The sequence below is a fragment of the Fusibacter ferrireducens genome, from assembly GCF_015352425.1.
Lineage (GTDB): Bacteria > Bacillota > Clostridia > Peptostreptococcales > Acidaminobacteraceae > Fusibacter_A > Fusibacter_A ferrireducens.
In genome coordinates this window covers 115,344-230,686 of the sequence record NZ_JADKNH010000008.1, presented here as the reverse complement: position 1 = coordinate 230,686, position 115,343 = coordinate 115,344, and the positions used below count along the sequence as shown (strand labels likewise).

Here is a 115,343-nt window from a genome sequence, read left to right as displayed (position 1 = left end):
ATTTTTCGACCTTTGAGTTGGTATTGAATCTTATATTGAGAAGGAATTTGTGTTGAATGATTGGGATAGGTAATCGAAGCGTAAAAATCAACGCATCCGTTTGCATCACGGATTGTCTTTTCCATATAGGCTTGATCACCATGTCGGTTTAATGTACTGTCTTGGGGTGTTATGTTATAGGCATTTGAAACACCGCCGAGACTATCGGCTATGACATGTCCCTGATCAAGGTATGGCCGTTCTGTACCTGGGACTCTTGCTTCATCACTGTAGTATCTCCCTGTGGAGAGTACGGCTTCAGTTCTGTCGTTTTGAAGAACGATTTGATTGGCATATACATAGACAAGCTGGCTGTACTCATTTGTAAATCCCCAGTATTGTCTGTCTCCAAATCCAATATCCACAGCAACATTGGGAAGTCTAGAGCCAGATTGATCACCGCCTTCCACTTCGACTATCTCGTAGGATTTGCCGTTGAATATGATGTTATCCGACATAATCTCTATTTGAACGGCATCATAATTACTGGGTGTTGCATTTGAAAAGATCAAGAAAGTATTTAAGTCAGTTGTATTGCTCAAAAATGTGATGATAAGGATGATAATAGTAGTGATTAAACTTGTCCAGCGGAGTGTTTTTTTCATATTTATATGGTCCTTTATGATTTGTTATTTTAAGTCTTTGCACACATTTCGTGTTTTTGTAGCATTAAAAAGTTTCTAGATATATTCTAGAAACTGGCGTTTTGATTTTATAAAAGGATAGAGCATCGTTAATTTGCCACAGAGTGAAATTCAGTTGAATTCAATAAATCTGGCCAATGATTTAAAAGTGACTAAGTCTTCCGTTGTGACGCTAGTGAGCTCCGAAGGAGTGCCTTTTACGACATAAACCGTACCAGAGATGACTTGATCGCCCAAAATAAGATTGGTTTCTTCATAATCCTCATCGGTTTTAGCGAGTAAATAGAGATCAGCACTTATACGCTGTTGGGTGTAATTGGTTTCAAATGTACGTTCTAAATCAGTGATACATTTGGCTTCAAATTCTATGATAGTAGGTGCAGAATAAGGTTTTTTTTCGATAATCTGGATCATTTGTGGAAACTCCTTTGTTGTGATTTGTTATTTGAATAAGTGACTTCTTATTGAATAGGACGTCAACTTTGCCTTTTGATGAGATTAGTATAAATTCTTTTAGTGGTCTGAGCTTAAATATCGAAATGGATTATCATTATACTAATCGCTTTTAAGTGTACACCATTTTCGGCATGTATGAAAGAGCAGGATGAATGAAGACATGAAATATAACATAGAGTTTATCTAACGCTTTTAGATTAAATTTTATTTTTCAAGTAGATTAAAAAAAATAAATTCCTCAAAATGTAAAATGAGTAATTATATTAAATAAAAATACTAAATAGGACGTCAATCGTTCCAAATAGGCCTAATCTATTGTAAACATTGAAGAACTAAGATACCATTTTTTTAGGGTATGAATGTTAATTTTAAAAAAAATATATATATTTACATATTAGAAATAAAATGGTATATTTGTATTGGCCGTATGTACATACATCTAATTATAATTTATAAGGAGAAACAGTTATGAAAAAGATACAGAAAAAAATATTATCATTAATTATGTCATTTACCTTAATGCTAACGGTTTTAAGTCCGTCTTTTGCAGATAGTAAGGAAATAAGACATGATAAGAATGGGGAAGTATATTCAGTGAATGTTGTAATAGATAACAGCAATGAAAAAGTCACCATTGTTGAATACAATGGGACTGTTTCAAAGTCAGTTCTCAATAAAAAAACAAATGTACTTTCTTTATATTCGTTAGGAAAAGGAAATACAACAAATAGCCTGAGAGGTCCTGCTTTATCTAAAATGACTGATAATTTGATTATTAGAGTTGATTTAAATGAACAAAGAAGTAATGATTCAGTAAGAAGTTATACAGTTTCGGATTCATACAATAGTAACTATTTTGCATATTCTTTTGCATATTCTGGTGCATATACTATGTTACAATTCAAGTTAACAATACCAGGTGAATCATTAACGACACCTTACATTAATTCGAGTAATAGGGCATATGGTGATGCCTTTGATTTTAAACGATGTGTTAAAAATGCGGATTCTTATTTAGAGCATACAATGGCAAGTTGTGGTGGCCTTAATCAACAGGTTGCTGCATGGGGTGCAGTGTCCGGATTGATTAATAGTCTTTCAGATGGTCATATTAATAGATATGAACTATTTGGATTGGTAGTTTCAGCTCTTGAAGCAATACCTGGAGCAGGTTCTTTTTTTAGTGCAGCCGAGATAACTAGCTATGGCTCTTTATCTGCGACAGAGTTATTTAATGCGAGAACTGAATTTCATAACGTTCAAAAATATATGAATTAATTTATTTTATGAAGTGTTTTTCAATAGTATTTTGAGAGGTTAATATGAATACAAATAAAAATGAAGAGCAAATAATTAAAAAATATGCTAAAATTCAGAAACTTAATTCTATTTGCATAGTGAGCAGTATAATAATATTGCCCTTTCTTGTTGTAGCAATATTATTAACAGAAGACAATATATTTTGGGGATTTATTTTTCAAAGACTCTTGATAATATTTATTGTATGTATGTTATTTTTTTATTATGTAATAAGAAGATGTCCGAATTGTCATCGATGGTTCAATCGGTATGTAATTAATCCAACGCATTGTCCATATTGCAAAGTCCGATTGAAATGATGGCTTAAACATATAGTTTGGTTTTTCATTTTTTCAATAATATACTTATGGGAAAAGGATATATTTGATATTTAGAGAATAATGAGTTCACAAAATACTTATAAACATGGGGCTGTCCGGAATGACAGCCCCTTTTACTTGATTTCAAATCATTAAAATTTACTAGAATTTATAACGGTAGTAAACTTCTTTATGCAAACAATTTGTTCTGAAGATCCAGTGTCTATGAATCCTAATTTTAGGGTATAAAAAAGCTCCTAGCGAATCGCTAGAAGCCCTTTATTTAAATGGAGCCGACTAAGAGATTTGAACTCTCGACCTACGCCTTACCATGGCGTTGCTCTACCTGCTGAGCTAAGACGGCACATCCTCATACATTATAAAAGATATTCACTATTTTGTAAAGTATAAAATGATGTATGCATTATTTATTATAAACATTCCATAAAATAAGATTTAAGATATGCTATCCAAATCACTCCCCGATGTGGAGTGAATTTCCTAATGCATCCTCAAAATATTGGTTTGCATGATCATAGATGCTAGGATCATCAAATACATTTAGAACATTATTTTTTTCATCAAAGAAAGCGAGCATTTCCTTGCATAAAGCAGCTGTAACAGGTGTCTCGGTATGATTTGCACCAGCTTGATAAAATGTCTTAAGCGACTCAGATACTCTATGTTCATCATCGAGCATATCATAAGAGGATGGCACAAGAAGTCTGTAGTAGCACATATTTAAAAGACTCGCCAAATTGATGCGGAGCTTTTCGTGGAGGTCTGGCGTGTTGGCAAATAATGTTTCATAGTAATAAGTTCTCTCGAAGAGTGTTTCAACAGAAACATTGAGTGTCTCCTCAGCAAAAAGAGGTTCCTGAATCTCAGTTACCAAGACATTAAGGTATTGATTTAGCGATTTAGAAGCGTATAGTCCATAGTGTTCTAATATATAAATATAATCTGGATAAGCATAAAATAAGCCCTCAGAGGACGTTAAGCCGTAGCCTTCCTTGTAAAGTGCGTAGAGATAATTCTGAACATCGGGATTCTTAATCTTTGCTGCAACGTCTTCTTTCTGACTGCCCATAAAAAGTGTTGAACCATAAGTTGTATACAGTGAACTTGCAACGCTGGCAAGTTCATTATAATAGAGTTCTGAATCGCCACCATAAAAAACCGTATCACGTTCAGAAGAGGATAAATCCAGCATCACAATCCAATCTTGTAACATTTGATTTGCAAGCTCCGAAGAAGCAGAGGACACATGAGTATCCACATAAATTGCAAGATCGGCTAAACTAGGGGATTTACTCATAAAAACGGCATAGGTCTCATCGTGGCTACTCGCGTCAGAAGCTTGAGCATCTATTTCAGAAGCGTCTGACGCACTGGATGCATCTGTTTTATTTGAGGTGTTGGATGCATTCGCAGAGACTGGCGTATTCTCGCTTGAAATTACACTTTTTCCGGTCTCAGAGGTATTAGAACAACCTGATAATATGAGAAGACTAGATAACATAAACAGACTCAATAGTATAACAAAATCAAACTTGCGCATAGAGCACCTCTCGTATTTGAAATTAACTGTAAAAACCTTCGCCAAGCACTTCGCGCACATTGGAAATCATCACAAAAGCATCTTTATCAATTTCTTTTATAAAACGTTTGAGTCGGATAAACTCTTTTTTACTCATAACAGAAGTGATAATTTCCTTATTGGACATCGTATAAGCACCTTTCGCCGTATATATTGTAGCACCTCTCTCAATAATTTCAACAATATATTTTTGAATTTGATCGGATTCTTTTGAAATGATGGAGACACTCACTTTTATGGAGAAGCCTTCAATGACATTGTCAATAATGACGCCGTTGAAAACGATACCTAAAAAGGCATAAATCCCTAAGTTGAGGCCAAAAGTCAATCCCGCTAAAATCACAACTACAAAATCGGCCATCAAAAGAGATTTGCCAATATCGAAGTGCATAAACTTATTCAGCACTTTTGCAATAATATCTGTACCACCAGTTGAAGCATTTTGATTAAAGACAATTCCCAAGCCAATGCCTTGTATCAAAATGCCAACAATAAGGTTGACGAGCAAGTCATCAGCCATTGGACCGGATAGTTTAAAGAAGGTATCGAAAATGTAGATAACACCAGTGAGCAGAAAACTAGCATAGATTGTCTTTGCACCAAATTGGGGACCTATGGCAATAAACCCCACTGCGAATAGGATAATATTTAGAAATAAAAGAATAACACCAATTGAAATACTTGGCATCAGGTGATTAATCACCATTGCAAGTCCAGTGATACCACCTGTGGCAAGATTGGCTGGTATAAGGAAAAAACAAATACCGATAGCAACAACAATCACACCCAGTGTGGTCATAAAATACTCTCTAATAAGACGCATGGCTTCCTCCATTTTAGTATTCTCATGATAGAATTTTTTAAGTTTATATAGAGACTATACCCATTATAGAGAGCCTTAAGTATAAAAGCAACACATGAAAAGCAAAACATAAAAAAGCAACACATGAAAAGTAACATACATATGCTTAAAGTATATATGATGCTTAGGGATATTCTCGGCAAAAGGAAATTACCAAAATTAGTTGGTTGTATTTGAAATGAAGGGTATAAATGAGACAAAGGGCATAAATGAGTTAAAGGTTATAAGTGAGAAAACGGTTGTAAAAGAAGAACTCGTTATGAAAAAGAAAAAGAGTAGAAAATAAGGTAGAAGTTAAAAGAGGAGGTTCGCATGAAAAAGTTACAACTGGAAAAAATCAAATTTGAAAAACTCAAATCATTTCTGGACCTTGTTGAAATTAGAACGAAAGCGGCAAGTGTTTTTCCTTTTTTTGTAGGGACACTATATGCGATCACGCGTTATCATATGTTTAATCTTGCAAATGCACTCTTGATGTTTTTTTCTCTATTGATGATTGATATGGCAACGACAACCGGCAATCACTATATGGATTATAAAAAAGCTGTTTTGAAAGAGGGCTTTCACTATGATGCGCACAATCCCATCTCTAAAGCGCTTTACACTGAAGAACATGCAAAAGCTGTTATTATTGCACTCGTTTCAGGAGCCACTTTTTTAGGTGTCATATTGGCTGTTCAAACAGATTGGATTGTCCTTTGGATTGGCATGTTTTCATTTTTAGTAGGCCTTCTATATTCTTTTGGTCCTGTTCCAATTTCTAGAACACCATTAGGCGAGGCCGTAAGTGGCTTTTTTATGGGCATTGTTATTGTGGGTTTATCCACATATATTCACATTGTACCGCTTGGCATTGTAACCTATAAGCTTACTCTAAATGAGGCCGTTATTTTTTTAAATTGGCGGGAGATCATAAATATTGTTGTAGTAGGGCTGCCGATGATGTTTTTAATTTCCAACATAATGCTTGCAAATAACACTTGTGATATGGCAGAGGATGAAATCAATAAGCGCATGACACTCCCTATATTAATAGGGGAACAGCAGGCGACAAAACTCTATCTTTGGGCAGTTTACGGTGCTTATGCATCAATTGTTCTGGGCATTATGATAGATGCATTGCCACCTATACAGGTAGCATCACTTGCAACATTTCCAGTTGTTAGAGCTAAGTCATGGGAGTTTGTGGAGCACCCTGTTAAATCAAATACTTTTATATTAGCGGTGAAGAATTTTGTGTTATTTTCGTCTATTTATATCTTGGGATTTTTACTCTATGCCGTTCAACAGATTTTATAGTGTACAAATTACACAAAAAAATTTGTAAAGACCTCCAATATCATTTTATTGGAGGTTTCGATATAATGAGGATAGTAAATAGACGTGCTGTAAATATGAGAAGATAAAGTTTTAATTGGAGGATAACATGGCTAACGTAACACTAAAGAGTATCAGAAAGACATATGAAAACGGTTTTCAGGCTGTAAAGGGCATTGATCTTGAAGTCGCAGATAAAGAATTTATGATCTTAGTAGGTCCGTCAGGATGTGGTAAGACGACAACTTTGAGAATGGTTGCTGGACTTGAGGAAATTACTGAAGGCGAGATGAGTATTGGCGATAGAATCGTTAACGATGTTGCACCAAAAGATAGAAATATTGCAATGGTATTTCAAAACTATGCTTTATATCCGCATATGACTGTTTATGACAACATGGCGTTTGGACTAAAGCTTCAAAAAACACCTAAAACAGAAATCAAAGAGCGTATTGAGAAAGCCGCTAAAATTTTAGGTATAGAAGCGCTTTTGGATCGTAAGCCAAAACAATTATCAGGTGGTCAGAGACAAAGGGTTGCTCTTGGTCGTGCCATTGTAAGAAAGCCAGAAGTATTTCTTATGGATGAGCCGCTTTCAAACTTAGATGCTAAATTAAGGGTTCAAATGAGAGCTGAGCTCATTAAATTGCATAAAGATCTTCAAACGACTTTTATCTATGTAACGCATGATCAAACAGAGGCCATGACAATGGGTACAAGAATCTGTGTTATGAACGAAGGGAATATTCAACAAGTTGCAGAACCAAAGACAATCTATAATCATCCAGCAAATATCTTTGTTGCCGGCTTTATTGGTGCACCTCAAATGAACTTTATGGATGGCAAACTCGTTGAAAAAGACGGTAAGGTGGTTGCAGAGATAGATGGTACTGAAATTGACCTTGCTTCTGATGCAGCTAAAATGGTAAAAACAAATGGCTATATTGGCAAGGATATTGTACTAGGCGTTAGACCAGAGGATATTAAAGTTGAAGCTTCTGGTAAAGGCCTCAAAGTTAGAGTTGAAGTTACTGAATTACTAGGCAGTGATTTAAATGTATACTTCACATACAAAGGCAAACAGTATATCGCTAAAGAAGATAGCAATGTAGATTTGGAATTCAACCAAGAAATATCAGTTTCGTTTGATTCTAATAAATTACATTTCTTTGACAAGGAAACTGAAAAGTCAATTTTATATTAAATTGCAATCAATGGTCAAAGAAACATTATTAAGCCCTCACACATATTATAGATACAAACCTTATAAAAAGGACAGACCTCAGTGGTTTGTCCTTTTTGCCTTGCCTAAAAGCTGTTACAAATGTTGATTAAAATGTCGTTGAAAAAGTAATGCTAACGATCTTCAAAGCGGTGTTTTGAATGATCTGGCCCTTAAAGTTCTTTGATAAAAGTCATTTCACAATAACGTTTAGGGCGTCCACGACCTTCACCTAATTTTTCTGTATAACATTTGGCACCGCCGTTTTCTTCAATGCGATTGATGATGCGATTGGCACTTCTCAAAGTAATTTTCAAGTAATCGGCAAGCTCAGATCCTGTGATTTTAGTAGTCCCTTTAAGTTTGGTTAAAGCGATGATCTTTTGTAAATTCATATGATTCACATGAAATTTATTAGAAAAATATTGAAGTTGATCACTGGGAATACTGTCCATACTCGTGAGAACCTCTGCACCAATTGGGCCTAAAAGTATATTTTCCTCATTGACAAAGTATAAATCAGACGAATTGCTTGAGTAATCGAGGGCCTTGTGGGCATTTACTTTGGCAGAGTAGACGTTTTTTCCTGTACCAATGCCGATGATAATATCCCCTTCATACTGATCCATAGGCGCTTTTAAAGTTGTTGAATCCGTAAAATTTTTTGTCAAAATTTCTAAGTCGCGATAGGAAGTAAATATTTCAATCTTCTCATAATTAATTTGAAATATAAAATCGTAACCGCTGATTTGTGCTAAATTCATAAAATAGTTATTCAGCTCACCGGTGATACTCTCCCTGCGTTCTGCAGATACATTGTGCACATTGATGACGATGGCCCCGGAGAACTGTGATTGAGAGCGCTTTAAGTGAAAACTGCTCACAATTTGCATCAAAAAGTTAAAAAGGTACTCTTTGGGTGGATACATATAGACATTTTTATAACCAAGGTCATCCAATATTTTTACGAGAGTACCAAACCGTGTAATAGATAAATCAATTTTGCCCTCTTCATGAAGTTTGATATGTTGTGCTAAGGTTATACTCACAAGTTCATCCATGTTGATGTTCTTATCGTCAATACTGTTAAAGTGTGGCCAATCTGAAGGCTTTAAAAAGGTCTTAAGCCCCAAATAATCATTGAAAGAACAAGCTGTATCAATAAAGATTCTCTTAAAATCGACTTGTCTATCGTTGAGTAATAAATGCAAGAATATGTCATTCAAGTTGCCTTCGAAATCATCTATAACATAACAAGGTTTCTCTGGAAAGCCTATTTTTTTTGTCAATGATTGATAAAATGTACTGCCACTGAAAATAAAACAATCCATTTCATTCACATGTGCCATATATAAGTGTTTAACTTCACTGTTATGATCGGCAATAAGCTGAGTGATATCGCAATAACTTTCAACATTTGGTAGGAGTTCGTTTAAAAAAGGCACAAAAGGCCTACTGAGTATAAAACCGATTTTTATTTTCACTAAATACCCCCCTTTTATAATATGATTGTAAGTGCTTTTGAGGGAACTCACAAGGTTTTTAAAGAATAAATCAAAAAAACTCATAAAGAGTCTTTAAATGTCTTAAAAACAATTGACAGATAATTTGACGAATGATATACTGCTGAAAACAAACGTCGAGAGACGTCTTTAAATGTCTTTATTAACTATAGGAAATATTTGAAAGTAGGCATGAAACAGTATAGGAGGTTTGACATGAGTTCTATTTTAGAATCTGCAAAAGCTTTACAAGAAGAGTTGTTACAACATCGTCAAAAGATTCATCAAAATCCTGAACTGGGTATGGCATTACCCAAAACATGCGAGTATGTTAAAAATCAACTTAAAGAGATGGGTGTGGATGTCACTGAATATGGAAATTCAGCATTTTCTGCACTTATAGGAGATCCGAGTAAAGGGAAAGTAGTTCTCTTAAGGGCGGATATGGATGCACTGCCGATCAAAGAAGAGACGGATGTTCCTTTTGCATCGACAAATGGCTGTATGCATGCATGTGGACATGATATCCATACAACCATGTTGCTTGGAGCTGCGAAAGTTTTAAAAATGCGTGAGAACGAGTTGAAGGGTGCCGTAAAATTAATGTTTCAACCTGGGGAAGAAACGCTTGAAGGGGCAAAATATATGGTTGCGCAAGGGGTGCTTGAAAATCCTAAAGTAGATGCAGCTATGATGATTCACGTGGTGACGGGAATACCTCTACCATCAGGTTACATCATAATACCAAATGCAGGCGCATCTAGTGCCGCTTCAGATACCTTTGAGATTGTGGTCAATGGTAAAGGTGGACATGGTGCAATGCCAGAGAGCTCTGTGGATCCACTTAACATTATTTCTCATATTCACTTGTCATTACAAGCGATCATAAGTCGAGAAATTCCAGCAGCGGAAAGTGCTGTGGTCACAGTAGGTGTGATGCAAGGTGGGACGACATTTAATGTCATTCCAGATACGGCCAGTATGAAAGGTACTGTTAGAACATTTGACGAGGATACAAGAATTTTTATAGAAAGAAGAATTGGTGAGATTGCAAGTGGCACAGCAGCATTATTTAGAGCTACTGCATCAACTGAATACGTTAAAGGCTGTCCTTCTGTGGTCAATGACGAAAGTTTAGTCCATCAGATGTATCAGACTATTGGCAACCAATTTGGAAAGGAGTTCATTGTTCCAATGGCATCGGCAATGCCAGGCGGTAAAATGATGGGCTCAGAAGATTTCTCTTTTGTAACACAAAAAGTGCCAAGCGTTATGATCGCACTTTCCATGGGAAATTCTGAAGAGGGGTATGCTTATCCAATGCATCATCCAAAGGCCAAATTTGATCAAAAAGATATTTATAAGGGTGCAGCGATTTATGCACAGTTTGCATTGGACTGCCTCAATCAAAAATAGAAAAATATAGGGGGAAATATGTCGACGATTTCGGAAAATAAGATGTTATACTTATTGGTTATTTTAGGGATATGTTATGTACTAGGGGTCGCTATTATATTCTTAAAAAAATCATGGGATAGAGCCAAAAATTTGGGTTTTACAAAGACAGATTTGTCAAATGTCATTAAAGCATCCGTTTCATTCAGCTTAGTACCATCTATCGCTATTGTGGTCGGATTTTTTAGTTTGGCAACGATGCTCGGTGTGCCTTGGCCGTGGTTTAGACTATCGGTGGTGGGTTCAGTAGGTTATGAAATCATGGCGGCAGACATGTCTCTTAAAGCGACAGGACATGAACTTGCAAATGCAACATCGATGGATTTTATACTCATTATGTATGTCATGAGTCTTTGCATACTAGGAGGGTTGATAGCTGCTATTCTATTTTCAAAGAAAATTCAGATGGGTACAATGACTATGAAACAAAAAGATTCTAGATGGGGCGCACTTGGCAATAGCACATTTATGTTGACCATTATTATTGTTTTCTTAGTACCAATGCTTATGGGAGGTGGCGTCAATCTCTTGACTTTTTTCACAAGTTTAGGCATTGCTGTGATTCTCTCAATGCTTGTGAAAAAATTTAAGATGCTTTGGCTTAATAATTTCATTTTAGCATTAAGTTTACTAGGGGCAATGATTTCGTCTGTATTGTGGACACAGTTACTGGGGTAGGAGGTAGAAATGAAAACAACTCAAGAATATTTAAATTCAATTCACAGATTTGGTCGTATTAGTGCATTAGGTGCCATTATGGTAATGATGGGCATTCCAGTTGCCATGAGTCTATATACAGGTTTGTTTCCGGGTGTAGGGACGATAATAAAAGCATCTATTGGTTTATTGGCAATTTTTGTACCAATAACGATAACAGAGGTGTTATCCTATACCCCTGTTTTGGGGTCGTCGATTTATCTGACTTTGATCACAGGTAATGTTATGAATCTTAAATTGCCTGTTGCCATGAATGCGGTCAAGGTGCTGAACGTTGAGCCGGGCACAGAAGAAAGTGATGTTATTTCTGCAATTTCCGTTGCAACTTCATCAATCGTGACGATAAGTGTTATGGCGCTTGGTGCAATGCTAATGGTGCCGTTAAAGCCTTTGCTTACCACAGAGGCAATGCAGACTGCAAGCCACTATATTTTGCCTTCGCTCTTTGGCGCATTTTCATTGAGTTTAATCAGTCCGCAACTTGGTGGAGGTATACTGGCAAAGGGGCGGTTAAAAGGTGGTGTTGTGACGTTGCTCTTGGTGATTGGTCTTTATCTTTTGTCACCAATGCTGGTGTCGCAATTGCAAGGCGTCATTATTCTAGTAGCGCTTCCAGTGACTTTTTTCACAACGAAGTACCTCTTCAAAAAAGGTAAAATTGAAGTGAAACTGCCTGAAGATCAACAATCGAGTAATTAATAGGCAGTAGATAACGATTTATTGATTGATAATTGATTATCTAAGTCACTGTGATTAGATTAAATCTTTTTTATAAAAAATTTCAAAAGAGAGTGGTGTCAGCTTAAAAATGACATCGCTTTCTTTTTTTGTTGGGGACATCGCTATAGTACAGGATTATAGAGAGGAAGCTGTTGTATTTTAAATTTAAAATTCCGCCAGATGAAATATCAACTATCGTATAAAGAAAGATGAGAATGCCTATTTTGAATATATTATGATAGAATATTCAAAAAAAAGATAATAAAGAGTCAAAAATAAAGCTGGTATATATTGCGGATTCTTAATGAATATGATAAACTGAACACGAAATACCACATAAAGAAATTTTAATTCCATCAGATGAAATTAAATTGAATTATTTTTAGACTCTTTTCTTGATTTTTAAAGTGTACTGTGATGGTTTAGGGTAAATCAAGTTTTATGCGAAATTTTTAAATAATTTCGTCATGCGAAATTTAGTTTTTAAATTGTAATACAGGCAAATGCATAAGTGGTGGAAGCATAAAGTAAATCTATGGAATACATCGATAAAATGAACCAATAAAATGTTATGTATCTATTTACTTAAAATAAAAAAATGGAGATGGCAGAATGGATAAAAAATTTTCGTTAGCGCACTTGACTGTGCTGGGATGTGCACCACCTGAGATGATTTATATTGCAGCAATGACGGGTTATGATTATGTTGGCATAAGGCCAATTTTCATGGGATTACCCAACGAACCCGATTATGACTTGTCGAAAAATAAGGCAATGTTTCGTGCAACAAAAAGGGCAATACTGGAGACTGGCGTAAAAGTCAACGATATAGAACTTGCAAAAATTTGTGAAGAGATGGATTTTGAAAAATATGAACGCTGTTTTGAAACCGCTGCAGAATTAGGTGCAAAACATGTTTTAAGCAGTATTTGGACACCCGATAAAGCTTTTTATATGGAGAGCTTTTCTAGAGTTTGTGAAATCGCTAGAAAATATGATTTGAGTGTAGAATTAGAATTCGTAACTTGGGCAAATGTCAAGAATCTATCTGAAGCACTTGAAGTGATTGAGACTGTAAAAGCTCCTAATTCAGGCATTATGGTGGATACGTTACACTTTAATCGATCTAGGGTTCAAATAGAAGCACTTAAAAAAGTACCAAAAGAATATTTTCATTTTTTACATCTTTGCGATGGACCTGCCGAAATCCCAACAACTAAAGAGGGACTCATCCATACGGGGAGAGATGAGCGCTTGTATGTTGGAGAAGGTGGCATCGACATTAAGAGCATCGTAGAAGCGATGCCAGAAGTACTTTATACACTTGAATTACCTCATATTGCTAGAGTCAGGGAACTGGGGTACGCAGAACATGCAAGGCGATGTCTGCAATCCGCGAAAGATTATTTAGGCTAATCATTGACTTTGATCAGTGTATGGCCTTGATAATAGGTACTAAAAAATAAGGTTTAGGGAGAAGGACTATGAAAAAAATAATGATTTTGGGGCTAATTTTTATTATGATTTTTGCAGCAGGTTGCTCGAAAAAGGCAGAAGAACCTGTAGCAGCAGCGAGCAATGAGCTGGTGGCTAACGCACAAGAAAAGACTCAAGCAGCTGATGATGCATTTCCTACAAAAAATATCAGTGGTATTGTTCAATGGGGTGCAGGCGGCGGCACAGATTCACTTATGAGACCGCTTGCAACATTGGCTGAAAAGCACATTGGACAGAGTATTGTTGTTGAAAATAAAACGGGTGGTACGGGTTCTATTGCAACTCAATATGTTCATGACGCTGCAGCAGATGGTTATACCTTGCTCATGGGGGCTGAAAACCCACAACTCTATACCATGCTTGATATTATCAACTTGACTTATAAAGATTTTGAACCTGTGATCATTATCGGTGATGAAACCGTGGGCATCACAGTGGGCAAGAATTCAAAATATGCAACACTTACTGAACTCATCGATGCAGCTAAAGCAAATCCTGGAACAATCACGTTGGCGACAACAGGGAAAGGCGGATTGCCGTGGTCTGTGGCTTCTTACATCACAGCAGTAACAGGAGCGACTTTCAATCAAGTGCCATATGACAGTGATGCTTCTGCACGTACAGCAGTTATTAGTGGCGAATGTGATCTTACAGTGGCTAAAATTCAATCGGGCTTAGAATCACATCTTTCTGGAGATTGGAAATATATTTCTCTATTTAGCAAGAATAAAATCGAAAAACTTGAAGAAGTGTCTTTAATCACTGATGATTATCCAGACTTTGATCAATTTTTACCTTGGGGCCCTTTTTACGGTGTATTTGTCAATGCGGGAACAGACCAAGCTGTAATAGACAAGTTATCTGAGAGCTTTATGGCTGCATTTGAAGATTCTTCATATCAAGAAATTTTAGCAAGCTTTAATATCAATCCATTGGGCATTAAAGGCGAAGAAGCTAAAACATATCTTAAAAACTGGCAATTAAATACTGCTGAAGCATTATACAAAAGCGGTTCTATAACCAAATCACCTGAAGAACTGGGCTTAAAATAAGGATTAGAGTGTTGAAAGTCAATTCCCTTTGCCTTATGTGCTACCGCATACTTCTCGTAAGCGATATTATAGGGGGAATGGTTGCTTAACTTTTGACTTTTGGAACGTTAACTCATAATTTTATTTCGAGAAAAGTTGCTTTAAAAGCAACTTTTCTCAGTTTGTATTTGAAAAGGAGTAAATTCGATGACTGATGATCAAAATCAATTACAAAATAAAGAGGTAGAGACTATTGAAGCCTCTAAAAACAAGCTTAAGCCAGGTGAAAATGGATTTAGCTTATTTTTACTAGCAGTTGGACTATTTTTTACTTACCATTCTCTTGTAATGTATTCTGAAACGCCAGGAGCTTCGTCTTATGCTGCTGTACCACTCTTTGTAAGTGTTCTTGTGGTTATTTTTTCCCTTGTAAATTTCATAACAGATTTTAAAAGATCCATCTATGATAAAGGCGTTTCTCTTATAGAGAAAATAAAGCAAGCAAGCCAATATATTTTTCCAAAAGATGTTCTCGTCATTTTTTCATTTATTCTTATTTATTGCTTCCTGTTAAATATGGGGCTGGGTTTTTACATTGTAACACCCATTTTTTTATGGGGTAGTATGTGTTATTTAATGATGAAAAAGTATTTACACAATGTGCTTTGGACAGCGTTGAGCTTAGCTTTTATATTTATCATGTTCTCAACTGTTTTTAAAGTCGTGTTGCCATAAGGAGGTTCATGTGAGTGTTTTACAGTATTTATTAGTGCCAATAATGGATATTCACTTGTTAATATTAGTGTCAATAGGCGTTTTATCAGGTATTTATATAGGTGCAATACCTGGCTTGTCTGGTACGATGGCAGTTTCCTTGCTCGTATCATTCACATTTGGATGGGAAACGAATCCAGCGATTGCATTGATGTTAGGCGTTTTTGTAGGGGTTGTCTATGGTGGGTCAAGGTCTGCTGTTTTGCTCAATATTCCTGGAGCGCCAGCGGCTGTGGCAACTGCACTGGATGGCTACCCAATGGCGTTAAAAGGAGAAGCGGGAAGGGCGATGGGGATTGCAACAAGCCAATCGGTCGTAGGGACCTTAATTGGAATTGTCGTTCTTGCATGTTTTGCACCCTTGGTTTCTAAGCTTGCCCTTAAGTTTACTTCAGTGGATTATTTACTGCTTGGTGTTATGGGAATGATGATGGTTGGCAGTATCGGCAGTAAATCTATATTTAGAGGCTTGACGACAGCAGCTATAGGTGTCTTGTTGGGGACTATTGGGATGGATTCCATGACCGCCGCACATCGATTTACATTTGGGGTAACCTATCTGCTACCAGGTGTTAATTATGTTGTTGCAATGATTGGGTTGTTCGGAATAGCAGAAGCTCTAGTTCAAATAACGACTAAAGATATCCAGCCAATTAAACAAAAAATCGATAAAATTGTACCATCTCTTGATGTCGTAAAAAAATATATGCCCCTTACGGTTAGATCCTCAATTGTGGGCGTTTTAGTAGGTGCTTTACCAGGTGCAGGTGGCGATATAGCGGCACTGCTGACTTATGATCAAGCGAAGAGAACGGTTAAGAATCCAGAAGTGCCTTTTGGAGAAGGTGCTGTTGAAGGATTAGTTGCACCAGAAGCGGCGAATAATGCGGCGATTGGTGGAGCGTTTATTCCAATGTTGACCTTAGGTATTCCAGGAGATGCTGTCACTGCAGTCATGATAGGTGCTTTGACCATACACGGTCTAAAACCAGGACCTAATATGATGACGGCTTCTCCAGATATGTTTTACCTGATCGTAAGCTGTCTGTTTATTGCAAGTATAGCATTGGTGTTTTTCGGCATGACGGGGATTAAAATTTTTACTAAAATAGTAGAGATTCCAAAGGGCATCTTATTGCCGATTATCATTATTTTATCTGTGGTAGGGTCCTATGCGATTAACAACAGTCTCTTCGATATGTTTTGGGCGATTGGATTCGGTGTCTTAGGATATTTCTTTAAACGTTATGATTACCCAGTTGCACCATGTGTCCTTGGCATTATTCTAACCAAATTACTAGAGGAAAACTACCGAAGAGGTATTTTGCTGAACAAGTCGGTTTCAGGACTTATCTTAAGCATTTTTCATAGCCCAATATCATTTAGTCTCTTTGCGCTAATTGTTGTGATGTTCGGCACACAGACTAAAACTTATAAAAAATGGAAAGCAGCACGTGATGCGAAGGCAGACGTAAAGGCAGTATAATAATTTGGAGGTATCATGAATAAGATTTATGACGTAAGAAGTGTAAAAATTGGAGCAGGAAAACCAAAGATCATTGTCCCAATTGTGGGAAAAACCCAAACGGAAATATTAGATAAAGCGGCACAAATGGATTTGAGCGGTATAGATTTCATAGAGTGGCGTGTTGATTTTTATGAAGATGTTTTTGACTTCGATAAAGTTGAGGCAGTTGCCGCTTCAATGAGAGGTCTTTTAGGTGAAACACCTATTATTTTCACGTTTAGAACTCTAAAAGAAGGTGGAGAAAAGGCCATAGATATGGAGGCCTACACTGAACTCAATCGAATAGTGGCGGCAAGTGGCTATGTGGATATTATTGACGTAGAGCTGTTCTCTGGTGACGATATCGTCAAGAACAATGTCCAGAATATTCATAGTGCTGGCAAATTGGTGATCATGTCAAATCATGATTTTCATAAAACCCCTTCTGAAGATGAACTCATTTTTAGAATGAAAAAAATGATTGAACTAGAGGGTGATATTCCTAAAATTGCTGTGATGCCAAATTCTATGGAAGATGTGTTGACACTTTTGAGTGCAACCTTAAAAATGTATAAACAGTATGCAGATCGTCCAATCGTGACGATGTCAATGTCGTCAATGGGTGTCATCAGTCGATTGGCTGGTTCCGCTTTCGGATCTGCCATGACTTTTGGCGCAGTTGGTCAAGTATCTGCACCGGGTCAGATTCCAGTGGAACAACTCAATCAAGTTTTGGAAATTTTGTTGAAGGCAATGTAGTATAAGGGATATAGATAATTTAGGGTTTCTATGCTATAATTCTTAAAAGGAGGTGACCATATGGATGATAAGAAAGGTCTTACAATTCGCTCAATCGACAGAGCATTAGAAATTTTAGATTGTTTTTTGGGCGATCAACATGAATTTACATTGAATGAAATTGCTGAAAAGGTTTCATTATCACCAAGCACCACCTATCGCTTGTTAAATACCATAGCTCAAAAGGATTATTTATCCAAAAATAGTAATAAGAAGTATTCTTTAGGGCCAAAGATGGCTATTTTAGGGTCACTTTGTTCTGAAATGAAATATGATCATCTCGTTGAAGCAGCAAAAATTTATATGGATCAGTTAAATAAAAAATATGATGAAAGCATCAGCTTGTATACAGTTGAAGGCGATAATATAATTTGCATAGAACGGTTTGAGACGACTAGAGCATTGAAACAAGCTATTGGGAAAGGTGATTGTTTGCCACTGGTTTCAGGTGCATCAGGGAAACTGCTCCTTGCTTATGAACCTATTAATCACCAGCGCAAACTTATAGGAGATGATCTCTTTTTGTGGTCGGCGATTGAAAAAATTCAGGCAGATGGTTTTGCTTTCTCAACTGGAGAGAAAGCAGAGGGGGTATCTTGCATTGCAACACCTGTGAGAAATAGCGAGGGAAAAGTTGTCGCATCGTTTACAATGACAGGATTGTTTACTAGATTTCAAGATGAAGAGCTAAAAGAAAAAATAGCAGATACATTGTTGATGGCACGTAGCGTATCAGAAGACTTAGGTTATAGAGCAGATTCTAAATAAGTACAGGTTATTTTATGGTTAAAATCCCACTCAGGAATGAGAGGGATTTTTTTTGCATTGAGGAAAGCCTATATTAAGGGAAGCGCTTTAACGGAGGGGATCCATTTTAAACATTCAGAGGATGTCTTTTAATGCTTGTATATAACTTCTAGGTTAATAGTATATAAAGAGATAGGTATTGGACGCTGAGTGTTTTTGCCGATATCATGAATTTATAAAGAATAATGAATGTGAGGTAAAATAATGCAAGCCAAAATAAAGCGTAGTTGTCTAAAGGGCATTATAAGAGTGCCGGGATCAAAGAGCCATACGATAAGAGCTGTTCTCATATCAACAATGGCAGAAGGCGTATCTACAATTCGAAATCCTTTAACCAGTGAAGATTGTTTGAGTGCGTTACGCGTTGCTAAGAGTTTTGGGGCAAAATGTGTTGTTAAAGAGGGTCAATGGGAAATTGAAGGTACATCGGGAAAATTAAAATTGCCAGATGATGTCGTAGATTGCGGCAATTCAGGGACAACCACATACATCGGCACAGCACTAGCAGGTACTATTGAAGGGACAACAATTATTACTGGTGATGAACAAATTAGGTCAAGGCCTATTAATAAATTATTGGAAGCATTGAATCAGTCAAAGGTTACCGCGTATACAACTCGGCCTGAAGTGGATGCACCGCCTGTTGTTATCCAAGGCAAAATGGAAGCGGGAACGATAACGATAGAAGGCAAAATATCGCCTCAGGTAACAGGGCTTTTACTGGCATCAACTTTAATAGAAGGCAAAACAACACTAAATGTAACGACACCAATGGAAACGCCCTATATCGATATGACTTTGGACTGGATGAAAAAATATGGAGTAGCAGTTGAAAAAAATAATGATTATTCTCAATATGATATATTTGGACCACAATCTTATAAAGCACAAGATCAGACTGTGGCAAGTGACTGGTCAGGCGTCTTGTTTCCCCTTGTGGCTTCAATTGTAACGGACTCGGAAGTTACTATTGAAGGGGTTGATTTTAATGATCTTCAGGGAGATAAAGAGATTGTTAACGTTTTGATCAAAATGGGTGCAGACATCACAAAAGATGTTGAAAAAGGCAATATTCACATTAGAGGTGGAAAACCTCTAATGGGTATTTCTATCGATTTGAGAAATACGCCAGACGCGTTACCTATACTATGCATTGCAGCAGCATGTGCTGAAGGTCAAACAGAATTTACTGGTCTTGAGGTCGTTAGACTGAAGGAGACTGACCGTGTTGCCGTTATGGAAGAAGAGCTGTTAAAAATGGGTGTAGAAGTTTTCAGTGAAGGCGAAAACCTAATTGTTATAGGTGGAAAGCCATTTAAGAGTGCAATTGTAGATAGCCATGATGATCATCGTGTTGCAATGGCGTTAATGGTGGCTGGCTTGACAATGTCAGAGCAATTAATAGTCAAGGATATAGAGTGTTCCAGTGTTTCATATCCTAATTTTATTCAAAGCATGAACAATCTAGGCGCAAGTTTTGAAATAATTGAATAATAGCCCCCTTCTTACCTTTACCTTCCCGTTGTTTGGCGGGAATATATATCGAACACATAGCAAAAACCATCGGTGGAACCGATGGTTTTTGTTATGTGGCTAAGTTTTTATAAAATTGAATGACGTGTTCTTTAAAGAGCTGAGTTGCATTGCTTTTGTCTACATTTTTCTGCCAAAGAAGATTAATTTTACGGCGACACTTTGGATTGGTAATGCGTACCGTATGATAATCAGATTGCTGGAATTTGCCCCATGTAAGCTGAGGGACTAGTGCAATGCCCATGCCATTTCTGACCAATTCTAAGATGGTGGGTGAGTCTGATGACTCTAAAATAATATTGGCTTTAAAGTTTTCAGTGGCACAGAGTTGGTCAGTGATGTGCCTAAGTGTTGTATATTTGGGCAAGCTGATAAAAGTCTCGTTTTTCAGCTCAGATAGATTAATATGTGTGTGTGCGCTTAACCAATGAGTTTTATTGCATAATATAATGAGTTCTTCATCGATGATGGTAACTTCATTATCTTGGAGAGGGTCTTCTGGATTGGGTGCATAAATTCTAAAATCACTTTTAATTTGTGTCTGTGAAAATTGCTTTTGGTTGATCAAAAAATGTATGTTAGGGTAACAATCGTTAAAAGATTGAATCAGCTTAGGTAAGAGATACATTGAAGCTTGAACGTAAAGCGTGATATTGCACTGAGTGGTTGTATTGAAGTCATGGAGTTCTTTTTTGGCATCACTAAGTGCATTTAAACAGATATTTACATGTTTTAAAAAGATGTGACCATTATCATTTAAATCAATATAACGGCCTTTGCGATCAAAGAGTTTTACACCGAGTTCGTTTTCTAAATTTTTAATCACTTTGCTCAAAGCAGGTTGCGAGACATGTAACTCATGCGAAACTTTTGTTAAATTTTGAACTTCAGCAATTTTCTTAAAATATTTTAATTGTAAAATTTCCATAGATTCCTCCTGCATTCCTCGATAATAAGTATATTATGAAAAAACAAGATTGTATACTAGTATCCTTAAAAGTTATTATTACTTATGGGTTATGTATCTATAAAACAGTAGGTATTAGACAGTTTTCAAGGGCAATGATAAAATCTAATTGAAGTTAACTACAATGTATTAAATAAGTATTTAGGGGGAAGAAAAGTATGAAGCATATTTTGCGAGTTGTTACACTGTGTTTAGTAATGTCTGTAATGGCTTTTTTACCTGGATGTAGTGTAGAAAGTGAATCACCTGCACAAGAAAAAGCAGCTGATCAAACACCCGCACAAGAAAATAGTGAAGCAGCAGAAAAAAACACTTATCCAGATCGTGCGATTACAATGATTGTGCCTTATGGTGCTGGTGGTGGAACAGATACGTACGGAAGAATGCTAGCTACACAACTTGAAAAACATTTAAATGCTCAAATTACAGTTTCAAATCAAAGCGGTGCATCTGGTTCTATTGGAACTAAATATGTATTTGATGCGCCAGCGGATGGCTATACAGTTCTCTTTGCACCAGAAACATTGGGCACTTATCGTACAATGGGAATCAGTGATTTGTCTTATGATGATTTTGTTCCAATTTCTGTTGTTGTCAACGATCCTAAGCTCGTTGTCGTGTCTAAAAATTCTAAATACAATACGATAGAAGAATTACTAGCGGATATAAAGGCAAACCCTGGTAAAGTGAGTATGTCGCATTCTGGACCAGGAGGGAGTGGACATAATCAAGGCTTAATTTTAAAAGAGTTGGGCTATGATGTGGCAATGACTGCATTTGATGGCGGTACTAATGCACTTCTAGGCGTTATCGGTGAACAAGTTGATTTTACAAATCCCAATTTATCATTTACCACAGGCTATATTGATAGTGGTGATGTAAAAGTGCTTGCAGTATTTTCCAATGAACGCATTGCTGGATTACCAGATGTGCCTGCATTTACTGAAGCTCTACCGGAATCTGAAAAATATTTAAATGTACCTTTAACACCTTTATCGTTGCTTGTTAAAAAGGGGACTCCAGAGGCTGTGATTGAGGTGCTACGCAAAGCGACTCTTGAGGCATTTGAAGAAGAAGAATGGACATCATTTGTTTCTGGAAACCAAGCAGAACCTTTATATAAAAAATATAAAACACAAGAAGAAATCTATGACTTTTATCACTCTTGGCAGTCTATGATTTGCTGGTTGCAATATGAGAATGGTGTTGCAAAAATAAGTCCTGAAGAATTCAAAATAGAAAAATATAATGAATAATCAGTTGATCAATAAAAGCTAAATTAAAAAAAGCTAAATTAAGAGATTTTATAACTTTGAAACTCTTGCCACAAGGCAAGAGTTTCTTAAAATCATATTTTGAATGAGGTATATTGTGATGAAAATCAGATCAAAAAAAAAGTTGTATGAAGCAATCTTTTTTTCAATTATTGGTATTTTACTTCTAATCTATGCGCTCTATGAGAATCAAAATAGCTTTATTACGGGATGGAGCCAATCCCCTTATCTATTTCCAATTATAGTAAGTGGGATTATTTTATTACTATCTGTGAGTCTTTATGTTCAATCGATTGCAATTACGCGTGCCGATACGGATATTTCGGTTGAGGACGATATTCAGGTGAAGACTGAAATAACTCAAAAAAAGAATTTAAAAGGTGTCATTATTAGTCTTGGAATGATGCTGTGCTATACGTTAGCTTTAAAATATATCACTTTACCAAAGCTCGTTTTCAAAATTAGTTTTTTTGTCTTAAGGCTAGGTACATTTGAGTTAGCCACTTTTACCTTTTTATTGGCCTTTCTACGCTATTTAGAGGTAAGACAAAAGAAAATTTTGTTTCTGGTGCCCTTTTGTACCGTGATTTTTTTGAGTTTTAGTTTCAGAACTTTGTTGAATGTACTATTACCTTAACGGAGGCAAATATGGAAATATTGGCAATACTAAATTTTAAATTTATTATGTTAGTTTTTTTAGGTTCTGTGGCCGGCTTGTTTGTTGGATCCATTCCAGGCTTATCGGTGTCTATGGCAACGGCTTTACTCGTATCGATTACTTATACTTGGGAACCGACAGAAGCATTAGCAATGATTATGGGGGTATATGTGGTAGGCGTTTTCTCAGGTGCCGTTTCTGCGATTCTCATCAATATACCAGGCGCACCTTCTTCGGTTGTTACCACGTTGGATGGCTATCCACTTTCCTGTAAAGGCGAAGCTCATAAAGCTCTTTTTTATGCGACAATCTACTCGTTTTTAGGCAGTGTGTTCGGTCTTGTGATGCTTTTGATTTTGGCAAAGCCCATTGCATCCATTGCATTGAAATTTACACCAATGGACTATTTTTTATTGGCACTATTTGGGCTTGCAACAGTGGGTTCGGTTACTGCAAAAATTATACAAAAGGATTGATGAGTGCCGCGTTGGGGTTAACCGTCAGTATGATTGGTCTTGACCCGCTTATCGGTACGCCGAGATTGAGTTTGGGATTATATGATTTACAAGCAGGTGTTGCAACTGTTCCAGCGCTTGTGGGGCTGTTTGGGCTCAGTGAAGTATTGACTGTAATTTATGAGCATAATTTTAATCAAGTGGTTATGCAGATGAAAAAGATGAAGATGAGTATAAAAGAGGTGTTAAAACACTGGAAAATGGGGATATATGGTTCATTCCTAGGCTCGCTTATTGGAGCACTTCCAGGTGCAGGTGGACCAGTGGCGGCATTCATATCTTATAATGAAGCCAAACGTTTAATTCAATCACCATCAGTCCCTTTTGGCGAAGGTGCCGTGGAGGGGATTGTTGCAAGTGAATCCTCCAATAACGCCTGTATCGGTGGTGCACTTATCCCCATGCTAACACTGGCTGTTCCAGGAGATGCGGTCACTGCCATATTACTTTCTGTTTTTTATGTTCACGGGTTAAAGCCAGGGCCTATGTTTATTCGTGAGAATCCTGAGATGTTTTATACTATTGTCATCAGCGGTCTCGTCGCTTGTGTGGCGTTACTCTTATTAGGATTACTGGTGGCACCACGGATCAGTAAGCTGATTTCAATTCCTAAAAATATTTTGTTGCCGATGGTGTCAGTGCTGTGCTTTATCGGTGCATTTGCAGGCAATAATCGCATATTTGATGTCGTCTTGATGCTGATCTTTGGTATCATAGGTTTTGCCATGAGACAAAGAGATTATCCGGTAGCACCAATGGTACTTGCCATTGTACTGGGTGGTATGATGGACTCCAATTTTAGACGTGCAGTTTCACTTGCTTTACCTAAAGAACATGTCGTATTAAGTATGATCAATCGCCCTATTACACTTGTTTTATTGGTACTTACTTTGCTGATGATCATTTCCAACATGCCCTTTATCAAAAGAAAAGTTAAACAATAATCTCACAGAACAACTTCCAAAAGCACATGGAATAGAAGTAGAGTGCCAATACGATTGCCCGTGTGTCCTATACAAAGGTGCAATATTCAAATAAATCTGCGGTACGAATATGAGATTCCAATTTCTTTTTAATAAAAAGCAGTTGACAGCAAGCGGTTAATTAGCCTATAATGCTTATAATATCATGGCTATTATAGATTAAGGTGGCATCAATGATGAATTCTGAGTGGATGAAAAAACAATCAAATAGTTTTTATTACTTTTTTAGCTGGGGTTTTTATTTTTATTGCCCTGGTTATTTTTCATACAACAAATTCATAAGTCTCAAATCATGTTATCTTTGAGCAAACTTAATCGGATCGCAAAAAAAGTACAGCCCGGAGGAGTTTCTAAAAGAAACGCCTCTTTTTTTATACCTATAAACGGAAAGGGGCACATGAACCGTTATAGGCATGTTATTTAAAAAAGCTGCAACCAATTAGTGAAAGAGGTGGAACCAGATGGACAAATTGACAGAATTACGCTCAGAGGTAGATCAGTGTGATCAGGAACTTGCTAAAATTCTAGAAAAAAGATTAAGCATCATCAAACAAATCATGTATGAAAAAAAGGCGATGGGTGTGCCAATTTTTAACAGCGATAGAGAAAAAGAAGTCGTTCATCGCATTGGTGATTATGTGGTGCAATCTGAATTTAAAGATGAAATTAAGAATATTCACACGCATGTTTTGAGAAGCTGTAGGCGTATTCAGTCAAGGTATCTCTTTCCGCACCACATTGTATTGGCAGGATTCATGGGAACCGGTAAGACGACAGTGGGACGTGAGCTCGCTAAAATGCTTGCAATGGACCAAATTGATATCGACAAAGTTATAGAAGATAGAACACGCATGACCATTGCACAAATTTTTGAAACACATGGTGAAGCATATTTTAGGGAACTGGAATTTAAAACCGTTGAAGAAATGAGTGCTCACAAAAATATCATCATTTTCTGTAGTGGTGGTGGCACAGTGTTGAACGAAAAAAATGTGGACAATTTAAAGAAAAGCGGTGTGATCGTGTGGTTAAAGGCAAGCCCAGAAATTATACTGGAACGTGTAAGAGCTGAAAACACGAGACCACTTTTACAAAATGGCATGACAATAGAAAAAATTGAGAGTATTTTAAATCCCCGTATGGAACTCTATCGGAATGCAGCAGATATTGCCATTGATACGGATGAGAAGAGCATCCATGAGATCAGTTTAGAAATTGTAGAGCGATTGATGCATATTCAATTAGATCGGGTATTGCCAAATATCTATGAGGCAAAGTAGTAAGCAATAAATTATGAGTGACAAGTTAAGAGCGATAAACGGAGGCCCGTATGAAAAATATGATCCAAATTAAAGGTATTTCGATTGGAGAAGGTAAGCCCAAAATTGTTGTTCCAATTGTTGGAAAGACAAAGTCGGCTATTCTTGAAAGTGCTGTTTCTTTTGAACATGAAAAAAATGATATGGTGGAGTGGCGCATCGATTTTTATGAAGATGCACTTAATGTTGAAAAAGTATTGGATACTTTAGAAGCGATTCGAGAGATTATACCTAAAACACCTCTAATTGCAACCTTTAGGACTCAAAATGAAGGTGGAGAGAAAGCGATCACTACAACAGAGTACTGTGATCTGAATAAGGCGCTTGCAGCCAGTGGACATGTGGACATCGTTGATGTGGAATTATTTTCAGGTGATGAAGTTGTCCGTGAGATTATAAATTACTGTCATGAGCACAGGGTATTCGCAGTGGCATCCAATCATGAATTTACTTTAACGCCTCCCAAATCAGTTCTCATTGAACGACTTTGTAAAATGGAGTCGCTGGGAGCAGATTTATTAAAAATTGCAGTTATGCCAACTTGTACAGAGGATGTTCTCACATTGCTTGACGCAACCCAAGAGATGTACAAAAACCATACGAAATGTCCTCTTGTTACCATGTCCATGTCGCCTCTGGGAGTGATGAGCAGGATGGCTGGTGAAATATTTGGTTCAGCTTTGACTTTTGGCGCTGTTGGTCAGGTTTCGGCTCCAGGGCAAATTTCCGTTGAAAAATTGGAAACGGTGCTTCAAATCATTCATGATGCAATTTAGAGGCTCAAAGGCAATTGGACTATAAAAAAAGCTCTGACTATTATGACTTGGAATATGTGCTAATAAAGAGGTATAATATAATAAAAAAATATATGGAATGATAAGAGGATTGTTATGGATGACAATTCTCTTTTTGATAAGAGGTGAAGTCATGATTAATGCTCTATGCAAAGAACTAGAAGCAATAATGAAATGTGAAATAGAAGTTTGGAGGGATAAAAAAGAAACATTGAACTTAGAAGTTCAGCGTCCATTTGTTCGAATTTCCAGTTTTGATGACTTTGATCTCATCGTACATAAAGATTTAAATGCACTTGAAATCCAATTTGTGATTGCATGGGTTCAAAAAGGACTCCTCTTTCATGAAAAATACAATCAGAAAGATCTCAAACAGGTAGCGTTTAACTCTAAAATTACAGAAGCACAGCTCCTGACAGAAGCTGAGGCCTATAAAAACTATCATGAGCCTTTTCCATTGCCGATAAAACTTTGGTGTATAAGATATAAGGCAAATCCAGATGAAGTGATGGAAGTGATCCGTTCTGCATTTGGAGAAATGAAATATGCGCATTTAAATGCATTTGAAATTGTGGTCTTTGTAGTGGATGCGGAACTCACGCCAGGTGATTTAATGAGCATGATTGAAGCAGAGGCCTTTACCAGTGCTCAAATTGCAGTGAGCAACACAGTCAGTCAGATGTCGGATCTGCATAAGTGTTATAATCAATTGGAAGAATTGATGCAATTGAGTAGAAATCTAAAACAAAATACCCAGATCGTTACTTACGAAAGTATGATTTTTCCCCTTTTAATTCAGCGATTGAAACACCCTTTTACTGGGGGAGAATCAAGTTCTTCTGCGATTTTATCAGAAGTCCTAAGAGAGCAGCTTAAAAGTGTGGGGGATGATGAACTCGAACAAACTGCCATGAGCTTCTTTGAATGTAATCTCAACATCACTGAGACGGCACACAAACTTTTTATTCACAGAAATACGCTCATTTACAGGCTTAATAAAATTGAGACGATAACGGGCTATGACATACGTAAATTTACCGATGCAATCAACTACTATCTCAATTACTTAGTGGATAAGATTCAATGATCTGAAAAAAAGAGTTATAAACGGGGATAAGACGCTTTAATAAAGGGTAAGAACAGAATAGAGCATACATCTCAAAGGGAGGCTTATCATGAGAAAGATGCGTCACAAACACATAATTAAAGCAAGTTTACACCCAATTAAAAAGATAAAAAAAATAAGACGTAAAAAGAAAACTGAAGTGAATTTGGTGGTTAAATCAGAAGAGGGGCCTTTTATCTATGGCGTTGCGACCAGCTCTTTTCAAATAGAGGGCAACCTAAATGCAGATGGAAGGACACCCTCCATATGGGAGCCGTTTTGCGAGATTAAGGGGAAGGTGTTTGAAGGGCACACAGGTGCAATTGCATGTGATCACTATAATCAGTATAAAGAAGATGTGGCATTGATGGACTGGCTGGGTGTGGATGCATACCGTTTTTCAGTTTCTTGGTCACGTATTTTTCCAGAAAAACACAAACCCAATCCTGAGGGACTCAAGTTTTATCTCAATCTCATAAGCGAACTTGAACAGAAGGGCATTAAGCCATGTCTTACACTCTATCATTGGGATTTGCCAATATGGGCGCAAAGAGAAGGGGGCTGGACTAACCGCAAGTGTGTGGACTGGTTTTTAGAGTACGCCACGTATCTCTTTGAAAATATTGGCGAACGCGTTCCAATGTGGTTCACGCATAATGAGCCGTTCTGTAGTGGTATTTTAGGCCATACGCTTGGTTTGCACGCACCGGGATACAAAAGTGTCAAAGAAGGTTTTTTAGCCGTACACCATCTCTTGCTTTCACATGGCAAAGCGGTTAAACGCTTTCGAGAAATGAACATAGCAGGTGAAATTGGCATTGTGCTGAGCGTGACACCACTTTATCCAGATTCATCTTCACAGGCCGATTATAAATCGACTCATTTTGCAGATGCGGTATCACATAGACTTTTTTTGGAGGCGCTTTTTAAAGGCACCTATCCTAAAGAGGTTATGACACTTGTCAATAGGATCACCAGAGGCAAGTTGAAATTTCACTTGAACGATATGGAAACAATTTCTGAACCCTGTGATTTTTTAGGGATCAACTACTACACTCGGGGGCTGGTTAAAACCAAGTCAGGCGGCATTGGCTATGAAGCTGGAAAACCGAGAGTGCCAGTTACCGACATGGGATGGGAAGTTATTCCCTATGCACTGAAGTCTATGATTGAGCGCATAAGAGCAGAATTTACCCAAGTGCCTATATACATCACTGAGAATGGTGCTGCGTATCCTGATCACGTGGAACGAGATTTCAGAATTCATGATGAACAGAGAATCATGTACATTAAAAGGCACTTAGAGATGGTTCACGCTATAAACGAAGCTGGCGGCAACATAAAAGGTTATTTTCTGTGGTCTCTCCTCGACAATTTTGAGTGGCAAGAAGGTTATTCGAAACGTTTTGGGCTCTTCTATGTGGATTACAAAACGCTTAAACGCTATCCAAAAGATAGTGCCTATTTCTACATGGAATACATTAGAGCGCAAAAAAGGAAACTTTAACTGTCCAGTTGTGATGCGCAAAAGACGCCACAACAATGAAATCTCTGCTAATATAGAGAAATATCCGATATTATATGAAAAAAAATTAATAAATATCTTGACAGTTGTTTTCATCATTGTTATAATTCAATACAATAATCAAATTTCGAAAGCTCAAATGCAGAGATGGAGAAAAAAAGTTTATAAGACGTTTTCAGAAAGCTGGTGGTTGATGTGAACCAGTACGATTATAAATCATAGCTCGCTCCTAAGCTACAAGTCTGAAAGAGACAGTAAGACTTGTCGGTCAGTCCCGTTATAGACGATTGATGTTCAGTCAATTATTTGATGTTAAATCAAGTTGAGAGGTTTCAAAATTGAGACAAATAAGGTGGTACCGCGTGGATTTATCCCCGTCCTTATAGGCGAAATGCTTATAAGCACGGGGTTTTTTATATCTATAGGCAAAAGAATCTATAGTATAGACAGTAAAATTTATAGATGGATCTATAGACAGTGCATTTGAGAAGTGTGCATTTGAGAAGTAAATAATAAAATTAAGGCATAGGCAATAAAATTTATGAAATGGGGGAGAGCAAATGAATCCGTATGTGTTGTCAGTTATTGTAGAAAATGAGCCAGGCATACTAAGTCGTGTGGCAGGACTATTTAGTAGAAGAGGCTATAATATCAAAAGCTTGTCAGTGGGTGAAACAGAAGATCCTAAAATTTCAAGGATGACAATTGTCGTCACTGGTGATCGGCAGATTGTGGAACAAATTAAAAAGCAACTGCAAAAGCTTATTGACGTCGTCAAGATTTATGAGCTTGAACCTGAAGCATCAGTGTATCGAGAACTCGCCTTAGTAAAAGTCATGGTGAATGAACAAAATAGACCATCGATACTTGAAGTTGTTGAAATTTTTAGAGGCAAAGTAATTGATATTGCAACTGAGAGTCTTACTGTGGAACTCACAGGAGATCATGACAAAATAAATGCATTTGTGGACATGATGAAGGTTTATGGTATCAGTGAGATGGCTAGAACAGGACTGACCGGACTTGCAAGGTTTAACGGTTAGTTCAGATTGATATTAAGAGAGGTTGAGTAGATATGAATGTAGCAGAGTCAATGATCAAATGTCTTGAGCTTGAAGGGATTGATACCGTATTTGGATATCCCGGCGGTGCGATCTTACCCTTTTTTGAAGCATTAAGACGTTCTAAACTGAAACATATATTGGTTAGAAATGAACAGTCGGCAGTTCATGCAGCAAGTGGATATGCACGTGTATCTAAAAAAGTGGGTGTATGTATATCAACATCAGGCCCAGGCGCCACAAATATGATCACAGGAATAGCCACGGCTTATATGGATTCAATTCCACTAATTGCGATTACAGGACAAGTTCGAAAAGATTTCATAGGTAAGGATGTCTTTCAAGAAGTAGATATTTTAGGTGCCACAGAGCCTTTTACAAAGCACAGCTTCTTGGTGACAAAGTCCGAAGATATTCTCACAGTCATGGCAAAGGCGATTAAAATTGCCACAACAGGTCGAATGGGACCAGTGCTGATAGACATTCCACGTGACATACAGATGGAAGAGATAGAATTTAAGCACATTAAAGACGTTGAAATCAATGGTTATAATCCAACGGTCAATGGACACACTGGACAGCTTAAAAGGATCATTAAGCGTGTCAATGAAGCTAAAAGTCCAGTGATTATTGCGGGCGGGGGCGTACTTTTATCAGGGGCGAAAAAGGCTCTGACTCATTTTTCAGTGACCAGAAAAATTCCAGTCATCAATACGCTTATGGGAATCAGTTCATACCCAATGGATTCACCCTATTATGTGGGCGTACTTGGTTCTCATGGTGATGATCTCTGTGAGCAAGTGGTGAAGAATGCAGATTTAATTATTGTCATTGGTGCACGCATGTCAGATCGTGCTACTAAAAACTTTAGCTTAATCAGACCAGAGGCCAATATTGTACACATTGATATCGATCCATCTGAAATCGGTAAGATCATCAATTATCAAATACCTGTAGTGGGAGATGCCAAGACAATTCTAGATCATATTAATAAAAAAATAGAGCCTAATGAAGAGGTGTATTGGTTAGAGACATCGGGTTTAAAATGTGAGTCGCATACAGATATCGATTTAGACGCATTCGATAATGTGAATCCAAAACACTTCTTAAATGAAATATCAAAGCGGTTAACAGCAGATGCGGTGGTTACGGCTGATGTGGGACAAAATCAAATTTGGACAGCAAAAAATATTCAGTACTCACAAGATAGAAAGTTTTTAAGCTCTGGTGGTTTAGGAACTATGGGCTACAGCTTACCTGCTGGCATAGGCGCTAAACTTGCCGCACCAGAAAAAATGGTGGTTTCAGTTATGGGGGATGCTGGTATTCAAATGCTTTTAGGTGAACTGGGCACACTTTCTGAAATTGGGCATAAAGTGATTGTCATTATTCTCAATAATAATCTTTTGGGGATGGTGCGCGAATTACAGGATGGTGCTTATGGCAAAAAAAGTCACTTTGGAATTCATTTCTCCATTTCGCCTGATTTTGTCAAGATCGGTGAAGGGTATGGCATTCCAGGACGCAAAATTGAATCTAATTCTGAAATCCAATCTGTTCTAGACGAGGCTTTTCAAAGTGAATCATCTTTTATCATAGATGTGCGCGTGAGCCCAGAAGTGGATTCGTTATAGTCCCAAGTCATTTTATCTCGAATATACTTGTTATAATGAATATTTGAGATAGCTAATGAAAATTCAATGGACTATGAGATGGAGGAAAATCTTATAGATAAGATGGAGTCTGCACATTTGTGTGGACTTTTTTTGCGACAAATAGAGTTGAGCCTAAGAATTACGCTTCTTAAAAAACTTTCGCCTAAGTATTGAAATTAGAACTTATTTTTCCGTTTAAAGATTTCTTTAGAGAATACTTGACGACAAATTGAAAGACATGGTATAAATTAGGTGCGTATACATATATAGTTTTCAATGGATATTAATTCACAATATTTACAGCAAGATGTACATAGAGTTTTTCATGAGTATTATAGCGCCTTACAGGTACTAATATTAAAAAAGAGAGGATATTTACATGAAAATGATAATGATTACTATGATAGCAGTTCTATAGGTGGATATATTGAATTTGATGGTGTTGCATACTTTTTAGATGGAGAATGGTGATGAAAAAAATATTTGTATTATCGGTTATGATTTTTTTTATTTTGAGTTCGTTTTCTTATGCAGATTCTAATGAGGTAGATGTAAAAGTTGAGGATAACAAAATCTTAGAGGAGCTCAAAGGACATATTCAAAACAATATAGAGATTAGTAATGATAAAAAATCAGAAAATAGATCAACAGCACATAATGCAACTTTACAAGGTGAAAATCAATTCGAAAATGGCGCATTCTACTCAAAAACAAAAAATGAATTTCTTAAGTTATATATTTTAATGGGAAAAGACTATATCGACGTTGATATCGATAGTTCGAATGTATCTCAAATTATGAGATCCGCTAGGGAAGATTATGTAACGACATTCCAGTTAGATAGTGGCGAAAAAGGGTTTATTAAATTCAGCTACATAAATGGAGAAATTTCCGAAAGAGGATCGTTAGGTCGAGATATTACCTATTTAGAAGAATGCTTTGATGATAAGTTCATGGAAAATTTATTGGAAAAATGCTCTGTAAAATCATATTCAGTATTAAAATTAGTTGAATTTGCAAATGATTTTCAAGGGTTATATATTGAAACCGATACAGAAAAAATAATTATCCCAATGCATAATGAACTATCCGAATTAGGTCAATACAAAATTCATGAAAAATATAATGCTGAGGACATTCTCAATCAACTGAAAAATATTTGCATTGAAAATCTCAAGAGTTCAGAAATGGGAGGGCAAGGTAGCCGTTTAACAAATCATAATGAATTTAAATATTTAGTGCCAATATTATGCCTTGCTTTCTTTTCAATTTATATTTTCACAAAGAAATTAAAGTTGAAAAAATAACAATTGAATAACTGATGTCCTATAGAGCCGTCTCTACTTTTTTATATTCTGAGAATTCAGACAAATTCAAGACAGTTTTTAGCAGATATATGGACATGTCTTAAAATGATAAAATAATAATGATAATTACCTAAACGGTGCAATTTTTATTTTAAATTACAGAATGGTGGGGGATATATGTTTATAGAAAGAGTGGATATTATACGTGTCAATAATCCGTTTACGCATCCTTTTGAAACAAGTTTTACTAAGTTTTTAGTAAGAGATGCTTTGTTGATCAAAATTTATTCTGAAGGTCATGTGGGTTACGGGGAGTGTAAAGCCTTTTTTGGCCCTTTTTACTGTCCAGAGGATAATGGCACAAGCCATCATATCATCAAAAATTTCTTAATACCTCTAATCCTTCATAAGGATATAGAGGGCCCAGAAAGCTTCATAGAGCAAACTTGGTTTATAAAAGGCAATAATTTGGCGATAGCCGCTGTGGAAAATGCATTATGGGATCTTAAAAGTAAAATTGAGAACAAGTCTTTGAAAACACTTATTGGCGGTGTCTATGATGAAGTCAAAGTAGGTGTGAGTTTAGGGATAGAGCCGACTTTGAAGGATTTGCTTAATAAAATAGATCACTACCTTGCAGAAGGTTATCATAGAACAAAGATTAAAATTAAGCCAGGTCGAGACCTTGAAGTGATTAAAGGCGTAAGAGAGGCCTTCCCTGATATCGTGTTAACAGTGGATGCGAACTCGGCATATAGCCTCAAAGACATTGAACTCTTCAAAGCCTTTGATGAATACAATCTCGCCTATATTGAACAGCCGCTTCGCGAGAATGACCTCATTGATCACTCTGTTTTGCAAAAAGCCATCGAAACACCTATATGTCTTGATGAAAGTATAGAGAGTGTTGAAGATACTCGACAGGCTATTGAAATTGGTAGCTGTAAGATTATCAATATCAAATCGAGTCGATGTAGAGGGATCACAGAATCCATTAAAATTCATGACCTTTGCATGGAAAATGATATTCCAGTATGGTGTGGTGGCATGACCGAACTTGGTATAGGGCGTGTTCAAAATATTTCGCTTGCAAGTTTGCCTAATTTTAAGCTCGCTCACGACATTGCAGGGAGCAATCGCTACTTTAAAGAAGATATTACAATTCCAGAAGTGAAAATCAGCAAAGATTGTACTTTAATCGTGCCAGATGATGTAAACGGGTTTAAGTACGAAGTGGATGAGGATGCCATAGATAAGATGATGGTGAGTAGAGATATTTTTAAATAGAAACATGAAGGCGCAAGATTTAACTGAAAATCCAATATAGAAATCTAATATAAGGCCTTTAATTTAAAAGTGAATCTATTAAGTTTTGATATGTTTAATGAAGAGGAGATCAAAAATGAAGATTGAAAAGATTGTCCTAAGGAAAATGAAGATCAAATTTAAGAAACCCTTTCAAATAAGTTCGGCTACAATGGCCGAAAAACATTTTATCTTTGTGGAAGTGCACAGTAAAGATCATGTGGGCTATGGGGATTGTTCTGCCCTACAACATCCCTTCTACAATGAAGAAACCAATGAAACGGCATGGCATATTTTATCGGATTTCTTAATTCCTATTTTATACAGTCATGATGAGATTGCACACCCTGAAGAACTCTATGATATGTTCGCGCATGTGAGAAGAAATAAGATGGCAAAATCATCACTTGATTGTGCTGTATGGGATTTATACTGTAAGGAAAACAACATCTCTCTGTCTAAAGCATTAGGCGGCACGCGAAAGAAAGTAGAGACAGGCATCAGCATAGGCATTCAAGAGAGCAAAGAAGCGCTTCTTGAAAGTGTGGAAAAGTTCATGGCTGAGGGCTACAAACGCGTTAAGATGAAAATCAAGCCGGGAAAAGACATCAAGTATCTTGAATATGTGAGAAAACACCATAGTGATATCATGATTATGGCAGATGCAAATTCAGCGTACACTTTAAATGATATTGATCTTTTTAAAGAGATGGATCACCTCAACATGATTATGATAGAGCAACCACTTGATCATGACGATATCGTGGATCATGCGAAACTTCAAGCGGCAATTAAGACGAGAGTTTGTTTGGATGAGAGCATTCATTCGGTGGAAGATGCCAGAAAGGCCATTGAACTTGGCAGTACGAAAACGATTAATATCAAAGTTGCCAGAGTGGGCGGTCTTACCGCAGCGAAAAAAGTGCATGATTTATGTGCAAGCTATGACATTCCTGTTTGGTGCGGCGGTATGCTGGATACTGGAATTGCAAGAGCACATAACCTTGCCATTGCATCGCTTCCAAATTATAAATTCCCTGGTGACTTGCCAGCATCTACGAGATACTATGAAAGAGATCTTATTGATCCACCAATGGTGATAGACGCAGACTCGATGATTGCTGTTCCTGAAAAACCGGGTATTGGATTTGAGCCTATACCAGAGATGGTAGAAAAGCTCACTTATGAAAAAAAGGTCTTTTTAAGATAAAAAAGATTTTGTAAAAATAAAAAAGAGTACAGAAGACAAGCAGTTTTAAAAGGTCTAGTTCATTTTACAGTTAAAACTTTGTATGGTTATGTAAACAAAAAATGAAATGTATGTTTGACATCACATAGGGTTTATGATAGTATTTTCTTGTAAGACGAGTTGGATTGTTACTGTTAGGCAGGCTATACCACTTGGTGCTATGCATCTGGGGGAGGACTGCCTTTTTTGTATCTAAATGGGTATCTTTATATGAAGGGAATTGGCTGTGGTTGTTGAGAAAGTAATTAATAACAATTTAGTACGCTCATATAATGAAGATAACACCGAAGTATTGGTGATCGGATGTGGGCTGGGCTTTAAAAAAAAACCTGGGGATGTTATTGAAACTTCACTTATAGAAAAAATTTATACGATACAGGATAAAAAGACATCCAATCAACTTATAGAACTCTTATCAAGTGTTCCCAATGAACATATCCAAACGGCAAATGCAATTGTCAGTTATGCGAAAAAGGCTCTGGATTGTAAAATTAGTGATAATATTTATATTTCTTTGACCGATCATTTGAGCTATGCCATTCAGAGATATGAAGAAGGCATTAATTTTAAAAATGCTTTAATTTGGGAAATCAAGAAGTACTACAGTAGGGAATACAAAGTTGGCCTTGAAGCACTCAACATAATTGAAACACGTTTGAATATCAGATTGCCGGAAGACGAAGCGGGTTATATAGCCCTTCACTTAGTAGGTGCCTCGCTAAAAGTGGGTAATGTGATGGAGAGCACGGATATGCTTGGTATGATCCAAAATATACTTCAAATTGTCAAGTATCAACTCAACATTGAATTCGACGAAGAATCCATACACTATGAACGGTTTTTAACGCATTTAAAGTTTTTTGCGCAACGCATTATCAGCAATAAGAGTTTAGAGGATGATAATGAAGAACTCATTAAAACCATTCAGAAAGAATATAAAAGAGAGTATAAATGTGCTCTGAAAATCAGAGAGTATATAGAAAGTCATTTTTCAAAGTTTTTAACCGATACAGAACTGATCTATCTCACGGTTCACATCAAAAGAATAGCGTTATAATAGGATTGTTACTGGTCAAGCAGGCTATACCTAGGAAATAAGGGATTAACACCTTGTTTTCTAGGTATTTTTTTTGACAATTTACTGATGGGCATATGAGCAGTCCTATAAGATGGGCATATGAAACGTCCTATAAAAGGCGAACCTATAAAAAATAGTCATATATTAGCAACAAAACTTCATTATAGGCAGTATGGTTTAAAGGGCATGTTGTCAGAAAAAGGTTTTAAATATAAATAAATTAAGGAGGAATCAAATGGATTATCAAAATTTGGCGAAAGAAATTTTAGCTAAAGTGGGAGGCGCTGATAATATCACAGGAATCACACATTGCGCGACGAGACTCAGACTTAACTTAGCGGATGAAAGAAAGGCCAAAGATCAAGAACTTAAAAATGTTCCTGGTATCATGGGTGTTGTTAAAAAAGGGGGCCAGTTCCAAATCATCATCGGCAGCGATGTGGCAAGTGTTTATAAGCCTTTGATTGAGATGGCAGATATCAAAGAATCTAAGCGTGTGGAAGAAGGCCATAAGAAACCGCTGGATAAACTGATTGATACGTTGACCAGCATCTTCACACCAATCTTACCGGCAATCACAGCAGCGGGTATGATTAAAGCCATTTTAGCGATATTGATTACTTTCAAATTCGTGGCAAAAGACGCGCAAGCTTATCAAATTCTTAACTTCATGGCAGATGCAGGGTTCTACTTCTTACCGATTTTCCTTGCGAGCTCAGCGGCTAAGAAATTTAAATGTAATCCGTATTTGGCAATGATGCTTGGGGGCATCTTACTACATCCGAGTTTTATTTCTATGGTTTCAGCTTCAAAGGAATCTGGTGAGGCCATTAAATTATTCTTTTTACCAATCAGCAATGCAGGCTATGCTTCATCCGTTTTACCAATTATCCTCATCGTCTGGTTCTTGTCTTATGTGGAACCCTTTGCAGATAAAATTTCACCTAAACCGATTAAATTTTTCACTAAGCCGTTGCTCAGTATTTTAATCGTGGGGGTAGCAGGACTTGTTGTCATTGGACCACTTGGCTATATCTTAAGTAGCTACGTGGCAGACTTCATGAATGCAGTTAACGAGCATGTAGGCTGGTTAGCACCAACATTCTTGGGAATCTTCTCACCGTTACTCGTTATGACAGGGACACATTATGGCATTATCCCAATTGCAATCAATAACAGAATGACCATCGGCTATGATACACTGCTTTATCCAGGAATGCTTGGATCAAACGTGGCACAAGGCGGCGCGGCATTAGCTGTCAGCTTTAAAAGTAAAAAAACTGATATCAAACAACTTGCATCATCAGCAGGTATTACAGCAGTCTGTGGTATTACAGAACCCGCACTATACGGGGTTAACATGAAGTATAAAACGCCTTTATACGCTGCAATGGCAGGCGGTGGTATCGGTGGTCTCTTCATGGGGATTACTAAAGTTAGAAACTACTCAGGTGGTTCGCCTGGACTCTTAACACTTCCAAGTTATATTGGTGGCGATAGCATGAATGGATTTTACTTTGCTTGTATCGGGGCTGGAATCAGTCTTGTTGTTGCATTTATTATTACAATGGTACTCTACAAAGATCCAGAAGAAGATGATTTATCAAATGAAGTGACAGAAACAGTCTTTGAAACAACAGGTCATGGTCATCAAGATATTTTAGCACCAATTACAGGTAAAGCAGTGGCGCTTTCTGAAGTCAATGATTCTACTTTTTCAGAAGGTATCGTGGGTAAAGGCGCTGCGATTATTCCATCAATCGGCAAAGTAGTATCACCTGTAGATGGCAAAATTGCAACGATTTTCAACACAAAACATGCCATTGCGATTCAAGCAAACTCAGGTGCAGAAATTTTGATCCACATTGGGATTGATACCGTTAAACTTGATGGCAAGTACTTCGAAGTCTTTAAGAAGAATGGAGATGCTGTTAAAAAAGGCGATTTGATCGCTACTTTTGACATCGAAGGTATAAAAAAAGAAGGCTTCGATGTGATTACACCAGTGGTCATCACAAATCATGATGCGTATGCTGAGATCAGAAGTAAAAATAAAAATGTCAACGCATTAGATGCCTTCATTCAAATTAATTAGTGTATAATCAATAACTATCAGTCTGAAGAAGTTATAGAAATCCCTCTTATCAAGGCAAATCTATTATACAATGGGTTTGCCAAGTTAGGAGGGATTCTTTTATCTATATGAACACGACCTTAAGTATTTGACCCTAATTTTACATAAAGCATAAATGGATTTTATATTGTTTTGTTATAGTAAGGCTGAGCGTAGCAGTGAATGTGTGTGGGGGTGTAGTAGATGAATTTTATGACGCATATTACAATGGCAAACTTGATCTTCAGTGAAGTTAAAGAGCTTTATGAACTCAATAGAGTCGCTTTCATCTATGGGAATGTCATGCCAGATGTGGACCCTCGGTTTAATAAGACCCCACATATGTTTGATAATGATCTTGAACGTATTCTGGCACTCTCGGAGGAATTGGTGACAGGAGACTTCAGTGTAAACACTTATTCTGTGAGACTTGGTTTTTTATGCCACTACATTTGTGATTTTTTTTGTCTATATCACTCAGAAATATCAAAATTCATTCAGTACAGAGAACATGGTATTTATGAAATTAAACTCCACTTTGTCTTAAAGAAAATGTTGAGATTTCAGTTTTTCAAAACGATGGGGAACGATTTTACGATGCAAGAGGAGGGCAGTATGAGAACGCAAATAATGAGAGCTAGAGAGAGGTACGTTGAGAGCCCGAAAACATATGAAAACGATTTGTTTTATGCAATTCAAACTTCGATTTATGCTTGTAAGGTCATTACAGATTCTATGGTTTACAGAGGCAATTTTGAGATTTATCCTCAGGAGACCCTTTGGACAGATTATATATAGAAGTATTTTGGAAAGGAGGTAAAAAGAACGATGAAAAAAACAGAGGAAAAGAGCCTTGAGCAACGTCGAAGAGAAATTCAATTTCTAGAGGATTATCTTGAAATATACATGGTAAAATCAGACTCAAGACCGACAAAAGATCTCTTTTTAGAAGATTATCTTTTTGAATGCTTAGAGGAAATTGATTGTGATGCCAGTTATGAAGATCCCACATTGTGCAGAGCATATGAGAGCGTTTGTTCACAGAGATGAAAACGCTCTTTCGCTATCATGGATAGTCACATGATAGTAACATACATACTTAGAGTTAATAGCTTATTAGGAAATCAAAATCAATAGAGTTGTTATGAGCCTTTTATTGTAGTAAAATGATTAAAACATAATTTAATCGTTTGATTGATGTAAGGAGGCGTACACATGGATTCAACAGAAGCAATAACCATTCGAGAACATTTAATTGCTGGAGATTTAGGCTATCTAACTTATTTGCATGGAAAAATTTATAAAGAAGAATGCCAGTATGATTTAGAGTTTGAAGGCTATGTCTGTAAAACTTTTTATGATTTTACTTTGAGGTACTCCCAAGAGAGAGATCGATTTTTTATTGCGGAAAAGGATGGCGTCATCATTGGCAATGTTGCCATATTGGGATATAGTGATACCGAAGCTCAACTCAGATGGTTTTTAATAGATCCAGAATATAGAGGCATAGGTCTTGGGCAAAAACTCTTTAAGAGAGCGATGCAGTTCTGTGAAGAGAAGGACTATAAGAAAATTTGGCTTTTAACCACTTCAGATCAAGAAAAAGCATCTTCAATATATGAACGGGAAGGTTTCAAGATGGTGGAGGAGACTTCTCAAGAAATGTGGGGACGCGTTTTAGTTGAGAAACGGTACGAGCTAGATAGATGAAAATAAAAGGATTATTTCTTTACATCATCATTTTAGTGTTGATCGTATTGGGCGCCTCTTTTTGGATGAATGCACATGTTTATAACTCAATGGCGCACATCCCCTTAGTAAACGGCACATCAGATCTTTCCGACTGGCAAGGCAAGCAAAGCAGTTTGACTGGACTGTGGCAATTTTATCCGAACACGAGATACGGAGCGGATCTATCTCATTTACAAAGCCAGTTTAAACAAGTGCCGCATAGCTGGGAAGAAGATGCAGAGCTTAACTTTTCACCCTATGGTGTCGGCGTTTATAAAGGCCTGCTCACTGGATTAGATCCCAGTAAGATTTATGGCTTTTTCATTTATGATGAAGTGACAGCCTATAATTTATATATCAACGACAAACAAGTTGCAAAAAATGGAAATGTAGATCGAAAAATTCCAGAATGGCGCCCGACTGTGGGCGCATTTGTTTCGGATCGTGAAGGTCGAGCTGAGATAGCCATGGAAATTTCAAATGATCATTATTATAGAGGTGGGTTTTGGAATTCCATTGAAATTGGCTTTTATGATGAGATTGTCCAAAACCAGCAAAGGCATCGATTTTTATCAGCCTTTGTGAGTTCAAGTCTCTTTGCAATGGGGGTTTTCTTTTTAGGCATTTTTGTGATGTATAGAAGGCGCGCAGATACGATGTATTTTGCTCTTATCTGTATCTGTATGAGTATTTATAGCTTGCTCATAGTGGAACGCCTTATACACCAACTTACAAACGCCATCTCATGGGATCTCTTAGTCAGGTTGGAGTATGCCACGGGCTATGTTTTACTGCCTCTATTTTGTCTGTTTATCTTAAAGTTATTTCCCACTAAAAAACTTCAAGTTCTTGAAAAGAGTCTCGTGTTGATTGCCATTGCCTTAGGGATAATGCCAATGCTGTTGGATAATCAAATGTACACGTTGATTTTCGCGCCATACAAGTATCTCAGTGTAATTTGCATAGTCATTATAAGTCTAATGCTTGTCAAGGCAATACATGATGGTGCTAAAGGTTCTTATTTAATGTTGACAGCGTGTGCAGTCATAGCGATTGCTCTGATTAAGGAACTTGGCTATCCTAACGAATACAGTTATATTCCCTTTGCAGGACTCGTGGTAATATGGTGTTTTGCACTGATTGTGATTGAACGATTTGCGACGACGGATAAACGCAATCAACTCCTCGAAAGGCGTATTGAACTGGACGAACTGACAGGACTTCGCAATAGAGCCTATATTTTATCCTCCATTGAACGGTATACAGAATCTATTCAAGCGGCAGGTGCTTATTTATTATTTCTTGATCTGGATGGTTTTAAATCTATAAATGATACTTATGGGCATCATGTGGGGGATAAGGTTCTGATAATGGTCAGCAGAGGTTTACAAGTGGCATTGGATCAAGATGATGTGATTGCTCGCTTTGGAGGCGATGAGTTTCTAATTTTGGCTCAGCGTAAAGATCAAGCAGAAATTGAAGCACTGGCTGATAAATTGATCCATGTTGTGGGTGAAGTGGTCTTGGTGGGAGAGCTTGATCTCACTGTAGGCATTAGCATCGGTATAAGTCCCTATATAAAAGGAGATTTACCGAAAGAATGGATTGCCAGAAGCGATCAGGCCATGTATCTGTCCAAACGTGGCGGAAGTAATCGTTATACGATATTAACGCATAAATAGGATTCAAATCGATAATCATAAGAGCAAGGTAGATCATTGCTTTGAATCTTCTGAAAGAGAAACAGGACAGGCTAGTGTTTTTTAAGAGATACTAGCCTGACTTATTTAGACTATGATGTTAGATCGCATTCATGAATTAAAAAAATATATCCAATAAGGAGAGCGCATTCAATGAAGAAAGTTTTATTTTTAATCGTGACATTATGTTTCGCGATGTCATATGCCTGCTATGCAGATGAGGGGTTTTATCTCGATGGGGTCAATGGTAAGATTTATTTTGATGAAACCAGTGACAAGCCTTTTTTTTCTGAAAGTAGATCCATTATGGTTCCAGGGGATGCTATGGCTCAGTTTAATGGCGGGAAATGGACTGTAAATGCCGATGGTACAGTATTTAGTATTGAGCTTGAGGATGTAAAAATCGAGGGTTCATCCAAATCTGATAAAGTGTTGGTGAATGGTCAGGAGACCTTGCTTGAAAATAAACCCATTAGCAAAGCAGGTAAGTGCTATTTGCCTTTTTATGAGATCGATAGACTTTTGGGTTTGGCTTCAATGCAAAAAATAGATTTTGATAACGAAGCAGTGGATTCTAGTGATATCAATTCACGTTACATGAAATGGGATCGTTATGTACCCATTGCAGATGAGCATCTTCTTGATGTTTTATGTGAGATTACAGGCAGCTTTGATAACCAAATTAGAGTGTCTGAGTTGAAAGATTTATGGTCATTGGATTTACGTTCTCATAATGTTGAAGATATTGATTTTGTTAAGTATTGTAGCAACTTATCAGAACTCATTTTGAGTAATACGCAGATTACGGATATTTCACCACTTAAAAATTTAAAGAAACTGCAAAGACTTGATCTAGATGGGAATTACATAGTCGATCTCTCGCCAATTGCTGATCTGACTGAACTTGAAATTTTAGACGTGTCCAGTAATGACATTAAAGATATTTCTTGTTTAAAGCAATTAAGAAAATTAAAAGTAGCTAATTTTATTGGCAACGATATTAGCGATATTTCAATGCTGAAAAATGCGATTCTTCTGGAGCAACTCTATTTGTCTTCAAATCAAATAGAGGATATATCACCATTAGCTGAATTAGAGCATTTAAATAACTTGTGGTTGAGCAACAACAGAATTTCAGATTTAAGTGTATTTGCTCCGGGAAATGGGATTTGCAAGAACCTTCAAATATTGGGTCTCAACAATAATCTGGTGACAGATGTTTCCGATCTACAAAATATTCAATATGAGTTTCTGAGTCTTTATTTAAGCCATAATAAAATTGAAGATATCTCTACTTTAGGACAGGTAAAGAAGCTTCAAGGCTCAGAATATACACAGATGGATCAACAAGGTAACGTCTTTAGAAACTTTGGATCACTGAATTTATCTGAGAACCAGATTACAGATATATCCCCTTTAAAAAATACTAAAGGGCACTATCTGAATCTTTCAGGGAATCGTATTGAAAACATCGACGTTTTATCCAATTGGGATTTTGCAGATTCGATAAAACTAAGTAACAATCAAATTGTGAACATTGGGGCACTGAGTGGTATGGAAAATCTTAATGAATTGGACTTGTCAGGCAATCAGATTGAGGCTATATCACCACTTTTAGAGCTTAAAAGTTTGAAAATCCTCAAATTAGGCGATAATCAAATTTCAGATTTATCGTGTTTAAGCAATCATGACAAATTAGAGATCTTGTCGTTTTACAACAATCAAGTTAAGGATTTGTCCTTTGTCAAGACGCTGGAGAACCTTGAGCGCATTCACTTTGAAGGCAATCCGATTCCCTCTGGAAAGGGACTTGAATCCCTTAAGCTCAGTAAGGTGTTATCTGATGAAATGAATCTAACAAATTGGCGTGCGCATTTAGATAACAGATTAGAGGTATTACCAACGGTATCAACCCTTGAAGGCACTTTGTTCGTAGATGAATTCATAGAGCTTAAAGATAAAGCTGCTCAAAAAGCGATTAATCAAAAGCTACATCACGATATGGATATGCCTGTATTGAGATCGGATGTTCAAGCCATCACTGAATTGAGTTTTGCCACGGATGAGATTAAGGACTACTCTTTTTTAAAATCATTTGATAATCTCAGGCATGTATGGGTTAAAGATGTGGATGAAATAGAAGCGGTCCAAGCAAATGTATCTGAGGCGTGTCGGGTTTTCTTAAATCAAGAAGTTATTTTTGACGATCCTCAGATTGAAAGTGCGATTCGGCATCAGGTTCATATAAAAAAGGGTCCTGTTTACACCGATAGACTCTCTGTAATTCTAGATCTTAAAATAAAGGGTGGCACTTTTACAAGTTTAGGTGCGATAAAAGATTGCATCAACTTGGTAGAACTGACGCTTGATGATGGCAGTCTTAAAGACTTGTCAGGTATTGAAAATTTAAAAGACCTTGTGGATTTATCATTAGACAATAATCAAATTGACGATATTTCATTATTAGGTGAATTGGACAATTTGGTGCGCCTATATTTGGAAAACAATAAAATTGACGACATCAAGCCATTGAAATCATTGGTTAATTTAGAAGAAATAGATTTAGATCATAATAAAGTAGAGGATATAACCGTTTTAAAAGAGTTGGATCAACTCATATTTGTATTTATAAGAGACAATCTTGTGAGCGATGCGGATACGGTTGAGTTCTTAAGAGACCGCGGCGTCTATGTTCATGAGACGGAATAAAGTGCTTGATGGAAAAAGGCTGTGAGAAAATTTTTGACTCTAAGGAAGTGCCTTTTGACTCAAAGGAAGTACCTTATAGATCGGAAAAATCATCTTGAGTTGGTTTTGATGTGAAATGGAAATAGTCAAGAAATAGATTTTAAGTGAATAGTGCTGTATGCGTGTGATAAGCCCCTGTGTCAGAATATGATATGGGGGTGTTTTTGTTGAAGAAATGGGAATTATATGGTGCTCACAGGTAGTGACTATGATATAATAAATCAACTGGGAAAATTGGGAAGATAGATTAATTAGATTACATATAAATGAACATTATGATTTTGCATATAACGGTATTGTGGGGGTACTGGATATGAATACGGCTGAGTTTAAAATAATTATAGACAATCTTAAAATTTGGAAAAAGAAGGGGCAGAGAGCACCACATAAGCCACTTCTGATTTTGCTTGCACTTGCACGGATAAAGAATGGTCAAACAGGATTGGTTTCATATTCTGAGATAAGAGATCCTTTGGAACAATTGTTAAAAGATTTTGGACCGAATCCGCAGTCCTATCATCCAGAACACCCATTTGTCAGATTGACAAATGATGGTATTTGGCAACTGGATAGAGCCAAAAAATATATTAAGATCAAAAATAATTGGTTGATCCAAAATCAAATCAGGGGCGGCTTTAACGAAGAGGTAACCTCACTATTAAAAGCAAACCAATCTCTGATAAGAGAAGCCACAGAAGCTATTTTAGACGCACATTTTGAGCCTTCAATGCATGATGATATTCTATCAGCTGTTGGACTTGAATTTGATTATATCACTAGGATCGTCAGAAAACGTGATGCAAAGTTTAGAGAGCGCATTTTATCTGCATATGATCACAGTTGTGCAGTATGCGGGTTCAATGTAAGGCTTGGACATCAGCTAGTGGGTGTTGAAGCCGCACATATCAAGTGGCATCAAGCTGGTGGGCCAGATAGAGAAGACAATGGCGTGGCACTTTGTTCGATGCATCATAAGCTCTATGACAGAGGCGTTTTCACTATTGCACCTGATAAAAAAGTTATCGTTTCAAAGCGTTCACATGGCACTCATGGTTTTGATGATTGGCTTATGAGGTATCATGGGAAAGCGATTCGGAATCCGATTGAGAGAAGTTTTTACCCTGAGCCTGAGTATATTGAGTGGAATGTGAGGGAGGTTTTTAAGGGGTGAGAGGGGGAAGGCATGGTGGACATTAGAATAGGAAAGGTTTGGGAATAGTTGAATTATGCGTAATTATTAAAAAAGGGGAGCTGTATAAATGGAAAAATTGTTAACATTACCATATTCATTAAGACAATTCATTATTGTAGAACAAGATGAAATAATTGAGGCAAAAAGAAGTGAAGAATTGAAGAAAATTGAAATAGAATCTAATGAGAATACAATTGAAAAGAAAAGTACTTTAAAAACTGTAATAGAAACATTAGCGAAAAGCATGACAATTAGTATGGGTGTAAGTGGAATACTTGTAGAAGTTATTATAAAATCTATTGAAAAGCAAAAAGAGATATCTAAAAAAATTAATGTAAACTATCTATCATACACAGAAACATCAAAATTAAAATTTCATATTGGTCATCCAAGAGAAAATGAATTATACGTAGCACATCCAACAAGAGCTGGAGTATATTATCCGATAAATGATTTTCATAAAAAAGTTTTTGAACATAAATTTGCTGAATTAAATTCTTTATTAATGAATTTAGGTGCAAAAAAAATAGAAGTAGAATATATTTCAGGATGGGATTTTGAAGCAATGTCTCAACTCGATGTACCAGTAAAAGGTGGGGAAAACTAGGCGGTAAAATATTGAATAGTAAGAGAATAATTCATTAAAATTACCTGAAAATCTAGCTTGGTACGATTTTGAACCTACTTGGCAAAGTGTTGGAGAAGGTAGATTGAATCATAATCTTTTAAATTTCAATTTATTGTTAGATTACAATGCTGATTTTGGAATTAATGCCAATTTGTATGCGATGGTATCTAACATAGGCTTTGGAACGAAAAATTCATTTAGTAAAAAAGAAAGTACTACATGGAAGGTGCGCGGTGAATTTTAATAACTACGAACACGCCGATTACCAAAATCACTCTGATGTCAAAGTCCTTGCGAGGCAAGGCCAGCGCCACTTTTGCCCTAAGGGTCAAAAGGAGTGACTTCGGTAATCGCGGGAACGTTATGCAACAAACAGACTAGGAGAATTGTATGTTTGAAAATTTTAAAAAAAAGAGAAAAATTGTGAAACTTCATAACAGAGTTAATGAGGAAATTATTTTAAAAGCTCCTTTTTTGAAATAAGAACGAATAGTGATATTAAGACGTTTTCTAAATGGTATTCTAATGAAATAGATGCCATATTTAAAATTGTTGACAACTTAGAAGAATTAGAGATCAAAAATAGCTGTGGAGAAGAGTGTGCTGTATGTTGTAGTCAATTTATTATCGTTAATCCGGTAGAATACGAGAACATAAAATATTACTTAAAACATATTGATAGAAAAATTAAAAACCAAATTAAGGAAAAATCAATAATAATATGCACTGATTTAATGTTACAAGGTTATAAGTTGACTTATACAGTTCCTTATGACAGAAAAGAAGTCGCGAAATTACAGAAGAATTATAAATATCCATGTCCATTATTAATTGATTCAAAATGTATTATTTATGAAGTACGACCTTTAACGTGTGCAATATACAGAAATTATGGTGAGCGTAAAGAATGCTATGAGAATAAATTTTCTCCTTTAAGTTATTCTCACTTAAATATAGAGAGCTTTATGACCAAAATTATTTCTCAAGGGTATCACACTAATAAAAAGGAATATAGTCTAATGGCAAAAGTATTGAATGATATTTTGTAGCAAAATATTTTAGTTCGTCGCATAACATGTCAGTTTCCAACATTCCTTCCGATGATACGGCTCTTGTGAGGCAAGTACAGCGCCATTTTTTTCCGCTAAGGCGTTAAAAAGAAGGAACATCGGAAACTGCGGGAACGGTATGGTGAAATCAAAAGGATAAATTGGATGGAGGCACATATGAATCGAAACATATTGACTATTATTTTATCAATATTTTCTGGATTGTTAACAGCTTTAATAATATACTCATTAAAATTTATAAAAGAAAACTACGGTTCGATAAACATTGCATTAAAAGCTCTCATTAATTACAACAAGCACATTAGATTCAGTATGTCCTACATATTTAGAATAAAAATTGATACCAAATATTTACTGATAAAAGGTAAAAGGATTGAACAATATCAACCTGTTGGAGGAGTATACAAGATATACAATAAGGAAAAATTGTCACAGTTCAATACACGTGATGATAAAGAGATGCCCATTGATACAACTAGTAGAGATGACCTAAGAGTTAGAGTTCCAGGTAAAAATGTTTTGAAGTTTTTAAAATGGTTTCATAATAGAACTGACCGAGAGATAAGCGTTCATAGAGAGTTTATAGAAGAGTTAGTTAGACCGAGTTTTGTCACTTTTTCTTCATTTAGTGAGTTCAAACCAGTATACATTTGCAGTAAATGTACTGGGATTAAATACTCAAAATACATGAAATGCAACGAATTACTTCACTATGATGTTTTCGAACTAACTTTAACAGATTGTCAAAAAGAGGAAATATTTAAAGTTATTGAAAGAGGAACTTTAGAACTAGCTTTAGTAAGTGAAGACCAAATTGAAAGAGAATCACTGGACTTGAATGGAGTGTCAACTAAAATAGGCGAACATGCCAAGTACCTGCTAAGTTAGGAGGAATTATGCTTTTAGGTATTGATCAGCTAGAGGATTATTTTCGAGAAATAGTTTCGAATATTGATATTTCCGAAAGTTATTATGAAAAAGCAAACAAAAGCTATCAATCATTAGCAATGTGGTTAAGTAGAGAAAATTCAGAAATAAGGCAATACAGCCCGGATCTAACTTTGCAAGGTTCTTTTAAATTAGGGACAGTTATTAAGCCAATTAGTGAAGAAATCAATTATGATGTTGATGTTGTTTGTAAATTGGAACGACTTTCAAAAAGAGATATAACACAAAAGCAACTTAAGACTCTTTTAGGTAGCGAAATCATTAGCTATGCAAAAGCGAATACCATGAATAATGAACCTGAAAATGGAAAACGATGTTGGACTTTGAATTATCATGATGAAGCTCAGTTTCATATGGATATACTTCCATGCGTTGATGATAGAGCAAGTTACAAAAATCTTTTAGAAAATGCATCGCTTACATCAAACTATAAAGAGTCTGCAATTGCAATCACCGATAAAAGCTCCCCTTATTATTCAAAAATCTCATCAGAATGGGAAATTAGTAACCCAAGAGGTTATTTTGAATGGTTTAGAGTGCAGATGCAGTTTATTCGAACAAAAGAATTACTGGCAAAATCAGTGAAAATGAGTATTGAGCAATTACCAGATTATAAGGTAAAAACACCACTTCAAAAATCTATACAGATACTGAAACGTCATAGAGATTTCATGTACAAAGACAATGTGGGTGTAAGACCATCATCTATAATAATTACAACTCTTGCTGCACAAGTCTACAATGGTGATGAAAGAATAGTTGGTGCACTCGAAAACATAGTTACACGACTTTTAGAACCTATTTCGATGATCGGTGATGATTATTATATTCCAAATCCTGCAAATCCACTTGAAAACTTTGCTGACAAATGGAACAAGAAGCCAAGTTTAAGAAACGAGTTTTTAAAATGGGCTAAGCAATTGAAATCTGATTTTGCATATTTTAATACTGATGTTCAATATTATGGAGACAACTACCTGAAAAGGCTAGACACTATATTTGGTGGTATTAGTAATCGACTATTTGGTAAGTCAATCACAGCAGTAACACCGTATATTGAGCATAAGCAAAGACCACGTTGGAAAGTACTAGATGAAAGAAACGTTTTTATTAGGGGGTTCAAGAAAAAGAAGGGATTTAGCAAATATCGTCAATTTACAAGCGGAGAGTTTTTAAACAAAGGTACAGATATTAGATTTGAAGTCATTGCTGAGAACATTAGAAGCTATGAGATTTATTGGCAAGTTACAAATACTGGTATGGAAGCACGAAGAAATAACACATTACGAGGTGGCTTCTATTCGGGTGAAATTGTTGAAGGAAAAAGGATTCGTGATGAAGAAACTAAATATACTGGAAGTCATTTTGTGGAATGCTATATTGTAAAAAATGATATTTGTTATGGAAAAAGCGAACCATTTCTAGTCAATATAACCGATCGAATTTTATTTGATTGGTAACCGCCCTTTAAAAACACCTAACACGCCGATTACCTAAAGCACTATGATGTCACAGTCCTTGCGAGGCAAGGTCAACGCCAATTTTCCCTAAAAGGATAAGGAGTAACTTTGGTAATAGAGGGAACGTTAGGCGCAATTCTAAACGCTTGGGTGTAATACTTAGTTAAGGAGGTATACATGAGTCAATTAAACAGAATCGAAAACAAACTTCTAGAGATGGAAGCTGGTCGATTTCAGATGTTGTGCAATGAAATCCTGATAAAGCTCAATTATGGGAATGTTACTAATTCAGGCGGTCAAATTGGGACAGATAAAACGATTAAGGGAACTCCTGACTCGTATATTCTTCTTAACACCGGAAAATTCATATTTATAGAGTATTCAGTTGCACAGAAAAACCTTTTGAGTAAATTTGAAGAGGACCTGCGAAAGTGTTTTGATCAGAAAAAGACAACAGTTCAAATCGAAGAAATTGAAATGATTATACTAATGTACAATAGTGTTCTATCAGTGGGAGAAGTAAGTACGTTAAATAAAATTTGCATGGATCATAAAGTAAAATTTCGAAAATATGATATTAGCAATATTGCGTTGCTACTTCAAGATAAGTTTCCGTACTTAGCAGAGGAATATTTCAACTTACAAATGAGTACAGGTCAATTTTTAGACAAATCGTCATTTGTACAAAAAAGTAAAAAAGCTTTGCTTTCAACTCCACTGGATATTGAACTAAAAGGACGAAATGATGAGCTTTTAAATCTTATGAGCTTAATTGAAGAACAGAAATTTGTTCTCATTGCCGGTAAATCGGGGGTAGGAAAGACTAGACTAGGAATCGAGTCAATTGAGAAATTTTGTAATAAGCATGTTAACTATACGCCATGGTATGTAAGAGATATAGGAGCTGGTCTTTACAGAGATCTAATTAGATACACTCAGTACGGAAAACATATAGTATTCATTGATGATATTAACAAGCTAACATCAATTGAATCAGTACTTGAGTATTTATCAGAGAACAAGGATAGAATCAAGCTTGTAGCAACTGTTCGAGATTACGCTTTAAAGAGTACTGTATCGAAAGCAAAGCAGTTCATAATTCCAGATATAATAGCAGTTGAATCACTTGAGGATAAGTATATCGAGGAAATTTGTAAATCTGAGTATGAAATACACAACAACGCTTACTTAAATAGAATCACGAAGTTAAGTAAGGGGAATCCTCGTATAGCAATAATGATGGCAATCATTGCTGCCAAAGAAAATTCGTTAAAGAGTATATCAAACATAAGTGAATTATTAGAAGTTTACTACTCGGATATTTCAAGAAAACTTTCTGATACAGATGATGATAACATACTTAAAGTACTGGGAGTTATTTCGTTTCATGATAAGTTACATTTAGAAGATGCTAATACTTTAGAAGAATTATCAAAACTATTAAAAATTAATGTTAGTGAAATAAAAAACTGTGTTGATATGCTTTTCAGAATGGAGCTAGTCGATATCTATGAAGACGAAGTGGTTAGAATTTCTGATCAAATTCTATCCGTGTTTGTGTTTCATTACGTGTATGAGGTCAGAAAAGCTATAAGATATGATGAGGTATTCAAACTATATTTTCCGAAATACTCTCAGAGGATATTTCAAAACATTAATTCAATTACAACCTATTATGGTAACATAGATTTTTTTGTAGAGTGTATTGATTTAGTATGGCAAGAATGGAAAAAGTGTGGGAATGAAAATTTCCACACATTGCTTTTGACATGTTGGTTCGTTAGAGAGCTAGAAACTATAACATATATTAAATCTTCTTTTGAAAAGTTAGTTGTTCAACCTGAAACGCTAGATGATTACGTTTTAGAGCGCAATTTTAATGAGAAAATTTCAGATGAAATTCAGGCATTATGCTATATATCCTCTAGTGAACATTACGAGTATGCTTTAGACTTAATATTGCTATATCTAGAAAAATGTAAAGGTGATATAAAAAATATTAGTAGCGCGCTAATAAGACATTTCGGTTATACGAAGTCATCTTACTATCAAGGATATCAAATACAGTTCACTCTGTTAGAGAGAATCATTAAGTTATTTGAGAGTCACGATATTGTTTGGTATCAACTCTTTGTTAATATAGCTACTCATTTATTACAATACGATTTTGAGTATACCGAATCTAATGATGGTAAATCATTTTCGTTCACCCAAATGGCTGTTGTAAATGTTGGAAAAATGAAAGAAATTAGAGCACGAATCTGGGATGTTATTTCAGATTTATTAGCGAATGATAACCTAAAACCTTTTGCTTTGAATATTCTGAAAGAGCTTAAATTCGGACGATTCATAGGCAGTGAGTCAGAATTATATGAAAGCGATTTTGATCAAATAAAATACAAAGTTTTGAGCAACATAAATTCTTCAAGTTTTCATGACTTGACCATTTTGGATAGTTTAGAGAAAAATGTATTCTATCATATTGGCTTAAGTTTTGAACTTGAACAGATATCTAATTCTAAGGAGTTTTTGCAGTATCGAGTTCTGAGAAAAAGTTATCTTGAACTGAGTAAGGATTATGATGAGGGGCGAAGGGAAAAGCGATTACTACTTAAAAACTATATAGAGCATTATGATTATATTGATTTTCTTGAGTTGTTTAAAACATGTAGAGTAATTGAATCAATGTCAATTGATAAATATGAAATAAACGAGTCTATAATTACAATTATTGACTTAGTGGCAGATGACAGCGTCGAGGTACTCTTAAAAGCATTTGCTGATACTGATACTCCAATTCTCATTGATCCAAGTCATTTAATAGCGAAATTTATCGAAGTACATGGAAAGAAGAGAATGTTAGAGATATTAGAACAAACAGATTTTAAATTGAAAGAGTTTTGGTACTACAGTTATTACTCCGTTTTAAAAATAGAGAGTATTTCTCAATCGGATTATGATCTATTAATTTCACATTTTGATAGGTTTAATAAAATAACTTCGGGCTATATTAGGCGTTTAGATTTCTTAGAGAATTATAAGCGTTTTAATAATGATATATATCCATATTTTATAAGTATAATTATCTCAAAAGATGATAAGGAAATGAATAGAATTTTCTTCTATTTTCTATTTTCACGTAACGAAAATGATTTAAAATTACTTACTCAAAATTTTAGTTCTTCACATAAACTACTTATTGATGTTTACTTGCTTATACTAGGTGATTTTGACTTCAATGATTATAATGGTAATGTTTTTAGACATTTATATAAGCTTGATACTGATCTATTTTTGAAGGTATGTGAAGTAATTTTTAAGGAGAATAAGTATATATCACGACATAATATTAATTTTGACTTCTCAGTACTATGGGAATTGGAGTATGAGCAAATTGAACAAGTGTTTGATTTTGTTATTGAGCGTTATTGTGCTAGATACTTTGGAGATAATTTCGAAGTATTATTCAAATCGTATGGGAATAGGGCTACAGATGAAGCAAATCAGGATGCTATACTAAAGAAATATATTCGAAGGTATAACAACGATATTGAAAAAATGGAGATCATTTATAGTGCAATTGGTAACTTATCTGTAGCAAGAAGAGTAGAGTTAATTGTATATTTCATGGAAGTGAATAAGTCGTTTGAAATGTTTGCTAAACTTCCCATGCGCAAAAAAGTTGAGGGTTGGAGTGGTAGCGAAGTTCCATATGTTGAAAACAAAATATCGTTCTACAGGTTAATAGATAAAAATATTAATTCATTTGAACTTTTGGAGCATAAAGAATATATACACGCTAGGATTCAGAACTTGGAACGTAGTATTAAAGAAATTCGAGTTAGAGAGTTTTTGCGAGACTACTAACGCGTTTAGAACAACGCCTAACACGCCGATTACCGGAAATTTCTCTGATGACACAGTCCTTGTGAGGCAAGGCCAACGCCACTTTTTGTCCTAATGGTCAAAAGGAGTGACTTTGGTAATCGCGAGAACGTTAGGCGAAATAGTTAAAGTAAGGAGGCGAGAATGAAACAGGATATTAAAATAGACTGGACCAATCTATTACTTATGCAACATGACATACTAGGTTATCCTCAAAGTAATTTTGTTGTTACGCCATTAGAATATCTAAAATATTCAAAACAAGATTTAAAAGAGGAAACTGAACGTGGTCTAATAAATTCCATTGGCAATTCTAAAAGAGCAATTGATTGTCAAGTTGACTTATTGATTGAAGCTTTAGGATTTAAAAGTGAGCTGTTTGACAATAAAAATTCATATAGAAATGTTAAGAAGTTTATACGTGAAAATTATGCTGGGAAAAACTCAAATGGATTAACTGATAAATTGAGGTTGTTACAAATATTAAATATTGCACCAGTTATATTAATATCACAGATAAGAAATTTGAGGAATACAATTGAGCATGATTACCAAAAACCCAACAAAAATTCTGCTGAAGAAGCGGTAGAAATAGCTGAATTATTTGTTCATGCAAGTGGGAGCATATTTGAAAATTCATATGGAAGTATTGTTTTTGGAAGTAATTTCAAGATCAAAACTGAACTAACTGTTGAGAAAAAACCATTTTCATATTACACACTTTTACCTGAGTACTGTTTCTTAGAACTTAATCATTATCGAGATAAAAAATTGAGATTACATCTTATAAAAAACAGTCATCGTAGTTTTCCGGCCACACATTATGGAGAACCGATTATAGATTTTTTACCAGAAGATAAGCTATACCCTATTGCACTGAAAATATTATTTTGTGAAGAATATCAATTATTACCTCAATTATTAGAGCATGAGATTGATAGTAAGTTCGTTAAATATAAGCTTGACGATATTTAACTACTTCGCCTAAGCTCAACACGTCGATCGTTCTATGCCAAGTTTGATAAGGGGTATATACCAAAAAACTCATATCACGATCAAACGGATATAAGTCAATTATACGAACACGGCGATTCCCACCATTCCCATTGATGTCACAGCTCATGTGAGGCAAGAAAAGCACCATTTTTCTAGCTAAGGCGTTAAAAGAAATGAACTTAAGTAATCACTAAATCATAAAATACATGTCCAACAAGCACTTGAATTAGAATGATCTCATTAAGATAAATAAAATATAAAAGTTCAGTTAATAAAACAAATGAGGTAAAAAAATAATGCAATATGTGACTAACTTAACCCATCTTATAATAGAAAGATCAATAAGTAGTGGTGAAATTAAGGATAAAACAGATAGCATCGCTACTTATAAAAAAGATAAGACTGGGTACACAGTAAAATTTAAATCGTCACCAAAGGAATATCGGTATAAAGATCAACGGATGAAAGTTTTAACAGATCCAACCAAGATCGATAGTGAGAACCAAATTATAAAAGTATTTGGAAAGCAAGTGGATAACATAGAAAGAGTCCTAGATTTTGGTTATAGAATCAAATTTTTCTTTAATGATGGGAGCACTAATATTTACAAGAGAGAGTTTGTTAAATTTGAACAGTCGAAATTCTTCAGACCAGAAGTTACAAACTTGCTGGATTACTTTAAGGCGATTGCGGTACATCAAAAAAGCGAAGAATATCAGGAGTCTTTTTTAAAGAAAGAATTAGATAGTATTAAAAATTTACCGAATGAAGCAGTCTTGACAGGTTATTTGACGAAAAGTTTGATTACAGGTAAATCAAGTGATGAAATATTAGTATTTCCATTTGGTATTAATAAAAGCCAAAAAATTGCAGTGGAAAGGGCTTTAACTCATAAGATAAGTGTTATTCAAGGACCACCGGGTACTGGTAAAACTCAAACGATACTTAATATAATTGCCAACATAATACATCAAAATAAGAATGTAGCCATTGTCTCTGGAAATAATTCTGCAACAGATAATGTTTATGAAAAACTGGTTAAAAATGATTATGGGTTTTTAGCAGCACCTTTGGGAAACAAGAGTAGAACAGAACAGTTTTTTGAACAAAGCAAAGTAGCAAGCATGGATACAAGTAAATGGTCCCAAAAAGATTCTCAATTGGAAGATCTTCAAAAGAAAGCACTTAAGTCGTTGAAGGATTTAACAGTTCAACTGGATTTAATCAATGAACGTGCATTGCTGAAAGAAAGATACTCTAAATTGAGATTAGAGCAAAAATATTTTATGAATGAAAAAACACAAGTTGAATTTGATATAAAAAAATATATATTGCGGAAGACTTGGAGTAGCAAGGACTCATTGAAATTCCTGTCTTTACTTGAACATATAGATATGCGAGGTGGCAAGTATACGCTGTTTGACCGTGCAAAAATGTTGGTTAAATATAGATTTTACAAATCAGATATTTCAAATATTGTGAACGAAGACTTAGCCAATCAGATACACCAGTATTATTATAAAAAAGCAATAGAAGAGTGCTTAGATCGATTAAAAGAGATCAAATCTAAATTAGATCATGGTAATTTCGATAAAATCATGGAGACCTATCGTGAAGAATCTGAAATCCTTATGAAGAATGCCATCTTTAAAAGGTATCAAAAAAAATCCGCTCTAAAGTTTGATAAAAAAACATATAAGACGAATTTTGATGATTTTATAAATCGATATCCAGTAGTTTTAAGCACGACAAATTCTATACGTCGAAATAAGCCAAATAATTTTCTTTTTGATTATCTGATTATTGATGAAGCTTCACAAGTGGATTTAGTCACAGCTATAATTGCGATGTCCAGTTGCAAACACATAGTGATTGTAGGAGATCCAATGCAATTACCTCATATTGTAAATACTGAGATGAAAAAAATTAATGATAAATTAGTGAATGCATTGAACATAGATGATGAATTTGATTATTCTAAATATAGTATAATTGATTCAATACAATTGATTTATGGAGATGACATTCCAATAACAATGCTTAAAGAACATTATCGGTGCCATCCTCAGATTATTAGATTTTGTAATGAAAAATACTATGACAATAATCTTGTTATAATGACCTCAGAAAATAAAGATGATAAAGTCTTGAGTCTATATAAAGCAACGCCTGGAAATCATGAGAGAGAGCATCCAAGTGGTGGCTATATTAACATCAGGCAGATAGAGGTTATGAAGGATGAAGTGTTGCCAGCACTTAAGTCGGAATCACAGAATATTGGGATTGTGACACCTTTTAGGCAACAAGCAAATGAAGCTGTAAATATAATTAGCAGTGATGAGATTTTAATAGAAACGGTTCATAAATTTCAGGGACGGGAAAAAGAAGTCATAATTATAAGTACAGTTAGGTCTAGGCCAGACAACTTCATTGATGATAAAAAAATGGTAAATGTTGCTGTTTCAAGAGCTATAAAAAGTCTAATTGTTGTAACAAATCACGAATTTATTGCAAAACATGGAAGCAATATAGGGGACTTAGTTAAATATATTGAATATACAGGCGAAGGTGCAAATATTATTAACAGCAAGAGAATTTCAATTTTTGATTGTCTCTATACGGACTATGCAGAAGCCCTCACCCCTTTTTTAAATAAGATGATTAATATCTCTGAATTTAAATCAGAAAATCTTATGGGTACTTTGATAAAAGACGTTTTGAAGGAAGATAAGTTCAGATCATTGAAATGTCTAATTCACTTTCCGTTGAAATACTTGATTAAATCCGATCATAGCTTATTACCTGAGGAAATCAGGTACGCAAAGCATCCGTTTACACATGTGGATTTTATTGTATTTAATAAGTTGAATAAGGAGCCAATTCTTGTAATCGAAGTGGATGGTTATGAATATCATAAAGAGGGAACTGATCAATATCGCAGAGATAGACTAAAAGATGGTATACTTGACCATATTAATTTGCCAATAATTAGATTTTCAACAATAGGTAGCAATGAAAAAGAAAAATTAATACTAGCATTAGATAACGCAATGAATGAGGAGGCATAAATGGAAAATAATTTGCCAAGAGAATTAGTTGAAAAAATGACTTCGTATTTAGGAAAAGAAATGAGTCAAAATAATTTTCATCTACATAGAGAAAAAGTATGGCAAAGAATCATAGATCAATTTTATAAAGAAAATAAAACGGAAGTATTTGTAAAAGGTACTGTAGTTAAAATAAAAGACATAGGTCCAGTGGGGAGAAACTTTGAGATAAAAGATGCTCAAGGACAAACCATTACGATTTATTGTCAAAATATCAGAATAATGAAGAATACGGTTACAATAGGTTCAACGATTGGCGTAAAAGGTTATTACAATTTATATAAGAATGATTATAGACATGATGGAGAACTTCAAATTAAAGCAAATGAAATTACGAATTTGGAAGAAACCAGATGGGATATACAGCCTTTTAAAGAATTTATTGATGAAAATAGAAAACGTCATAAAATAAGATTTTTCGCAAAAAACAAAAATAAACTGGCATTAATAACCTCAGAAAATAGTGAGGCCAGAGAAGATATAAAAAAAGTACTGTGTAAGCATTATAAAATAGAGGAACATTTTGTAAATCTCTTTGATGTGGACAGTATTTCAAAAAAAATTGAAGCGTTAGATGAAAGCGATTGTGATATTATCCTTATTTCAAGAGGTGGTATGGATAGATTAAGTGTGTTTAATGCTTATTCAATACTCAATGCGATTTACAAATCTTCGAAACCATTGGTTACAGCTCTTGGGCATGCTTCATTTTCTTCATTAGCAGATATTGTTGCAGATTATTCTTATAATAGTCCATCCGCAGCGGCTTATGAGCTGAATGGGTTGAGAAAGAAATACAGTAAAATTAGAAACAGCATTATTTTAACTTTACTCGTGTGCCTGATTGGCATATGGCTAATCAGGCAGAGATAATATTTAGTTGTTAAATAAATAGGGACTGACCACATTATACTAAAAATTTATGTTCACCCAAGGAGCCCCCCCATGTCCAACCACCTAAAACTCTACGAATCCATCATCAATCAAGCCCTATCAGACGAGATTGATCAAATCATAGAGACAAAAGCAGTTCACAAAAATGCACTTGAAGCACCAACTTCAGGGGGCTTTTTTGGCATCCTATCTACAAACGGTGATTGAAAAAGGTTTCAGGCATTTTAAAACATATCATGAGGATTTGAAAAAGCAAATCGAAATTGCGAATCTGTTGATCAGTCAGTTTAAAATGCTTGTAAGATGGAGGGTGTCGAGCACCAATGAAGGAAGTTGGGTGCAAAAAACTGGAAGGATAGTGTCCGACACCAAAAGGAATTCGAATGTGAGGGAGGTTTTTAAGGGGTGAGGGCTGGAATTTAGAGGAAGAGTTGTTTGGGGATTATGACGGTAGACGAGATACTTTATCACCCTATATTGGAGGAGAAATGAGAACATTCAAAAGATTTGTGTATAGGACAGACAAAAAAGCTAGTGATGGTGAAATTTTGGCTCAAATGCAAAATGTTTTGATTGAGAATAACTACAATTACTCATCATTTTATTTCTATTTCTCAGATAATAATAATTTGAATAATCGTTCAAATATAGATAGAATCATAAAAGAATATCCATACTTAGCAGCTTTTGAAATTAAAGACTATACAAACAAGCCGTTTAAACCTGAAGATAGAATTGTATGTAATTATGACAAATTGTGGAGTGGATTTGAAAATAACTATAATGCTTCGAAATTTAAACTTGAAGACATCATTCAAATAGCTTATGGAATAAGGAAAAAGTATTATTTTTATGAGAGTTATTATAATTTTTATAATATTAATTGGGGCATTGATACAAAACCAAGCAATCCTTTATATCCTTTTGAAAGAAGTCCTTTAAGCTTGGACCCAGCAAATGATAAACTGAGTTATTCATCTTCCTTATATCTTGTCAATGATTGGTGGTATCCGACTAGATATAGAAGAATAGTTGCTATAGTGGAGTTTAATAGCAATAGCAACTATAAATTAGAACTAAAGAAAATTGAGGAGAAGTTATCAAAGTTAGGCAGAAAAGAGGAAAGTAAAGTTGTAGTTGAAATGACGCTAGAAGAGATTGCAAGTAGGAAAAGCAAAGAAATAGATATTAAGAATCAACTAGATTTAATTAAGTTAGAAGTAGAAAGTAATATAATACCCAATAAAATTCCAATATATCCAAATGATCCATCAAAATCACAAGTAGTTGAAGGCAGTGTATCAGTAAAAGAGTCATTAAAGAGAGCGTTTAAAAATACTAAATATAGTTATGACAGTAAATCATCTGCGTTAGGTTTTTCTGTTCTTAAACGAGTAACAAATAACAACAATATAATATATGTTCAAGTTGATAGTGGGACTTGGTCTAGATCAATATCCTGTAATATTGTTGTTCAGTATTATGGAATTTCACATTATCAACAGATTAATATTATGAATTCTAAATATAGTGGGACAGGACATTTTGGTAATCAAACTGATGTAGATAATATCGTTGATAATATTCACATAATACTAGAAGAGTTAGAAGAGACAAAAATTAGAGATCTAGATGAACTTATGGGAGTAAGTCCAGCATTTTTTCTAACATAGTGTACCTTATCGAACTTCGAATTCACAAAAATGGCCAGTTGTTACTGTAAAACAGTCCCAGCGCAAAGTATTTCTCTGCGGAGTCAGACGGGCAACCTGATAATAATCAAAATGGAAATATCATAGAATTTTCTAATGATTATGATATTGCATTTAAGAATGTAAAAAAATTTATTTATGAAAGGATTATAAAGTCGCCAGTTGTTGCTATAAGTAAAGCAAATGAATATAAGTATAATAAGTACGGAAAAGAAAGAGTAATTATCGACTATATTCAATGGTTTGGTGATGCAAAAGCAATTGCTGAATATGAAGAAATAAAAAATAGATAATAGCTAATATTCCCCCAAGGAGCCCCTTCATGTCCAACCACCTAAAACTCTACGAATCCATCATCAATCAAGCCCTATCAGACGAGCTTGATCAAATCATAGAAACAAAAGCAGTTCACAAAAATGCACTTGAAGCACCAACTTCAGGGGCTTTTTTGGCATCCTATCTACAAACGGTGATTGAAAAAGGTTTCAGGCATTTTAAAACAGATCATGAGGATTTGAAAAAGCAACTCGAAATTGCGAATCTGTTGATCAGTCAGTTTAAAATGCTAGTAGAGGATGAGACCATAGATCAATATAGGATTTCAGAGGATCAGATTTTGAGGGGGATCACGGATAAGCTTGTTAAAAAAGAAAGATTCCTCGAACAAATCCCACAATCCTCTGTTGCCATAAGCAGTTTTGAAACTTATTGGAATCTAGGCGAATTTCAATCCTTTGATCCTACAAAAGAAGTGGACAAAGATCGTCTTAAATACTGCTTGGTCTCACATCGACACCAGAAAGACTTGGTGATGAAAATATCTTAGCCAGCTGACATCAGAAGAACAGCTCAATCCAGATTATTGAGTGGTGAGATTAAATTCATTTTTGTTGTGGACCTCTATATCGAGGATTGTGAAACATTAGGACATACTTTGTTATTTAAAACAAATGCGGCTATTTCTCGAATTAGCCGCATTTGTTTTAAATAAGTATTGATATTTTAAATATAAATGGATACAATATCTTTATGGAGGATTTAAAATGAATAAAGAAATAACGATTCCAAAAGATAAAAAAATATATAACACTGGTGACTTAATGGCCCTAGGGTTAAGTTATTATAAAATAAATAAATTAATAGAAGAAGAAAAGCTTGTTAAATTGAATAAAAGCCATTATGAAAATCTAGAATTTCAAGGGGAGGATAATGATTTTTATTATGTGTCAGCCTATGCACAAACAGGTGTTATCTGTCTGTTGAGTGCAGCTATTTATTATGACCTTACAACCTATAGACCAGATGCTATAGACGTTGCAGTTCCAAAGAAAAAAAATATAACAACGCTTCCTGAATGGCCAATAATTAAAATATATTATTTTGATAAGGATAGGTATGATTTGGGAGTGAATCAAATTGATATTGGAAGAAACCAATTTAAAATATACGACAAGGAAAAAACTGTTGTTGATATTGTATATTATCGCAATAAAATAGGCATAGAAGAGACAAAAGAAATTCTAACTAATTATCTGAAACAATCAGAAAGAAATATTAATCAGCTTATTCGATACAGCAAGCAATTGAAATGCTATGATATTTTAAGTACTTATTTGGAGGTGATGATTTGATTAGTGCAGATTCAGTAAAGGAAAAGCTGAAAAATCAAGCAAAGAAACAGGGTAGATTATTTCAAGATGAGTTGCTAGTATACTGCTTAGAACGCACCATATATCGGATATCAATGTCCAAATATAGTGAGAATTTTACATTGAAAGGCGGTATTATCTTATATGCAATTTTTAATGGTGAGTTTTCAAGAGCCACTAGAGATATTGATTTATTGGCAAGGGCATTGAATAATGAAGTTGAAGTTATGACAAAGGTGTTTGAAGAAATATTTGCAATTGAAGCGGATGATGCCATCAAGTACAAAAAAGAATCACTAGTCACAAGCACAATTACGGAGTTCAAGGAATATCAGGGAATTAATGTCAAGGTCATGGCAATGTTAGATAGAACACTGATACCAGTTTCAATAGATATTGGATTCGGGGATGTTGTTCATCCGGAACGGGTTAAGATGGAATTTCCGGTTTTGTTAGAAATGGATGCACCAATAATTTATGCTTATTCACTTGCATCTGTGGTTGCTGAGAAATTTGAAGCAATTGTATCTTTAGGATATGCTAATAGTAGATATAAAGATTTATATGATATATTTATATTGAGCCATCAATTTGACTTTAATGGATTGGAATTAAGTACAGCAATTGCAGAAACTTTCAAACACAGAAATACAGCGATGGATGATATTGTCATCTTTGAAGAGGGCTTCTCGGAAGATAGAACACGTAACTCAAGATGGAAATCCTTTGTGGGTAAAAAGCGTGCGATTATGCAGATTGAGCTGTCAGAGGCTATCAATGGTATTCGTATCTTTGTGGATCCAATAATTGAGGGCATTAGGAATGAGAACTTTTATATTGCAGAATGGAACCATAATGAAAGAAATTGGAGATCATGATGGTTAATATACATATAAGGAGAATTTTATGAACCTCTCAATGTTTATAAAACAGGTTGATGCTATGACAGAAGAGCTTGACCATCAACAGTTGAAGTTGTTTTTGCATGAAACCGCTAGGATTTTACCGGAATGCGACCGCATAGGATTTATAAAAAGACTGGAAGCTTTCATATACGAAGAAATGTCAGAAAGCAGCCTAATTGTTGCAGATAAAAATTTTGAACGAGAATTTAAGGAAATCAATCAAATAATTACTAAAATCAATGAAGGTGAGTTTGTACTGAATGCAATGCTGAATGAGGAATACCATGATTGTTACAATAACGATATTGATGAATTTTACTATGAAGACCTAGACAAAGTATTAGATATGCTTGAGGACATTTGCAGATTCATTCACAAATGTGTTGATCAAGAAAAATATAACGAAGGTGCTAAGGTTGGAGAAAGTCTGGTAAAAATCAAGGTACAGGCAATCGGTGATTACGGTGATAACGAACTATCCATTTTAGAATTGACATCTGAGAAACTCATATCTGTGGACTATAGAAAAGCTGTATTAGAAATACTTTATTGTGCATATCATGCATATCCTATGGAGGATATACCGGAGGTTATTTTTAATATCCTCTCAAATTCAGGATTGAGTGATTTTAAATTGGAAAATCTTTTCCAATACGGTAGTGCTGAACTGAATGGTGTTAACGAGTTTTTAAATCTATTGATTCACCACCTGGGAAGTATAACAGGAAGGTTAGCTGAAGTGCTTATAAAAGAGGCAATATCGCTAAAGAATGATCCGGTAGGAAGCATTGATCTTGCGAAGGCTTATGCTGGTACTCATCCTGGAATCTTTTTACAGTTACTGATTGAAGGTCAAGATCAGTCTCTGGAACAGTTGTTGGATTTAGGTATGAATGCATTGCATTTGATTGATTCAAAATATCTTATTCGCAATGAAGTTGCATTGATGACTGCGGAATATGCTTCAATTCTTGGAAAAAACAATGTGGCGGAAAATTGCTATGTTGAAGCTTTTCGTTCAAAGAGCAGTGCAACGGACTATTTAAGAGCATTACTTCATAGTGAAGATTTGGAAAAAACAAGAGAAAACTTACGCAGAATATTTAAGGGAATCTCAGTTAATGACAATCTGTATATGCATGAACTTCATAGGAATTCTGAATTGGTGGAAAATAAGGTGACAATCAATACGATCAGTATGTTAGAGTTTTTTGATGGTGATTTTGAACAGGTTTTGGAGCGTCGAATGAATATGAAAGCAGCACTTGGCTGGTCGGGAACATTTATGAAACAAGGAATTGCATTGTTTACGTTGTTACTGTTTCGTGGTGAGCAACTCCAGTATGGAGGTAGGAGTATGTTGGAATTAGTTAAGAGCTATCTTGATTTCAGTTCTAGGCGTTATGAAGCGGGGATTCACAATAAAACAGGAAAAAGTGACAATGAGTTACTGATGCAATGTATTCTCAACTGGAAAGAGACAGTTTCAATTGACGATGTATATGCTGAAAAAGTAATTAGCAAATTGGAAAAAATAATGGAAAAACGTGTTACCGACATTATGGAAGCTAACCGTAGAAATTACTATGGTGAGTGTGCAGCATTTATTGCGGCACTTGGAGAAGTTAAGGAGTCAAGAGGGAAACATAACGAAAAGCAGCGGTATATGAATCTCTTCAGGAAAGAATACTCGCGTAGAAGAGCTTTTAAAGCGGAACTTGAAAGATATGGATATAGAGGATAAAGCAATAATATCGATGTCTGGACAGAGGCGTAATATGAAGAATTATTGAAAAGGCTTATATGAAATGGATTTTAACATTTTAAGGAGTGAAAGTGAATGGAACCTTCAAAAAAGGATTGGAAACTGTTTAGAGAAAAGATTGGTTCATGGCAGGAGTCATATATGGAAAAGCTTGTTAAGGAATACATTGCTTTTTTGAATAGTGATTTACCTGCATCAAGTAAATTTTGGGAGTTAGAAAAGAAAATCAAACAAGACAAAAAAAAGCCTGGGGTAATCCTTGAGGTAAGGAAGTGCGATATGCTGTTTGATATTATACGTCTAATCAATGATGACGTGATAACAATGGATGACCTATCGGATTTCACTGATGAATTAAGAGAGAATGTAAAGAGATACCCTTTTCATATCTAAAATTTTTAGAAGATAATAGGGTGGCAGCAGAAGAAATTCTTAACGAGATGAAGTCCTATATCGGTGATCTGGATAACTAATATAAAAAATGTTGTGGTAAGTAGCAAACCGCTAAAAATGGAGGAAAGATACGATGCAAATAGCATTAACAGGTAAATTGGCAAAAGCTTTAGGCGTGAAACCACCGGCTACAGATGAAAATATAAATCCATTGTTCACATGGACTGCAAACTGGACGAAAGTGTGGGAAAATCGCAGAACTGAGGACTTACTTGTTTTAGTTAATAATGCCACTCGTTTTACTGTTGCGGTGTATGAGGTCAAACGAAAAGATCTAAAAAAATTAGAAGAAAAAATACAAAATGCAATTAGAAATACACTATTGGCATATAACCTAAATACAGAAATGGTGGATGTGTACTTAGAATTTTCAGGTGAAATTGAATATACCAAGAACAGTAGCAGACACGCTTCAGCCTGGGTATCAAAGGCTGGTTTGGAGTGTTCCTTCTATATTGGTAGAGAATATAATGGTATTGATAAGATGTATAGTGATATTGTAGGTGTTGCTTCTAACTACAGAATTGTTGATTGTTCTAATAGTAAAAGCGATGGATTTTATCCCTATAAAGCAATGATTAAGGCAATGGAGGATCTTACAGGAAAACAGCCTTACAAAAGCCGAGTATTTGAACTTAGAATCACCCTTGATCTTGAAGTCTACACCGCCGAAAGGAGAATTCTTGTTCCGGCAAACATGAGTTTTGAGAATATGCATAAGATTATGCAATATATTTTTGATTGGAAAAATTATCATCTCTATGATTTTGCTGTATATAATCAAGAGACCGGGGATAGGGAGTTTTGTTTGGTAGCTTCAGAGGATGACCTACAATATGATGATAGTGCTGTAGTCATGAAGGACTATGTTCTGTCTGATATTTTTCCTGAAAGCAAGGATGTGGTTTACACTTATGATTTTGGAGATAATTGGAAACATGATATTGAGTTGGTTCAGGTGATTGAAGAATATGATGGTGAACTTCCGTATCTTCTGGAGGCAAAAGGTCAAACGCCACCTGAAGATGTAGGAGGTGTTGGTGGATTTGTTGAGTTTAGGAAAATCATGATGGACAAAGAACACCCCGATTATCAAAGCGTAAAAGAATGGTCGAGATACTGGACACTGGAACTCAGCGAGTGGAAAAGCCGTCCTAATGTAATTAATATCTGGTGATAGAAGTAGCGGATTGATTAAAATAATCTAGCAAGAGCGTATGATTTTTTTAGTCCTAATTTGACACAATCAGAGGGTGTGGAACGTTTTTGAAGCATCCTCAACGCTTGATCTCAATTTGCGAAATTTCCTAAGTTTCAACGGTATTTCACCACAGGATTTATATAAAGCGACCACACTGTACGAACTCAAAGCAGAACGCCGTACAAAATCAAATGATCAAGGGCAAAAGACGTCTAAATCTCTGAAAAACGGCTTTATGAAACTGGCAAAAGCAGATGCTTATAATATGCTTACCTTTTTATCAAAATGGCTGGAAGCGCCCACAAGCCAGATGACTGAAAAAGAGTCAAGGATGCTCTTGATGGTCTATTTCACTCTGTTCTCTAAACCACCAGAAGAAAGCTTAGTCAAGTCTTTTAAGCGATTATCAGCGGATGTAAAAAATGAAGTGAAAGAACTTACTGTATACAATTTAAGTCAAATTACTCATTTGCCTAAAGCACTTGATATAGATCAGGCTATTCCACTTGAATTACATGCATCATACTCAACCGATCAAATCTTAGCCGCTTTTGGGGCACATACTGAGAGTTATAAATATCCACTTCGTGAGGGTATTTATTATTCCAAACAATACAACATAGACCTGTTTTTTATCACGTTAAACAAATCTGAAAAACACTATAAAACTTCGACCATGTATGAAGATTACGCGATCAATGAGTGGCTCTTTCATTGGCAATCACAAAGTAGAACCACTGTGGAGAGCCCAACGGGTCAGCGCTATGTCAACATGAGAGAAAACGGTACAAAGGTGATCCTATTTGTAAGAGAAGAAAAAAAGGACGAATACAGCGCCACAGAAGTGTACACTTGTTTAGGTCTTGCAGATTATGTCAGTCATCAAGGCTCATCACCGATAAGTATTACTTATAAACTGCATGAAAAGATGCCGATGAACGTACTGAGAAGGTCGAACTTACATGTGGATATTGTGTAGGTAAAAACAGTTAACAGGAGGGCATATGAATCAAATTGATAGTATCTTAGAAAAAATTCTCGAGTTTAGAGATCAAAGAGATTGGAAGCAATTTCACACCACAGAAAATTTGGCGAAATCAATTGCCATTGAAGCGGGAGAATTGCTAGAGCATTTTCAATGGGGCGATGCTTATGACGAAGAAGCGCTTAAGGATGAAATCGCAGATGTCTTGATCTATGCCTTTCTAATTGCCAATTCTATAGATGCAGATATTGAAAAAATGATGCTGGACAAGGTTGAGCGCAACAAGTCACGGTTTCCAGTGGAATTAGTAAAGGGGAACTCAGGAAAGCATCTCAAGAAACATAAAAAGACTGGTCTATAACAATTATTGGATCGTTTTAATTGAGAGTTTGTATAAAAAGCAAGCAATTTAATAATATGTTAGAAATCAAGGTTCATTTCATCAAAGCAAAACAAGCACTTAATATGGGCCGAAATCAGTGGGCAATATGTTAAGATTTTGGTGAAGCCAGTTTATTTAAAGATACCACCAGCTATAGTACTTCTGTATCTGCGAGCAAATCTGCGATTTCAGCAGAAGTTGGTTTTGATGTTTCCTATGGAACAACAATGAATGCCACTTATTCACATGATATATCGGCAGGCCAATATGGTTACATAGGATTAGCTGACAGATATCATGTTGATATTTTAAAAATTACTAGCTATGTTTCATCTCATGGGCAAACTTTAAAAAAGATTGAAGATGGTTGGGCGCAACAATGGTATAGATTTGATTATCGTTACGGCGAAACAAATTCAGCAAATATAGAACCACCTAAACCGATCTTTTAGATAAAAGGAGAATTATAATGAAAATAAACTGGCGTCTTTTATTGCTAGTGATAATTGGATTTGTTTTAGTGGTGATTGGAATTAAGTTGGTAGGCTTTGAATCCATAAAAAACGATAATCAGAAAGAAGTTGATGAAGCAAATTTGTCCACTGACTTAGATGGGAACATAGAAGAAGATCAGATGAATTCAATTAAGTCTGATCAGTGGTCAAAGCATCTATTTTTTACTCAGTGGAAAGCCTATGCTGGGTATGCTTTATATGAAAAAAAGGGGAGTATACAAATTCCATTAATAGATGCAAATGGTGATGATTTTAATCTAACCAATGTAATTCAAGAGATTGACTTAAAGAGCAATAAAGATCAGTCGAAATTGTTAGAGTTAAGAAATTATACGATATTAAAAGGAACTGTCTCTGAAGATGGAAAAGATAGAATTTTAACTTTAAAAATCGATTTTGATTTAAAATCTGTAGAAAGTATTGAATTTAATGAAATAATGATTACTTTCAGAGATGGCGGGCAGTATACGTGGGATATTTGAGACTGGCAGATTGATATTTGTGATTTAAAAGAAAACTCAGATTTTAAACTAGGTATTAGAAGTTTCGTTTCAAATTATCTTTCAGATTATAGTTTTGAACTTATCAATATAAGCAAAGATCGTGTCCTTGTTAAAGGGCTTAAATATAATCAAACAATTTTAGATGATGTACATGTAAAAACCTTGGATAAAACTATAGAAATTCTCTCCAAAGAATCTGCCGAAGCCAGATTTTATTTTGAGGGTGACGGGAAAATTGAAGGCAAATTTTATCACATAAAACCGTTTTTGCTTTATGAAGTCAATGGCATTCAGAAAGAAGCACCATTAGACTTTGCAAATTATTCAAGTCAATTTACGGATTCAGTGATTCAAATGATCCAACAAAATAGTGCCTACTAACTTTTTCTATAGAAACATTATCGAACCTTATCGTGTCTGACACCAAGACAAAGTGAGTTTATAAAGATGCCCTTGAAGCCTTCATCTCAGGGGCTTTTTTTTGCTGCCTATTTGCTCATGAGAAAAGATGTATTCTCCAGAAAAGTTTGATATAATACCAGAAAACAAACACATTGATAGCACTGTTAAAATGATCTGATTACGATATAATAGATGATAATGAGGGAGAGTTATATGGGAAAGGGAAAAATTCGAACTTTTTTATGATCTTATGCAAGCTATATCAATCAATTAGTGATTGTTGACAATAGATTTTATAAAAGATGTTATTCTGATACAGAAAACAAAGACAGCTATTTACATATCGAGTATAGGCATTATACTATCCGTGGTTATGATCATATTTCAAGTACTCACGCCATCCCCGATGATAACAGGTATGGTGGTTTTACTTTCAAATATTTCACTTCTACTTATTAATCTATTCAGATATAAAAAAGAACAAGAGGACAGCAATTCTTAGTTTTTTTGTATAGTTAGAAAATACTGCACCGCCATTTATTCATTATCGTGCATTAGTTTAGAGAAGAAGCTTCTTTATATGGTATTATAGAAATAAAGCTTGAATGAAAAGATTTGTTTATTTGTATACTGAAACTAAACCAGAGGGTTGCGTTTGAAATGGAGGCATGGAGATGAAAAAGACAGGGGTTGTTCTATCTTATTTAGCGATGATTATCATGAATGCACTGGCAAATCTATTGCCGATCAATGGGCAAAACACTGGGGCCATATCAGATGCTTATCCAAACTTGTTTACACCAGCAGGATATACGTTTTCCATTTGGGGACTGATTTATCTACTCTTAGGCATTCAGCTTATCTTCTTATTGAGACAACCTAAATTCTACAATAATCCTCTTAAAAATCAAGGCATGAGCCGTATCATGACCTTGTTTATAGTATCCTCTATTGCCAACGCAACGTGGATCTTGGCATGGCATTATCGATTTATCGGCGTTAGTGTGCTTATTATGGTTGTGATCTTAGTGAGTTTAATACTCATGATGAATGAAGTGATGAAGACGCCTTTCTCTAAATCGGAGATCCTATGGATAAAGCCTCCTGTTGGCGTTTATCTTGGGTGGATCACTGTGGCTACAGTTGCCAATGTCACCGTTTATCTTGTAAGTATTCAATGGAGTCGGTTTGGTGTTTCGGAAGAAATATGTATGGTGACAATTTTGATTATTGCGGCATTAATTGCATGTGCAACCATGATGTGGAGTAAATGCGGCGCCTATGGCTTAACTGTGATTTGGGCCTATGTAGGCATTTTATCAAAACATACCTCAGCAACTGGATTTGATTATGAATATGGGCGTGTAATCTTGACGCTTTATATAGCACTTGCCCTTTTGATTTTGGTAACAGGAAGCATAATATGGGTACAAATTAAAAAAAATTAGAGGCCAGACATATGTTTAAGATCAGAGATAAAGGAAAAAACAAATCATACAATACATCTTCAATGAACCGAATTATCCTTATGATGGTCACTGGAGCCATCTTAATTCAGGGGATCATGTGGTTAGGTGATAGCATCTATCTATTTACCACTAAAATTGAAGAAAAAAAGCAAATACAAACGAATTATATCAAGGCAGAGTTAAAGGAACGGGTGGCGTCTGTTATAGATTATTCGGAGTATAGAAGTCAAGAGACAGAGACGTTTCTAAGAGAAACGCTACATAGTAGAACCTATGAAGCTTATGAACTGATGCAGAGCATCTATGAAAATAACAAAGCGTCAAAGTCAAAAGCAGAAATTACCAAGATGATTAAAGATGCCTTAAGAGGTATAAGATTCAATGGAAATCGCGGCTATTATTTCATTGATTCTTTGGAAGGGGATGTTGTTTTATATCCAGTGTATCCTGAGAGTGAAGGGCAGAACCTAATTGATCTCAGAGACGATGATGGTAACTATGCGATGCGAGAAGAGATAGAATTGATTCAATTGAAAGGCGAAGGTTACATTGAAGGGTTCTGGAAAAATCCCAATACAGGTGACGACAGAACCTATAAGAAGGTCACTTTTGTAAAAAAGTTTGAGCCCTATAATTGGTATTTTGGCTGTGGTGATTATTTAGACGAGATTACTAAGGACATCCAAAAAGAAGTTTTGGCATATGTGGATAGTATTCAATATGGTGAGGATAATGGCCAGTATGTTTTTGTTCATGATTACAATGGCGTTGAACTGGCAAATGGCGTTTATCCGGAACTTGTTGGCAATAACTACTATGAACTTGAAGATATCAAAGGTTCAAAAGTTTATCAAGAGCAGATCAGCTTGTGTATGGAATCTGGTGGGGGCTATTTAACTCATTACTGGCCAACTACAAAGGGTGATGACTACTATAAAAAACTCACTTATGTGGCCCCACTTTCTGACTGGAACTGGGTTATTGGCACGGGGATGGATGTTTCTGATCTAGATGAGTTGATCTCGAATAGTGAAAGAGAACTAGAACAATTCATTTGGCTAAGGCTAATTGCCATCCTAGCGGTTTTATCCGTATTGGTTGCCGTATCACTATTTTATATTAAGGTATTTATGGGGAAAATCAAAAAGAACTTCAGTGTTTTTAGAGATTATATGATATCTGCGAATAGAAATCTCACCAAAATTGATGTGGATACCTTAGATTATAAAGATTTTTCAGAACTTGCTGAGGTGACAAATTCCATGACTGAACGCATTAATCATCTTTTACATTATGATGAGCTGACGGGCATACTCAACAGACGATATATCATGGAGACTTTTGACGATGTCTTATCCACATCACCTAAGAAGACGGGCATTATTGTGTTGGACATAGACTATTTTAAGAGAGTAAATGATCAATTTGGTCATGATATTGGGGATCAAACTTTAATAATCATTGCAAAGACGATTAAAGACAATCTGCCAGATCAAACATTTGTCGGTAGATTTGGAGGAGAGGAATTTATAGTGGTCTTGCCTGAAACATCTTTGGAAGAGACTATAACGGTAGCTGAAAAAATACGACGCAATATTGAAATGCTCAATATAGAAGCGATCAATGGCAATATAACAGTTAGTGGTGGTGTTGCTCATTCAAGTTATTTTGAAAAAGAAGAGTTGTTTAAACAAGCAGATAAGAAATTATATATTGCAAAGGCACTTGGTCGTAATCGAATAGAGTCTTGAGGGTGTTCCAGTGGCATTAAAAACGATATAATTTTAGTGGAAAGGATGTGTAAGCATGGATGACAACCGAAAATATCAATTTTCTTGGGATTTACTTGGAGACATAAATGAGGGGAGACCTAATTTAGGCAATCTGACAAGGGTAGAAATTTATCGGCTCATGCAGTTTACACTCAGAGATGTCATAGAGCGTAATTTTGGAACGGAGGTTGCAGATCAAATCTTTTATGACTCGGGGAAATTAGCTGGGAAAGCGTTTTATGAGCACTATTTGAATCCTCAAAAAAATTTGAACGATTTTATGAATCAATTGGAAAGTCTGTTTAAAGAATTGGGTATTGGTATATTGAGAATTGAACATATAGATATGGACAAAGGAGAACTCACCTTAACGGTCTCTGAAGACTTGGATTGTTCTGGCCTCCCTGAAAACGGATTTGAGGTTTGTACTTATGACGAGGGCTTTATCAGTGCTTTACTTGAGTCGTTTACTGGAATTGCATTTGAGGTCAGAGAGATTGATTGCTGGTGTACTGGTGATCGGACCTGTAGGTTTCTCGCTAAAACATTGGAACTATCCCAAGAAAAGCTGTAATTAAAAAAGAGATTATAATTTTAAAAGCCATCATGTATAGGGGTCTGCATGAGGGAGGTAGGAATAGATATGGCAAATGATACGCAAAAATGGATACAGTATCTACATGATTTACTGAATGAAGCCAATATTGTGCCATCTATTCCCGATAGCTTAAAAGAGATTGAAGGCTTAGAGGCTGTTGATCAAACGATTCGAAATTTAAGAGATGCGCTTAAATCCATAGGCAATGGAAATTTGTCGGATCAAATCAATGGAAGAGGTTATCTCATAGGGCAAGCTAAAGGGCTTCAATCGACTTTGAGAAGTTTAATATGGCAGACAAAGGCAATCTCATCCGGAGATTTTTCACATCAAGTTTTATTCCTAGGTGATTTTTCAGATGCTTTTAACAGTATGGTAAAAAAGTTGGAGAGCAATATCAACGAAATTAAAGAAGCGAAGGCATTATTTGAACTGTTTTTCGAAATGATTCCAGATGCAACGATGATCGTATCGGTTGATACGCTGACTATTTTTAATTGTAATCAAGAATTTGAAGCAATAACGGGTCTTTCAAAAAAGGACCTCTATGGAAAGTCACTGAGGAATATTCGCTTTTTCAAAGATGAGCATCAGGAAGCGCAGTTTATGGCATTCGTAAAAAGCGGTGAAAAGCCTCAATACCTGTCGCTGGAATTGGACTTACACATGGATTCTAATTTTCAAGGTCTTTTTTCATCATCTATGATTCACATTGGTCATGAAAAGTACATTTTAAGTGTTGTTAAAAACGTGACTGAGTTTAAGGCTTTGGAAGAGCAAATAAAGAAAAGTGAAGAAATTCATAGATTGCTTGCGGACAATGCAAGTGATGTTATTTGGACGATGGATTTGACCGGAAAATTCACTTATATCAGTCCATCGGTTGAAAAGCTCAGAGGCTATACTGTGGAAGAGGTGATGGCTCAGTCACATGAAGAATTGCTGTGTCCTGCATCATTGGTTCATTTAGAAAAGGGCTTAGAAGAGGCAATTTATGCAGTTAAACATAACTTGCCATTTAAGGTATTTAGAGATGATGTGGAACAACCGTGTAAAGACGGCACTACGGTTTGGACTGATCTCACGGTTTCAGGGATATATGACAAATCCAATCATTTCGTTGGGATGTTGGGCGTCTCTAGAGACATCACTGAACGCAGAAAAATGGAAGCAAAGATAAGACGGTTAAGTGAAATCGATCGTTTGACGCAACTCTATAATCGATTCAAGCTGGATGTGAATATAAAGAGAGAAATGGATCATGCCATAAAAAACAACATGACATTTGCGCTGATTATGTTGGATATCGATAACTTTAAAATGGTGAATGATACTTACGGACATATAGTTGGAGATGAAGTGCTTAAGGAATTCGCTCAAATTCTGATTAGGACGATTTGCAAAGGGGATACGGTAGGACGTTGGGGCGGCGAAGAATTTATGGTCATTCTTCCTAGAAAGAATGCTGTTGAGGGGCAGAAAGTGGCTGAAAAATTTCGGGAGAAGGTCAGCAATCATATCTTTTCTGGCGTGGGTCATCTTACGGCTAGTTTTGGTGTTTCGGAATTTGAAGAGGAGCTCACTGAGATAGAATTGGTATCCAGGGCAGATAAAGCACTTTATGAGGCAAAAAAATCAGGGAAGAACAGTGTTTGCAGATACAAATCTTAGACATATGTTTTTTAGGCATACATGTACAATTAAATAAGGCGAGGGCATAAAAAAGGTTATACATTTTATAAGATGCATAACCTTTTTTGCCGTAGGCTTTAAAATTACTGTAAAGCAGATACTTAAACGCACGAACAACTACACCCACAACTTGAATTTTGTCCTGTATCACCAACATAGTCTATAGAATGAGATGGACATAAATTTTGACAGCCACGACATCCATCAACACAACCTTCTGCATAGATCACTTTAGGAGTGTTTGTGCCGGTTTCATAGACACCATGTGAACATTTTGCTACGCAAGCACCACATTCAGTACAAGTCTCAGTGTTGATGACTGGATACCATTTCTTTGACATATAAATCTCCTTTATAAATATAGAATTTATTTTATTCTTGATTATAATTATAAGTCAAAAAATCCTTTTGGTATACTATTTCGTGCGTTTTGCAGTTTAGATTTTAAACATATCTTTGGACGGGCAGTTGTTGACTTCTGCCTGTAAAGTTACATGATCAACGTTGTAATGCTTTTTAAGAAGGCGTTCCACTTGCTCGTATATTTTTTCGACCTCTGAGAGCATCATGTTTTCAATATCTAGATGTGCTTCAAAATAGATGGTTCTCTCATTGATCATCCATGCGTGTACATGGTGTATGTTTTTAATGTTAGGAATTTTTTCGACATCTCTTTTAATGGCCTCATAATCAAGAGCAGGTGCAGATTGCATTAAAATGTCAATTGTCGCTTTGACGACGTGCCAAGCCTCACGTAAAATATAAAGTGAAATAAGAATCGTGACAATAGGGTCAATCCATACAATGCCCCATAGTTTAATGGCTAAACCGCCTGCTAGTACGCCTACTGAAGAAACGGTATCGCCTAGTAAGTGCAGATAGCTGGACTTAATGTTTAAATTGCCATGGGAATCCTTTTCTAATAGGAAAACGGAAATTAAGTTGGCGATAAGGCCAATAGCAGCGACTACAATCATTAAAGTGCCGTTAATTTCTTCAGGTGATTTAAATCTTTTTATAGCTTCCACAACGAGCATTAGAGAAAGTGCGATGAGCACAGAAGCATTGATAAATGCAGATAAAATTTCTGCTCTTTTGTAACCATAGGTGCGTTTGCTATCCTTTGGCTTGCTTGCAATTCTATTTGCAAAATAGGAGAGCGCAATGGCAATGGTATCGCTTAGGTTGTGGATTGCATCAGAGAGTAGGGCCAAACTTCCAGATAATAATCCGCCTACAAACTCTGCAATGGTGATCGTGGCATTTAATACTGTAACCCAAAATATTTTCTTGCCCGAAAGATTTGAAATATCGTGGGCATGTCCGTGTCCGTGACTATGTCCGTGTCCGTGCCCATGATCATGTCCGTGATCATGTCCGTGATCATGTTCGCAGTCGTGTCCGTGCTCGTGCCCATGATCGTGTCCGTGATCGTGGTCGCAGTCGTGTCCGTGATCGTGCCCATGATCATGTTCATGATCGTGATCGCAGTCATGTCCATGCTCGTGCCCATGATCATGTTCGTGATCGTGGTTGCAGTCATGTCCGTGTTCGTGCCCATGATCATGTTCGTGATCGTGGTTGCAGTCATGTCCGTGTTTATGGTCATGTTCGTGGTCGTGATTGTGTTCATGTTGTTTATTAGACATTTTTTCCACCTCGATTCAATGTAATTCAGCCATCCCTTTTGTAAGTGCAGAAATAGATGAAGCTGATTTTGGGAATTTAGAAACTGAGTAAGCTTTCATAACTTCAGATGTCATAACTTCAGATGTCATTACACTCTGCTTGCGGTCTTAATCTTATTTACAATACACTTTTGAGAATTTGATAAAGTACTAATGGCTCAAATATGTATTGTCTTATTTTTTTGGGGAACTCAAAGTAGCCTAGCAAAATATTCATATGAAATATAGCAAGGTTCTCTAGAGGTTTTGGTAATTATCCCATTTTCTTTTGTGCCCTTTTGTGTACCGGATTTTTTTGTATAGTTTACCTCCTTTGGTTTTAGTTTTAAGCAGGTGCATTATAATAACTCTGGCTCTTCCACGTTTTAAATTGTGCAACAAAGACTGTGGAAATGATACCCACAGTAAGGATGATATAGATTGCATTATAGAATATAGCTGAAGTGCCATAAGTTTTTGAAAGAAAAACAAGCGCCGTAGTTATCGGAAAAATACTTGTTCCGAAAGCACCGTTCATTGCTCTAACTGGAATGAGTGAAGATAATTTAAAGGATAGGGCGCCTATCATACTGAATAGTGCAGTATTAAAAGATGCAATGTTGATCATTTTCGCTTTGGCGTAAGGGTTAGATATCAGTGCAAACACAGGTGTCAACACGTCAAAAGCGATTCTATAAGAAGTAAAAGAGAGCGCAGTGGCATTTAAGAGAAGAATCGAATCTTTGGAAATTTTAAAGGGATGTGGTGCAACTGCGTGCGTGTATTTGTTCATCAAGAAGGATATTGATTTAAGTCTTGGAATCGGCTGATTTTTATTTTGCATAATGAGCCACCTCATTTTTTATCTATTTCTTGATTTAAAATCTATTTTAGAGAGTAGGACATCGGTGTACGTATTTTTTATCTTCAAGCAGATTTTGGAGTCGATCAAGGTCGTTGACGAGTACAGGATAGTCATCGAGATAATCTATGATGTTTTGAAGCGCATGAAGCAGTATCAAATTGTCTTTTTTCAAAGTGTAAAAAACAAACTTTTCTTGTCGCATATCCATCACTAAATTTTGATCTCTAAATTTAGATAAGTTTTTTGATATTCTAGGTTGCGGTGCATCTAGTATGCCACTAAGTTCGCAGACACACAAATCATGATGGTATAAAAGGACAAGTATCCTTAAACGCGTTTCATCAGATAATAATTTGAAAATAGCGGTTAATTGATTCATTATTAACTCCTTCCAGTGCTTCATATGAATCATTATACACATATGCACATATGAGAATATGTATATAATATGCCGTTGTATTTACTTTGTCAAGGTGTTTTCAAATATGCGTGAAACTTATTTCCATTTTTCCCTTATGGAAAGCATGTCGACATCCATGTGATTTCCGTGTATAATCAAGGAAACAATATGGATGAGGTGACAAAATGTCTGATTTAAAAAATGAAAAAAATACGATAGAAAATTCATGTGGTTGCGGATGTGGTCATGAGCATGACCATGAACATGTTCAAACCATGACCCTTGAGCTTGAAAATGGTGAAAAATTAGTCTGTCCGATTATTGAGATCTTTGAAGTAGAAGGTAAAGAGTATATCTCTTTGTTACATCCAGATGAAGATCTTGCATTGCTCTATGGCTTTTCAGAATATGACGATGATTCGGTAGAACTCACTGAAATAGAAAGTGATGAAGAGTATGAGAAAGTCTCTAATGCTTTTAGATTATTAGGTGGCGAAAACGAAGAAGATTAAAATAATAACGGCAATAAAAACAGGGATAATGGCAATAGCAATAGCACTGACACTGACACTGACACCAGTAATAGCGTCAACACACTAGCAGCAGTGGCATAATATGCATATGAAAAGCGAGTATCGTGTAAATCAAATACGATACTCGCCTTTTTTATGAGATCAATTACCTTTAATCTAAGGGCAACTTAATTGAAAAGATTGTCGATAGAGGTCACAACTTATAATCAATTCACTGTGAGTGCCTTTGGCGATGATTTTACCATCTGCCATAACATAGATCATATCCATTTGATCCATCTGAACCAATCTGTGTGTGATCCAGATCAGACTTTTATCCTCTAAGGCTAAAAGGTTATTAAGTACTCTGGACTCTGTTTCAATGTCAAGTCCTGCGAATGCTTCATCTAAAATAAGATAAGGTGCTTTGCGAAGTAATGCGCGTGCAAGTCCTAGCCGTTGCTTCTGACCGCCAGATAATGTCATGCCATCTTCACCGATCCACGGATTGGTTTCAATCCATCCAGAGTCAACCCATTCACTTAAACCAGCGAAAACAAGCGCTTCCTTAATTTGTTGAAGACTGCAATCGTTATCGGCAAGGCGCAAATTATCTAATAGACGTTGGTGGAATAGATAAACGTCTTGATTAATAATGGAGAAGTTTGACATCAATTGTTCTGAGTGATTTAAATCTACAGACTCATTTTGGTAGATGATTTCCCCAGATTGAGGTGCTAATAAACCGCAGATTAATGCAGCAAGCGTGCTTTTTCCAGATCCTGATGGTCCAACAATTGCGATTTTCATATTGGAATGGATAGAAAAATTAATATCACTGAGTTGCACAGAGGCACCTTCGTATTTAAAATTGAGATTTTTGTATTGAATGGATTTGGGCGCTATACTGCTGGATGCTTTCGGAAAACTAGTGGGTAAAGTATCCTTGCGTTCAGCCAGTTCAAGCATTCTTTCAGCACTATAATTGCCAGATTCTAACTTTTGGAAAAGGGTTAAAAAGGCTGGTGCGGATTCATAAAAACTAAACATAATAAGTGTGAAAACAGCTAGGTATATACCCGAAAGTGCATTCTTCTCAACGAGTAGAATGGCAATTAGGAGTGTTGTAAATACACTCATATTAATCATGAATTGTTGTCCTTGGGTGGCAAGGAGTTTACCAAACGAGATACTTTGCATATCTTGTTCAAGCTCAACAGAACTTTGTTTGAGGGCATCTTCAAATTCAGCTGTACGCTTATTCCAGTTGAGTTCGGATAAATGGTCTGAAAAAATAGTAAACTGTATTTTATAGGCCCCTAATCGCTCGGCAAAACGCTTATTTTTACCCAGTGTGAGTTTTTTGGCGATTAAAGCCATGCCAAGTGTGGCAAGTGGATAGAATATTGCGAGGACAAGCATTAATGCAAAGTTAATCTTGATCATGGCCATCAGCATAGCAAGATACAGAAGTGAGCTGCTGAGCAGTGGCAGTATTCCGCGCAAAAAAACGTCTTGAAGCGTCTCAATATCAGACGTTAAAACATTTAGAGTATCCGATCGATTAAGCCTGAGCAAACGTTCACCGCTCATGTGACTCACGCCATCATATAGCCTAACGCGCAAGCGACTCAGATAGGTGAAAATTGTATTATGTGATAAGAGGCGTTCAATATATCTTAAAATAGCTCTAGATAACCCAAAAAAACGCACTGCGGTTACAGGCACTAAAATTTCCGCAATAGAAGGCTGTAAAGCAGCATAAGAGATGATAAACGCAGAAAAGCCCATTAAACTAGTAGAAGCCAAAACTGTGGCACAGGATGTTATTGCGGAGAGCCAGAGTAATTTTTGGCGATTGCCTTGGATCAAACTCAATAACTTTTTGAGTGAAGGCAAAGCATTAAACATCAGCTTCACCTCCCAGTTCCAATTTCTGATGGCAAAGGTTGACGACTGCCTCGCGATGTGAGGCGATAATCAGGGTTTTATCGGTTGCAATTTTTGCAAGTGCTTCCACAATACGCTTTTCACTTTCAGGATCAACGGCACTTGTCGGCTCATCTAAAATGAAGATGGGTGTTTCTCTAATGCATGCTCTTGTTAAAGATAGAAGCTGTGATTCACCGCCACTGAGCGATTGATGACCTTCTCCAAGGATCGTTTCATAGCCGCATTCAAGCTTGTGAATAATCGCATCAAATCCAGTAAGCGCACAGTATTTCTCGACGATTTTCACAGAGGCGTTTGGTCGTCCAAATTTTAAATTGTCCAGTACGCTACCGTTAAACACTTTAGATTTTTGTGCTACAAAAGCGATCGAATCATAGAAAAAGGACTCAGGGTAGGTCGTTATATCATGTTCAAACAGATAAATTTTGCCGCAAGTAGGTTTTAGAACACCCATTAATATTTTGAGGAGGGTTGTCTTGCCCACACCGCTTTTCCCTACAATGGCCAAGCGATCACCTGTGTGTATTTCAAGATTGAGATTTGAAAAGATATTTTTGCCATTGGAATATGTAAATTGAATGGCATGCAGCGAAAAAACCCGTGAATTGTCCATGTGAGCGTGCTCTATAGATAGACTAGAAGAATCTGCTGGTCTGTTAGATTTCTGTGTATCCATATTGCTTTGAATCTCAATCAATTCTTGTATCTCCGCAGCGTTGGGATTGGGCATCTGATCCAACAAGGATTTGAGTTGTGATGAAACCGATTTGGCATTGAGTGCCGCGTGATATTTGAGTCCCAATTGCCTCAAGGGTGTGTAGTATTCTGGTGTCATGAGTAAAATGATCAATGCTGAAAGAAAAGACAGTTGACCATAGAGGAGGCGCACGCCTAGTGAAACTGCGATTACAGCAGTGCTCAGTGTGGCGGTGAGTTCTAAAGTCAAAGCAGAAAGAAATGTCAATTTCATAACGGACATCGTTTTCTTTCTGAAATTTTCACTGGTTTGTCTTACGGATTCAACTTGGCTAAGATGTCTCTCAAAATAGTGAAGTGTTGTCATCCCCCGAAGGAGATCCATGAGGTGACCGTTCATGCGCTTTAGTGTTTGCCACTGTTTTTGATGAACGCCCTCAGCCGTTTTGCCGATCAGCATCATAAACAGCGGGATAAGAGGTGCTGTAACCATCATGATCAAAGCACTGATCCAGTCCAGATAAAAAGCAAAACCAAGAACAAAAATCGTGTTGATGATCATGATGAAGATTTGAGGGACAAACTCAGCATAGTAGGCGTCTGTATGTTCTACACCTTCACAAGCCAATGTCGCATATCTGCCTGTGATATGGTTCTGGTCTTGAACTCGATCTTGAAATTCATCTTGATCCTGACCTTGGTAGATTAATTGCAGACGCAGTGCATGTGTAATTTGGGCCCTAAGATTTTGTTTTGCCAGTGCGGTTTCTTTTCGATTTTGCCATTCAAATAGACCGTTAAAAAACGGTCTAAGAATGAAAACACATGCGAGCAAGGCAAGTGGAAATATAAGCTGTTGAAGCGGTGTCCGTTTTAGGAACACCGCGTCTATAATCCACCCCATGGAGACGGCTTGAAATATCGTTAAAAAAACAATGGGCAAACTGAGTGCGATTAACTGAGTGTAATAATGTGTTCTATTTTTAATTGCAGTCATTAAGAGTTTATCAATCATAATCGCCTCAAATACTAATATTTTACATCATTTATAGTTACTCTGGATTTAAACACTTTGAATGTCCAAAGTTGATAGAGTAGAACGACTGGAAGCAATGTGGCTGTAATAATGGTCATGGTTTTAAGCGTGTAACTGCTTGAAGCGGCATCGGCAATGCTCAGGCTCAGACTTGGATCTAGGCTTGAAATCATGACGTTTGGAAAGAGACCTGTGAACAGGGAAGCCATGCCAAATACAATGACTAAGAAGTTCAGTGCCAAAGCTAACTTGTACTTGCCTTTCGTGAAGACGAGATAAGAGCATACGGCTAAAAGCATTGCTAAGACAAATAACAGTGGCGAAAGCACACCATTTATGCCCAATGTGATCCATGCCATAAGAGCAAGCAATAGAGCTGTACCAAGGGTAGCGATACCAAGTTTTTGTCCAAGAGCAATACTGCGCGCTTCAACTTTACCGCTGGATTTAAGTGCAAGATAAACAGCGCCATGATAGAGCAGAAAAGCGCATCCAGCTATACCTGCACTGAGCGTAAAGGGTGTTAACAGATCAAAGAAACCGCCGATATATTCAAGACGACCATTTTGTATGGCAAGTGGTGTCCCTCCAATTAAATTTGCAAAGGCAACTGGAAATAGAATTGCTGGTAGAATGCTCGAGATGCTAAGAGCGGTGTCCCAATTTTCTCTCCAGATTCGATAGGCGTCTTTGTTTCTAAATTCAAAAGTGACGCCTCGGACGATGAGTGCCACAAGCACTAGGAAAAGCGCCAAGTAAAAACCGCTAAACATCGTTGCATACCAATAGGGAAAAGCGGCAAACATGGCACCACCAGCGGTGAGAAGCCAAACTTCATTGCCATCCCAAACGGGCCCAATGGTACCGATGGCAATCTGTCTTTCAGCATCATTTTTTGCCACAAAAGGCACAAGTGCGCCTACGCCGAAATCAAAACCTTCTAAAAATAAAAATCCAGTAAATAGGATGCCTATGAGTATAAACCATAACGTTGATAAACTTACCATGTTGTAACCACCTCTTTTTCTTCCTGAATGGTTTGATCTATATTTTTCAATCCTTTTTTGATGAAATTAGCCATTAGTGAAACGTCTATGATGGCTAAAATGCCATAAAGGACAACAAAGCCAATTAAGCTGATTAAGACAGTTGTGGCATTAGCGGAAGCGGCAGTGCTAATACCGTCTTGGAGTTTGAGAATGCCTTGTACAATCCAAGGGGTACGGCCTACTTCAGCAAAAATCCATCCTGCTGTATTGCACAGATAAGGTAAAGGCAGCATCAAGACTAAAATCACATAATACCATCTGTGTTGCTGCAATTTTTTAGAAAAAATGATGGATAGAATCATGACAATCAACATCAAAGTACCGGCATAAACCATAGCTCTAAAGCTGTAAAACATCAGTGCAACCGGTGGGGTATAATCACCGGGACCGTATTCTGCTTCATACTGTTTTTGCAAGTCGTTGATACCTTGGACCGTTGCGTTGGGATCGTTGGTGGCCAAGATGCTCAGCGCGTAAGGAATTTCTATTGAGACACCATTCATACCACGTTTTTCATCTATGACAGAAACGATTGAAAAAGGTGCACTGGCTGTGGTTTCCCAAAGCGCTTCAGAGGTGGCAAGTTTCATAGGTTGATGTTTTGCGATATACTTGCCTTGAGCATCACCAGCACCCACGGATAAAATCAGCGCAATGGCACCGACAATGGACATGGGTTTAATCAGTTTTTTGAAGACATCATTTTTGTGAGACATAAGTAAGTTGAGTGCACTGATGGCCAATACGAAGATTGCGCCAGTTGCGAGTCCAGATGCCAAAACATGAGGAAATTGCCTCAAGACATGAGGATTGGTGATTAGTGCCCAGAAGTCAGTCATTTCAGCACGTGGGCCAAATGCTGTTTCAACGATTTTGAATGCAGTTGGTGACTGCATAAATGAGTTTGCAATCAGAATCCACAATGAGGACAGAGATGAGGCAAACGCAACGATCCAAATGGTGGCCAAGTGGAGTTTTGGCGATAATTTATCTCGACCGAAGATCCAGAGGCCAAGGAAAGTAGATTCAAGAAAGAAAGCTGCAAGTGCTTCAATGGCAAGTGGTGCGCCAAAAATATCACCTACAAATCGTGAATAGTTTGACCAATTCATACCGAATTGAAATTCTTGAACAATACCGGTTACAACGCCAACAGCAAAATTGATTAAAAATAAGGTGCCAAAATATCGCGTGAGCGTATCCCACGCTTGGTCGTGTGTCTTGTAATACTTGTACTGCATCCATGCCACTAAGAAGGATAACCCCAGTGTTAAAGGGACAAACAAAAAATGGTAAACAGTAGTTGCAGCGAATTGTAAACGCGCCAAAGTTAATAAGTCCATAATGTAATCACCTATTCCTTTAAAAATTGTCATACGACGCTATTGATTGTACTGTGCTATTTATACCCTCTTAGTAATAATTAAACATTATGAAGGATATGTCAATAGAAAATGTAAAGATTCCATATTAGAAATCATTACATTTTTAAAGGTTGCTGCAAATTTAAAATATTATGTTGTCGGTAAGTATATCCATAAACTTGTGATTAAATTGGAATTTTCTGGTTTATGGTACGCTCAAAAGAGCATATCCTTGATTGAGGAGATGGCAAGGCAAGCTGGGGTTTCATATTTGCGACTGGATTGTTATGAAGATAGACTATATCTTATGAATCTATATGAGCGATGTGGGTTTAATAAGAAGTGAAGAACGGTATTCAATATATAACAGCACTAAAGAATGCCTAGATGATTTTTAGCTTCTGGCAATCGTTCATTAAAAGCAGCGTAGAAAGACACATCGGTTTTTAATGATGTTCGGTAGAAAGTATCTAGCAAATAAGTGTTAAGCTCTTTTAGTGATTCATCATCATGTATGAATTTTGTGCGAAAGTTGAGTGCTTTAATGAGCTTATACCATGAGAGGATAAAGGCTTTGTTTGCTTCATAGTGATCAATGTCGATCCAGTGTTTGATCTTAACCTTGCTCAAATGCGGTTTTACACAGGCGTCCTTTTGTAAGAAATACTTAAAATCATCATCTTCGTAGACTCTGCCCAGGGGAAAAAGGCGGCAAATATTAGGTCGCTGTGCATGGATTGCGCAACGGTCTGCCTGATCTAAAAAGCTACATCGGCCAAGATCGCCCTGCATTTTCAAATGAGGTAAAGTCAATTTTCCATTGAGACGAAGTTCGATTTTGTCGTCTAATAATGCATCAAATGTGACGCCCAAATGACTTGTAATGTTATAGACGTCAAATGGATTTAGAGTGACCAAATCGCCCACATTGTGGCAACAAGCACTACAGCTGTTACAGCCACCAGTATCTGCTTTTACCATGTCATGGATGTCATATCTTTGACCATCAGAAATATCTTCGAGTATTATATTTGTTTTCATGGTTTCACCTTTCTGGGAAAGTTAAATTTTAATAAATACACAATCTGATTTTGGGAAAAATACACAATCTATTAAAAATAAAATACAATCGATTTAAGTTTAATCAGTTGGAATCAAGTTGTCAATCCAACGATGAAATATAAAAAAGGGCTTCGGAAATGTCATTCATTTACCGATTGCCCCTTTTCCGCATAAAGGTTATTTCATGTAGATTTTAGTTTCTGAATTTTAGCCCAATCTCGTCTTAAAGTCTAAATAGTCAAATTGACGTACAAGGTAACAATCTCCATCTTTATCTTGAATTGCAATTGAAGGCAATGCCATACCATTAAAGGTGTTGGTCTTTACCATGGAATAGATTGCCATGTCACCAAATACCAAGCGATCTCCGATTTTTAGAGGTTGATCAAAGCTGTAATCGCCTATGACATCACCTGCAAGACAAGTGTTGCCACCAAGTCTGTACATATGGGCTTTTTCACCGACTTCACCTGATCCAAAGAGAGGGGGTCTATAGGGCATTTCCAAAACATCTGGCATGTGACAAGCTGCAGAAGTGTCTAAAATGGCAATAGACATGCCATTTTCTTGAATGTCCAGTACGGTTGTAACCAAATAACCTGCATTGAGTGCTACGGCTTCACCGGGTTCTAAGTAAACCTCTAAGCCGTATTGATCTTGCATGCGATGAATGCATTTTTCAAGCAAGGCAAGATCATAATCCTCTCGGGTGATGTGATGGCCGCCCCCAAAGTTGATCCACTCAAGTTGAGATAGCCACGGCCCAAATTTTGCTTCGATCACATTTAGAGTGGCTTCTAAGTCATCTGAGTTTTGTTGGCAAAGCGTGTGAAAGTGAAGTCCTGAGATACCATCAAGCAGTTCTGCTTTAAAATGCTCCAGGGTTACACCGAAACGTGAGCCCACGGCACACGGATCATAGATGGCATGATCCACTTGTGTGGAGTACTCTGGATTAATTCGCAACCCTGCTTTTTTACCGGCTTCTAAAACCTTGCCTTTATACTTCTCAGCTTGAGAGAAGGAATTAAAGATAATGTGGTCGCATAGAGTAATAATTTCATCGATTTCATCTTCACGATAAGCAGGGGAGAAAACGTGATTTTCTTTCCCCATTTCTTCAAATCCAAGACGTGCTTCGAACAAACCGCTTGCGGTTGCACCGTCCAAGTATTCGCCAATCAATGGATACATTTTGTACATTGAAAATGCTTTTTGAGCTAAGACGATTTTACAGCCTGTACGCTTAGAGACGCCCTTTAATATTTTTAAATTTTTTTCAATGAGAGCTTCATCTACGACGAAGCAAGGTGTAGGTAACTCTGAAAACTTCATCATTAATCTACAAGCTCTGGGTCAAAGCTTTCTTGCCAAGGCAGACCCCATTTGCCAAGTTCCTCCATGAACGGATCTGGATCGAACTCTTCAACTGTGTAAACACCTTTTTTATCCCATTTGCCAGTCAAGAGCATCATTGCGCCAATCATTGCAGGAACGCCCGTAGTATAGGAAATGGCTTGAGAGCCCAATTCTGCATAGCATGCTTCGTGATCACAAACATTGTAGACATAGTAAGTTTTATCTTTGCCGTCTTTTTTACCGCGGAAGATACAACCAATATTGGTTTTGCCTTTAGTACGAGGGCCTAATGATGCAGGATCTGGCAATACTGCGGCTAAGAATTGCAATGGAATAATTTGCTTGCCCTCAAATTCTATAGGCTCAATAGAAGTCATGCCCACATTCTCAAGACACTTCAAGTGAGTGAGGTAGCTTTGACCAAAAGTCATGAAGAAACGGATGCGTTTAACACCTGGAATATTGAGGGCAAGTGACTCAATTTCCTCATGGTGTAAAAGATACATGTCTTTTTGCCCCACTTCTGGGAAGTTGTAGACGCGTTTGATTGCCATAGGTTCAGTCTCAACCCATGCGCCATTTTCCCAGTAGCTGCCGTTGGCAGTGACTTCGCGGATATTGATTTCAGGGTTGAAGTTTGTTGCAAATGGGTAGCCGTGATCGCCACCGTTACAATCCAAAATATCGATATATTCAATTTCATCAAAGTGATGTTTAAGTGCATGTGCAGAGAAAACGCTTGTAACACCAGGATCGAAACCACTGCCTAAAAGTGCTGTGATACCAGCAGCTTCAAAGCGCTCACGATAAGCCCATTGCCATTTGTATTCAAATTTTGCAGTGTCATGAGGCTCATAGTTTGCAGTATCCAAATAGTTGGTTTGAGTTGCTAAGCAAGCGTCCATAATCGTCAAGTCTTGGTATGGTAATGCCAAGTTCATCACGAGATCAGGTTTCTCCGCTTGGATTAAAGCGATCAATTCATCTACATTATCTGCGTCTACTTTTGCAGTTGTAATCTTTGTTTTGCTACCTTCTAATTTTGCTTTTAAGTCATCACATTTTGATTTCGTACGGCTTGCGATACAAATTTCCTCGAATACAGTGCTGTTTTGAACACATTTTTGGATGGCAACCTGAGCCACACCACCGCAGCCAATGACAAGTACTTTTCCCATTTTTACTCTCCTTTATAAATAAAATTTTATTGAGTGCCTACTGAAGCAACAAAAAAACAAGTGTATTCGCATATATGCGTGTAACACTTGTTTACAATATAATTTACATATTAAAACAGATACATTCATCTGTAGCGACAAAGCACCCAGACATACGTCTCATCATCAATATTCAAAATATATTTAGTATCATCAGAGTCTATACAGCAATTAATTACTTTTACCACTCTTATTGACTGTTTCACAAGTTGATGTGCATATACACTGGTTATAAAGTAACCAACTTATAAAATTTGAGCTTTTAACTCAATCAATAAAGCAACTAAAGTTGCTAATCGGCATTTGACCCGGCTGTCCGTATGGCCTTCACCTCAATAAAGAAGTGGTCATAATTATCAGCGTTGAAAGATACATTATTAAGAATATTAGTTTTTAACTTAACGCACGTCCATTTTACCAAGTAATGTTTAGAAAAGCAAGGACAAAATTGTAAAGAGTAGGCTGAAATTTAAAAAAAAATAAATTTGGTATCCTAGACTACAACTTATTATGCATAGAATCGTTATAATTGTTGTTATAGGATATACTTTAATTGCGAGTGCCTTGGACAAGTTGCTGCCTGAGCAAGGCTTCACTATAGAGGATCATCTTGTCCTTCTCAATACCGAGAATGCCTTGACTGATAAAATCATGCAGTATACGCGTAACCGTAACACGTGAACAGCCGGCCAACGATGCGATCTCATGATGCTTTAAATAGTGAAATTCACAATAACCATTGCGATAGATACCTTCTTGTGAGCAAATCCGCAACAACAGGGCCGCTATTTTGCCGTGAGAGTCTCTGAAAGCAGTATCAGAAAGTTGTGACCTAATAATTTGATACTTTCTTATAATACTCAGGATTAAATGATCGTAGAGTCCTTGACGTGCTAAAAGAGTGGCCTTGAAGAGCTGTGTAGGAATCATAACTGCTTGTATGTCTGTCAGACTAATCACATCGATATCAGGACTGTGCTCAACATAGGAATCGATCTCTCCAAATAAATCGCCTGAAGAGAGTATATAAAGGAGTCGTGAGTGTCCGTTTTCGCTATAGGCCATGACTTTGGCACGACCACCAGTAATCAACATGATTTCTTCGCCAAAGGCAATCTGGATCGTTGTGCCACGCTTATAACATTGCAGTTCGCCGACAGCGCTAAAAACTTTTAAAAAAGTTTGCCTTGTTAGGGCATATTCTTCCCGATTAAACTTTTGATTATAAATAAACTTCACCCCCAAAACCAAAGGCTCTATATTTTTATACTCACACCGATAATAGTGGCTTGTTTTGCTTACAAGTATTGATATATTATACTTGTTTGATGGCAAGAGTTCAAATCTAAAATGTGTATGAAATGATGGCTGTTTTGATTTGGGCCATTCTGACAAATAAGCCATTAAAGCATGGCTTTAAATTATTTTTATAAAATGAATAAAAGGAGAAAGTGCATATGGAAACACAAATGGCGTATATTTTAGAATGTATGGAAGCAATAATGGCAATTCCAAGCCCGGGTGGCTTCACAGAATCTTGTACCGCTTATATTGAGAAAGAGTTTGTTCGCATGGGATATTCAGTCTCTCGAACCAATAAAAACGCTCTAATGGTGACTATAAAGGGCGTTGACGATGAGGCGCAAAAAATGATCTCAGGGCATGTGGATACACTGGGTGCAATCGTAAAAGAAATTAAACCCAATGGCAGATTGCTATTGGCTCAAATTGGTGGATTCTCATGGAATTCTGTGGAAGGTGAGAATGTCTTGGTCCATCGAAACAATGGCGTGCCAATCACAGGCAGTCTAATGCCTATTCACGCTTCAATTCACATTGATTCAGAATTGGTAAGGACAATGGAGAGAACAGACGAAACGGTTGAGGTACGCTTAGATGCTGTGACGGATAATGCGGATATGACACGTGCTCTCGGCGTTAATGTGGGTGATTTTGTATCGTTTGAAACGCGTTATGTACAATGTGAAAACGGCTTTATCAAATCGAGATATTTGGATGATAAATCTGCAGTTGCCATCATTTTAGGACTTTGCAAATCGATTAAAGAAAAAGGGTTAACGCCAAAATACACACTCCATTTCTGCATCAGCAACTATGAAGAAATTGGACATGGCGTGAGTTATATCCCCCCTAAAACAGATACCTTGATTGCCATAGATATAGGTCCAGTGGGACCGAGACAAACAAGTACTGAATTTGCGGTTTCAATAGCGGCAAAAGACAGCAGAACACCCTATGATTATAAATTGAGACAAACATTAGCAGAAGTTTGCGTCCAAAACAACATAGATCATCATGTGGATGTCTACAACCGATATGGTTCAGATGCGAGTATAGGGGTATTGCAAGGTTTTAATGTGAATTTTGCCTGTATTGGACCAGGCGTTGACAGCACACATCACTATGAAAGAACACATGTTAAAGCAATAGAGAACACTGCAAAACTCTTATGGCACTATGCTGTGCAGGACTGATCTTTCTTAAAAAGTGCTTGCTTTAGAAGGCTTGAATCGATCTCTAAAAGTCAGACTTAAAAGGATACGTCCCCTCTTTGAAGGTATAGGCCGTCAAAGAGGGGACGCATTAAAGGCTCACTTGGAGGAGGTCTTTTTTGAGTTGGCATTCAACTTGAAACTTTATAAGGAGAAGAATTGTCGATTTTACTTAATCTGTTTTTTGAGTTCTTCCAACAATTGCTCGAGCTCATCAATGGACTCTTTAGTGAGTTCAAATTTATGATCAATCTGTTTGATTAAAGTTTCAATCGTCTGAAGTGTCAAGTCTTGTTGCTGCTTGTTGCCAAAGAGTTGATCGAGCCCCGCTTTTAGGGTGCTCTCCATGACAATTTGATCTTTGTATGCAATGATGACGCGTTTCATTTCGGGAAGACTATCGGCATTATCAGACTGTATATAGATGGGTTCCACATACAAGAGTGACGATTCAATGGGTACGACGATCAGGTTGCCTCTGAGTACACTGGAGCCTTGTTGCCCCCAAAGTGTAAACTGAGGGGAAATAAGCGAATCTTGGTCAATTCTAGACTCAATCATAATTGGGCCTTGAACTGTTTTATCCTTTGGAAACCTATAGAGAAAGACTTCTCCGTAATGTGGGGCATCATTCCGAGCCACCAATAGCGAAGTCATGTTGGGCTTACCTTTCGGCGTATATGGCATAATTAAGGCAAATTCGGCCTTGTCTTCAATTTTAAACATCACGTAATTTGAGGCCATGGTTTGAACATTGTCCATGTATTTTTCAGTGGCAAGATCCCAAACATCTTCACCATTATAAAAGACAACAGGATTGTCCACGTGATATTTTTGATAGACTGAGGCTTGTAAATCGAATAAATTTTGTGGATACCTTGCATGTGCTTCAAGACCTTCTGGGAAATCCTCTCTGTCGGAAAACAATTTTGGGAAGATGTGTTTATACGTCAGAATCAGGGGATCTTTGTCGTCGAAAGTGTAAAAATGAACCGTGCCGTCATAGGCATCCACAACGACTTTTACAGCATTGCGAATGTAGTTGATGGAATCCTCTTGGAAGTCAAACCTTTGAGAATAAGGATAGTAGGGGGTATCTGTATAGGCATCGATGATCCAGTACAGTTTGCCATCCATGTCATTTAGGACAATATAGGGATTCGAATCATATTTTAAAAACGGTGCAATGGCATTGACGCGTTCAATAATGTTGCGATTGATAATGATTTTGCTGTCACGGGTAACGTTATTAGAAACCAAAAGCTTGAGACTCTGTTCTTTATAGGCGAATAATAAGCGATTTAAACCGTGAAGCGAAATGCCGTCACTGCCTGAATACATCGTCTCCACATTATCCGAACCACTGGGATAGTCAAATTCTTTCTCACCAGAGCCCACGATAATATACTTTTCTGTTTGTTCGCCAAAATATATTTCTGGTTGTGTGATTCGAAGGTCCGTATCTGTGATTGGCGGAATATTTTTGAAGAGGAGTTCGGGCTGTCCTTCATCTGTAACCCTGTTCACTGGTGACATAACGATCCCGTAGCCATGCGTATATTTGAGATATTGGTTGAGCCAAGTCATGGCCTTGTTGTCCAGTTTGTATTGATTGAGTTCCCTAGGGGTTATGAACACTTGGGTATATTCGCCATTAATCTTGTAGCGATCCACATCAATATCATAAAAATCATAATAGAGTCTGATGCTTTGAATCTGATTAAAGGTTTGCTTAAGGGGTCTCGCATCGTTAATGCGAATATTTTTTATGGTTTCATCGTTCTTCTGAATAGAGGTCTGTGTCAGATCTTCCGCATAGGGGTATTCCACAAGGTCTACAGCATCAAGGTTGTAGGCCTTTTGAGTGAATTCAATATTGTATTTCAAGTATTCTGTTTCCTTGGAAATTTCATCGGGCTCGACAATAAGTTGTTGAACGATGGCGCCTGCAACGCTAAATACAATCCCTGCCACTATAATCATGATCGGGCCCAAAGCAAACAGGCGCAGCTTGTTCTTATGAAATGCGAATAACGTCAACGCTGCCGAAACGACTGCGAGTAGAGCATATGTGCGGTAAGACCAAAGGGTGACAGCGATGTCTGTATAACTGGCGCCAAAAGCCACACCGCGTGTGGAATACAGCAATTCAAAAGTATTGGTTAAATAAAAACCGCTGAGCAATAAAAAGCAAAAGGCAAGCAGGTAGCTGATCTTTTTAAAGAGACTTCTCAAAAAAGGTCCTTTTAAACTGTTGGAGATGGTCTCCATTGTAATATCCATAACATTGGGGTACCTTTGATTGATCAGTATAAATTCAAGTAGAGCAGTCCCCAAAATGATCAATCCCAAAAAAACGATTAGGAGCCCCATCAGCGTCCTTAAAAAAGGGAGCACAAAGATGTAGAAGCTGATATCTAAATGATAAATTGGATCGGTTTGGTTAAATGAAACGCCGTTGATCATCTTGAGAAAATCAAGCCATAGACTGTTGGTAATCACAAGGGAAAAGAATGCACCAATGGCAAATCCCACAAGGGCATTGTATTGCTTGATTGGATTTTTCTTAACAGTGACATCGTGCAGTCTAGGGTAAGCGAGATATGATTTGTAAATCATGCGAAAATAAATGGTCAAAAATAGGCCTAAAAACAGCCAAATAGGTAAAAAGAGAGAGAGTTTCGTAAAGAGTCTTGTCAAAAATACACTCTCAAAATGAATGGATTTAAACCATAGAAAATCGGTAATCAGGTTAATGCCTTTACCAAATAAGAGCACCACTACAATGACAAGACCAATTAAAAGCCGGACAAGATTTTTTTTGGGATTAAACATAAGTGCCTCCATCAGTAATCTATTAATACGTTTTTTGTTTGATGTATGATTTATACCCGAATTTTTTAATAAAATTGATTTATTTGAGTACATAATAAAATGGATGACTTAGAGCGTATAAGAGCGTGTATTTTGCTAAATGCAAATCGTGAATACATGAGACGTGTGTTGTTTAAAATGTCACATGAATCGTGTATAATGAGCTGAGTGGGTTTTAAACCCTGAAAATAAAATGCATGATATTACATAGGAGGAAATATGTTTAGACGTAGCAGAGTAAAACCGAGTAAATCTCAATCTATAATTGGAATGGTTATGGGTATTGTATTTGTGATTATTGGAATATCTCAATTGAGGCTATTTGGCTTATTTGGAGTGATTTGGACTTTGGCTGCTCTTGGAATAACCATTATGCATGCCTATAATGTCTTCAGTGAAAAGGGCATAAGTACTTTTGAAATGGACATCGAAACAATGGATAGTCAGGCGCCTAAAAGTGAAGATTTCGAGACCAGAATGAGACAATTAAATGCGCTTAAAGAAGACGGCCTCATTTCTGAGGCCGAGTTTGAAGCTAAGCGTAAAACCATTTTAGAGGACAAGTGGTAGTTTTTTTAAAGGACTTCTTTAGAAAATTCTGCAAGTTTTTTTGAGAGTAGATTTAATTGTCTGCTCTCATCTGATATATTTTCAGTTTGGTTGGATTGGCTTGCACTGATTTCTGAGAACTCTTGAATACCTGATATTAAGTCATTGATATTGCTTTTTAAATCCTGTAAGGACTTTAAGATTTCCACAGATGATTCTTTACTATTGATGGCAAGCTTTCTCATTTCTTCGGCGACAACTGCAAATCCGCGTCCAGCATCCCCAGCTCTGGCAGCTTCTATTGAGGCATTAAGCCCCAGTAGGTTGGAGGTTTCGGAAACAGATTTAATATAGCCGATAATATTATCCATTTTATGGATTTCATCAGTGACAGCAGCTATATTAGAGTTCATATCGTTTGATTTTTGGGAGAGCTTGTTAGAGGAGTCAAATAAGTTGTGAGAAAAGGTCTCCATAGTCTTTGAAGAACTGAGTAATTCAGAGGCCATTCCCATAATGGCGGATTCCCTTTCCTGCGAGATTGCAATTGAAATAGCGCCAATTACTTTTCCGGTTTCTTCGTTGAAAATGGGGGCGCTATGTGTGGCGACTGAGAAGCCGAAGAGTTCGGTGGGAAGCTTGGCAATAACCGTTTGCTTTGTTTTAATTGCCCTTTCATGTCCGCCGCCTTTTCGTATGGGGTCGTTGACATTTGCATTAAATTTAAAAGTCTTCGGTTGTATTATAACTAAGTGTTTTTCAAGATCTGTTACAGTAACTGCGATGTCGGATGTATACAAGTCAGGAAGTAGTTTGCAAAAATTGGTGACTTGTTCCAAGTAGTTGTAATCATTCATATTGACCTCCAATTAATTATATTATTTTCTATTATAATACATTATTATATTATAACATATTTTATTGTAATTTATTTTACTGTAATATGTTTAATTATAAAAATTTTTACTACAGTGAATTACAAAGGGTTAGGGCGATGCTCTTGAAATTGAGCTTAAATAATAAGAAATTCATATAGATTTTATGGGATGGGGTGATTAGATGAAAAGCATTGCTGTAATAATTGATGTCAAAACGGAACTTGAAACTTTCCTCAGAAACAATCTGAAAATTGTCTTTGGCAATCAAACTGAAATAAATTTTTATTACTTGAATGGTTTGAAAGAGGATGATCTTATAGAAGATGATGTCGTGTTGGTGATGACAGAGGAGCGAGCGATCAAGACACAGAAACATTTGAAAGAGAACAAACCCATTATTGTCTTGAGAAGAACTGTAAAAGAAGATGCCTTATATCCCATTTTTAAAATTCCTCCTGGAACCAAGGTTCTCGTGGTAAATGACAATATAGAAACCACGCTTGAAACGGTGACACTTTTATATCAAATTGGCATTGATCACCTTAATTTAGTGCCTTTTGAGAGTGGCATGACCTATGAAGATATCAAGATTGCAATCACACCAAATGTCAAAAGAAAAGTACCTGAAAATATAAAAAACATCATTGATATTGGAAATCGTTATATTGACATGGCTTCCTTTATCCAGATTATAGATAAACTGAAGATTTCCGATAAGGAAATTACGAAGAAACTCATTGATTACACGGAATCCATCATTACATTTGAAAGTGGTATCAAAAGCCAGATTCGGCAACTCTATATTAAAAATGAACAACTGGATACGATTGTAAACTTATCCAGTGAAGGCATTATGCTGACCAATAATGAAAACACTATTTTAATTGCCAATAATGCATTTTTAAAGATCTTCAACATTAAGCAAAATATCATAAATATGAAATTGGATGTTTTATTCGATCAAGAGACTTTGGAAATACTCAATAGAGAAGTGTTGATTGAAGAATTGATCGAATACGAAGAAAAGTATGTGATTATCAATAAATCCAGAACGATGTACTTAGACGAAAATTATGGGTATTATTATAATTTTCAAGAAGTCACTTATATCAAGACGCTTGAGCAGAATTTGAGAAAAAAGCTTAGGAATAAAGGGTTTATAACGCGTTATACTTTTGATGCGATTAAGACGGATTCAAGTGTTATGAAAGCGTGTATAGATCTGGCAAAAAAGATTGCCAATTCCGATTTGACGGTTTTTATCTCTGGAGAGAGCGGTACTGGAAAAGAAATGTTGGCTCAATCCATACACAGTGAATCTTCAAGGGGATATCATCCTTTTATTGCTGCAAATTGTGCCGCTTTTGCTGAAAATTTGCTTGAAAGCGAATTGTTTGGCTATGAAGGTGGTGCATTTACGGGTGCTTTGAAGGAAGGTAAAGCAGGCATGTTCGAATTGGCAAACAATGGGTCTATTTTTCTAGATGAGATCGGGGATATGCCGTTGTCTTTGCAAACGAGATTACTCAGAGTTTTACAGGAGAAACAAGTGATGAGAATCGGCTCTCAACGCGTGATAGAAATCAACACGAGAGTCATCGTTGCAACCAATAAAAACCTATATGAAATGGTCCGAAAAGGTGAATTTAGAGAGGATCTCTATTATAGAATCAATGTGTTACCGATAAATATTCCCCCGCTTCGTCAGCGGAAAGCTGATATTATTCCCTTGCTCAGTCATTTTATAGACAAAGACAAGCACATTGTGCTCAGTGATGAGGTAAAAGCGTTTTTATTGCGGTATCCATGGCCGGGTAATATTCGCGAACTTCAAAATGTAGCCGCATATATTGGGTTGATTCACGATCGTGAAGTGCATTTGGACAACTTGCCCTATTACTTATTGGATAAAGATTCTGACTTTAAAGATGAAGTACAAGAAATACAGGATGTGGTGGGATTAAAAAGATGCTATGATCTCATGTCGATCATTAAGCAGAGCAACCTTCAAGGTAAGGGCATTGGAAGGCAGGGTCTTGAAGAATTGCTTAAGATCACCTATAGTGATATCAGCGAAGGTGAAATAAGGCGCATTTTAAATGTGCTCAATCAGTTGAATTTTGTCATCTCATACAAAGGGAGAAAGGGGTCTGTTATCACTGAAAAAGGCAAAGTTTTTATGGAATGGGTTATTAAAAAGAGTTTGTGGTAACCTATTAAACCTATTTAATTTGTAAATGACATAAACTTTTGTATTTATTGAGAAGTTCTCTTTGGTAAAAAGAGAGCTTTTTTATGTGCTCAAGGCGCTAAACGATTGAAAAGAGCAGTTTTCAATAACGAGTTATCAGAATTTTGAGAAATATGTCTAAAAAGTTCAAATTGGTATGACAATTGCTATAAATAAGAGTGGAGTAAGAATTGTTACACAGACAACTTGAAAGTAGGAGGAAAATGCTTTTATGAAACCAATAATTGGTGTATTGGCTAATAATTTATTACAGAAAGATGGCAAATTTCCAGGACTAGAACGTACATTTGTAAATCAAGAGTATATAACAGCCATTGAAATGTCAGGTGGCATACCTTTAATTATTCCTTTTTTAAAGGAAAAATCGGTAATTGAAAAATTGATTATGCAAGTAGATGGTCTGCTTATAACAGGGGGAATTGATGTGAGTCCACAGTATTTCAATGAAGAACCCTTGCCAAAATTAGGATATATTGAGCCAGAACTCGATCAATTCCATCTATATGCGATTGAATACGCTGAACAGCATCATAAGGCGATGTTTGGCATTTGCCGCGGTCTGCAAATACTCAATGTTGCTTTTGGGGGCACATTGTATCAAGACTTATCATATGTAGAATCAGGTACAATTAAACACTGGCAGGATTCTAGGCGGTGCGGTAGAGCACATAAAATTGCGCTGACTGAGGCATCCGCTCTTAAAGCGATTTATGATGATGGCATTATGGTCAACAGCTTTCACCATCAGTGCATAAAAGAGTTGGCACGTGGCTTTAAGGTGATCGCTAAAGCAAGCGATGATGTCATAGAGGCCATTGAATCAGAACAGGGGAATTATAAGTTAGCGGTTCAATGGCATCCAGAATCCATGACAAAGGATAAAGATCATCACTATAAAATATTCGAGTACTTTATCAGGCAGACGGTTGCCAATATCAAGGTTTAAAGGCCATAAACTACAAAATTAAGGAGCCTTTAAGGTATAAAATTAAAAGGGGGAAACAATTATGAAAAGGATTTTAACTCTAAGTATGTTAGTAATTTGTATTGCGGCTATGATGATGGGGTGCTCAAGCAAGGCTGATTCTAAAGATCAATCTGCAGCAACACCAGCAGCAAGCACTGAAGCCAATAATTCAGAGGGGACAACGGAAACTGGGATTAAACAAGGTGGTACTGTAAGATATGCTGCTTTTGGAACTGCACCGGGCATCTTTAATCCCGTGTTGCAAAGCAACAGTTTTGACGTTTATGAGATGGAGGTCATGTTCGAAGGCCTGCTTAGAAAAAGTATGGTCAATGAGCTTGAACCTTGCTTAGCTGAAAGCTTTTCAGTATCGGAAGATAAAAAGACATTGACCTTTAAATTGAGAGAAAACGTGAAGTGGCATGATGGCGAGCCCTTTACTGCAGAGGATGTGAAATTCACTTTTGAATTTATATGCCATCCAGACTATACGGGGCCATATAGTGCAATCGGCAAGGCAATCGCTGGTTCAGATGAGTACATGACAGGAACAGCTGATGGCGTCAGTGGTGTTGAAATCGTTGATCCAAATACAGTGACCATCACTACAAAAGACGTGGATGCAACGATGATGGAAAGATTGTGTACAAGCATTCTCATTATTCCTAAACACGTCTGGGGTGATATTCCTGTTAAGCAGGCAGCGGAGCAAACAGAGCTTTTAAGAAATCCAGTGGGAACAGGCGCTTTTAAAATTTCTAAGTTTGTACCCGATCAATATGTAGAAATGGTTGCAAATGATCTTTACTGGAACGGCAGACCGCATGTGGACAAATATATCATTCAAGTGGCTAACCCAGAAACTGCTCAGACTCAAATTATCAACAATGAAGTGGACATCCTTGCGGTTAAACAAATGAATCCAGATGATTTAGAGTACTATAAGAGTTCAGGCATCTTCGTGGATACGATATCCTTTGATGCAGCAATGAATTTAGGCGTCAACAACAGTGTTGAAATTTTAAATGATAAGAGAGTTAGACAAGCTTTTGCGTACGCAATTGATAGAGAAGCCATCGTCAGAGATATTCTTTATGGCTACGGAACTGTGGCGAATGTCCCTTATCAACCAGATTTTTGGGCGAATCCTAAAGAGGGTCTAAACACATATTCGTACAATCCTCAAAAGTCAATAGAATTGCTTGAAGAAGCAGGATGGCAGTACAAAGCAAATGATAAACAAATGTATAAAGACGGTAAACCTGTGAAGTTTACGCTTAAATACTATTCTGGGAACAAGCAAGTGGAAAATATAGCACCATTTATTCAGCAATCCCTCAAAGAAATTGGGGTTCAAGTGGATTTGCAAATTTCAGAATACAGTACAATGCTTGCGGATATGAAGAGTGGTGATTTTGAACTCTACATTGCAGCACATAAAAATGGTGTGGCAGGCGACATGAAAATGCAATACAACAGTGCTTTTGCACCGCCAAACGGCACCAATTATAGCCGCTTTTCAAACAGCAGAGTGGATGAACTCTCTGAACAGGGCATCAAACTATTGAGCATTGAAGACAGAAAACCAATCTATTTTGAAATCTCTAAAATCCTGAATGAAGAGTTGCCGATTGTATATCTCTATCATTGGCATCAAGGTATGGCAATTAATGGCAAGCTCAAAGGGGTTCAAGTGACACCTAACAGCTTACTTGGCATTAATTATCAAACAGAGAAATGGTATTTTGAAGATTAGAAGGATGACAATAAAGATTAGCATTGTGAGGTTTGTAAATGTACAAATATATTATTAGAAGGCTCTTGTTGATGATACCTGTGCTCGTAGGCGTTTCAATTATCATTTTTTCGTTGATCCACCTTGCGCCAGGAGATCCGTATTCGGCTATGATAGATCCGAATACGCCAACAGAAGAAATTGAAAATATGCTTCAAAATATAGGTTACTATGATCCGTTGCCTGTAAAATATACAAAGTGGGCTTCGAGAGCGTTGACAGGAGATCTGGGTTATTCTATTCGTTATCAAGAACCCGTGGTGGACATCATCACGAGAAGAATCGGAAACACACTTCTGTTGTCGGTGCTATCCTTAACTTTAAGTGTAGTAATTGCAGTACCTCTAGGTGTTATTTCAGCCACAAAGCAGTATTCGAAATTTGACTATATAGCCACGATATTTGCATTTATTGGGATGTCGTTGCCTGCCTTTTTCTTTGCGCTATTGATGATTAAGTTTTTAGCCTTTGATCTAAAACTTTTTCCAATATCAGGGATGCAAACAATCGGTTCGGGATATACAGGTATAAGACTTCTTTGGGATGTTGTGCACCATATGATGCTACCTGTAATTGTACTTTCTTTCCTCCAAATGGCCTCTTTTATGAGGTATTCGAGATCATCTGTTTTAGAGGTGATCAAGCAAGATTATATTCGGACGGCAAGAGCCAAAGGGTTGAGCGAGAAGCTTGTGGTTTACAGACATGCACTTAGAAATGCTTTGATTCCTGTGATCACGTTGCTCAGCTCATCGTTAGGCTTTATCTTATCGGGTGCCATTTTGACAGAAACGGTATTTTCATGGCCGGGCATGGGCACTTTGATCTATCAATCCATTTTAAACCGAGATTACCCTTTGGTTATTGCAAGTACAATGCTGTTGTCAATTTGTGTACTGCTTGCGAATCTCTTAGCGGATATTTTATATGCAGTGGCTGACCCTAGAATAAAATACAACTAGGCAAGAAGGCATAATACGGACATGAATAGAGGAGTTTAAAAATGAGTTTAGATAAGAGCGTAAAAAGTCAATCGCCATGGCAAATTGGATTTGAGCGTTTGAAGAAGAATCGATTGGCTATGATAGGTTTTACACTGCTTTGTATCGTTGTGACAATCTCGGTTTTTGCACCGCTTCTGACAAGCTATGACCGAGATGCAATAGATACATTGAACAGTTATCAAAAACCATCTGCTGAGCACTGGCTTGGGACAGATGAACTGGGAAGAGACACCTTTACACGGCTCTTATATGGTGGCAGGATTTCACTGAGTGTGGGACTTGTATCCACAAGTATTGCCGTTCTAATCGGTGTGATTTTAGGCACTACTGGCGGCTATCATGGGGGCCATATTGACAATATTATCATGAGGATTGTCGATATATTCATGTGTTTTCCATTCTTTTTAATCGCCATTGTGGTTGCGGCGATTTTAGGGCCCAGTATATGGAATGTCATGATTATATCCGGCATTCTGGGCTGGACGGGTATCGCCAGAATTGTACGTGCAGAAGTACTATCACTAAAGGAAAGAGAGTTTATTGAGGCCGCTAGGGCATTGGGGTTGAATTCAAGAGACATTATCATCAAACACATCATCCCCAACATTATGGCGCCTATCATTGTCTATGCCACTCTGGGGATTGCAAGAGGCATTTTATCAGAAGCTGGGCTTAGTTTCTTGGGGTTAGGGGTAAAACCACCGACACCAAGTTGGGGCAACATGCTCGCAGCGGCTCAGAGTATGAGATCTTTAAGGTTACATTGGTGGCTATGGATTCCACCTGGATGTTTGGTATTTTTTATGATTCTGTCCATCAACTTTTTAGGAGATGGTTTAAGAGATGCCTTAGACCCAAAATTAAAGCAATAGGTGGTGTACGATGCAAAATATGACTTTAGAAATAGAAAACTTGGTAACAGGCTTTAAAACCTCTGATGGGGCGTTTAATGCAGTTGATGGTGTGGATTTCAAAATTGAAGAAGGTAAGGTTCTCGGCATTGTAGGAGAGTCTGGCTGTGGTAAGAGCATTACATCTCTTTCAATTATGGGACTGGTGCCAAAACCCAATGGTTTTATCAGCAGTGGCAAAATTTTATTTGAAGGGCAGGATCTCTTAAAGCTTTCGGAAGAAGAGATGCAAAAGATTCGCGGCAACCGCATTGCAATGATTTTTCAAGAGCCTATGACTGCACTCAATCCAGTTTTTAAAATTGGCTTTCAAATTGCAGAAATTTTGGAAACACATAAAAATATGAAAAGATCGGAATGTAAGCCGATCAGTATAGAACTCTTAAAAAAAGTAGGCCTGCCAAGACCTGAAAAGGTAGTGGAGGAATATCCACATCAACTCAGCGGCGGTATGCGTCAAAGAGTGATGATCGCTATGGCGCTGAGTTGTAATCCAAAACTGCTCATTGCAGATGAGCCGACCACAGCACTTGATGTGACGGTTCAGGCACAGGTTTTGGAACTTATGAAAGATTTGAAGGCAGAATTTCAGACTTCAATTCTGTTTATTACACATGATTTGGGTGTCATAGCTGAGATGGCAGATAATGTTTTGGTGATGTACGCAGGAAAGGTCATGGAGGAAACAGACTGTGAAACGCTCTTTGACGAACCGCTACATCCATACACCAATGCATTGCTTAACTCTAGACCAGAAAGGATTAAACCCGGGGAAAAGCCAGTTTGTATTCCGGGAATGGTGCCGAGTCCGTTTGACATGCCAAGAGGATGCGCTTTTGCACCGAGATGTGCTCGTGCTATGGACATCTGTAAAGAGAAAAAACCAGCACTTAAAGCAATTAGCTCTAATCACAAAGTGAGATGTTGGCAATATTATTCGGAGGAGGAACAATGTCAGAATATTTAATAAGAGCAAGAGGCATCAAAAAACATTTTCCAATTCACGATGGGGTATTTTGCCGAACAGTGGGTTATGTAAAAGCGGTTGATGGTGTCAGCATCGATATCAAAAAAGGTGAAATTTTTGGACTTGTTGGGGAATCAGGCTGTGGTAAATCCACAACGGGTAGAACGCTGATCAACCTAATTGAGCCCACCTCAGGCTCCGTCACCTTTGAGGATAAAGTGATTTATGATGTCGAAAATAAAATTAAGGTGAGCGCGAAGGAAATGCAAGCTTTAAGACGAGATATTCAAATGATTTTTCAAGATCCTTATGCCAGTTTAGATCCCAGAATGACCGTGGGAGAGATTGTTGCAGAAGGGATTGTCAAGCACAAAATGGCTAAGAAGAAAGAAGCCATTGAAAAGTCTATGGCACTTCTTGAACTCTGTGGTCTTAGAGGTTCAAACGTCAACAAGTATCCGCATGAGTTCAGTGGTGGACAAAGACAGAGAATTGGTATAGCAAGAGCATTAGCGTTGAATCCCAAGTTTATAGTTGCAGATGAACCCATTGCAGCATTAGACGTTTCTATACAATCCCAAGTGTTGATTTTGATGCAAGAACTCAAAGAAAAATTGGGATTGACGTATCTCTTTATTTCACATGATCTTGGGATTGTCAAATACTTTTGCGATAGAATTGGTGTCATGTACCTTGGCAATATTGTTGAGCAAGGCACGAGTGAACAGTTGTTTTCGAATCCTCAGCATCCTTATACGAAGAGTTTGCTGTCTGCTGTTCCAAAGACACATCCGAGAGAAGTGCGTGAACGCATTATACTCAAAGGAGATGTGCCTAGCCCGGCAAGCCATTTTACAGGGTGCAAGTTCTATTCAAGATGTCCAAATGCTATTGAAAAATGCAATCAAGAAATTCCAGAACTAAGAGAAATTGAAAAGGATCATTTGGTAAGCTGTCACTGTGTTAAATTAGGAGGGAAAATATGAGAAAGTTTACATCTATTTTGTTGGTCATCATGATGCTATTGACAACACTTTTAAGTGGTTGTGGCTCTGATGCTAAAACAGGTAATGAAGAAAGTACGACGCCAGCGGCGAGTTCAGAAAGTGCAGGCGATAACGCAACTCAAAATACAGCTGAAAACACGGTAGAGAGCACTGTGAAACAAGGCGGCACCATTAAGATCGCATATTGGAATGCGCCATCTGGTGTTTTCGCACCTGGATTGACATCTGATTCATATGATTTCTATGTGTATTCATTGATGTATGAAGGGCTCTTAAGATTAAATCCAAGTCTTGAACTAGAATCTTGTTTAGCAGACTCTTATACGATTTCAGAGGATTATAAGACCTTGACGTTTAAATTGAGAGAAGGTGTCAAGTGGCATGATGGCGTAGAGCTTACAGCAGATGATGTTCAATTCACACTTGAATTTTTAGGACATCCAGATTATCCAGGGACTTCTGGATCGCATGTGGCTTGGCTTGAAGGTGCAGAAGCTTATAAAAACGGAGAAGTAGATCATATTTCAGGGATAAATGTCATTGACAAGTATACCATCAGTTTGACAACAACTGACGTTTTTGGCGCATCACTTCTCAAATTTGGGACGACAAGCTTGCTTGCAAAACATATTTGGGAAAATGTTGATGTGAAGACAGCACTTGAAGCAACAGATGTATTGAGAAATCCTGTGGGAACGGGTCCATTTAAAATGAAGACATTTGTACCAGATCAATATGTTGAATTAACTGCTAATGATGACTATTGGAATCATAGACCAAATCTAGACAGCATTATCATTCAAGCGACTAATCAGGAAACTGCACAAGCACAAATGCTCAACGGAGAGATTGACATGATGATGATTTCTCAATTGAATCCGGACGACTTAGCGCTTTATGAAGAAACTGGTGTGAGCGTTCAGATGGTTCCTATGAACAGCAACCAATTCATGGGGATCAACAACTCAATGGATATCTTTAAGGATAAAAGAGTCCGACAAGCTCTGGCATATGCTATAGATCAACAAAGTATTGTAGATGGGATTTTAAACGGATACGGTATGGTTGCAGGTGGACCTTATAGAAAAGACTTTTGGGCATGTCCAAGTGATATCAACCTCTATGAACTCGACACGAATAAAGCGATTTCACTTTTAGAAGAATCAGGGTTTAAATACGATAAAGCTTCCAATATAATGAGCTATAACGGTGAACCCGTGAAATGGGTATTAAAATATCCTACGGGGAATAAGGCCAGAGAGCAAGCTGCAGTGGTTATTCAACAAAACTTGAAAGACATAGGTATCAATATTGAACTTCAAATTATGGAGTTCAGTACACTTTACGCAATGGTTAAGCAAGGGGACTATGAACTCTACCTAATGGCAGAGGGTTCAAGTACTGGTGATCCAGATATCTTTAGATTCTATCATTCAAGTCAAATTCCACCAAACGGCCTTAACATGCGTCAATACAAGAATGCTGAAGTGGATAGATTGCTTGAAGAAGGACAAAAACTCATGGAAGTAGAAGATCGTAAACCGATCTATCAAGAAGCGGTTAAAATAATCAACGAAGAACAACCTATGGTTTATCTGTTTTTCTGGTATGAAGGCAGAGCGATTAATGGCAACTTAGTAGGTGTGAACTGTTTCCCAGGCAATAATTATTATGGTATTGAAAACTGGTATTTAGAACAGTAGTCGCCAAAGGGTTAAAAAGTATGAGAACAGTTTTAAGCGACATAGACAGATAAGAGTTGAGGCGTAAACAGAATGATAATTATAAAGAATGGAAAAATATTGACGATGGCAGGGCAATCTTATGATTGCGCCTGTGTTGCCATCGATCAAGGCAAGATAGTATCTATCAAAGATTGGATTGAACCCAACCCAGAAGATGAGGTGATCGATGCGTCCGGCATGATCGTTATGCCTGGTCTTGTCGATGCGCATTGTCATCTGGGGCTGTGGGAAAACGGCATAGGTTTTGAAGGTGCAGATGGCAATGAATCCACTCAGGCAATAACACCGCAACTGCGTGCAATTGACGGGATAAATCCTTTAGACATATCCTTTAGAGAGGCATACGAAGCAGGTGTTACGACGGTTATGACGGGACCCGGAAGTGTGAATGTCGTGGGAGGACAGTTTGCAGTAATTAAGACATTCGGGAAAAGAATCGACCGGATGATTCTCAAAAATCCAGCGGCAATAAAAGTTTCTTTTGGAGAAAACCCTAAAAAAGGACATGGCGAAAAAGGTCGAATGCCAGTAACACGCATGGGGATTGCCTCATTGTTGAGAGAAACTCTAATCAAAGGGACAAACTATCAGGCCCAAAAAGAAGCGGCAATGCAAGAGGGCAATAAACATTTTGATACGGATTTGGGTATGGAAGCACTTATACCGCTCCTAAAAGGTGAAATACCTTTGAAAGCGCATGCGCATAGAGCGGATGATATGTTCACCGCACTTAGAATCGCAAGGGAATTTAATTTGAAAATCACTTTGGATCATGTGACAGAAGGCCATTTAGTTGTGGATGAATTGGCTGAGGAAAATGTGCCCATGATTGTTGGACCAAGTTTTGGTGGACGCGGTAAGTTTGAATTAAAGGAAAAAACATTTAAAACGCCTGGAGTACTTGCCAATGCAGGTCTTAAAGTAGCCATCGTCACAGATCATCCAGTGATTCCGCTCTATAATTTGATCAATTGTGCTGCGTTTGCTGTTAGAGGCGGTATGACTGAAGAAGATGCTCTCAAGGCAATTACAATTGTACCTGCTGAAATCATAGGGGTATCGGATAGAGTGGGCAGTATAGAAGTTGGCAAAGATGCCGATATCGTTATTTTTGATGGCCCTGTATTTGATATTATGACAAAGGCACAATACGTTTTGATTGATGGCAAGATAGTTTATACACGGAGGTCATAAAATGACAGTAAGTTATATTCCCAGTGGCGTTTGTTCAAAAAAAATAGAATTTGAATTGGAAAATGATACAGTAAAAAATGTTGAATTCAGCAATGGTTGTCAAGGCAACTTGAAAGCCATATGCCTTCTAGTAGATGGATTTTCGGCGCAGGAAATCATTGATAAATTTAAAGGGATACAGTGTAAGACAAGAGGCACTTCGTGTCCGGATCAATTGGCAAAAGCTTTAGAATTTGCACTGAATAGATAATGTAATTTCTTTTTTTCAATAGATCCCCCCATAAGCACCTCAGATGTGATTAAGACATCTGAGGTGTAATTCTTTTTTTTTGAGCTGGATTAATAGAGCTTAAGTGTGCTAGAATGTTTATAATAAATCGTAATATGTTGGCGTAAAATGGATCTGGATATGAAGAGAAATCATTCATTAAAGTAAGGAGACTTTTTTATGAATAATGAAAATTTTAAAACGGCGCTAATCGGATATAACAAAGAGGATGTAAGAAATTATGTTGAAAACTTAATGGTAGATACTCGAAGGGCAATTAAGATTAAAGAGGATATGATCAAAAGTTTACAGACCCGTTTAAACGATAGCGAGTTGCAGGTTTCTCGACTTAAAGAAATTGAAGATCAACATTTAGAGCTTAAAGAGAAACTAGAAGTGGCCACTTCAGAGTTGCAGGAGAAAAATGTTAAAATCGATATTTTATCTCTTAAGGTAGATGAACTCAATGAGAGTCTTAGCCAGATTTCAAAAAACGAAAAATCGGACGATACAAGTGACAGAAACTTGGAATTTGAGCTAGAACAAACTCAAAAATCGTTGCTATTGATGACAGAAGAAAAAGATCGTATTCACATGGAATACATTGAGTTACAGGAACGCGTAAACGCTTCTGAAACCGACGAATTTGACTATAAGGAAAAATATGAGTACTTATATAATGAGTATGAAGCCGTTTTAGAGGCAAGAGATGAATCCGATAAGGCTAAAGGTGAACTGGAAATTCAGTTGAGAGCACTCCAAATGGATAGAGAAGAAATGGATACTACAATTCGTGCTTATCAAGAAAAAATGGAAGCTTTGAAAAATAAGGAAGAAATTTTAGAGCGTGAAAAGCTTGTGATTGCTCATGCCATTCTCAGGGCACAAGAAAAAGCGGATACCATGGAACAGGATTTTGCAGTTCGATACAACAAGGAAAATGAGAAATTAAAAAAATATAAAAGTGAAATTGAGTCCATTCGTTGCAAAGCAGTTGAAGTGCTCACTTTATTTGAAGGTGAACTCAATGAAATTGTAGAAACAGAGGCGCCTCAAATTTCGTCTCAAAAGGTTGAGGAAGAAGTAAGTAAGCGTCAGTCATTCAAGGAATCTCATAAGGATGTGAATGGCGTATCACAAATTCAATTGTTTAAGAAAGGTTAGGCCATAGGAGAACGATTGTCTTTAAATAAAGGCATTTCATACAGGTGCTTGCGGCTTGGCTAGTGTTGTATCAAATTATAAACTCATCTGATCTTGTATCCTAAATAAAAGGATATAAGATCAGATGAGTTTGATTTTTTTTAACGGTCATGTGAAAAAACATCAATATAGAGATCCAATGTTTCTATTTTGTATTTTTAGGAAAACTGTGCTAAAATAATAGGTACAAAGTCCTAAAGGAGAACGATCAAAATATGACAATACTCGTGACAGGTGGGTTGGGGTTTATTGGAAGTCACACGGTGGTCGAACTGATTAAAGCGCGTCACACGGTGATTATCGTGGATAACCTCATCAATTCAAAGCGAAATGTTTTAGATAAAATTGGAATGATCACAGGGATTACGCCTATTTTCTATCCAATAGATGTCACTCAAGAAACACAGCTTGAAATGGTATTCAGCGCGCATCAACTGGATGGTGTGATTCACTTTGCAGGCCTTAAAGCAGTAGGAGAGTCCGTGTCAAAGCCATTGGACTACTATTTCAATAATATAGTATCCACATTGAGTCTTTGCAGATTGTGTGAAAAATATGGTGTCTTTAATATAATATTCAGTTCATCGGCAACTGTCTATGGCAATCAGCAATCTCCTTTGAAAGAGGATATGCTTTTGAAACGTACAACGAATCCTTATGGTGAAACAAAGGCAATGAATGAACGTATTTTAGTAGATTTGGCAAAAGCCGATAAGCGTTTTTCCATTATTTTGCTGAGATATTTTAATCCTGTGGGTGCCCATGAGAGCGGTTTGATTGGAGAGTCGCCGAATGGAATGCCCAATAATTTAATGCCGTATATCATAAAAGTTGCAAAGGGTCAATTGCCAGTGCTCAATATATATGGCAATGATTATGATACAGTCGATGGGACAGGTGTGAGAGATTATATCCATGTGGTGGATCTTGCAAAAGGTCATGTTCAGGCCATGGTGCAATTCAACACTGGGGTTCATATTTACAATCTTGGGACAGGACAGGGCACGTCTGTGCTTGAACTTGTAAAAACGTTTATAGAAGTCAATAAAGTGGATGTGCCTTATGAATTTGTTGGCAGGCGACAAGGTGATATTGGCACTTGCTATGCAGATCCCACTAAGGCTGAAAGTGAATTGGGATGGAAGGCCGAACTTGGCATTAAAGAGATGGTTAAAGATGCTTGGCGATTTGGAATGCTCTAAAGCATTTATGATTATGGGAGAGTTAATATGAAGGTTCTGATAACAGGCGGTTATGGGTTTATTGGCTCGCATGTGGCCGATAAATTTCATAGAGAGGGCCACAGTATTTTTATTATAGACAATTTGACAAGTGGGCTGAAATCCAATTTTATTCATAAGCATAGATTTTATGAGTTAAATGTGGAGGACCCAAAATGTGAAGAGGTATTTGAGAGCAACAGCTTTGATATCGTCATTCACATGGCGGCTCAAAATGATGAAACTTATTCTCAAAAATATAGTTATCATGATACAAAGATCAATGTTTTGGGATTAATGAATATGTTGAGCTTGTCCACGAAGTACAAAGTAAAAAAATTTATCTTTGCATCGTCCGCATCAGTTTATGGCGATGATACAGATTTTCCTTGCACTGAAAGTTCTCCTAAAAAACCAGTGTCCGTATTGGGCACGAATAAGCTTCTAGGTGAGTATTACTGTTCTCAATGGAGAAATTTAAATCAAATTGAAACAATTTCGCTTAGAATATCCAATGTGTATGGACCTAGACAAGTTGCGACAAGCGGTGTTGTTTCAGCTTTTTTTGACAAGCAAAATAAGGGTAAAGGCATTACCGTTTATGGAGATGGTGAACAACTCAGAGATTTTGTCTATGTTGAAGATGTTGCAGATGCATTTTATAAAGCCGCGAATATAAAGTACTCAGGGGTGCTGAATTTAAGTGCAGGTATGTCGACTTCCATCAATCATCTCATTCAACTTATTGAGAAATATGGTGAGTTCAAGTTTGTTCAACATTTGGAAGCAAAGCCGAATGAAGTAAAAAAATCTCAGTTGGATAATGCCCTGATCACGCGTATTTTGGATTGGATTCCTGTTACAAGTCTTGAGGAGGGTATTGAAAAGACGCATAACTATTTTGTTCATGTGGCATCTCAGAAACATGAAAATGAAGCAGTTGAACCTGGGAAGACAAAAAAAGGGTTCGAGAACCTTTTGAAGATACTGTTTAAGCACAATGAAAGAAAATGGCTGCCATATGTTGAAAATGCCATTGCATTTTTTATACTCACACTTTTTAGCATAAAAAATGCGCAGATGTTTACAAAATTGCCTGTGGATTTGAACTTGCTTTTGATCATTATATTTTCAATTGTATATGGTTCTAGACAGGGTATTTTTGCATTTGCATTTAGTTTTATCTCGATGATTGCAGTCTTTATTGCAACCAATCGTGATCCAATGGTTCTCATGTACAGCACAGACTTCTATATTGTATTAGCATTTTATGTGTTTGTTGCGTTTATCATTGGCTATATTAAAGACAATCTTGTTCGTGAAAATGCAGACAAATATGAAACGATTCATATTTTAAATGAAAAAATAGATTTTATAACGAATCTGTATCATGATATGCGCTCTGTAAGAGATGAACTTCAAAGTCAAATTGTCAATTCAGAAGATAGCTTCGGCAAGATATTTTCTATTATTCAAGAATTGGATACGTTAAAACCAGAAGAAGTCTTTGCAAAAGCGATAACGGTTCTTGAAAAGCTCATGAAGACGCAGGGCGTTGCCATCTATAGGTTCAGTGAAACCAGTAAGTATGCAAGATTGATGGCGTGTTCATCCGGTATGAACGATACCATTGTGAAATCCATTAAAATAGAGGATTATTCGGAAATTGTCAGCGTTATCGTGAAGAAGGATCTCTATGTGTCTAGAGAACTTGCTGTGGGAAGACCGATTATGGTTATGCCTGTATTTGACCATACTAAAATTGTCGGCAGTATCCTCATCTATAAGACAGATTTTGAAAGACTTACGTTGTCCTATCAAAATTATTTTAGAGTGATCACAGATCTCGTTTCAAGCACGCTCTCAAAAGCATATGCATATGATGCCGCCATCGAAAGCGATAAGTATATACAGGGGACGAATATTCTCAGACCCGTGATTTTTAATGAAATGATAGAAAGTAAGAAAAGCCTCAAAAAGAAGCATCAACTCAACTATGTTTTGCTGAGAATCCTTTTAAATGAAATTTCTCAATTACATGCCGCTGAAAAGGTTGGCAGCATCATTAGAGACACGGATTTCATGGGGATTGACCAAGAGTCTAATTTTTCACTTGTCCTTGGAAATACAAATGAAAAAGAAGCTGAGTTTGTCATCGAAAGACTCGCCAAGCTGGGCCTTAAGGCGGAGCTATGTGAAGAGGTGACCGCAGATGAGTAGATATATTCTGATCGTTTTTCTTTTCCAGCTGATCATAGCCGCCCTGCATGGTTTTCGAGCTGTAAAAAAAAATAAGGTCATGCCGCTTGAAAAGATGGCGATTATTGCTTTTATACCTGTGTTGGGTTTGATTATACCCTATCTCGGTTTTTTATTTCCCAAAAAAGAGGGGACAGGTGACCTCGATGATTTATTCGATCACAATAGTGAAGACATTAAAAATGACATACGGTATGAAAAATTAGTGGAGATTGAAAAAGAAGTGAATTATGTGCCGGTTGAAGAGGCCTTGATCTTAAACAGCAGTTCTGTAAAGAGAAAACTTATTATGGATACGGCTAAAGAGGATGCTTCAGAGTATCTCAATTTTCTCAAGCTCGCTATGATTGATCCAGATATGGAAACATCTCATTATGCAGCTTCACTTGTAATGGAGATCAGTAGAGAACTTCAAAATATCATACAAAAGTCGGCAGTTGAATATGAAAAGGATAAAACGAATGTTGAGCATTTAGCAAAATATGTAGAGAATGTTGGCAAGTATTACAACAGTGGCCTTTTGGATGAAAACAATGAAAGGCGATATGGCGTTTTATATTCTGGATTGATTGGCAATTTGATTGATCTTGGTTATTTTACAGAGACGCTATTTCGGGAAAAGATTGAAACGGACATCAAATTGATGATGCATAGCAATATTTTTGACTGGATTAAACGCTATAATGAGCAGTATCCTGAAAGCGAAAAGCCCTATCTTTTGAAAATGAAATATTATTATATAACCAATAATATGGATGGCATCAACCAGACTCTAAAAACGTTGAAGTCTTTGCGTGTGAACATCACACATGAGGGCAATGAAATTATTAAATATTGGGAAATGGATTCTGTACAGTAGGAGTAGCAAATGGATAAAAAGAGAAATATTAAAATTGTTGTGGGGATCGTTGTTCTTCTGGCAATTCTACTACAAGCCACGAGATTTGATAATTTTATTGTCTCTAATTTTCAAAATCCTTCAAAAGAAGTGGATATGACTTTGATTAATAACGATAAAGTTGTCGAACACTATCCCAATGATGATCGTTTTCTAATCGTCTATGATTCTTCTGAAGAGATGAGCGATGGCGTTTACAAAAATATAGAGCGCATAATGAAACAACTTAAAAAGCAATATCGAGTTGAAGATGTGAGTTCTGCTAAAGAAATTTATATTACAGAGAAAACAGTTCTAATAATGCTTGAAGATTTGGGTAAGATTAAGAATCTTAAAAGCATGATTGCTTATGTGGAAGATGGGGGCAGACTGGCCTTTTTAGAGACGCCTGATCAAAACAATAATTTTGATTCAATGCGTTCACCCTTAGGGATTATAGATGCTGGGGACACATTGGTTACAGATGGCATCGCTTTTGATGAAAAATTTATGCCTGCGTATGGAGCGGATTATCTTGAGAACAATGCCCTCAGAAATTTTTCAATCCCCGTTACCTTGGAAAACGACTGCGAAGTCTACATGACTTCTAAAGCAGATATTCCGCTGCTTTGGACACATGATTTTAAAGAGGGCAGACTCTTATTTTTCAATGGGACAATGTATGAAGATAAGATGATGACAGGCTTTCTCACGAGATGTCTGGCGCTATTAAATGAGAACTTCATTTATCCAGTGATCAACAGCAAGGTCATATGGTTGGATGATTTTCCAGCGCCTATGACCAACGGTTATTATGATGAGATCAAGTCGACTTATAATAAGACCATAAAGGAATTTTATATAGATGTTTGGTGGCCTGAAATGCTTGAAATATCAAAAGAGTATGATCTGAAGTATACAGGCGTTATGATACAGACTTACAACGATAGAACCTCAGGGCCCTTTTTGCCAGCTCAAGGGGAGATATCGGATTCAGAATTTATTGCCTTGGGCAGAGAGCTGATTCGAAGTGGCGGCGAACTGGGCCTCCACGGTTACAATCATCAATCTCTCACACGTGAATATTGGAAGTCAGATGAGTTAGGCTATAATAAGTGGGCCAATAAGGGCGATATGAAGCATGCACTTAAGGCGGTAAGGGAAAAAATAAAACGTACTTTTCCAAATTATGAGATCAATGTCTACGTGCCGCCGTCAAATGTTATCGGTGAAGAAGGCATTTCAGCCTTAAAGGATGTTTTTCCGGAAATAGATGTAATTGCATCTGTTTATTATGAAGATTATGAGCATCTTTCGTATAGTCAAGAATTTGATTATTCGGATCAAAATGTGCTGAACTTGCCGAGGTTTTCATCAGGTTATAATTTTGGGATGGGGAATCGATTATCTGTTCTCAATGGCATATTGGGATTTGGCGCAATTCAACACTTTATTCATCCAGACGATTTTATGGACCCCGAGAGAAATGAAGGTAAATCTTGGCGTGAGCAAGTTGAAAGTTTTGAAGCGTTCGCAGAAATTGTGGACAGACGTTATCCATTTATTGAAGCTCAAACGGCTTCAGAAGCTGCTGTGAATGTGGAAAAATATATAGGTCTGGATTATACAGTAGATTATTCGGATAGTGGCATACAAGTGAAAACAAACGCCAAAGTCTTTCCCATGTATATGTTTTTGCGCAGTTCAAAAGAGATTCAAAGTTCTAAAAACTGTGAAGTGCATGCATTTGGCAAAGAGGATTACTTTGTAATGTTTACAGATAGTGTTTTTTCAATAGATTATAAAAGGTGAAGAAGATGAAAATTTGTATTATTGCTGAAGGCAGCTATCCCTATATAACAGGTGGTGTATCCAGTTGGGTGAATACATTGATACAGAATATGGACATGTATGAATTCGTAATCTATGCAATCGCACCTGAAGAGAAATCTAGAGGTGATTTTAAGTATGATCTGCCTAAAAATGTTTCTGGTGTCTCTGAGGTTTTTTTGGATTCGTGGAAAAATGAACCGGTTGTCAAGCAGAGTAAATTGAAATTTTCGATCTTGGAAAGAGAAACCATAAAAGAACTTATATTGGGTAGGCCATTTGATTGGGACCACTTGTTCAAGCTCATTGAACAAAAAAAAGTAAATGCAGTTCAAGATTTTTTGCTTTCTCGAGATTTTTTTGACATTGTGTATCAGGCTTATGTGGAATCCTATTCTCAAACGCCTTTTACGGAATTTTTTTGGACAATGAGATCGCTTTTGTTGCCGCTCTTTCATATTATGAAGCATGATATTCCTGA

At 36.7% G+C, this 115,343-nt stretch carries 97 protein-coding genes, 1 tRNA gene, 1 pseudogene and 1 other annotated feature (2 of these 100 cut by a window edge); of the genes and pseudogenes, 78 read left to right on the top strand and 21 right to left on the bottom strand.

Annotation, left to right across the window (positions count from 1 at the left end):
- Positions 1 to 644, bottom strand: partial view of a DNA/RNA non-specific endonuclease gene (locus tag ISU02_RS14355; protein ID WP_194702532.1) — the 5' portion only. It extends 247 nt beyond the left edge of the window; 644 of the gene's 891 nt are visible here — the first part of the coding sequence; the start codon lies at positions 642 to 644; its stop codon lies beyond the left edge, outside the window.
- A 150-nt stretch (positions 645 to 794) separates the two neighbouring features.
- The gene (locus tag ISU02_RS14350; protein ID WP_194702531.1) at positions 795 to 1,097 is read right to left on the bottom strand and encodes a hypothetical protein; all 303 of its coding nucleotides are present in this window, start codon (positions 1,095 to 1,097) and stop codon (positions 795 to 797) included.
- Between the two features lie 510 nt (positions 1,098 to 1,607).
- Between ISU02_RS14350 and ISU02_RS14345 the strand changes: the two genes are divergently transcribed.
- Entirely contained in the window at positions 1,608 to 2,417 is an 810-nt protein-coding gene (locus ISU02_RS14345) for a hypothetical protein (protein WP_194702530.1), read from the top strand.
- Between the two features lie 629 nt (positions 2,418 to 3,046).
- On the opposite strand, the gene ISU02_RS14340 is transcribed toward ISU02_RS14345, so the two are convergent.
- From ISU02_RS14340 to ISU02_RS14330, 3 genes are all read right to left on the bottom strand, one after another.
- Positions 3,047 to 3,122, bottom strand: a tRNA-Thr gene (locus ISU02_RS14340).
- A 111-nt stretch (positions 3,123 to 3,233) separates the two neighbouring features.
- Positions 3,234 to 4,319: a hypothetical protein gene (locus ISU02_RS14335; protein ID WP_194702529.1), complete on the bottom strand. Its 1,086-nt coding sequence runs from the start codon at positions 4,317 to 4,319 to the stop codon at positions 3,234 to 3,236.
- A 22-nt stretch (positions 4,320 to 4,341) separates the two neighbouring features.
- Positions 4,342 to 5,181, bottom strand: a complete 840-nt coding sequence (locus tag ISU02_RS14330; protein ID WP_194702528.1) for a YitT family protein — start codon at positions 5,179 to 5,181, stop codon at positions 4,342 to 4,344.
- Between the two features lie 351 nt (positions 5,182 to 5,532).
- On the opposite strand from ISU02_RS14330, the gene ISU02_RS14325 reads away from it, so the two are divergent.
- Together ISU02_RS14325 and ISU02_RS14320 are read left to right on the top strand one after the other, a co-directional pair.
- A complete protein-coding gene (locus ISU02_RS14325) occupies positions 5,533 to 6,519 on the top strand; it encodes a 1,4-dihydroxy-2-naphthoate polyprenyltransferase (RefSeq protein ID WP_194702527.1) in 987 nt (328 codons plus the stop codon).
- 127 nt (positions 6,520 to 6,646) lie between these two features.
- Complete coding sequence (locus tag ISU02_RS14320) at positions 6,647 to 7,741, top strand: ABC transporter ATP-binding protein (RefSeq protein ID WP_194702526.1); 1,095 nt, start codon at positions 6,647 to 6,649, stop codon at positions 7,739 to 7,741.
- A gap of 191 nt (positions 7,742 to 7,932) precedes the next feature.
- Here the strand turns inward: ISU02_RS14320 and ISU02_RS14315 are convergent, their stop codons facing one another.
- Positions 7,933 to 9,243, bottom strand: a complete 1,311-nt coding sequence (locus ISU02_RS14315) for a hypothetical protein (RefSeq protein ID WP_194702525.1) — start codon at positions 9,241 to 9,243, stop codon at positions 7,933 to 7,935.
- A gap of 234 nt (positions 9,244 to 9,477) precedes the next feature.
- On the opposite strand from ISU02_RS14315, the gene ISU02_RS14310 reads away from it, so the two are divergent.
- The 10 genes from ISU02_RS14310 (at position 9,478) to aroA (ending at position 20,061) form a co-directional block, all read left to right on the top strand.
- Entirely contained in the window at positions 9,478 to 10,677 is a 1,200-nt protein-coding gene (locus ISU02_RS14310; RefSeq protein ID WP_194702524.1) for a M20 metallopeptidase family protein, read from the top strand.
- A gap of 18 nt (positions 10,678 to 10,695) precedes the next feature.
- Complete coding sequence (locus tag ISU02_RS14305) at positions 10,696 to 11,394, top strand: DUF5058 family protein (protein WP_194702523.1); 699 nt, start codon at positions 10,696 to 10,698, stop codon at positions 11,392 to 11,394.
- 9 nt (positions 11,395 to 11,403) lie between these two features.
- A complete protein-coding gene (locus ISU02_RS14300; RefSeq protein ID WP_194702522.1) occupies positions 11,404 to 12,132 on the top strand; it encodes a hypothetical protein in 729 nt (242 codons plus the stop codon).
- A 633-nt stretch (positions 12,133 to 12,765) separates the two neighbouring features.
- Entirely contained in the window at positions 12,766 to 13,569 is an 804-nt protein-coding gene (locus tag ISU02_RS14295) for a sugar phosphate isomerase/epimerase family protein (protein ID WP_194702521.1), read from the top strand.
- 68 nt (positions 13,570 to 13,637) lie between these two features.
- A complete protein-coding gene (locus tag ISU02_RS14290) occupies positions 13,638 to 14,702 on the top strand; it encodes a Bug family tripartite tricarboxylate transporter substrate binding protein (RefSeq protein ID WP_194702520.1) in 1,065 nt (354 codons plus the stop codon).
- 186 nt (positions 14,703 to 14,888) lie between these two features.
- Positions 14,889 to 15,416 carry a tripartite tricarboxylate transporter TctB family protein gene (locus tag ISU02_RS14285; protein WP_194702519.1) on the top strand — a complete coding sequence of 176 codons (528 nt, stop codon included), beginning with the start codon at positions 14,889 to 14,891 and terminating at the stop codon, positions 15,414 to 15,416.
- Between the two features lie 10 nt (positions 15,417 to 15,426).
- On the top strand, positions 15,427 to 16,941 hold the full coding sequence (locus tag ISU02_RS14280) for a tripartite tricarboxylate transporter permease (protein WP_323985048.1): 1,515 nt from the start codon (positions 15,427 to 15,429) through the stop codon (positions 16,939 to 16,941).
- A gap of 15 nt (positions 16,942 to 16,956) precedes the next feature.
- Positions 16,957 to 17,721, top strand: coding sequence for a type I 3-dehydroquinate dehydratase (gene aroD / locus ISU02_RS14275; RefSeq protein ID WP_194702518.1), 765 nt, complete (start codon positions 16,957 to 16,959; stop codon positions 17,719 to 17,721).
- A 60-nt stretch (positions 17,722 to 17,781) separates the two neighbouring features.
- Positions 17,782 to 18,528, top strand: coding sequence for an IclR family transcriptional regulator (locus ISU02_RS14270; protein WP_194702517.1), 747 nt, complete (start codon positions 17,782 to 17,784; stop codon positions 18,526 to 18,528).
- Between the two features lie 243 nt (positions 18,529 to 18,771).
- Positions 18,772 to 20,061 (top strand): 3-phosphoshikimate 1-carboxyvinyltransferase, encoded by a 1,290-nt coding sequence (gene aroA, locus ISU02_RS14265; protein ID WP_194702516.1) that lies wholly within the window; start codon positions 18,772 to 18,774, stop codon positions 20,059 to 20,061.
- A gap of 91 nt (positions 20,062 to 20,152) precedes the next feature.
- Here aroA and ISU02_RS14260 read toward each other — a convergent pair whose 3' ends face one another.
- Positions 20,153 to 21,028, bottom strand: coding sequence for a LysR family transcriptional regulator (locus ISU02_RS14260; protein WP_194702515.1), 876 nt, complete (start codon positions 21,026 to 21,028; stop codon positions 20,153 to 20,155).
- A 197-nt stretch (positions 21,029 to 21,225) separates the two neighbouring features.
- On the opposite strand from ISU02_RS14260, the gene ISU02_RS14255 reads away from it, so the two are divergent.
- From ISU02_RS14255 to ISU02_RS14025, 45 genes and pseudogenes are all read left to right on the top strand, one after another.
- Complete coding sequence (locus ISU02_RS14255; protein WP_194702514.1) at positions 21,226 to 22,323, top strand: Bug family tripartite tricarboxylate transporter substrate binding protein; 1,098 nt, start codon at positions 21,226 to 21,228, stop codon at positions 22,321 to 22,323.
- A gap of 118 nt (positions 22,324 to 22,441) precedes the next feature.
- Positions 22,442 to 22,978 (top strand): tripartite tricarboxylate transporter TctB family protein, encoded by a 537-nt coding sequence (locus tag ISU02_RS14250; RefSeq protein ID WP_194702513.1) that lies wholly within the window; start codon positions 22,442 to 22,444, stop codon positions 22,976 to 22,978.
- An 11-nt stretch (positions 22,979 to 22,989) separates the two neighbouring features.
- Positions 22,990 to 24,458, top strand: a pseudogene (locus ISU02_RS14245) (tripartite tricarboxylate transporter permease).
- A 500-nt stretch (positions 24,459 to 24,958) separates the two neighbouring features.
- The gene (locus ISU02_RS14240; protein ID WP_194702512.1) at positions 24,959 to 25,777 is read left to right on the top strand and encodes a shikimate kinase; all 819 of its coding nucleotides are present in this window, start codon (positions 24,959 to 24,961) and stop codon (positions 25,775 to 25,777) included.
- 50 nt (positions 25,778 to 25,827) lie between these two features.
- The gene (gene aroD, locus ISU02_RS14235; protein ID WP_194702511.1) at positions 25,828 to 26,592 is read left to right on the top strand and encodes a type I 3-dehydroquinate dehydratase; all 765 of its coding nucleotides are present in this window, start codon (positions 25,828 to 25,830) and stop codon (positions 26,590 to 26,592) included.
- A 151-nt stretch (positions 26,593 to 26,743) separates the two neighbouring features.
- Entirely contained in the window at positions 26,744 to 27,697 is a 954-nt protein-coding gene (locus ISU02_RS14230; RefSeq protein WP_207736324.1) for a PucR family transcriptional regulator, read from the top strand.
- A gap of 88 nt (positions 27,698 to 27,785) precedes the next feature.
- Positions 27,786 to 29,222: a GH1 family beta-glucosidase gene (locus tag ISU02_RS14225; RefSeq protein WP_228727827.1), complete on the top strand. Its 1,437-nt coding sequence runs from the start codon at positions 27,786 to 27,788 to the stop codon at positions 29,220 to 29,222.
- A 153-nt stretch (positions 29,223 to 29,375) separates the two neighbouring features.
- Positions 29,376 to 29,625, top strand: a binding site (T-box leader).
- A gap of 175 nt (positions 29,626 to 29,800) precedes the next feature.
- Positions 29,801 to 30,283 (top strand): acetolactate synthase small subunit, encoded by a 483-nt coding sequence (gene ilvN / locus ISU02_RS14220; RefSeq protein ID WP_194702509.1) that lies wholly within the window; start codon positions 29,801 to 29,803, stop codon positions 30,281 to 30,283.
- 32 nt (positions 30,284 to 30,315) lie between these two features.
- The gene (gene ilvB, locus ISU02_RS14215) at positions 30,316 to 31,935 is read left to right on the top strand and encodes a biosynthetic-type acetolactate synthase large subunit (RefSeq protein WP_194702508.1); all 1,620 of its coding nucleotides are present in this window, start codon (positions 30,316 to 30,318) and stop codon (positions 31,933 to 31,935) included.
- Between the two features lie 491 nt (positions 31,936 to 32,426).
- A complete protein-coding gene (locus tag ISU02_RS14205; RefSeq protein ID WP_194702506.1) occupies positions 32,427 to 33,263 on the top strand; it encodes a hypothetical protein in 837 nt (278 codons plus the stop codon).
- 177 nt (positions 33,264 to 33,440) lie between these two features.
- Positions 33,441 to 34,550 (top strand): o-succinylbenzoate synthase, encoded by a 1,110-nt coding sequence (menC, locus tag ISU02_RS14200; RefSeq protein ID WP_194702505.1) that lies wholly within the window; start codon positions 33,441 to 33,443, stop codon positions 34,548 to 34,550.
- Positions 34,551 to 34,665: 115 nt separating this feature from the next.
- Positions 34,666 to 35,778, top strand: coding sequence for an o-succinylbenzoate synthase (gene menC / locus ISU02_RS14195; RefSeq protein WP_194702504.1), 1,113 nt, complete (start codon positions 34,666 to 34,668; stop codon positions 35,776 to 35,778).
- 265 nt (positions 35,779 to 36,043) lie between these two features.
- On the top strand, positions 36,044 to 36,874 hold the full coding sequence (licT, locus tag ISU02_RS14190) for a BglG family transcription antiterminator LicT (RefSeq protein ID WP_194702503.1): 831 nt from the start codon (positions 36,044 to 36,046) through the stop codon (positions 36,872 to 36,874).
- 256 nt (positions 36,875 to 37,130) lie between these two features.
- Positions 37,131 to 38,990 carry a beta-glucoside-specific PTS transporter subunit IIABC gene (locus ISU02_RS14185; RefSeq protein WP_194702502.1) on the top strand — a complete coding sequence of 620 codons (1,860 nt, stop codon included), beginning with the start codon at positions 37,131 to 37,133 and terminating at the stop codon, positions 38,988 to 38,990.
- A gap of 222 nt (positions 38,991 to 39,212) precedes the next feature.
- Positions 39,213 to 39,806, top strand: coding sequence for a zinc dependent phospholipase C family protein (locus ISU02_RS14180; RefSeq protein WP_194702501.1), 594 nt, complete (start codon positions 39,213 to 39,215; stop codon positions 39,804 to 39,806).
- Positions 39,807 to 39,836: 30 nt separating this feature from the next.
- Entirely contained in the window at positions 39,837 to 40,058 is a 222-nt protein-coding gene (locus tag ISU02_RS14175) for a hypothetical protein (protein ID WP_194702500.1), read from the top strand.
- A 165-nt stretch (positions 40,059 to 40,223) separates the two neighbouring features.
- Entirely contained in the window at positions 40,224 to 40,718 is a 495-nt protein-coding gene (locus ISU02_RS14170) for a GNAT family N-acetyltransferase (protein WP_194702499.1), read from the top strand.
- Positions 40,715 to 42,421, top strand: coding sequence for a GGDEF domain-containing protein (locus tag ISU02_RS14165; protein WP_194702498.1), 1,707 nt, complete (start codon positions 40,715 to 40,717; stop codon positions 42,419 to 42,421). The genes ISU02_RS14170 and ISU02_RS14165 overlap by 4 nt, the downstream gene beginning before the upstream one ends.
- Positions 42,422 to 42,592: 171 nt before the next feature.
- Positions 42,593 to 45,148: a leucine-rich repeat domain-containing protein gene (locus ISU02_RS14160; RefSeq protein ID WP_194702497.1), complete on the top strand. Its 2,556-nt coding sequence runs from the start codon at positions 42,593 to 42,595 to the stop codon at positions 45,146 to 45,148.
- A 352-nt stretch (positions 45,149 to 45,500) separates the two neighbouring features.
- The gene (locus ISU02_RS14155; RefSeq protein WP_194702496.1) at positions 45,501 to 46,358 is read left to right on the top strand and encodes a phosphorothioated DNA-binding restriction endonuclease; all 858 of its coding nucleotides are present in this window, start codon (positions 45,501 to 45,503) and stop codon (positions 46,356 to 46,358) included.
- A gap of 88 nt (positions 46,359 to 46,446) precedes the next feature.
- Positions 46,447 to 46,986 (top strand): hypothetical protein, encoded by a 540-nt coding sequence (locus tag ISU02_RS14150; protein WP_194702495.1) that lies wholly within the window; start codon positions 46,447 to 46,449, stop codon positions 46,984 to 46,986.
- Positions 46,987 to 47,486: 500 nt separating this feature from the next.
- Positions 47,487 to 48,056, top strand: coding sequence for a YkgJ family cysteine cluster protein (locus tag ISU02_RS24480; RefSeq protein ID WP_194702601.1), 570 nt, complete (start codon positions 47,487 to 47,489; stop codon positions 48,054 to 48,056).
- Positions 48,057 to 48,233: 177 nt separating this feature from the next.
- Complete coding sequence (locus tag ISU02_RS14140; protein ID WP_194702494.1) at positions 48,234 to 48,965, top strand: SMODS-associated NUDIX domain-containing protein; 732 nt, start codon at positions 48,234 to 48,236, stop codon at positions 48,963 to 48,965.
- Positions 48,966 to 48,973: 8 nt separating this feature from the next.
- On the top strand, positions 48,974 to 50,485 hold the full coding sequence (locus ISU02_RS14135; RefSeq protein ID WP_194702493.1) for a nucleotidyltransferase: 1,512 nt from the start codon (positions 48,974 to 48,976) through the stop codon (positions 50,483 to 50,485).
- A gap of 177 nt (positions 50,486 to 50,662) precedes the next feature.
- A complete protein-coding gene (locus ISU02_RS14130) occupies positions 50,663 to 54,352 on the top strand; it encodes an nSTAND3 domain-containing NTPase (protein ID WP_194702492.1) in 3,690 nt (1,229 codons plus the stop codon).
- Between the two features lie 162 nt (positions 54,353 to 54,514).
- Entirely contained in the window at positions 54,515 to 55,345 is an 831-nt protein-coding gene (locus tag ISU02_RS14125; RefSeq protein WP_194702491.1) for a hypothetical protein, read from the top strand.
- 317 nt (positions 55,346 to 55,662) lie between these two features.
- On the top strand, positions 55,663 to 58,434 hold the full coding sequence (locus ISU02_RS14120; protein WP_194702490.1) for an AAA domain-containing protein: 2,772 nt from the start codon (positions 55,663 to 55,665) through the stop codon (positions 58,432 to 58,434).
- Positions 58,435 to 59,346 carry an exodeoxyribonuclease VII large subunit gene (locus ISU02_RS14115; RefSeq protein WP_194702489.1) on the top strand — a complete coding sequence of 304 codons (912 nt, stop codon included), beginning with the start codon at positions 58,435 to 58,437 and terminating at the stop codon, positions 59,344 to 59,346. It abuts the gene before it with no gap.
- Positions 59,347 to 59,418: 72 nt separating this feature from the next.
- Complete coding sequence (locus ISU02_RS14110; protein WP_194702488.1) at positions 59,419 to 59,574, top strand: hypothetical protein; 156 nt, start codon at positions 59,419 to 59,421, stop codon at positions 59,572 to 59,574.
- A 281-nt stretch (positions 59,575 to 59,855) separates the two neighbouring features.
- On the top strand, positions 59,856 to 61,040 hold the full coding sequence (locus tag ISU02_RS14105) for a hypothetical protein (protein WP_194702487.1): 1,185 nt from the start codon (positions 59,856 to 59,858) through the stop codon (positions 61,038 to 61,040).
- A 361-nt stretch (positions 61,041 to 61,401) separates the two neighbouring features.
- Positions 61,402 to 61,905 carry a hypothetical protein gene (locus ISU02_RS14100; RefSeq protein ID WP_194702486.1) on the top strand — a complete coding sequence of 168 codons (504 nt, stop codon included), beginning with the start codon at positions 61,402 to 61,404 and terminating at the stop codon, positions 61,903 to 61,905.
- Positions 61,906 to 62,122: 217 nt separating this feature from the next.
- On the top strand, positions 62,123 to 62,710 hold the full coding sequence (locus tag ISU02_RS14095) for a type IV toxin-antitoxin system AbiEi family antitoxin domain-containing protein (RefSeq protein WP_194702485.1): 588 nt from the start codon (positions 62,123 to 62,125) through the stop codon (positions 62,708 to 62,710).
- Positions 62,707 to 63,606: a nucleotidyl transferase AbiEii/AbiGii toxin family protein gene (locus tag ISU02_RS14090; protein ID WP_194702484.1), complete on the top strand. Its 900-nt coding sequence runs from the start codon at positions 62,707 to 62,709 to the stop codon at positions 63,604 to 63,606. Before ISU02_RS14095 ends, ISU02_RS14090 begins: the two co-directional genes overlap by 4 nt.
- Positions 63,607 to 63,634: 28 nt before the next feature.
- Positions 63,635 to 65,377 (top strand): hypothetical protein, encoded by a 1,743-nt coding sequence (locus ISU02_RS14085; protein ID WP_194702483.1) that lies wholly within the window; start codon positions 63,635 to 63,637, stop codon positions 65,375 to 65,377.
- Between the two features lie 96 nt (positions 65,378 to 65,473).
- Positions 65,474 to 65,791: a multidrug transporter gene (locus ISU02_RS14080; RefSeq protein WP_194702482.1), complete on the top strand. Its 318-nt coding sequence runs from the start codon at positions 65,474 to 65,476 to the stop codon at positions 65,789 to 65,791.
- Between the two features lie 133 nt (positions 65,792 to 65,924).
- Entirely contained in the window at positions 65,925 to 67,028 is a 1,104-nt protein-coding gene (locus ISU02_RS14075) for a plasmid pRiA4b ORF-3 family protein (RefSeq protein ID WP_194702481.1), read from the top strand.
- A gap of 76 nt (positions 67,029 to 67,104) precedes the next feature.
- Positions 67,105 to 68,031, top strand: a complete 927-nt coding sequence (locus ISU02_RS14070; protein WP_194702480.1) for a DUF3427 domain-containing protein — start codon at positions 67,105 to 67,107, stop codon at positions 68,029 to 68,031.
- A 25-nt stretch (positions 68,032 to 68,056) separates the two neighbouring features.
- The gene (locus ISU02_RS14065; protein WP_194702479.1) at positions 68,057 to 68,398 is read left to right on the top strand and encodes a nucleotide pyrophosphohydrolase; all 342 of its coding nucleotides are present in this window, start codon (positions 68,057 to 68,059) and stop codon (positions 68,396 to 68,398) included.
- 248 nt (positions 68,399 to 68,646) lie between these two features.
- The gene (locus ISU02_RS14060; protein ID WP_194702478.1) at positions 68,647 to 68,871 is read left to right on the top strand and encodes a hypothetical protein; all 225 of its coding nucleotides are present in this window, start codon (positions 68,647 to 68,649) and stop codon (positions 68,869 to 68,871) included.
- Positions 68,872 to 68,888: 17 nt separating this feature from the next.
- Complete coding sequence (locus ISU02_RS14055) at positions 68,889 to 69,416, top strand: hypothetical protein (RefSeq protein ID WP_194702477.1); 528 nt, start codon at positions 68,889 to 68,891, stop codon at positions 69,414 to 69,416.
- Between the two features lie 183 nt (positions 69,417 to 69,599).
- Positions 69,600 to 69,818, top strand: coding sequence for a hypothetical protein (locus ISU02_RS14050; protein ID WP_194702476.1), 219 nt, complete (start codon positions 69,600 to 69,602; stop codon positions 69,816 to 69,818).
- Between the two features lie 695 nt (positions 69,819 to 70,513).
- The gene (locus ISU02_RS14040; protein WP_194702474.1) at positions 70,514 to 71,287 is read left to right on the top strand and encodes a TspO/MBR family protein; all 774 of its coding nucleotides are present in this window, start codon (positions 70,514 to 70,516) and stop codon (positions 71,285 to 71,287) included.
- Between the two features lie 11 nt (positions 71,288 to 71,298).
- On the top strand, positions 71,299 to 73,059 hold the full coding sequence (locus tag ISU02_RS14035; RefSeq protein ID WP_207736314.1) for a sensor domain-containing diguanylate cyclase: 1,761 nt from the start codon (positions 71,299 to 71,301) through the stop codon (positions 73,057 to 73,059).
- Between the two features lie 55 nt (positions 73,060 to 73,114).
- Positions 73,115 to 73,654 (top strand): V4R domain-containing protein, encoded by a 540-nt coding sequence (locus ISU02_RS14030; RefSeq protein WP_194702472.1) that lies wholly within the window; start codon positions 73,115 to 73,117, stop codon positions 73,652 to 73,654.
- Between the two features lie 69 nt (positions 73,655 to 73,723).
- Positions 73,724 to 75,349: a sensor domain-containing diguanylate cyclase gene (locus ISU02_RS14025; protein WP_194702471.1), complete on the top strand. Its 1,626-nt coding sequence runs from the start codon at positions 73,724 to 73,726 to the stop codon at positions 75,347 to 75,349.
- 122 nt (positions 75,350 to 75,471) lie between these two features.
- On the opposite strand, the gene ISU02_RS14020 is transcribed toward ISU02_RS14025, so the two are convergent.
- The 4 genes from ISU02_RS14020 to ISU02_RS14005 all read right to left on the bottom strand — a co-directional run bounded on the left by ISU02_RS14020 (position 75,472) and on the right by ISU02_RS14005 (position 78,281).
- Positions 75,472 to 75,711, bottom strand: coding sequence for an ATP-binding protein (locus ISU02_RS14020; RefSeq protein ID WP_194702470.1), 240 nt, complete (start codon positions 75,709 to 75,711; stop codon positions 75,472 to 75,474).
- Positions 75,712 to 75,807: 96 nt separating this feature from the next.
- Positions 75,808 to 77,019 (bottom strand): cation diffusion facilitator family transporter, encoded by a 1,212-nt coding sequence (locus ISU02_RS14015; RefSeq protein WP_194702469.1) that lies wholly within the window; start codon positions 77,017 to 77,019, stop codon positions 75,808 to 75,810.
- A gap of 364 nt (positions 77,020 to 77,383) precedes the next feature.
- Entirely contained in the window at positions 77,384 to 77,881 is a 498-nt protein-coding gene (locus ISU02_RS14010; RefSeq protein ID WP_194702468.1) for a hypothetical protein, read from the bottom strand.
- Positions 77,882 to 77,927: 46 nt separating this feature from the next.
- Positions 77,928 to 78,281 carry an ArsR/SmtB family transcription factor gene (locus ISU02_RS14005; RefSeq protein ID WP_194702467.1) on the bottom strand — a complete coding sequence of 118 codons (354 nt, stop codon included), beginning with the start codon at positions 78,279 to 78,281 and terminating at the stop codon, positions 77,928 to 77,930.
- 206 nt (positions 78,282 to 78,487) lie between these two features.
- Here ISU02_RS14005 and ISU02_RS14000 point away from each other — a divergent pair, with 206 nt between their 5' ends.
- Complete coding sequence (locus ISU02_RS14000; protein WP_194702466.1) at positions 78,488 to 78,814, top strand: DUF1292 domain-containing protein; 327 nt, start codon at positions 78,488 to 78,490, stop codon at positions 78,812 to 78,814.
- Positions 78,815 to 78,991: 177 nt separating this feature from the next.
- Here ISU02_RS14000 and cydC read toward each other — a convergent pair whose 3' ends face one another.
- Genes cydC through ISU02_RS13980 form a run of 4 tightly spaced genes read right to left on the bottom strand, consistent with a single transcriptional unit; the run spans position 78,992 to position 84,891 of the window.
- The gene (gene cydC, locus ISU02_RS13995) at positions 78,992 to 80,725 is read right to left on the bottom strand and encodes a thiol reductant ABC exporter subunit CydC (RefSeq protein WP_194702465.1); all 1,734 of its coding nucleotides are present in this window, start codon (positions 80,723 to 80,725) and stop codon (positions 78,992 to 78,994) included.
- Positions 80,718 to 82,478: a thiol reductant ABC exporter subunit CydD gene (gene cydD / locus ISU02_RS13990; protein ID WP_194702464.1), complete on the bottom strand. Its 1,761-nt coding sequence runs from the start codon at positions 82,476 to 82,478 to the stop codon at positions 80,718 to 80,720. The genes cydC and cydD overlap by 8 nt, the downstream gene beginning before the upstream one ends.
- Positions 82,479 to 82,492: 14 nt before the next feature.
- Complete coding sequence (gene cydB, locus ISU02_RS13985) at positions 82,493 to 83,506, bottom strand: cytochrome d ubiquinol oxidase subunit II (protein WP_194702463.1); 1,014 nt, start codon at positions 83,504 to 83,506, stop codon at positions 82,493 to 82,495.
- Positions 83,500 to 84,891, bottom strand: a complete 1,392-nt coding sequence (locus ISU02_RS13980; RefSeq protein ID WP_194702600.1) for a cytochrome ubiquinol oxidase subunit I — start codon at positions 84,889 to 84,891, stop codon at positions 83,500 to 83,502. Before ISU02_RS13980 ends, cydB begins: the two co-directional genes overlap by 7 nt.
- 46 nt (positions 84,892 to 84,937) lie before the next feature.
- Here ISU02_RS13980 and ISU02_RS24475 point away from each other — a divergent pair, with 46 nt between their 5' ends.
- Positions 84,938 to 85,258, top strand: coding sequence for a GNAT family N-acetyltransferase (locus tag ISU02_RS24475; protein ID WP_207736311.1), 321 nt, complete (start codon positions 84,938 to 84,940; stop codon positions 85,256 to 85,258).
- Positions 85,259 to 85,284: 26 nt separating this feature from the next.
- On the opposite strand, the gene ISU02_RS13970 is transcribed toward ISU02_RS24475, so the two are convergent.
- The 4 genes from ISU02_RS13970 to ISU02_RS13955 all read right to left on the bottom strand — a co-directional run bounded on the left by ISU02_RS13970 (position 85,285) and on the right by ISU02_RS13955 (position 89,789).
- Entirely contained in the window at positions 85,285 to 85,953 is a 669-nt protein-coding gene (locus tag ISU02_RS13970; RefSeq protein WP_194702461.1) for a YkgJ family cysteine cluster protein, read from the bottom strand.
- A gap of 228 nt (positions 85,954 to 86,181) precedes the next feature.
- Positions 86,182 to 87,312, bottom strand: coding sequence for a carboxynorspermidine decarboxylase (nspC, locus tag ISU02_RS13965; RefSeq protein ID WP_407646442.1), 1,131 nt, complete (start codon positions 87,310 to 87,312; stop codon positions 86,182 to 86,184).
- A complete protein-coding gene (locus tag ISU02_RS13960; RefSeq protein ID WP_194702459.1) occupies positions 87,312 to 88,511 on the bottom strand; it encodes a saccharopine dehydrogenase family protein in 1,200 nt (399 codons plus the stop codon). The genes nspC and ISU02_RS13960 overlap by 1 nt, the downstream gene beginning before the upstream one ends.
- 588 nt (positions 88,512 to 89,099) lie before the next feature.
- Entirely contained in the window at positions 89,100 to 89,789 is a 690-nt protein-coding gene (locus ISU02_RS13955) for a Crp/Fnr family transcriptional regulator (protein ID WP_194702458.1), read from the bottom strand.
- A gap of 218 nt (positions 89,790 to 90,007) precedes the next feature.
- On the opposite strand from ISU02_RS13955, the gene ISU02_RS13950 reads away from it, so the two are divergent.
- The gene (locus ISU02_RS13950; protein ID WP_194702457.1) at positions 90,008 to 91,045 is read left to right on the top strand and encodes a M42 family metallopeptidase; all 1,038 of its coding nucleotides are present in this window, start codon (positions 90,008 to 90,010) and stop codon (positions 91,043 to 91,045) included.
- 186 nt (positions 91,046 to 91,231) lie between these two features.
- Here ISU02_RS13950 and ISU02_RS13945 read toward each other — a convergent pair whose 3' ends face one another.
- Entirely contained in the window at positions 91,232 to 93,898 is a 2,667-nt protein-coding gene (locus ISU02_RS13945; protein ID WP_194702456.1) for a UPF0182 family membrane protein, read from the bottom strand.
- A gap of 258 nt (positions 93,899 to 94,156) precedes the next feature.
- Between ISU02_RS13945 and ISU02_RS13940 the strand changes: the two genes are divergently transcribed.
- The gene (locus ISU02_RS13940; RefSeq protein ID WP_194702455.1) at positions 94,157 to 94,507 is read left to right on the top strand and encodes an SHOCT domain-containing protein; all 351 of its coding nucleotides are present in this window, start codon (positions 94,157 to 94,159) and stop codon (positions 94,505 to 94,507) included.
- Positions 94,508 to 94,512: 5 nt separating this feature from the next.
- Here ISU02_RS13940 and ISU02_RS13935 read toward each other — a convergent pair whose 3' ends face one another.
- On the bottom strand, positions 94,513 to 95,343 hold the full coding sequence (locus tag ISU02_RS13935) for a methyl-accepting chemotaxis protein (protein WP_194702454.1): 831 nt from the start codon (positions 95,341 to 95,343) through the stop codon (positions 94,513 to 94,515).
- A 202-nt stretch (positions 95,344 to 95,545) separates the two neighbouring features.
- Here ISU02_RS13935 and ISU02_RS13930 point away from each other — a divergent pair, with 202 nt between their 5' ends.
- From ISU02_RS13930 to pelF, 16 genes are all read left to right on the top strand, one after another.
- Positions 95,546 to 97,576: a sigma-54 interaction domain-containing protein gene (locus ISU02_RS13930; protein ID WP_194702453.1), complete on the top strand. Its 2,031-nt coding sequence runs from the start codon at positions 95,546 to 95,548 to the stop codon at positions 97,574 to 97,576.
- 250 nt (positions 97,577 to 97,826) lie between these two features.
- Positions 97,827 to 98,561 carry a gamma-glutamyl-gamma-aminobutyrate hydrolase family protein gene (locus tag ISU02_RS13925; protein WP_194702452.1) on the top strand — a complete coding sequence of 245 codons (735 nt, stop codon included), beginning with the start codon at positions 97,827 to 97,829 and terminating at the stop codon, positions 98,559 to 98,561.
- A gap of 61 nt (positions 98,562 to 98,622) precedes the next feature.
- Positions 98,623 to 100,338, top strand: coding sequence for an ABC transporter substrate-binding protein (locus ISU02_RS13920; RefSeq protein WP_194702451.1), 1,716 nt, complete (start codon positions 98,623 to 98,625; stop codon positions 100,336 to 100,338).
- 38 nt (positions 100,339 to 100,376) lie between these two features.
- A complete protein-coding gene (locus ISU02_RS13915) occupies positions 100,377 to 101,339 on the top strand; it encodes an ABC transporter permease (RefSeq protein WP_194702450.1) in 963 nt (320 codons plus the stop codon).
- Positions 101,340 to 101,380: 41 nt separating this feature from the next.
- Positions 101,381 to 102,253 carry an oligopeptide ABC transporter permease gene (opp4C, locus tag ISU02_RS13910; protein ID WP_194702449.1) on the top strand — a complete coding sequence of 291 codons (873 nt, stop codon included), beginning with the start codon at positions 101,381 to 101,383 and terminating at the stop codon, positions 102,251 to 102,253.
- A gap of 10 nt (positions 102,254 to 102,263) precedes the next feature.
- Positions 102,264 to 103,259, top strand: a complete 996-nt coding sequence (locus ISU02_RS13905) for an ABC transporter ATP-binding protein (protein ID WP_194702448.1) — start codon at positions 102,264 to 102,266, stop codon at positions 103,257 to 103,259.
- A complete protein-coding gene (locus ISU02_RS13900; protein WP_194702447.1) occupies positions 103,244 to 104,245 on the top strand; it encodes an ABC transporter ATP-binding protein in 1,002 nt (333 codons plus the stop codon). The genes ISU02_RS13905 and ISU02_RS13900 overlap by 16 nt, the downstream gene beginning before the upstream one ends.
- Positions 104,242 to 105,969 (top strand): ABC transporter substrate-binding protein, encoded by a 1,728-nt coding sequence (locus ISU02_RS13895; RefSeq protein WP_194702446.1) that lies wholly within the window; start codon positions 104,242 to 104,244, stop codon positions 105,967 to 105,969. The genes ISU02_RS13900 and ISU02_RS13895 overlap by 4 nt, the downstream gene beginning before the upstream one ends.
- Positions 105,970 to 106,041: 72 nt before the next feature.
- Complete coding sequence (locus ISU02_RS13890; protein WP_194702445.1) at positions 106,042 to 107,205, top strand: amidohydrolase; 1,164 nt, start codon at positions 106,042 to 106,044, stop codon at positions 107,203 to 107,205.
- Position 107,206: 1 nt separating this feature from the next.
- On the top strand, positions 107,207 to 107,455 hold the full coding sequence (locus tag ISU02_RS13885; RefSeq protein WP_194702444.1) for a TIGR03905 family TSCPD domain-containing protein: 249 nt from the start codon (positions 107,207 to 107,209) through the stop codon (positions 107,453 to 107,455).
- 198 nt (positions 107,456 to 107,653) lie between these two features.
- Complete coding sequence (locus tag ISU02_RS13880; protein WP_194702443.1) at positions 107,654 to 108,637, top strand: coiled-coil domain-containing protein; 984 nt, start codon at positions 107,654 to 107,656, stop codon at positions 108,635 to 108,637.
- A gap of 254 nt (positions 108,638 to 108,891) precedes the next feature.
- A complete protein-coding gene (galE, locus tag ISU02_RS13875) occupies positions 108,892 to 109,878 on the top strand; it encodes a UDP-glucose 4-epimerase GalE (protein WP_194702442.1) in 987 nt (328 codons plus the stop codon).
- Between the two features lie 27 nt (positions 109,879 to 109,905).
- Positions 109,906 to 112,116 carry an NAD-dependent epimerase/dehydratase family protein gene (locus ISU02_RS13870; RefSeq protein ID WP_194702441.1) on the top strand — a complete coding sequence of 737 codons (2,211 nt, stop codon included), beginning with the start codon at positions 109,906 to 109,908 and terminating at the stop codon, positions 112,114 to 112,116.
- On the top strand, positions 112,109 to 113,014 hold the full coding sequence (locus tag ISU02_RS13865) for a hypothetical protein (RefSeq protein WP_194702440.1): 906 nt from the start codon (positions 112,109 to 112,111) through the stop codon (positions 113,012 to 113,014). The genes ISU02_RS13870 and ISU02_RS13865 overlap by 8 nt, the downstream gene beginning before the upstream one ends.
- A gap of 9 nt (positions 113,015 to 113,023) precedes the next feature.
- Positions 113,024 to 114,844 carry a DUF2194 domain-containing protein gene (locus tag ISU02_RS13860; protein ID WP_194702439.1) on the top strand — a complete coding sequence of 607 codons (1,821 nt, stop codon included), beginning with the start codon at positions 113,024 to 113,026 and terminating at the stop codon, positions 114,842 to 114,844.
- A 5-nt stretch (positions 114,845 to 114,849) separates the two neighbouring features.
- Positions 114,850 to 115,343 carry the 5' portion of a GT4 family glycosyltransferase PelF gene (gene pelF, locus ISU02_RS13855; RefSeq protein WP_194702438.1) on the top strand. It continues 928 nt past the right edge of the window, so the window shows 494 of its 1,422 coding nt (coding positions 1-494); the start codon lies at positions 114,850 to 114,852; its stop codon lies beyond the right edge, outside the window.

Coding starts and splice junctions, on each gene's coding strand:
- ISU02_RS14020 (WP_194702470.1), bottom strand. CDS start 75,711: ATGTCAAAGAAATGGTATCCAGTCATCAACACTGAGACTTGTACTGAA.
- ISU02_RS14120 (WP_194702490.1), top strand. CDS start 55,663: ATGCAATATGTGACTAACTTAACCCATCTTATAATAGAAAGATCAATA.
- ISU02_RS14320 (WP_194702526.1), top strand. CDS start 6,647: ATGGCTAACGTAACACTAAAGAGTATCAGAAAGACATATGAAAACGGT.
- ISU02_RS14295 (WP_194702521.1), top strand. CDS start 12,766: ATGGATAAAAAATTTTCGTTAGCGCACTTGACTGTGCTGGGATGTGCA.
- ISU02_RS14290 (WP_194702520.1), top strand. CDS start 13,638: ATGAAAAAAATAATGATTTTGGGGCTAATTTTTATTATGATTTTTGCA.
- ISU02_RS14140 (WP_194702494.1), top strand. CDS start 48,234: ATGAATCGAAACATATTGACTATTATTTTATCAATATTTTCTGGATTG.
- ISU02_RS14330 (WP_194702528.1), bottom strand. CDS start 5,181: ATGCGTCTTATTAGAGAGTATTTTATGACCACACTGGGTGTGATTGTT.
- ISU02_RS14015 (WP_194702469.1), bottom strand. CDS start 77,019: ATGTCTAATAAACAACATGAACACAATCACGACCACGAACATGACCAT.
- ISU02_RS14130 (WP_194702492.1), top strand. CDS start 50,663: ATGAGTCAATTAAACAGAATCGAAAACAAACTTCTAGAGATGGAAGCT.
- ISU02_RS14030 (WP_194702472.1), top strand. CDS start 73,115: ATGGATGACAACCGAAAATATCAATTTTCTTGGGATTTACTTGGAGAC.
- ISU02_RS14150 (WP_194702495.1), top strand. CDS start 46,447: ATGGAAAAATTGTTAACATTACCATATTCATTAAGACAATTCATTATT.
- ISU02_RS13905 (WP_194702448.1), top strand. CDS start 102,264: ATGCAAAATATGACTTTAGAAATAGAAAACTTGGTAACAGGCTTTAAA.
- ISU02_RS13895 (WP_194702446.1), top strand. CDS start 104,242: ATGAGAAAGTTTACATCTATTTTGTTGGTCATCATGATGCTATTGACA.
- ISU02_RS14205 (WP_194702506.1), top strand. CDS start 32,427: ATGAAAAAAATATTTGTATTATCGGTTATGATTTTTTTTATTTTGAGT.
- ISU02_RS13945 (WP_194702456.1), bottom strand. CDS start 93,898: ATGTTTAATCCCAAAAAAAATCTTGTCCGGCTTTTAATTGGTCTTGTC.
- ISU02_RS14285 (WP_194702519.1), top strand. CDS start 14,889: ATGACTGATGATCAAAATCAATTACAAAATAAAGAGGTAGAGACTATT.
- ISU02_RS14185 (WP_194702502.1), top strand. CDS start 37,131: ATGGATTATCAAAATTTGGCGAAAGAAATTTTAGCTAAAGTGGGAGGC.
- ISU02_RS13900 (WP_194702447.1), top strand. CDS start 103,244: ATGTCAGAATATTTAATAAGAGCAAGAGGCATCAAAAAACATTTTCCA.
- ISU02_RS14055 (WP_194702477.1), top strand. CDS start 68,889: ATGAAAATAAACTGGCGTCTTTTATTGCTAGTGATAATTGGATTTGTT.
- ilvN (WP_194702509.1), top strand. CDS start 29,801: ATGAATCCGTATGTGTTGTCAGTTATTGTAGAAAATGAGCCAGGCATA.
- ISU02_RS14250 (WP_194702513.1), top strand. CDS start 22,442: ATGAAAATCAGATCAAAAAAAAAGTTGTATGAAGCAATCTTTTTTTCA.
- ISU02_RS14350 (WP_194702531.1), bottom strand. CDS start 1,097: ATGATCCAGATTATCGAAAAAAAACCTTATTCTGCACCTACTATCATA.
- ISU02_RS13885 (WP_194702444.1), top strand. CDS start 107,207: ATGACAGTAAGTTATATTCCCAGTGGCGTTTGTTCAAAAAAAATAGAA.
- ISU02_RS14135 (WP_194702493.1), top strand. CDS start 48,974: ATGCTTTTAGGTATTGATCAGCTAGAGGATTATTTTCGAGAAATAGTT.
- ISU02_RS14025 (WP_194702471.1), top strand. CDS start 73,724: ATGGCAAATGATACGCAAAAATGGATACAGTATCTACATGATTTACTG.
- ISU02_RS14010 (WP_194702468.1), bottom strand. CDS start 77,881: ATGCAAAATAAAAATCAGCCGATTCCAAGACTTAAATCAATATCCTTC.
- ISU02_RS14075 (WP_194702481.1), top strand. CDS start 65,925: ATGCAAATAGCATTAACAGGTAAATTGGCAAAAGCTTTAGGCGTGAAA.
- ISU02_RS14110 (WP_194702488.1), top strand. CDS start 59,419: ATGTCCAACCACCTAAAACTCTACGAATCCATCATCAATCAAGCCCTA.
- ISU02_RS14165 (WP_194702498.1), top strand. CDS start 40,715: ATGAAAATAAAAGGATTATTTCTTTACATCATCATTTTAGTGTTGATC.
- ISU02_RS14260 (WP_194702515.1), bottom strand. CDS start 21,028: ATGGAAATTTTACAATTAAAATATTTTAAGAAAATTGCTGAAGTTCAA.
- ilvB (WP_194702508.1), top strand. CDS start 30,316: ATGAATGTAGCAGAGTCAATGATCAAATGTCTTGAGCTTGAAGGGATT.
- ISU02_RS14170 (WP_194702499.1), top strand. CDS start 40,224: ATGGATTCAACAGAAGCAATAACCATTCGAGAACATTTAATTGCTGGA.
- ISU02_RS14345 (WP_194702530.1), top strand. CDS start 1,608: ATGAAAAAGATACAGAAAAAAATATTATCATTAATTATGTCATTTACC.
- ISU02_RS14000 (WP_194702466.1), top strand. CDS start 78,488: ATGTCTGATTTAAAAAATGAAAAAAATACGATAGAAAATTCATGTGGT.
- ISU02_RS13880 (WP_194702443.1), top strand. CDS start 107,654: ATGAATAATGAAAATTTTAAAACGGCGCTAATCGGATATAACAAAGAG.
- ISU02_RS14005 (WP_194702467.1), bottom strand. CDS start 78,281: ATGAATCAATTAACCGCTATTTTCAAATTATTATCTGATGAAACGCGT.
- ISU02_RS13925 (WP_194702452.1), top strand. CDS start 97,827: ATGAAACCAATAATTGGTGTATTGGCTAATAATTTATTACAGAAAGAT.
- ISU02_RS14180 (WP_194702501.1), top strand. CDS start 39,213: ATGAATTTTATGACGCATATTACAATGGCAAACTTGATCTTCAGTGAA.
- ISU02_RS14085 (WP_194702483.1), top strand. CDS start 63,635: ATGAACCTCTCAATGTTTATAAAACAGGTTGATGCTATGACAGAAGAG.
- ISU02_RS14100 (WP_194702486.1), top strand. CDS start 61,402: ATGTCCAACCACCTAAAACTCTACGAATCCATCATCAATCAAGCCCTA.
- ISU02_RS13980 (WP_194702600.1), bottom strand. CDS start 84,891: ATGGACTTATTAACTTTGGCGCGTTTACAATTCGCTGCAACTACTGTT.
- ISU02_RS14060 (WP_194702478.1), top strand. CDS start 68,647: ATGAATGCCACTTATTCACATGATATATCGGCAGGCCAATATGGTTAC.
- ISU02_RS14125 (WP_194702491.1), top strand. CDS start 54,515: ATGAAACAGGATATTAAAATAGACTGGACCAATCTATTACTTATGCAA.
- ISU02_RS13870 (WP_194702441.1), top strand. CDS start 109,906: ATGAAGGTTCTGATAACAGGCGGTTATGGGTTTATTGGCTCGCATGTG.
- ISU02_RS13940 (WP_194702455.1), top strand. CDS start 94,157: ATGTTTAGACGTAGCAGAGTAAAACCGAGTAAATCTCAATCTATAATT.
- ISU02_RS13970 (WP_194702461.1), bottom strand. CDS start 85,953: ATGAAAACAAATATAATACTCGAAGATATTTCTGATGGTCAAAGATAT.
- menC (WP_194702505.1), top strand. CDS start 33,441: ATGTTTATAGAAAGAGTGGATATTATACGTGTCAATAATCCGTTTACG.
- ISU02_RS14080 (WP_194702482.1), top strand. CDS start 65,474: ATGGAACCTTCAAAAAAGGATTGGAAACTGTTTAGAGAAAAGATTGGT.
- ISU02_RS14300 (WP_194702522.1), top strand. CDS start 11,404: ATGAAAACAACTCAAGAATATTTAAATTCAATTCACAGATTTGGTCGT.
- ISU02_RS14115 (WP_194702489.1), top strand. CDS start 58,435: ATGGAAAATAATTTGCCAAGAGAATTAGTTGAAAAAATGACTTCGTAT.
- ISU02_RS14240 (WP_194702512.1), top strand. CDS start 24,959: ATGGACAAATTGACAGAATTACGCTCAGAGGTAGATCAGTGTGATCAG.
- aroD (WP_194702518.1), top strand. CDS start 16,957: ATGAATAAGATTTATGACGTAAGAAGTGTAAAAATTGGAGCAGGAAAA.
- ISU02_RS13950 (WP_194702457.1), top strand. CDS start 90,008: ATGGAAACACAAATGGCGTATATTTTAGAATGTATGGAAGCAATAATG.
- ISU02_RS14040 (WP_194702474.1), top strand. CDS start 70,514: ATGAAAAAGACAGGGGTTGTTCTATCTTATTTAGCGATGATTATCATG.
- ISU02_RS14325 (WP_194702527.1), top strand. CDS start 5,533: ATGAAAAAGTTACAACTGGAAAAAATCAAATTTGAAAAACTCAAATCA.
- menC (WP_194702504.1), top strand. CDS start 34,666: ATGAAGATTGAAAAGATTGTCCTAAGGAAAATGAAGATCAAATTTAAG.
- ISU02_RS14225 (WP_228727827.1), top strand. CDS start 27,786: ATGAGAAAGATGCGTCACAAACACATAATTAAAGCAAGTTTACACCCA.
- ISU02_RS13860 (WP_194702439.1), top strand. CDS start 113,024: ATGGATAAAAAGAGAAATATTAAAATTGTTGTGGGGATCGTTGTTCTT.
- ISU02_RS14160 (WP_194702497.1), top strand. CDS start 42,593: ATGAAGAAAGTTTTATTTTTAATCGTGACATTATGTTTCGCGATGTCA.
- ISU02_RS14335 (WP_194702529.1), bottom strand. CDS start 4,319: ATGCGCAAGTTTGATTTTGTTATACTATTGAGTCTGTTTATGTTATCT.
- ISU02_RS13930 (WP_194702453.1), top strand. CDS start 95,546: ATGAAAAGCATTGCTGTAATAATTGATGTCAAAACGGAACTTGAAACT.
- ISU02_RS14305 (WP_194702523.1), top strand. CDS start 10,696: ATGTCGACGATTTCGGAAAATAAGATGTTATACTTATTGGTTATTTTA.
- ISU02_RS14230 (WP_207736324.1), top strand. CDS start 26,744: ATGATTAATGCTCTATGCAAAGAACTAGAAGCAATAATGAAATGTGAA.
- ISU02_RS13935 (WP_194702454.1), bottom strand. CDS start 95,343: ATGAATGATTACAACTACTTGGAACAAGTCACCAATTTTTGCAAACTA.
- ISU02_RS14065 (WP_194702479.1), top strand. CDS start 68,057: ATGAATCAAATTGATAGTATCTTAGAAAAAATTCTCGAGTTTAGAGAT.
- cydD (WP_194702464.1), bottom strand. CDS start 82,478: ATGATTGATAAACTCTTAATGACTGCAATTAAAAATAGAACACATTAT.
- aroA (WP_194702516.1), top strand. CDS start 18,772: ATGCAAGCCAAAATAAAGCGTAGTTGTCTAAAGGGCATTATAAGAGTG.
- nspC (WP_407646442.1), bottom strand. CDS start 87,312: ATGATGAAGTTTTCAGAGTTACCTACACCTTGCTTCGTCGTAGATGAA.
- aroD (WP_194702511.1), top strand. CDS start 25,828: ATGAAAAATATGATCCAAATTAAAGGTATTTCGATTGGAGAAGGTAAG.
- cydC (WP_194702465.1), bottom strand. CDS start 80,725: ATGTTTAATGCTTTGCCTTCACTCAAAAAGTTATTGAGTTTGATCCAA.
- ISU02_RS14105 (WP_194702487.1), top strand. CDS start 59,856: ATGAGAACATTCAAAAGATTTGTGTATAGGACAGACAAAAAAGCTAGT.
- ISU02_RS14310 (WP_194702524.1), top strand. CDS start 9,478: ATGAGTTCTATTTTAGAATCTGCAAAAGCTTTACAAGAAGAGTTGTTA.
- ISU02_RS14175 (WP_194702500.1), top strand. CDS start 39,837: ATGAAAAAAACAGAGGAAAAGAGCCTTGAGCAACGTCGAAGAGAAATT.
- ISU02_RS14035 (WP_207736314.1), top strand. CDS start 71,299: ATGTTTAAGATCAGAGATAAAGGAAAAAACAAATCATACAATACATCT.
- opp4C (WP_194702449.1), top strand. CDS start 101,381: ATGAGTTTAGATAAGAGCGTAAAAAGTCAATCGCCATGGCAAATTGGA.
- ISU02_RS14155 (WP_194702496.1), top strand. CDS start 45,501: ATGAATACGGCTGAGTTTAAAATAATTATAGACAATCTTAAAATTTGG.
- ISU02_RS13865 (WP_194702440.1), top strand. CDS start 112,109: ATGAGTAGATATATTCTGATCGTTTTTCTTTTCCAGCTGATCATAGCC.
- ISU02_RS14095 (WP_194702485.1), top strand. CDS start 62,123: ATGAATAAAGAAATAACGATTCCAAAAGATAAAAAAATATATAACACT.
- ISU02_RS13915 (WP_194702450.1), top strand. CDS start 100,377: ATGTACAAATATATTATTAGAAGGCTCTTGTTGATGATACCTGTGCTC.
- ISU02_RS14255 (WP_194702514.1), top strand. CDS start 21,226: ATGAAGCATATTTTGCGAGTTGTTACACTGTGTTTAGTAATGTCTGTA.
- ISU02_RS13920 (WP_194702451.1), top strand. CDS start 98,623: ATGAAAAGGATTTTAACTCTAAGTATGTTAGTAATTTGTATTGCGGCT.
- galE (WP_194702442.1), top strand. CDS start 108,892: ATGACAATACTCGTGACAGGTGGGTTGGGGTTTATTGGAAGTCACACG.
- cydB (WP_194702463.1), bottom strand. CDS start 83,506: ATGGTAAGTTTATCAACGTTATGGTTTATACTCATAGGCATCCTATTT.
- ISU02_RS13890 (WP_194702445.1), top strand. CDS start 106,042: ATGATAATTATAAAGAATGGAAAAATATTGACGATGGCAGGGCAATCT.
- ISU02_RS14270 (WP_194702517.1), top strand. CDS start 17,782: ATGGATGATAAGAAAGGTCTTACAATTCGCTCAATCGACAGAGCATTA.
- ISU02_RS13960 (WP_194702459.1), bottom strand. CDS start 88,511: ATGGGAAAAGTACTTGTCATTGGCTGCGGTGGTGTGGCTCAGGTTGCC.